The sequence below is a fragment of the Paenibacillus sp. Y568 genome (genome assembly GCF_059445545.1).
Map to the genome: position 1 here is coordinate 230,687 of NZ_JCAIUM010000003.1, position 115,343 is coordinate 346,029.

General features: G+C 40.5%; 111 protein-coding genes, 2 pseudogenes and 2 riboswitches (2 of these 115 running past the window's edge). Of the genes and pseudogenes, 86 read left to right on the plus strand and 27 right to left on the minus strand.

Features of this window, described 5'->3' with window-relative positions; genetic code table 11:
• The 16 genes and pseudogenes from coxB to AC1D7X_RS06255 all read left to right on the plus strand — a co-directional run.
• On the plus strand, positions 1–146 hold the end of the coding sequence (gene coxB, locus AC1D7X_RS06180) for a cytochrome c oxidase subunit II (RefSeq protein ID WP_495474856.1). It extends 901 nt beyond the left edge of the window; 146 of the gene's 1,047 nt are visible here — the last part of the coding sequence; its start codon lies off the left edge, out of view; the stop codon is at positions 144–146.
• 70 nt (positions 147–216) lie between these two features.
• The gene (gene ctaD / locus AC1D7X_RS06185) at positions 217–2,061 is read left to right on the plus strand and encodes a cytochrome c oxidase subunit I (protein WP_495456067.1); all 1,845 of its coding nucleotides are present in this window, start codon (positions 217–219) and stop codon (positions 2,059–2,061) included.
• Between the two features lie 2 nt (positions 2,062–2,063).
• Positions 2,064–2,690 carry a cytochrome (ubi)quinol oxidase subunit III gene (locus AC1D7X_RS06190; protein ID WP_495455915.1) on the plus strand — a complete coding sequence of 209 codons (627 nt, stop codon included), beginning with the start codon at positions 2,064–2,066 and terminating at the stop codon, positions 2,688–2,690.
• A gap of 3 nt (positions 2,691–2,693) precedes the next feature.
• The gene (locus AC1D7X_RS06195; RefSeq protein ID WP_495474857.1) at positions 2,694–3,014 is read left to right on the plus strand and encodes a cytochrome C oxidase subunit IV family protein; all 321 of its coding nucleotides are present in this window, start codon (positions 2,694–2,696) and stop codon (positions 3,012–3,014) included.
• Between the two features lie 91 nt (positions 3,015–3,105).
• On the plus strand, positions 3,106–4,014 hold the full coding sequence (ctaG, locus tag AC1D7X_RS06200) for a cytochrome c oxidase assembly factor CtaG (protein WP_495455917.1): 909 nt from the start codon (positions 3,106–3,108) through the stop codon (positions 4,012–4,014).
• A 160-nt stretch (positions 4,015–4,174) separates the two neighbouring features.
• Complete coding sequence (locus AC1D7X_RS06205; protein ID WP_495455918.1) at positions 4,175–4,639, plus strand: DUF420 domain-containing protein; 465 nt, start codon at positions 4,175–4,177, stop codon at positions 4,637–4,639.
• 222 nt (positions 4,640–4,861) lie between these two features.
• Positions 4,862–5,584: a hypothetical protein gene (locus AC1D7X_RS06210; protein WP_495474858.1), complete on the plus strand. Its 723-nt coding sequence runs from the start codon at positions 4,862–4,864 to the stop codon at positions 5,582–5,584.
• Positions 5,585–5,622: 38 nt separating this feature from the next.
• Positions 5,623–6,027: a GntR family transcriptional regulator gene (locus tag AC1D7X_RS06215; RefSeq protein ID WP_495474859.1), complete on the plus strand. Its 405-nt coding sequence runs from the start codon at positions 5,623–5,625 to the stop codon at positions 6,025–6,027.
• 7 nt (positions 6,028–6,034) lie between these two features.
• A complete protein-coding gene (locus AC1D7X_RS06220) occupies positions 6,035–6,949 on the plus strand; it encodes an ABC transporter ATP-binding protein (protein ID WP_495474860.1) in 915 nt (304 codons plus the stop codon).
• Between the two features lies 1 nt (position 6,950).
• Positions 6,951–7,856: an ABC transporter ATP-binding protein gene (locus AC1D7X_RS06225; protein ID WP_495474861.1), complete on the plus strand. Its 906-nt coding sequence runs from the start codon at positions 6,951–6,953 to the stop codon at positions 7,854–7,856.
• On the plus strand, positions 7,849–9,147 hold the full coding sequence (locus AC1D7X_RS06230; protein ID WP_495474862.1) for an ABC transporter permease: 1,299 nt from the start codon (positions 7,849–7,851) through the stop codon (positions 9,145–9,147). Before AC1D7X_RS06225 ends, AC1D7X_RS06230 begins: the two co-directional genes overlap by 8 nt.
• Positions 9,148–9,679: 532 nt before the next feature.
• Positions 9,680–10,162, plus strand: a complete 483-nt coding sequence (locus AC1D7X_RS06235) for an RNA polymerase sigma factor (RefSeq protein WP_495474863.1) — start codon at positions 9,680–9,682, stop codon at positions 10,160–10,162.
• A complete protein-coding gene (locus AC1D7X_RS06240; RefSeq protein WP_495455925.1) occupies positions 10,162–11,058 on the plus strand; it encodes a zf-HC2 domain-containing protein in 897 nt (298 codons plus the stop codon). Before AC1D7X_RS06235 ends, AC1D7X_RS06240 begins: the two co-directional genes overlap by 1 nt.
• A 195-nt stretch (positions 11,059–11,253) precedes the next feature.
• Positions 11,254–11,415: riboswitch (cyclic di-AMP (ydaO/yuaA leader) on the plus strand.
• 11 nt (positions 11,416–11,426) lie between these two features.
• Positions 11,427–12,209: an alpha/beta fold hydrolase gene (locus AC1D7X_RS06245; protein WP_495455926.1), complete on the plus strand. Its 783-nt coding sequence runs from the start codon at positions 11,427–11,429 to the stop codon at positions 12,207–12,209.
• A 94-nt stretch (positions 12,210–12,303) separates the two neighbouring features.
• Positions 12,304–12,384: pseudogene (locus tag AC1D7X_RS06250) on the plus strand (GNAT family N-acetyltransferase); the annotation flags it as partial.
• Positions 12,385–12,412: 28 nt separating this feature from the next.
• Positions 12,413–12,721: a hypothetical protein gene (locus AC1D7X_RS06255; protein ID WP_495455927.1), complete on the plus strand. Its 309-nt coding sequence runs from the start codon at positions 12,413–12,415 to the stop codon at positions 12,719–12,721.
• 151 nt (positions 12,722–12,872) lie between these two features.
• Here AC1D7X_RS06255 and AC1D7X_RS06260 read toward each other — a convergent pair.
• A pseudogene (locus AC1D7X_RS06260) lies at positions 12,873–13,247 on the minus strand (stalk domain-containing protein); the annotation flags it as partial.
• A 263-nt stretch (positions 13,248–13,510) separates the two neighbouring features.
• Entirely contained in the window at positions 13,511–15,130 is a 1,620-nt protein-coding gene (locus AC1D7X_RS06265; protein ID WP_495474864.1) for an S-layer homology domain-containing protein, read from the minus strand.
• Between the two features lie 206 nt (positions 15,131–15,336).
• Between AC1D7X_RS06265 and AC1D7X_RS06270 the strand changes: the two genes are divergently transcribed.
• The 5 genes from AC1D7X_RS06270 (at position 15,337) to AC1D7X_RS06290 (ending at position 20,875) form a co-directional block, all read left to right on the plus strand.
• Positions 15,337–15,870: a sigma-70 family RNA polymerase sigma factor gene (locus AC1D7X_RS06270; RefSeq protein WP_495456068.1), complete on the plus strand. Its 534-nt coding sequence runs from the start codon at positions 15,337–15,339 to the stop codon at positions 15,868–15,870.
• A gap of 34 nt (positions 15,871–15,904) precedes the next feature.
• On the plus strand, positions 15,905–17,005 hold the full coding sequence (locus tag AC1D7X_RS06275; RefSeq protein WP_495455929.1) for a DUF4179 domain-containing protein: 1,101 nt from the start codon (positions 15,905–15,907) through the stop codon (positions 17,003–17,005).
• 223 nt (positions 17,006–17,228) lie between these two features.
• Complete coding sequence (locus AC1D7X_RS06280; protein WP_495474865.1) at positions 17,229–18,479, plus strand: stalk domain-containing protein; 1,251 nt, start codon at positions 17,229–17,231, stop codon at positions 18,477–18,479.
• Between the two features lie 305 nt (positions 18,480–18,784).
• A complete protein-coding gene (locus AC1D7X_RS06285) occupies positions 18,785–19,354 on the plus strand; it encodes a GNAT family N-acetyltransferase (protein WP_495455931.1) in 570 nt (189 codons plus the stop codon).
• A 36-nt stretch (positions 19,355–19,390) separates the two neighbouring features.
• The gene (locus tag AC1D7X_RS06290) at positions 19,391–20,875 is read left to right on the plus strand and encodes a methyl-accepting chemotaxis protein (protein ID WP_495474866.1); all 1,485 of its coding nucleotides are present in this window, start codon (positions 19,391–19,393) and stop codon (positions 20,873–20,875) included.
• Between the two features lie 154 nt (positions 20,876–21,029).
• Here the strand turns inward: AC1D7X_RS06290 and AC1D7X_RS06295 are convergent, their stop codons facing one another.
• Positions 21,030–21,845, minus strand: a complete 816-nt coding sequence (locus tag AC1D7X_RS06295; RefSeq protein WP_495455933.1) for an undecaprenyl-diphosphate phosphatase — start codon at positions 21,843–21,845, stop codon at positions 21,030–21,032.
• A 373-nt stretch (positions 21,846–22,218) separates the two neighbouring features.
• On the opposite strand from AC1D7X_RS06295, the gene AC1D7X_RS06300 reads away from it, so the two are divergent.
• The 5 genes from AC1D7X_RS06300 (at position 22,219) to AC1D7X_RS06320 (ending at position 28,899) form a co-directional block, all read left to right on the plus strand.
• A complete protein-coding gene (locus AC1D7X_RS06300; protein ID WP_495474867.1) occupies positions 22,219–23,799 on the plus strand; it encodes a response regulator transcription factor in 1,581 nt (526 codons plus the stop codon).
• Between the two features lie 5 nt (positions 23,800–23,804).
• Entirely contained in the window at positions 23,805–25,571 is a 1,767-nt protein-coding gene (locus AC1D7X_RS06305; RefSeq protein ID WP_495455935.1) for a cache domain-containing sensor histidine kinase, read from the plus strand.
• 186 nt (positions 25,572–25,757) lie between these two features.
• Positions 25,758–27,053 (plus strand): ABC transporter substrate-binding protein, encoded by a 1,296-nt coding sequence (locus tag AC1D7X_RS06310; RefSeq protein ID WP_495455936.1) that lies wholly within the window; start codon positions 25,758–25,760, stop codon positions 27,051–27,053.
• 132 nt (positions 27,054–27,185) lie between these two features.
• Positions 27,186–28,082, plus strand: a complete 897-nt coding sequence (locus AC1D7X_RS06315) for a carbohydrate ABC transporter permease (protein ID WP_495455937.1) — start codon at positions 27,186–27,188, stop codon at positions 28,080–28,082.
• Complete coding sequence (locus AC1D7X_RS06320) at positions 28,075–28,899, plus strand: carbohydrate ABC transporter permease (RefSeq protein ID WP_495455938.1); 825 nt, start codon at positions 28,075–28,077, stop codon at positions 28,897–28,899. Before AC1D7X_RS06315 ends, AC1D7X_RS06320 begins: the two co-directional genes overlap by 8 nt.
• 74 nt (positions 28,900–28,973) lie before the next feature.
• Here AC1D7X_RS06320 and AC1D7X_RS06325 read toward each other — a convergent pair whose 3' ends face one another.
• Both AC1D7X_RS06325 and AC1D7X_RS06330 read right to left on the minus strand, forming a co-directional pair.
• Positions 28,974–30,014 (minus strand): anthranilate phosphoribosyltransferase, encoded by a 1,041-nt coding sequence (locus AC1D7X_RS06325; protein WP_495456069.1) that lies wholly within the window; start codon positions 30,012–30,014, stop codon positions 28,974–28,976.
• Between the two features lie 17 nt (positions 30,015–30,031).
• Complete coding sequence (locus tag AC1D7X_RS06330; protein ID WP_495455939.1) at positions 30,032–30,637, minus strand: ANTAR domain-containing response regulator; 606 nt, start codon at positions 30,635–30,637, stop codon at positions 30,032–30,034.
• A gap of 528 nt (positions 30,638–31,165) precedes the next feature.
• On the opposite strand from AC1D7X_RS06330, the gene nirB reads away from it, so the two are divergent.
• The 4 genes from nirB to cobA are packed head-to-tail and all read left to right on the plus strand — an operon-like array spanning position 31,166 to position 35,581.
• Complete coding sequence (gene nirB, locus AC1D7X_RS06335) at positions 31,166–33,598, plus strand: nitrite reductase large subunit NirB (protein WP_495455940.1); 2,433 nt, start codon at positions 31,166–31,168, stop codon at positions 33,596–33,598.
• An 11-nt stretch (positions 33,599–33,609) separates the two neighbouring features.
• Positions 33,610–33,921, plus strand: a complete 312-nt coding sequence (nirD, locus tag AC1D7X_RS06340) for a nitrite reductase small subunit NirD (RefSeq protein ID WP_495455941.1) — start codon at positions 33,610–33,612, stop codon at positions 33,919–33,921.
• A 14-nt stretch (positions 33,922–33,935) separates the two neighbouring features.
• Positions 33,936–34,814, plus strand: a complete 879-nt coding sequence (locus AC1D7X_RS06345; RefSeq protein ID WP_495455942.1) for a formate/nitrite transporter family protein — start codon at positions 33,936–33,938, stop codon at positions 34,812–34,814.
• Between the two features lie 2 nt (positions 34,815–34,816).
• Positions 34,817–35,581, plus strand: a complete 765-nt coding sequence (gene cobA / locus AC1D7X_RS06350; RefSeq protein WP_495456070.1) for a uroporphyrinogen-III C-methyltransferase — start codon at positions 34,817–34,819, stop codon at positions 35,579–35,581.
• 11 nt (positions 35,582–35,592) lie between these two features.
• Here the strand turns inward: cobA and AC1D7X_RS06355 are convergent, their stop codons facing one another.
• Positions 35,593–36,207 carry a DedA family protein gene (locus AC1D7X_RS06355; RefSeq protein WP_495455943.1) on the minus strand — a complete coding sequence of 205 codons (615 nt, stop codon included), beginning with the start codon at positions 36,205–36,207 and terminating at the stop codon, positions 35,593–35,595.
• A 241-nt stretch (positions 36,208–36,448) separates the two neighbouring features.
• Between AC1D7X_RS06355 and AC1D7X_RS06360 the strand changes: the two genes are divergently transcribed.
• A complete protein-coding gene (locus AC1D7X_RS06360; protein ID WP_495474868.1) occupies positions 36,449–38,398 on the plus strand; it encodes an ATP-dependent DNA helicase in 1,950 nt (649 codons plus the stop codon).
• Positions 38,399–38,555: 157 nt separating this feature from the next.
• Here AC1D7X_RS06360 and AC1D7X_RS06365 read toward each other — a convergent pair whose 3' ends face one another.
• The gene (locus AC1D7X_RS06365) at positions 38,556–38,900 is read right to left on the minus strand and encodes a DUF4190 domain-containing protein (protein ID WP_495455945.1); all 345 of its coding nucleotides are present in this window, start codon (positions 38,898–38,900) and stop codon (positions 38,556–38,558) included.
• A gap of 295 nt (positions 38,901–39,195) precedes the next feature.
• Between AC1D7X_RS06365 and AC1D7X_RS06370 the strand changes: the two genes are divergently transcribed.
• Complete coding sequence (locus AC1D7X_RS06370) at positions 39,196–41,850, plus strand: PAS domain S-box protein (protein ID WP_495455946.1); 2,655 nt, start codon at positions 39,196–39,198, stop codon at positions 41,848–41,850.
• Positions 41,851–41,928: 78 nt separating this feature from the next.
• Here AC1D7X_RS06370 and AC1D7X_RS06375 read toward each other — a convergent pair whose 3' ends face one another.
• From AC1D7X_RS06375 to AC1D7X_RS06385, 3 genes are all read right to left on the minus strand, one after another.
• Complete coding sequence (locus AC1D7X_RS06375; RefSeq protein ID WP_495474869.1) at positions 41,929–42,636, minus strand: DUF3600 domain-containing protein; 708 nt, start codon at positions 42,634–42,636, stop codon at positions 41,929–41,931.
• Positions 42,626–43,210 (minus strand): sigma-70 family RNA polymerase sigma factor, encoded by a 585-nt coding sequence (locus tag AC1D7X_RS06380; protein ID WP_495455948.1) that lies wholly within the window; start codon positions 43,208–43,210, stop codon positions 42,626–42,628. The genes AC1D7X_RS06375 and AC1D7X_RS06380 overlap by 11 nt, the downstream gene beginning before the upstream one ends.
• A 193-nt stretch (positions 43,211–43,403) precedes the next feature.
• On the minus strand, positions 43,404–44,690 hold the full coding sequence (locus AC1D7X_RS06385) for an MFS transporter (RefSeq protein ID WP_495455949.1): 1,287 nt from the start codon (positions 44,688–44,690) through the stop codon (positions 43,404–43,406).
• 263 nt (positions 44,691–44,953) lie between these two features.
• Here AC1D7X_RS06385 and AC1D7X_RS06390 point away from each other — a divergent pair, with 263 nt between their 5' ends.
• The 6 genes from AC1D7X_RS06390 to AC1D7X_RS06415 all read left to right on the plus strand — a co-directional run bounded on the left by AC1D7X_RS06390 (position 44,954) and on the right by AC1D7X_RS06415 (position 51,091).
• Positions 44,954–46,447, plus strand: coding sequence for an alpha-N-arabinofuranosidase (locus tag AC1D7X_RS06390; protein ID WP_495455950.1), 1,494 nt, complete (start codon positions 44,954–44,956; stop codon positions 46,445–46,447).
• On the plus strand, positions 46,444–46,737 hold the full coding sequence (locus AC1D7X_RS06395; RefSeq protein ID WP_495455951.1) for a DUF6171 family protein: 294 nt from the start codon (positions 46,444–46,446) through the stop codon (positions 46,735–46,737). The genes AC1D7X_RS06390 and AC1D7X_RS06395 overlap by 4 nt, the downstream gene beginning before the upstream one ends.
• A gap of 186 nt (positions 46,738–46,923) precedes the next feature.
• Positions 46,924–47,907, plus strand: a complete 984-nt coding sequence (locus AC1D7X_RS06400; RefSeq protein WP_495455952.1) for a phosphotransferase enzyme family protein — start codon at positions 46,924–46,926, stop codon at positions 47,905–47,907.
• Between the two features lie 72 nt (positions 47,908–47,979).
• On the plus strand, positions 47,980–48,810 hold the full coding sequence (locus AC1D7X_RS06405) for a VanW family protein (RefSeq protein WP_495455953.1): 831 nt from the start codon (positions 47,980–47,982) through the stop codon (positions 48,808–48,810).
• Positions 48,811–49,185: 375 nt separating this feature from the next.
• Positions 49,186–50,001, plus strand: a complete 816-nt coding sequence (gene speD, locus AC1D7X_RS06410) for an adenosylmethionine decarboxylase (protein WP_495474870.1) — start codon at positions 49,186–49,188, stop codon at positions 49,999–50,001.
• A gap of 157 nt (positions 50,002–50,158) precedes the next feature.
• On the plus strand, positions 50,159–51,091 hold the full coding sequence (locus AC1D7X_RS06415; RefSeq protein ID WP_495455955.1) for a serine/threonine protein kinase: 933 nt from the start codon (positions 50,159–50,161) through the stop codon (positions 51,089–51,091).
• Here AC1D7X_RS06415 and AC1D7X_RS06420 read toward each other — a convergent pair.
• Positions 51,018–51,650, minus strand: a complete 633-nt coding sequence (locus AC1D7X_RS06420; RefSeq protein ID WP_495474871.1) for a hypothetical protein — start codon at positions 51,648–51,650, stop codon at positions 51,018–51,020. The genes AC1D7X_RS06415 and AC1D7X_RS06420 overlap by 74 nt on opposite strands.
• A 5-nt stretch (positions 51,651–51,655) precedes the next feature.
• On the opposite strand from AC1D7X_RS06420, the gene AC1D7X_RS06425 reads away from it, so the two are divergent.
• Together AC1D7X_RS06425 and AC1D7X_RS06430 are read left to right on the plus strand one after the other, a co-directional pair.
• Positions 51,656–51,856 carry a hypothetical protein gene (locus AC1D7X_RS06425; RefSeq protein ID WP_495474872.1) on the plus strand — a complete coding sequence of 67 codons (201 nt, stop codon included), beginning with the start codon at positions 51,656–51,658 and terminating at the stop codon, positions 51,854–51,856.
• Between the two features lie 394 nt (positions 51,857–52,250).
• Positions 52,251–52,547 (plus strand): hypothetical protein, encoded by a 297-nt coding sequence (locus AC1D7X_RS06430; RefSeq protein ID WP_495455958.1) that lies wholly within the window; start codon positions 52,251–52,253, stop codon positions 52,545–52,547.
• 653 nt (positions 52,548–53,200) lie between these two features.
• Here the strand turns inward: AC1D7X_RS06430 and AC1D7X_RS06435 are convergent.
• Entirely contained in the window at positions 53,201–53,917 is a 717-nt protein-coding gene (locus tag AC1D7X_RS06435; protein ID WP_495474873.1) for a peptidylprolyl isomerase, read from the minus strand.
• 169 nt (positions 53,918–54,086) lie between these two features.
• On the opposite strand from AC1D7X_RS06435, the gene AC1D7X_RS06440 reads away from it, so the two are divergent.
• Positions 54,087–55,016 carry a hypothetical protein gene (locus tag AC1D7X_RS06440; RefSeq protein WP_495455960.1) on the plus strand — a complete coding sequence of 310 codons (930 nt, stop codon included), beginning with the start codon at positions 54,087–54,089 and terminating at the stop codon, positions 55,014–55,016.
• A gap of 21 nt (positions 55,017–55,037) precedes the next feature.
• Positions 55,038–55,403 carry a zinc ribbon domain-containing protein gene (locus tag AC1D7X_RS06445; RefSeq protein WP_495455961.1) on the plus strand — a complete coding sequence of 122 codons (366 nt, stop codon included), beginning with the start codon at positions 55,038–55,040 and terminating at the stop codon, positions 55,401–55,403.
• A gap of 133 nt (positions 55,404–55,536) precedes the next feature.
• On the opposite strand, the gene AC1D7X_RS06450 is transcribed toward AC1D7X_RS06445, so the two are convergent.
• Entirely contained in the window at positions 55,537–56,817 is a 1,281-nt protein-coding gene (locus AC1D7X_RS06450) for an ArsB/NhaD family transporter (RefSeq protein ID WP_495474874.1), read from the minus strand.
• 130 nt (positions 56,818–56,947) lie between these two features.
• Here AC1D7X_RS06450 and AC1D7X_RS06455 point away from each other — a divergent pair, with 130 nt between their 5' ends.
• The 4 genes from AC1D7X_RS06455 (at position 56,948) to AC1D7X_RS06470 (ending at position 63,078) form a co-directional block, all read left to right on the plus strand.
• Positions 56,948–58,642, plus strand: a complete 1,695-nt coding sequence (locus AC1D7X_RS06455) for a glycoside hydrolase family 13 protein (protein ID WP_495455963.1) — start codon at positions 56,948–56,950, stop codon at positions 58,640–58,642.
• Between the two features lie 249 nt (positions 58,643–58,891).
• Entirely contained in the window at positions 58,892–59,635 is a 744-nt protein-coding gene (locus AC1D7X_RS06460) for a GTP pyrophosphokinase (protein ID WP_495455964.1), read from the plus strand.
• A 572-nt stretch (positions 59,636–60,207) separates the two neighbouring features.
• Positions 60,208–62,202: an endonuclease MutS2 gene (locus AC1D7X_RS06465; RefSeq protein WP_495474875.1), complete on the plus strand. Its 1,995-nt coding sequence runs from the start codon at positions 60,208–60,210 to the stop codon at positions 62,200–62,202.
• A 420-nt stretch (positions 62,203–62,622) separates the two neighbouring features.
• The gene (locus tag AC1D7X_RS06470) at positions 62,623–63,078 is read left to right on the plus strand and encodes a TipAS antibiotic-recognition domain-containing protein (protein ID WP_495455966.1); all 456 of its coding nucleotides are present in this window, start codon (positions 62,623–62,625) and stop codon (positions 63,076–63,078) included.
• 78 nt (positions 63,079–63,156) lie between these two features.
• On the opposite strand, the gene AC1D7X_RS06475 is transcribed toward AC1D7X_RS06470, so the two are convergent.
• Complete coding sequence (locus AC1D7X_RS06475) at positions 63,157–63,636, minus strand: GAF domain-containing protein (RefSeq protein ID WP_495455967.1); 480 nt, start codon at positions 63,634–63,636, stop codon at positions 63,157–63,159.
• Positions 63,637–63,951: 315 nt separating this feature from the next.
• Here AC1D7X_RS06475 and AC1D7X_RS06480 point away from each other — a divergent pair, with 315 nt between their 5' ends.
• The 6 genes from AC1D7X_RS06480 (at position 63,952) to AC1D7X_RS06505 (ending at position 68,333) form a co-directional block, all read left to right on the plus strand.
• A complete protein-coding gene (locus AC1D7X_RS06480; RefSeq protein WP_495455968.1) occupies positions 63,952–65,187 on the plus strand; it encodes an FprA family A-type flavoprotein in 1,236 nt (411 codons plus the stop codon).
• A gap of 33 nt (positions 65,188–65,220) precedes the next feature.
• On the plus strand, positions 65,221–66,435 hold the full coding sequence (locus AC1D7X_RS06485) for an NAD(P)/FAD-dependent oxidoreductase (RefSeq protein ID WP_495455969.1): 1,215 nt from the start codon (positions 65,221–65,223) through the stop codon (positions 66,433–66,435).
• Positions 66,436–66,473: 38 nt separating this feature from the next.
• Positions 66,474–66,638 (plus strand): rubredoxin, encoded by a 165-nt coding sequence (gene rd, locus AC1D7X_RS06490; RefSeq protein WP_495455970.1) that lies wholly within the window; start codon positions 66,474–66,476, stop codon positions 66,636–66,638.
• Between the two features lie 22 nt (positions 66,639–66,660).
• Positions 66,661–67,368 carry a Crp/Fnr family transcriptional regulator gene (locus AC1D7X_RS06495; protein ID WP_495455971.1) on the plus strand — a complete coding sequence of 236 codons (708 nt, stop codon included), beginning with the start codon at positions 66,661–66,663 and terminating at the stop codon, positions 67,366–67,368.
• Between the two features lie 22 nt (positions 67,369–67,390).
• A complete protein-coding gene (locus AC1D7X_RS06500; protein WP_495455972.1) occupies positions 67,391–67,726 on the plus strand; it encodes an iron-sulfur cluster biosynthesis family protein in 336 nt (111 codons plus the stop codon).
• 187 nt (positions 67,727–67,913) lie between these two features.
• Positions 67,914–68,333, plus strand: coding sequence for an organic hydroperoxide resistance protein (locus AC1D7X_RS06505; protein WP_495455973.1), 420 nt, complete (start codon positions 67,914–67,916; stop codon positions 68,331–68,333).
• 178 nt (positions 68,334–68,511) lie between these two features.
• On the opposite strand, the gene AC1D7X_RS06510 is transcribed toward AC1D7X_RS06505, so the two are convergent.
• On the minus strand, positions 68,512–69,291 hold the full coding sequence (locus tag AC1D7X_RS06510; protein WP_495455974.1) for an alpha/beta hydrolase: 780 nt from the start codon (positions 69,289–69,291) through the stop codon (positions 68,512–68,514).
• Positions 69,292–69,508: 217 nt separating this feature from the next.
• On the opposite strand from AC1D7X_RS06510, the gene AC1D7X_RS06515 reads away from it, so the two are divergent.
• From AC1D7X_RS06515 to AC1D7X_RS06525, 3 genes are all read left to right on the plus strand, one after another.
• Positions 69,509–70,264, plus strand: coding sequence for a DsbA family protein (locus tag AC1D7X_RS06515; protein WP_495455975.1), 756 nt, complete (start codon positions 69,509–69,511; stop codon positions 70,262–70,264).
• 2 nt (positions 70,265–70,266) lie between these two features.
• A complete protein-coding gene (locus AC1D7X_RS06520; protein WP_495455976.1) occupies positions 70,267–70,737 on the plus strand; it encodes a disulfide oxidoreductase in 471 nt (156 codons plus the stop codon).
• A gap of 163 nt (positions 70,738–70,900) precedes the next feature.
• Complete coding sequence (locus tag AC1D7X_RS06525) at positions 70,901–71,470, plus strand: GNAT family N-acetyltransferase (RefSeq protein WP_495455977.1); 570 nt, start codon at positions 70,901–70,903, stop codon at positions 71,468–71,470.
• A 79-nt stretch (positions 71,471–71,549) separates the two neighbouring features.
• Here the strand turns inward: AC1D7X_RS06525 and AC1D7X_RS06530 are convergent, their stop codons facing one another.
• Complete coding sequence (locus tag AC1D7X_RS06530; RefSeq protein WP_495455978.1) at positions 71,550–72,611, minus strand: tellurite resistance/C4-dicarboxylate transporter family protein; 1,062 nt, start codon at positions 72,609–72,611, stop codon at positions 71,550–71,552.
• Positions 72,612–72,970: 359 nt separating this feature from the next.
• Here AC1D7X_RS06530 and AC1D7X_RS06535 point away from each other — a divergent pair, with 359 nt between their 5' ends.
• A complete protein-coding gene (locus AC1D7X_RS06535; RefSeq protein WP_495455979.1) occupies positions 72,971–73,507 on the plus strand; it encodes a hemerythrin domain-containing protein in 537 nt (178 codons plus the stop codon).
• 173 nt (positions 73,508–73,680) lie between these two features.
• Here AC1D7X_RS06535 and AC1D7X_RS06540 read toward each other — a convergent pair whose 3' ends face one another.
• Positions 73,681–74,106, minus strand: coding sequence for a YlbF family regulator (locus AC1D7X_RS06540; protein WP_495455980.1), 426 nt, complete (start codon positions 74,104–74,106; stop codon positions 73,681–73,683).
• 297 nt (positions 74,107–74,403) lie between these two features.
• Between AC1D7X_RS06540 and AC1D7X_RS06545 the strand changes: the two genes are divergently transcribed.
• The gene (locus tag AC1D7X_RS06545; RefSeq protein ID WP_495456071.1) at positions 74,404–75,879 is read left to right on the plus strand and encodes an MDR family MFS transporter; all 1,476 of its coding nucleotides are present in this window, start codon (positions 74,404–74,406) and stop codon (positions 75,877–75,879) included.
• 121 nt (positions 75,880–76,000) lie between these two features.
• Here AC1D7X_RS06545 and AC1D7X_RS06550 read toward each other — a convergent pair whose 3' ends face one another.
• The gene (locus AC1D7X_RS06550) at positions 76,001–76,468 is read right to left on the minus strand and encodes a MarR family winged helix-turn-helix transcriptional regulator (RefSeq protein ID WP_495456072.1); all 468 of its coding nucleotides are present in this window, start codon (positions 76,466–76,468) and stop codon (positions 76,001–76,003) included.
• 262 nt (positions 76,469–76,730) lie between these two features.
• Here AC1D7X_RS06550 and AC1D7X_RS06555 point away from each other — a divergent pair, with 262 nt between their 5' ends.
• The 3 genes from AC1D7X_RS06555 to AC1D7X_RS06565 all read left to right on the plus strand — a co-directional run bounded on the left by AC1D7X_RS06555 (position 76,731) and on the right by AC1D7X_RS06565 (position 79,224).
• The gene (locus AC1D7X_RS06555; RefSeq protein ID WP_495455981.1) at positions 76,731–77,111 is read left to right on the plus strand and encodes a hypothetical protein; all 381 of its coding nucleotides are present in this window, start codon (positions 76,731–76,733) and stop codon (positions 77,109–77,111) included.
• 104 nt (positions 77,112–77,215) lie between these two features.
• Positions 77,216–77,944 (plus strand): ABC transporter ATP-binding protein, encoded by a 729-nt coding sequence (locus tag AC1D7X_RS06560; protein ID WP_495455982.1) that lies wholly within the window; start codon positions 77,216–77,218, stop codon positions 77,942–77,944.
• Positions 77,945–77,958: 14 nt separating this feature from the next.
• Positions 77,959–79,224 carry an ABC transporter permease gene (locus tag AC1D7X_RS06565; RefSeq protein WP_495455983.1) on the plus strand — a complete coding sequence of 422 codons (1,266 nt, stop codon included), beginning with the start codon at positions 77,959–77,961 and terminating at the stop codon, positions 79,222–79,224.
• A 55-nt stretch (positions 79,225–79,279) separates the two neighbouring features.
• Here AC1D7X_RS06565 and AC1D7X_RS06570 read toward each other — a convergent pair whose 3' ends face one another.
• The gene (locus AC1D7X_RS06570) at positions 79,280–80,536 is read right to left on the minus strand and encodes a BaiN/RdsA family NAD(P)/FAD-dependent oxidoreductase (RefSeq protein WP_495455984.1); all 1,257 of its coding nucleotides are present in this window, start codon (positions 80,534–80,536) and stop codon (positions 79,280–79,282) included.
• 199 nt (positions 80,537–80,735) lie between these two features.
• Here AC1D7X_RS06570 and AC1D7X_RS06575 point away from each other — a divergent pair, with 199 nt between their 5' ends.
• The 5 genes from AC1D7X_RS06575 (at position 80,736) to mutY (ending at position 85,726) form a co-directional block, all read left to right on the plus strand.
• The gene (locus AC1D7X_RS06575; RefSeq protein WP_495455985.1) at positions 80,736–82,433 is read left to right on the plus strand and encodes an ATP-binding protein; all 1,698 of its coding nucleotides are present in this window, start codon (positions 80,736–80,738) and stop codon (positions 82,431–82,433) included.
• A 126-nt stretch (positions 82,434–82,559) separates the two neighbouring features.
• Complete coding sequence (locus AC1D7X_RS06580; RefSeq protein ID WP_495455986.1) at positions 82,560–82,994, plus strand: BrxA/BrxB family bacilliredoxin; 435 nt, start codon at positions 82,560–82,562, stop codon at positions 82,992–82,994.
• A 133-nt stretch (positions 82,995–83,127) separates the two neighbouring features.
• On the plus strand, positions 83,128–83,937 hold the full coding sequence (gene nadE, locus AC1D7X_RS06585) for an NAD(+) synthase (RefSeq protein WP_495455987.1): 810 nt from the start codon (positions 83,128–83,130) through the stop codon (positions 83,935–83,937).
• 169 nt (positions 83,938–84,106) lie between these two features.
• On the plus strand, positions 84,107–84,514 hold the full coding sequence (gene acpS, locus AC1D7X_RS06590) for a holo-ACP synthase (RefSeq protein WP_495455988.1): 408 nt from the start codon (positions 84,107–84,109) through the stop codon (positions 84,512–84,514).
• Between the two features lie 42 nt (positions 84,515–84,556).
• Complete coding sequence (mutY, locus tag AC1D7X_RS06595) at positions 84,557–85,726, plus strand: A/G-specific adenine glycosylase (protein ID WP_495455989.1); 1,170 nt, start codon at positions 84,557–84,559, stop codon at positions 85,724–85,726.
• Between the two features lie 87 nt (positions 85,727–85,813).
• Here mutY and AC1D7X_RS06600 read toward each other — a convergent pair whose 3' ends face one another.
• Positions 85,814–86,425: a superoxide dismutase gene (locus tag AC1D7X_RS06600; RefSeq protein WP_495455990.1), complete on the minus strand. Its 612-nt coding sequence runs from the start codon at positions 86,423–86,425 to the stop codon at positions 85,814–85,816.
• A gap of 440 nt (positions 86,426–86,865) precedes the next feature.
• Between AC1D7X_RS06600 and AC1D7X_RS06605 the strand changes: the two genes are divergently transcribed.
• From AC1D7X_RS06605 to folE, 6 genes are all read left to right on the plus strand, one after another.
• Positions 86,866–87,291 carry a GNAT family N-acetyltransferase gene (locus tag AC1D7X_RS06605; RefSeq protein ID WP_495455991.1) on the plus strand — a complete coding sequence of 142 codons (426 nt, stop codon included), beginning with the start codon at positions 86,866–86,868 and terminating at the stop codon, positions 87,289–87,291.
• A gap of 146 nt (positions 87,292–87,437) precedes the next feature.
• Positions 87,438–88,031 (plus strand): signal peptidase I, encoded by a 594-nt coding sequence (lepB, locus tag AC1D7X_RS06610; RefSeq protein ID WP_495455992.1) that lies wholly within the window; start codon positions 87,438–87,440, stop codon positions 88,029–88,031.
• A gap of 32 nt (positions 88,032–88,063) precedes the next feature.
• The gene (queG, locus tag AC1D7X_RS06615; RefSeq protein ID WP_495455993.1) at positions 88,064–89,782 is read left to right on the plus strand and encodes a tRNA epoxyqueuosine(34) reductase QueG; all 1,719 of its coding nucleotides are present in this window, start codon (positions 88,064–88,066) and stop codon (positions 89,780–89,782) included.
• A gap of 32 nt (positions 89,783–89,814) precedes the next feature.
• The gene (locus tag AC1D7X_RS06620; RefSeq protein WP_495455994.1) at positions 89,815–90,849 is read left to right on the plus strand and encodes an HD-GYP domain-containing protein; all 1,035 of its coding nucleotides are present in this window, start codon (positions 89,815–89,817) and stop codon (positions 90,847–90,849) included.
• A 91-nt stretch (positions 90,850–90,940) separates the two neighbouring features.
• Positions 90,941–91,177, plus strand: coding sequence for a YneF family protein (locus AC1D7X_RS06625; RefSeq protein ID WP_495474876.1), 237 nt, complete (start codon positions 90,941–90,943; stop codon positions 91,175–91,177).
• 41 nt (positions 91,178–91,218) lie between these two features.
• Complete coding sequence (gene folE / locus AC1D7X_RS06630) at positions 91,219–91,812, plus strand: GTP cyclohydrolase I FolE (protein ID WP_495455996.1); 594 nt, start codon at positions 91,219–91,221, stop codon at positions 91,810–91,812.
• A gap of 347 nt (positions 91,813–92,159) precedes the next feature.
• On the opposite strand, the gene AC1D7X_RS06635 is transcribed toward folE, so the two are convergent.
• Together AC1D7X_RS06635 and AC1D7X_RS06640 are read right to left on the minus strand one after the other, a co-directional pair.
• Positions 92,160–92,681, minus strand: coding sequence for a DUF2935 domain-containing protein (locus AC1D7X_RS06635; RefSeq protein ID WP_495474877.1), 522 nt, complete (start codon positions 92,679–92,681; stop codon positions 92,160–92,162).
• Between the two features lie 135 nt (positions 92,682–92,816).
• The gene (locus AC1D7X_RS06640; RefSeq protein ID WP_495456073.1) at positions 92,817–93,773 is read right to left on the minus strand and encodes an alpha/beta hydrolase; all 957 of its coding nucleotides are present in this window, start codon (positions 93,771–93,773) and stop codon (positions 92,817–92,819) included.
• Between the two features lie 222 nt (positions 93,774–93,995).
• On the opposite strand from AC1D7X_RS06640, the gene AC1D7X_RS06645 reads away from it, so the two are divergent.
• Positions 93,996–94,739: an IclR family transcriptional regulator gene (locus AC1D7X_RS06645; protein ID WP_495474878.1), complete on the plus strand. Its 744-nt coding sequence runs from the start codon at positions 93,996–93,998 to the stop codon at positions 94,737–94,739.
• Positions 94,740–95,349: 610 nt separating this feature from the next.
• On the opposite strand, the gene AC1D7X_RS06650 is transcribed toward AC1D7X_RS06645, so the two are convergent.
• On the minus strand, positions 95,350–97,059 hold the full coding sequence (locus tag AC1D7X_RS06650) for a proline--tRNA ligase (RefSeq protein ID WP_495474879.1): 1,710 nt from the start codon (positions 97,057–97,059) through the stop codon (positions 95,350–95,352).
• Here AC1D7X_RS06650 and AC1D7X_RS06655 point away from each other — a divergent pair.
• The gene (locus AC1D7X_RS06655; RefSeq protein WP_495474880.1) at positions 97,029–97,304 is read left to right on the plus strand and encodes a hypothetical protein; all 276 of its coding nucleotides are present in this window, start codon (positions 97,029–97,031) and stop codon (positions 97,302–97,304) included. The genes AC1D7X_RS06650 and AC1D7X_RS06655 overlap by 31 nt on opposite strands.
• 84 nt (positions 97,305–97,388) lie before the next feature.
• On the opposite strand, the gene AC1D7X_RS06660 is transcribed toward AC1D7X_RS06655, so the two are convergent.
• Together AC1D7X_RS06660 and AC1D7X_RS06665 are read right to left on the minus strand one after the other, a co-directional pair.
• On the minus strand, positions 97,389–98,849 hold the full coding sequence (locus AC1D7X_RS06660; protein WP_495474881.1) for an amino acid permease: 1,461 nt from the start codon (positions 98,847–98,849) through the stop codon (positions 97,389–97,391).
• A gap of 178 nt (positions 98,850–99,027) precedes the next feature.
• Positions 99,028–99,227: riboswitch (Lysine riboswitch) on the minus strand.
• Positions 99,228–99,317: 90 nt separating this feature from the next.
• A complete protein-coding gene (locus tag AC1D7X_RS06665) occupies positions 99,318–100,454 on the minus strand; it encodes a virulence factor (RefSeq protein WP_495474882.1) in 1,137 nt (378 codons plus the stop codon).
• A 194-nt stretch (positions 100,455–100,648) separates the two neighbouring features.
• On the opposite strand from AC1D7X_RS06665, the gene AC1D7X_RS06670 reads away from it, so the two are divergent.
• A complete protein-coding gene (locus AC1D7X_RS06670) occupies positions 100,649–102,274 on the plus strand; it encodes an ABC-F family ATP-binding cassette domain-containing protein (RefSeq protein WP_495474897.1) in 1,626 nt (541 codons plus the stop codon).
• Between the two features lie 100 nt (positions 102,275–102,374).
• On the opposite strand, the gene AC1D7X_RS06675 is transcribed toward AC1D7X_RS06670, so the two are convergent.
• Positions 102,375–102,560, minus strand: a complete 186-nt coding sequence (locus tag AC1D7X_RS06675; RefSeq protein ID WP_495456003.1) for a hypothetical protein — start codon at positions 102,558–102,560, stop codon at positions 102,375–102,377.
• 181 nt (positions 102,561–102,741) lie between these two features.
• Between AC1D7X_RS06675 and AC1D7X_RS06680 the strand changes: the two genes are divergently transcribed.
• Both AC1D7X_RS06680 and AC1D7X_RS06685 read left to right on the plus strand, forming a co-directional pair.
• Positions 102,742–103,608, plus strand: a complete 867-nt coding sequence (locus AC1D7X_RS06680) for a cation diffusion facilitator family transporter (RefSeq protein ID WP_495456004.1) — start codon at positions 102,742–102,744, stop codon at positions 103,606–103,608.
• A gap of 243 nt (positions 103,609–103,851) precedes the next feature.
• Complete coding sequence (locus AC1D7X_RS06685) at positions 103,852–104,427, plus strand: hypothetical protein (RefSeq protein ID WP_495474883.1); 576 nt, start codon at positions 103,852–103,854, stop codon at positions 104,425–104,427.
• A 116-nt stretch (positions 104,428–104,543) separates the two neighbouring features.
• On the opposite strand, the gene AC1D7X_RS06690 is transcribed toward AC1D7X_RS06685, so the two are convergent.
• A complete protein-coding gene (locus AC1D7X_RS06690) occupies positions 104,544–104,708 on the minus strand; it encodes a DUF1328 domain-containing protein (protein WP_495474884.1) in 165 nt (54 codons plus the stop codon).
• A gap of 276 nt (positions 104,709–104,984) precedes the next feature.
• Between AC1D7X_RS06690 and AC1D7X_RS06695 the strand changes: the two genes are divergently transcribed.
• From AC1D7X_RS06695 to AC1D7X_RS06740, 10 genes are all read left to right on the plus strand, one after another.
• On the plus strand, positions 104,985–105,467 hold the full coding sequence (locus AC1D7X_RS06695) for a DUF948 domain-containing protein (RefSeq protein WP_495456007.1): 483 nt from the start codon (positions 104,985–104,987) through the stop codon (positions 105,465–105,467).
• Between the two features lie 52 nt (positions 105,468–105,519).
• Positions 105,520–105,843 carry a hypothetical protein gene (locus AC1D7X_RS06700; protein ID WP_495474885.1) on the plus strand — a complete coding sequence of 108 codons (324 nt, stop codon included), beginning with the start codon at positions 105,520–105,522 and terminating at the stop codon, positions 105,841–105,843.
• An 81-nt stretch (positions 105,844–105,924) separates the two neighbouring features.
• Positions 105,925–106,263: a YflT domain-containing protein gene (locus AC1D7X_RS06705; protein ID WP_495456009.1), complete on the plus strand. Its 339-nt coding sequence runs from the start codon at positions 105,925–105,927 to the stop codon at positions 106,261–106,263.
• A 293-nt stretch (positions 106,264–106,556) separates the two neighbouring features.
• Positions 106,557–107,723, plus strand: a complete 1,167-nt coding sequence (locus AC1D7X_RS06710) for a SpoIIE family protein phosphatase (protein ID WP_495474886.1) — start codon at positions 106,557–106,559, stop codon at positions 107,721–107,723.
• A complete protein-coding gene (locus AC1D7X_RS06715) occupies positions 107,724–111,410 on the plus strand; it encodes a response regulator (protein WP_495474887.1) in 3,687 nt (1,228 codons plus the stop codon).
• Positions 111,411–111,445: 35 nt separating this feature from the next.
• Positions 111,446–112,315, plus strand: coding sequence for a CheR family methyltransferase (locus tag AC1D7X_RS06720; protein ID WP_495456075.1), 870 nt, complete (start codon positions 111,446–111,448; stop codon positions 112,313–112,315).
• 20 nt (positions 112,316–112,335) lie between these two features.
• Positions 112,336–113,997 carry a response regulator gene (locus tag AC1D7X_RS06725; protein WP_495456012.1) on the plus strand — a complete coding sequence of 554 codons (1,662 nt, stop codon included), beginning with the start codon at positions 112,336–112,338 and terminating at the stop codon, positions 113,995–113,997.
• A gap of 107 nt (positions 113,998–114,104) precedes the next feature.
• Complete coding sequence (locus tag AC1D7X_RS06730; RefSeq protein WP_495456013.1) at positions 114,105–114,440, plus strand: STAS domain-containing protein; 336 nt, start codon at positions 114,105–114,107, stop codon at positions 114,438–114,440.
• A gap of 21 nt (positions 114,441–114,461) precedes the next feature.
• Entirely contained in the window at positions 114,462–114,917 is a 456-nt protein-coding gene (rsbW, locus tag AC1D7X_RS06735; protein ID WP_495456014.1) for an anti-sigma B factor RsbW, read from the plus strand.
• A protein-coding gene (locus tag AC1D7X_RS06740) for a sigma-70 family RNA polymerase sigma factor (protein WP_495456015.1) crosses the window boundary here: on the plus strand, positions 114,914–115,343 show its 5' portion. 341 nt of this gene lie beyond the right edge of the window; 430 of the gene's 771 nt are visible here — the first part of the coding sequence; its start codon is at positions 114,914–114,916; its stop codon lies beyond the right edge, outside the window. The genes rsbW and AC1D7X_RS06740 overlap by 4 nt, the downstream gene beginning before the upstream one ends.

The window sequence follows — 115,343 nt, forward strand, 5'->3', positions numbered from 1 at the left end:
AGGATAACTTGAAGGAATGGCTTACTGATCCACAATCAGTGAAACCAGGAAACAAGATGCCTTCCCCTAAAGAGGATATGGGACTTACCGACGAAGAAATTGATGGCATTGCAGAATACTTAGCTAATTACAAATTAGTATATTAATCAGCAAGGACTCTAAAGGGGGTACACAACCTTGGCACACGCTCACAGTGTTAAGCGTCACAAGGGCTTAATGGATTGGTTAACGACTGTCGATCACAAAAAAATAGCTGTCCTGTATTTACTAGCCGGAGGATTATTTTTTGCAATTGGTGGTTTCGAAGCTATCTTAATTCGTCTTCAATTGATCAAACCTATGAATGACATGCTAGAGGCTCAGACTTTTAATGAGTTAATCACAATGCATGGTACAACAATGATATTCTTAGGCGTCATGCCAATCGTGTTCGCACTTATGAATGCTATTATTCCTCTTCAGATTGGTGCTCGTGATGTCGCATTTCCATTTCTAAATTCTTTAGGTTTCTGGACATTCTTGTTCGGGGGAATTCTACTTAATCTAAGTTGGGTGATGGGTGGCGCTCCTGACGCGGGGTGGACTTCTTATACACCGTTATCTAATACAATGTATAGTCCCTCACACGGGGTGGATTTCTATACGGTTGGGTTACAGATTGCGGGACTAGGTACGCTAATTGGGGGTCTTAACTTCCTGGCAACGATCATAACGATGAGAGCGCCAGGGATGTCTTACATGCGTATGCCTATGTTTACTTGGACATCATTTGTAACTTCGGCTATGATCTTGTTCGCTTTTCCAGCTATTACGGTTGGTCTGGTACTACTAACATTTGACCGAATATTAGGTGCAAACTTCTTCAATGTTGATGGAGGAGGAAACCCAGTTCTATGGCAACATATTTTCTGGATATTTGGGCACCCTGAGGTCTATATTCTGATCTTACCTGCGTTCGGTGTCATTTCAGAAATTATTCCTACATTCTCACGTAAGCGTCTATTCGGATATAGCTCTATGGTATTTGCAACGATCTTGATCGCGTTCTTAGGATTCATGGTATGGGCGCATCATATGTTTACAACAGGGCTCGGGCCTGTCGCGAATGCGTTGTTCTCGATATCGACGATGTTAATTGCGGTTCCTACGGGAATTAAAATATTCAACTGGCTATTCACCATGTGGGGTGGTCAAGTGAAGTTTACAGCAGCTAATCTCTTCGCCGTTGGATTCATTCCAACATTCACCATGGGTGGCGTAACAGGTGTCATGTTAGCATCTGCACCTGCGGACTTTCAGTTCCACGATACGTATTTCGTAGTTGCCCATTTCCACTATGTTATCGTCGGTGGTATGGTGTTCGGACTATTGGCTGGACTTCATTATTGGTGGCCCAAAATGTTCGGACGTTTGCTTAACGAAGCACTAGGGAAATGGACTTTCTGGACCTTCGCAATCGGGTTCCACATGACATTCTTTGTACAGCATTTCTTGGGTCTTTGGGGAATGCAACGTCGTGTATTTACGTACGGACGGAATCAAGGGTTTGATACACTGAATCTAGTAAGTACCATTGGCGCGTTATTAATGGGTGTAGGTGTAATTATATTCGCAATTAATATTATTCAATCATTCAGGAAGCCAAGTGGTGTCGCTAATGATCCATGGGAAGATGGACGTACTTTAGAATGGACGATTCCTTCTCCACCACCGGAATACAACTTTAAACAAATACCACTTGTTCGAGGTCTGGATGCCTATTGGAAGGAAAAGATGGCTGGACACAAGGAGATGACGCCTGCAGAACCTGTAGGACCGATCCATATGCCTTCACCTACGATTCTTCCTTTCATCATGTCCTTGGGTATTTTTATTGCAGGTCTAGGTTTAATGTTCAGCGGAGAAGAATTCTCCAATTCATTTATGAGTTTAATATTTAACAACTGGATTGTGTGTGGATTGGGACTTCTCATCACCTTTGGATCTATGTTGCTACGTTCTCTCTTTGATGATCATGGCTGGCATATTGAACCAGAGGAATTGGAAGAGGAGGGGGTATAAGTATGGCTACAGCACACGCACAACCGGATAAAGGTCAATTACCGCATTATCCGGAGAAGGCGACGCTTGAAGGTCGCAACAAAATTCTTACATTCTGGCTCTTTCTTGGTGGGGAGGCTGTGCTCTTCGGTACGCTCTTCGCTACCTTCCTTACACTTCGAAACCAGACGAATGAAGGTCCTACGGCAGCTGAACTTTTCGGTTTACCACTGACAGCGGCAGCAACGTTTATCTTGTTAGTAAGTAGTTTAACTAGTGTGTTCGCGATCCAAGCGATGCATCGTCATAACTTAGCTTCATTGAAACTTTGGTTAAGCATTACCGTACTTCTAGGTCTTGGATTTCTAAGTCTTGAAATTTACGAATTCTATGAGTACGTGACACAGGAAAACTTCGGAATGACAACCAGTGCTTTTAGTTCAGCCTTCTACACATTGGTCGGATTTCACGGGGCTCACGTTGCTTTCGGGGTATTATGGATCGGTGTTCTGATAGGACAATTGTTTACAAAAGGACTAACAGTCGTGACGGCTCCGAAGATTTACGTATCCGCTATGTACTGGCACTTTATCGACGTAGTATGGGTATTTATCTTTACGGTCGTTTACTTGCTTGGAAAGGTGGGCTAATGCATGACAGTAGATGAGCAGAATAAGCATCAGCTAGTGAATCAGAAGCATAGGCACGAAGGTCCACAGAAACACATTGTAGTGTTTATCTTCTCCATTGTCCTGACGTTGATTGCTTTCGCAACGGTAACCGCAGGAGGAGTGAACGCAACCTTTACCATCCTTATATTATTGGTGATGGCAGTCTTGCAAGTATTTGTACAGATGGGATACTGGATGCATTTGAAGGATAAGGGACATCTAATGCCCATTATATTCATGCTAGGTGGATTCTTTGTAGCAGGTACAGCTATTGTTACTGCATTGTACTGGATGTGGTGGTAAGATGAGAAGAGGTGGCCTGGGCCACCTCTTTTTTAAATTAATGGAATGAATTTAGATAAAAAAGAAACCCGGTTGTGTAGGAGGTTATTAGATGCTGGGATTAGAATACTTCAGTATGGCAGACTTATGGAGTCCGTTATTTCTGGTGTTTATGTTACTTATCACTATAGGATATTTGCTAGTTGTGGGTCCATTAAGTGAGAAGATTATAGGTGCTGAACCCGTCTCGTGGATGAAGAAGAGCACATTTATCATAGGAATGTTCATGCTGTATTTAGCACAGGGAGGTCCAGTGAGTCTGCTCGGGCACATGATGTTCTCCTTCCACATGTTAACGATGGCGCTGTCCTATTTAGTGGCACCTCCTTTAATTATGCTGGGAATACCTACTTGGCTATGGAGAGCACTCTTGAAGGTGAATCCTTTCCGCAAATTGAGATTCTTAGCTAAACCCGTAGTGGCAGCTGTCCTATTTAATGGCTTATTCTCCCTCTATCATATTCCTGCCATACATGACTACGTCATGCTACACTTTAACGTGCATCGGCTATACTACATTGTATTATTCATAACATCCATGCTGATGTGGTGGACGCTTCTTAATCCTTTGCCTGAGAATTCGAAAGGATCAAGTCTTGGCAAAATGGGATATATTTTTTTGAATATGGTATTATTAACTCCAGCGTGCGGATTAATTATTTTTGCATCATCACCAATGTATGCGACTTACAGTGATCCAAACATCTGGGCCAAAGCGATGGGGTATTGTATTAGTGGGGATCCCACGTTACTTCTGAGTAATTTCGGAGGGCCGACGTTCTTTAGTCTAATGTCTCCACTTGTTGATCAACAGGTAGGGGGTATACTGATGAAGTTCATTCAGGAGATTATCTTCGCCTCGATGTTAGCTTATGTATTCTATGGTTGGTATAAGAGAGAGAATCAAGAAGATGATTTGGAAGCTGATGAGCTCAGTGATCAATCCTTGAATCGTGCGTAAATAAGCTATTTAAATAACTTAGTATCGCTTTCGAAGTAAGTTTTTCCGAAGCTATACACGAAGTAATGCTAAAAAACTTTTAGTAACGCTTCCGATGCTAGTTTTTTAACGAAGTATTTCAAGAAGCGCTGCTATTTAAAAAACTTTTAGGAGGATATACATGGATTTGTATTTCATACTGCCAACAATCAGTACATCGTTCATAGTCATTAGTGCAGTGTTAGTGGCTATTGGTTGGATCCTTATTATTAAGGGTAAGAGGGAAGCGCATAAGAAAGTGATGATTAGCGGAGCTATAGCGGCGTTGATATTCTTCATCATTTACACATCACGTACCATATTCGTGGGTAATACCGCGTGGGGTGGTCCTGATGATCTTGAAATTTATTATCGTGTATTCTTGATATTCCATATTACCCTGGCAACGGTTGCTGCGGTATTTGGGATTACAACACTTACGCTTGGGTTTAAAGCAAAGTATGCGAAGCATCGTAAATGGGGGAAGGTAACATCCATCATGTGGTTCTTCACAGCGATTACAGGTGTTGCGGTATACACGCTTCTATATCTTCTATATCCAGGTGGACATACGAAACCGATGTTAGATGCTATATTTGGAATGTAGTAACCAAGCGGATTCAAGATCATAGTAACGCAGCAAAGAGATCTGTCAGTTTAACTGAAGATCTCTTTTTTTATGGAAAAAAGTTCAAAATTTATCTTGACGGAAGATTGAGCACACATTATACTGTGTATAAAGATATATACAGTATACACAGAGACATCAGCCATATTGAATTGACCATAATAATGGGAAATGACAATATTCAAAGTGAGGCGGAACGATATGAATATGTTAATAAGAGATGCTTGGGTTATTTTCAAAAGGGATTTAAAAATTGAGAAGTATATACTATTGGTCTCTGTATTATTCATGGGGTATTTGGGGGTAATGGTCGGCGTCCCTATTGAAGATCAGCTGGGAGACCCGAATGAATTATCTCCAGTAAGTGATATCTTCCTGTTAACATTTATGCCGATGTTAGGTTTTTATTTCTCGAAGAAGTCTTTTAAATACCTAACAGAGGACTCTTACACAAAAATGTTGATCTATCTACGTAGCTTGCCGATTCCCCCTAAAGTGATCATGGGCTACAGACACCTTCAAATGTTAATGGCATTTATCATTAATGGTGTGATCTTATTCAGTGTTATGTATGGTATGAGCCATCAGTTGAGATTGGAAATGTCTATAGGTACTTACATATGCTTCGCGTTAACGTGGATTGGATATGCACTGGCTATAACAGGGATATATATTTATTTAGAATTTATGTATAGTGGTACACGATATTTTTGGATGACCATGATGCTCATGGGTACCGCTATTATTGCTGGAATAGTCATTAGGTTACTAGATGGCAATCTGTTGTTATATACCGTTAAAGCAAGCCAAGAGAGGGGGATTCTATCGCCAGTTATGTGGGGTACATTAGGTATTGGAATTCTCTGTTTGTTTGTATTAGGCAAGTTCACACTGAGTAAATTACAAAACAGAGATCTTCTATAATTCAAATCACAAGATAAGTCAGGAATGAGGTGTGAAAGGTGTGGATTCCAATTCAAATTGACGAGAATAGTGCTGAGCCGCTGTATTATCAAATAGAGACTCAACTAAGATCGCTTATCATAAATGGGCAAATCGAGGAAAATACACTTTTACCATCAATCAGGGAATTTGCTAATGGATTGAATTGCAGTGTTATTACGGTTCGGAGAGTCTATCAGGATTTAGAAAATGAAGGTCTGCTCAGAACGAAACAAGGAACAGGAACTTTCGTTGCAAAGGTTGGAGAGTCTAAACGGGAATCTTTTAAACGTGAATCTGTCGAGGATGCTTTAGGCAAGGCTGTAGACACTGGGATTTCGATTCAGTGTAGTGAAGAAGAGATCAAGAGGCTGTTTCTAGATATCGTAACGCGTAAATATCATCCCAAGAATGGGAAGGAGTAATCGTTATATGGAGCAGATGGTCGTTAATATGGTGGGTGTTAAGAAGAAACGACGGAACAAAGTAATAGGACCTCTTGATCTGTCTATCCCACAAGGATATGTCGTTGTCATCGTGGGAGAGAATGGATCTGGCAAAAGTACATTGATGAATATGCTAATGCAGACGGTCATACCAGACGAAGGGGATATCACTTGGTTCGGTCAGTCCTATCCTAAGGGTATTCCACCAGAGGTTAAGCAACAGATCGGGTATGTCTCGGAGAAATCTAACATCGAAGAGGATCATATGACTGCCGAGGAAATTGCTAAATTTCGCTCTTATTGGTATCCGAATTGGGACGACAAGCTGTTCCAGAGGTTAATGAAGGCTTTTAACATTCCTACTAATACGAAGTTAAATAAGATGTCCAAGGGAGAACGAAGAAAGTTAGAAATTACGGTAGCACTGGCACCACGCCCAAAATTGCTTTTGTTAGATGAACCTTCTTCTGGACTTGATCCTTTTGCTTGGAAGAGAATGATTGAAGAGCTTCATGATTATATGGAACAAGGAGATTCTACGATCCTGATGTCTACTCATATTGTAGATGAGATTAAGAGACTTGCTGATTTCATTATACTTGTACATCATGGTCGAATCCTCGGTATGGTTGAGAAAGATAGTCTATTGGATAATTGGAAAGAAGTATGGGTTAAAAGTGATCGTTCAATTCTAGAAGATTTACCTGCAATCGTGTATGCGCAACAGGAGTCTGCGGGTGTGTTACGAATGATTACTACAGAGTGTAAGCAATTAGAGAATCTCTTACATGCCTCAGGCATACAACTAATGAAGACACGAGGGTTGGAGCTTGATGAAATATTAAGTCTATGGATTCAAAGAGATGAGGCTGCCGCAGCGCAGTCGGAGGGGGGAGAATAATATGGAATCTTTAAAGTTGGAGAAGGTAGTTAAGCAATTTGGAGATAAGACCGCAGTTAATGAACTGTCTCTACAAGTGGAGCAGGGGGAGATTTACGGACTCCTTGGGGCAAATGGTGCAGGTAAAACAACGACTATGCGTATGGTATTGGGGCTAATATATCCCGATGGAGGAAGTATACGTTACAATGGTAAACCACATAATGATGAACTTCGGAGAATCATGGGTTATTTGCCTGAAGAGCGAGGTCTGTATCCGAAGATAAAAGTGAGTGATCAGCTTAGCTACTTGGCTCAACTTCGTGGTATGTCGCATAAGGATGCGGATAAGAGCCTTCGCTATTGGTTAGAACGATTCGAGGTTCCTGAGTATTACGATAAACGGATTGAAGAATTATCTAAAGGGAATCAGCAAAAGATTGGGTTCATCGCAGCTGTCGTGCATAAACCTCAGATTCTCATTCTGGATGAGGCATTCAGTGGGTTAGACCCTGTAAATGTAGAGCTATTGAAATCAACCGTTAAGGAATTGCGTGATCAAGGGACAAGTATTCTATTCTCTACCCATCGTATGGAACACGTTGAAGAACTATGCAGACATATAACAATCATGCATCGCTCCAATCCCATTGTTCAGGGGAGTATCAAAGAAATCAAAGGAAGATATCCACGTGAACAAGTTGCGCTGGGAACGACAAGTGAAGTCACTGGATTAGCAGATATCCTAGGTGTAAGTAAAGTGACTGTTCAGGAGCAAGGTGGTTACCTAATCTCCATTACAGAATTATCAGCCGCTCAACGGATCTTACAGACAGCCATGCAGCAAAGTGTTGTAGAGAAGTTCGAGATCAAGGAACCCACACTTAATCAAATCTTTATAAAAGAGGTAGGTGAGTCTCATGAATAAAATGAGTACTGTTATTGGGTTTACTTTTCGCAATAAAGTGAAGACGAAGGCCTTTCTCATAACAACTTTAGTGTTAGCTATTATCATGTCTATTGCTATCAATATCCCTTATTTCATTCAGTTATTTACGGGGGAAGATTTAAAGTCAGGGGAAACGAAGGTAGGTCTCGTATATGCTCAACAGGCAGAAGTAGCTGGAGAACTAGATACGTACTGGAAGGCACAGAACAGTGATGAATTCTCCTTCGTGAAGTATGATACAGCAGATATAGGTGTCTTAAAGAAAGATATGGAAGAGGGCAAAATTGACGGCTATCTACAGTTCTCGGGAGATCAGTCAACGTTATTCCCTGCTGTTATCTATTCTTCTGACGAAGATGATGGATTGGATCCTGTCGTTCAGGCAGATCTTACAGGTGCATTGCAGGCGGTTAAGACACAGTATATCGTGAAGGATTCTCTTACAGCAGAACAAATCGCGGAGCTAAAAACACCTGTGCAGTTTAACACTGAGAACGTAGATCCAAATCACGATAGTGAAGCCGGAACAGAAGCCAGTGCAGAGAAAGATTTCAATCCTATGAATTTCGCTGTAGTCTACATCCTGATCATTCTCTTCTTCTTTACTTCTATGACAACAGGTAACATGATCGCGTCTGAAGTTACAACAGAGAAGAGTTCACGGATCATGGAAATTCTCATTACGAGTGTATCGCCATTAACTCAAATGTTCGGAAAGGTTATTGCCATGTTCTTAGTTGGCCTAACTCAGATCGCTATATTTGTCCTAGTAATCCTAGGGAATCTATTCATGCCACAGAACAAGGAATTACTAGCAGATTTCAATATTGATTTATCGCAAGTCAGTACGGATGTTCTGGTCTATGGATTCATCTTCTATGTCTTGGGATACTTCCTGTATGCAGTATTATTTGCAGCGATTGGCTCGATCGTGAGCCGTACAGAAGACTTAGGTCAGGCAGTCATGCCAATTACGATGTTATCGCTTGCGGCCTTTTACATTGGAACTTTCAGTATAAATGCCCCTGATTCGACCTTGATGAAAGTTGCTTCATTCATACCATTTATATCGCCAACGACCATGATTGTAAGGATTGGTCTAGGAGAAATAGCGGTATGGCAAATATGGGTATCTATACTCATTCTTATGGTTTCCATTTTGGCCTTCGGTTGGTTATCTGCCAAAATCTATCGTACAGGTGTACTTATGTATGGTAAACGTCCGACGATGAAAGAGCTTCGTAAAGCGATGAAGGCTTATAAGATTTAGTCTGAGACAAATATTTAAAACCTTGATGACCAGATGCCTTGGTCTATCAAGGTTTTTTTGTTGGATGGTTATTTAGTGTGGTTACGAGATTAAAAGTACATCTCAGAGCACCATTTGATTTTTGTTTGTCTATTCTTTTCATATATTTTAAGTATTTGATTTAGAACAAAAATCCTTTGAACGATATCCTCAGTAAAAAGGTTTAACTGCCGTTTAAAGTGATCTATTTCACTTTGATAAGGAGTAGGAACCTTTTCATTGTCCTCATATATTTTGAGAAGTTGAAAGTGTAGGTTATATATATCCTCATAAGTCATTGTTAGATTCCCCCTAATGATTAGCGAATAATACTAGTATAACCAATGAGTGATTTGGTCAGACGTGTCCTATTAATGCTCGTTATTTACCATCTTTATAGGTATATCAAGGCTTTTTTTACTCCATTTCTTTATTTGGATTATTTCTGGAACATTTTTAAAATTATTTGTAAGATTATCACATTACATGCGTCTTATTGGTAGGAGGTGGGAGAGTGACAGAGCTTGAGGAGATATATAATAAATATTTTAAGGATGTGTACTTATTTGTATATAGTTTATCTAGAGATAAACATATCGCTGAAGATGTAACATCAGATACATTTTTGAAGGCAATAAAATCAATTGATAGTTTCAAGGGAAATTGTGATATTCGGGTGTGGTTATGTCAAATAGCGAAAAATACATATATATCATATTTGCGAAAAAATAAAAAAACGGTCAATTTTGATACAGTACCTGAACAGAAAAATGATATTGATGTGGAGAAAATATTATATTCATCTGAGGAGGCAACTAAACTTGATGAGATTCTCCACGGCCTTTCTGAACCGTATAAGGAAGTTTTTACACTGCGTATCTTTGGAGAGTTAAGCTTTAAGCAGATTGCTAACTTATTTGGCAAAACAGATAATTGGGCTTGTGTTACTTTCCATAGGGCAAAAAATAAAATTAGAGAGGAAATGAGGGATTATTGATGAAAATAACATGTAATATTATTAGAGATATTTTACCTTTATATATAGAGAATATAGCTAGTGATGACTCATGCGCTATGCTTGAAGAACATATTGATCAGTGTGAGGAGTGTAGGAATTGTCTTGATGAGATGAAGGCCTTTTATAAACTACCTGCAGATATTGATACTTCTCCGTTATTAAAGATAAAATCTACATTACGCAAGAAAAAAATTCAGACAGCCATATTTTCAATAATGCTTACGGTTGTAATTGGTGTTATAGCAATTGCTTTCTTGACTGCACCAGAGTACATTCCGTTTAGTAAGGAAAGTGTATCAATAAATGAAATGGATAATGGATCTGTACTTGCTATATTTGAGGATACAGTGTCTGGATATGATATTAATAGATATCCTACAGAGGACAATACAGGGTATGTTTATCATATAACGACATGGGATAGCATATGGAACAGGAATATTAATAAATCTCGTATAAATAATACTATTTTAAATCCGAATGATGAAAATGTAGCTGCTGTATATTATAACCTAACAGATGGAAATGAAGATATTTTGGTATATGGTAAAGATATCAATCCAAGTGGAGGAATAGTTACCTTACCAAGATTATTCTTATCATATTATTCGCTTATTGCCATGAGTTTAACTGTCATTTGTGGATTAATTATGGCTCTGTTCCGTAGCCATAAAAGGGTGATTAATTTGACCATGAAAATGTTGTTTTTGCCGGTATCCTATCTTTTAGGGCAGTTAATTATTAGAGGATTTTCTACGTCGTCATATACTGCGACACGAGATTTGTATGCCATATTATTAATTGGGTTTCCTTTGTATATTGCTTTTCTTGCGGTTATATCTTTAATAAGAGAGTACAAAATGAAAAAGATATGAGTATAGCTCACTCACTTTACAGCCTTCATCTGAAACGATATAATTCGATGTAATTGGATACTTGTTCAACTGGAGGAGCCTGTCAACCGCGGGCTCCTTTTGCATTTTTTTAAGATATATAGTTAAATGATGATGATTGCCTTGGAACAAGAAAAGGAACAACGAAGTCATTAATGAATACATTATTATTCTGCAAAAATTATATCGCTGAGTTCCCATTAGGGAGCGGGGGAACCAACTGTGAAGATGTAATGTGTGATCGTCTCTTCACTTGGGGTGAATCTCGAAATATTCGAGTAGGGTTACTCTTTGAGCCCGAATCCGTCAGCTAACCTCGTAAGCGTACGGAGAGAAGGAACGTTGAAATTATGCCCCAGATTCTATTGAATGGCACTTCTTTATATTATGAGATACATGGAAATGGTGTACCCATAGTCTTTGTTCATGATCATCTGTCCTCACACCATATGTTTGATCCGCAAGTGGAATACTTTAGTACAAGAGCAAGGGTGATCGTACTAGATTTGAGGGGAAATGGTCAGTCGGGAAAAGTGGATGTTGAAGTTAATCGGATTATTGACACACAATGTGAAGATTTGAGAGAGTTACTAGATATACTAGGCGTTTCGAAGGTGACACTCGTCGGTTGTTCTAGTGGGGGGGTCCTAGCTGGGAGGTTTGCTGATCTCTATCCGGAACGGGTGAGAGCTCTAGTGCTAGTGGATAGCTACTTATCTGGCAAGACGAATAAGCTATGGGAGGTATTTGAGACCTTCAGTTGGCTATCGTATTATTTACCAGCGGAGTTGTTGCTGCGTACACTTAAACTGACCTACCATCATTGGACACCTGCTTATAGGATTATGCGAGAAGACCTACTGAACAAGCGACCAACAGAATTAATCAAACAGCGCATGGCTTTACGACAGATCGATTTGTGTCGTCAATCAGCCCGATATCAGGTGCCTATATTATGCGTGGCTGGCAGTCAGAATGAATGGGGTCTAAAGCATATGAAGAACATAGAAGCTGCGTTTCCCTATGCACAACTCCAGATTGTAGATGATGCCATTTACCCAAGTAATCTATGTCAGCCTCAATTATTTAACCGACTACTCTTGAATTTTTTAATAGATCAACATGTTGTATAGAAGTGTAGATGTTAAAATAAAAGTAATGATTGAAATTATAGAGATGGTGGAGTGATTTTTTTGGAAATAAAAATAGATGACCTAAATGGGCCTTAGTGTTGGATTTCAATATTGTGAACCATTTGCAAATTACGTGGAAGACCCATACAGTGTATTTATGACAAAAGAATTATGAAATTATTATTAATATTGGAGGCATTACAATGAGTCAACGCTATCGAATTACAAGATCACTTCAGGAGAATGGCATTTCAGAACAGACCATATCCTTACACGAGTGTAAACAGTATTTTGCGTCTAAACCGGATTTTGAATATACCCCTGTGTTTACCGTGACAGGAGCTACAAGCATGTCCATTGAAGGGGATTTCTTCATGTGGAGCTACAATGATACTAAGATCCCATTCAGACACTATCAGGGAGATATATATGTTTCCGGCACGAATGAAGCAGTGATTCCCATCATGACGGAAGTTGCAAGCGAATTAAGAGCAGATGTGTTGGGGGAGTAATCTATTTCATTGAAAGACTTTAAATATAGAAGAGGAGCTTACTTCAGCGGAGTAGCTCCTCTTTGTCTTTGTTTATTGATAGGAATAACCACACAACGGTACTCAACGTGTTACAAAATAATTGCAAAATACATAACGAATGGGCTCATCATCAATGGTGTTTACCGATAAAAGATATGTTTGATTTACTTGCGAAGAAGAGAACATTACTATTTAAGCGGCCTTTGTCCACGGTTTGAGAAGAGTGATTGAATACTTCTATCATTAGTTTATTATTGTCGTCGTCTGTGGGATGAGTAGAAAATATCACATTTGTAGGTACGATCAAGTCGTTAAAGGATTCATTTATATTTTGCATTTCATCAATGGGTGTAAGCCTTTCTGAGCTAAGGATTCTTGGATCCGTTAGCTGAACAACGTTTGTTGTTTGGTTATAACTAACTTTAATTCCAAACACTTCGGAGATAAATCGTGCGGGTACCATAAGTGTATCGTCTATGATTACGCTTACCGTATCCAGCTGTTTCGGTTCTCCATCACCATCCCGGCGCTAACGGAATGCAACCCGAAAGTTGAAAATGCACAAATTGAAACGCTAAGTAAAGAGAAATAACGTAGTAACTTCACCTCTTTGACCCTCTTTTCTAATGGGGTTTGGTCAGGTGTCTTCGTTGTAGTTCGTTAATTTTCATGTCGCCTGTAAGTAATAAGACTTTAAAACCAATAAAAGGTTACCTAATTAAAAAGAAGTGACCTCTCTGATATAACGAAAGGCCACCTTTATGTTGATTACTCTGTTTCTAGCTTCTCCAAGAGTCTCTGAAGAGTCACATAGGCTTGTTCATGCGTAATTTGCTGGGAAGGCCCAAACAGTTGATTACTTAGTCCACTCATGAGTCCTAGATTTACGGCTTTATAGACATTCTCTTTGGCCCATGCGCTGATCTTTGCATCATCTTTAAAAGGGTTAGCTACCGCAAGAGTCGCCTTATTAGACTGTTTGATCTTGTTGACTTGTTCATAAATCGTAACTAAGATGGTTGCGGCTTCTTGTCGGGTTAACGTTTTTTGAGGAGAGAAGGTATTTGACGATGTCCCTTTGATTAGGCCTAATTGGTAGGCATAAGCGATTTGTTGTTCTTGTACATCTTTAAAGGGATTGTTTACCGTTCCAGTTTGTTTCCCTAGCACATGCTCGTATACTTTTAACCCGGCTACTGTGAAGGTCTGTCTAGTAATAGGTTGTTGATAATTTCTGTCGTAACGACTGTCGATAATCCCATTGTTCTTAGCTTTCGTGTAATCACTTATCGCCCATGCACTGACTTGCTCCGTAGTGGTTACTTCCTTTATATCATGTACATTTTTGAAAAATGTGGTTTCATAGGAAAGGCTGGTTTCTTGCCCAGAAATATTGTAAATTCCTCGAATATCTACTTTGAACCGATCGTCTTCTTTCCAATCTTTAATATCATTAGGTCTAAAAATAATGCAGTAGGGTATGCCGTAACCTGACGTTTCGACATTAAAGTATTTACCGTTTGTATCGTTATCACTAGAACTGAAATTCCAAGTCTTATTGTCTGAGATTCTTGTGAGAACGACACGGACATTTTTTGTACGCTTATTATCATATTTAGATACATTTAGAGATACGGACCATGGATCCTTGGTAGCAAATACGTCATCTGGGAAGTAGCCAGCAGAAGGCCAACTAATATAATCATAGGTGACTTGATCCTTCGCGCGTGTTTGATCAAAAGCATACATGGAACTAAAAGGCGACTTAGTTTTCTCATCTTTAAATACATAACCGAACATGGTTGTTGTCATAGAAGGATTGATTACCCATCTTCGATGCCCTACGCGATTAATGTTACTTGCTGAATTATCTGACATATAACCGAACAGGACAGTATCATATAATGAAAGACGTCCGTAAGATAGATTACTAGAGCCAGCACCTTTGTAGCCAGCATTAAATAGAGATTGAGTCATACCCTTGGGTTGGGAAGGGGTATGACTCAATCCTCCATTGAGGGCATTTACAAGAGCAGCGGCTTGTTCTTGTTGCTCTAAGCTCCAATTCGGCACAATATCGTCTGGAACTCCTGCTAAATACCTAGCCCAATTCACCGCGTGGATGCCATCTAATATAATATCTTTTTTCAATTTCCCCTCTGCGTAAGGAGCGGTATATTTAGGAAGATTCTCAAATATCGCGTTCGAATTCATATAAGCTGAACTTTGTTTAAGCGGCAAATATTGTTGATACTTCTGAATAATGGTTTCTTTCGTTCTTTGCGTGACACTTTGCTGCACATCTTGCCCATGAACGGTCTCATACTTCATCGTAGAAATCATAAGACCTAAGAACAAAAACGTAAGTATTCTTGATGTTGGTTTCAATTCGTTACCCCTTTTCGTTATCTGTTTCAAATATTGGATATGGTTTTATATCGGTAAAAATTATATTTAAATTAACCTTTGTTCAGTGGACCAAAGATAATCAATAACTTCCACAAAAAAATATTTTCCTAAAATATAACTTTTCATACATCTTATCCATCTAATCTTATAAAGGATAAAAAAAGGGGAGGAACATTCGTGTGCAAATGGAACTAGAGGTAAAGAAAGCCCAGCGCGGAGATAAAGAGGCCTTTATCCGATTATTTAGAAGTATAGAACTAGACCTGTATGGATTGGCTAAGTCCATTGTCAAACGGGATGAGGACTGTGCTGATGTATTTCAGGAGACTACATTGAAGGCATACAAGGCGCTATCCACCCTCAAACAGCCTAAGTTTTTCAAAACATGGGTCATTCGAATTCTGATTAACGAATGCAACCAGTTACTCCGGAAGCAGGAATTAACTGTGGCAGATCCTCAAGAAGTATCTTACTTACCTCCGAGGTACTTCGAGAACTATGATAAGGTCGACCTTCAGGTGGCAGTTGATCACCTGGACGCATCGCTACGAATTGTTATTACCTTGTATTATTATCAGGACATGCCGATTAAGCAAATCGCAAGTATTCTGGAGATTTCCGAAGGTGCCATAAAAACGCGTCTTCATCGAGCACGAGGTATTTTAGCGGAATGGTATCAAAATTCCCTTGAAAGGAAGATGATCTGTGAGCCCATTTAATCTGGATATGGAATTGAAAAGGGGAAATAGGGAGATGCCTCAACAACTCCCTGATCTCATACGAATACGGCAGGATGAAATATACGCATCGTTAGACGATATACCGTTACATACCGTTATGAAGTCAGGTAAACAAAAGGTAGTTCGTAGCACACTTCTTGTTATTTCAGCGGCATTAATTATGGGCATTTGCGTTATTGGAAGTGGATTTGTATCTCCTGCTATGGCAGATTCTCTGAAACAAATACCACTGGTAAGCGGCATATTCAAGCTAGCAGGGGATTTGGGACTGCAAGCCGCCGAGGAAAAGGGTCTGGTCACAAAAGTTAATCTCAGTGATACACATGATGGTGTGACCTTAAGCGTACCTCAAGTGATGTATGATGGAAATCGCGTATCCATTGCTGTTCAACGGGAGGCACAAGGCATAACTAGCTATCTTATAGGAAACTATGTTACTCCAGAGGATATCGTTATCTTTGAGCCTGAAGGCACAAAGGGCACATTGAAAGACACTAACATATCCATAGACGGAAAGACTTATGGTAGTGGATTTAATATGAAAGGCGGCGCTGATCATAATTCTGTTATTATTGATTTTTTATCAAACCAAGGTCCAGATTATTCGCCCCTCCCATCTGAATTTGAATTAACACTAGAGATAACGTTGGAAGGGATTAATACACCGTATATCATTAATATTCCCGTGAAGAATACGTTGAAGAACAGTATCGTGTTGACACCAGATGTGACTAAATCACATGACTATGTAACCATAACTCTGAAAAAGGTGGAACTTAGTCCTGTGGCAACAAGATTAGCATTTGTTCTAGATGGCACTTCTCGAAAAATACCTAAAAAATATACGTATGTTGGTTCCAGCATGTTGTCATTGAGCTACGATGTATATGATGATCAAGGAAATGAATTAAAAGAATTAAGTGGTCAAGGCGGTTACGCATATACAGATCTCTTATATGAGCCGTTAAGCACAACTTCTACCTTTTTCACAATTAAGCCATATACAAACGTATACAAGGATAAAAATGCCGGTGAATTCTTGCTAGATAAGGAGGGTTGGCCAATTAAGGAGTATGTCAAAGAATTAGAAATGAAAATTTATATTGTAGAATGATCAAAGACATCATTATGTTTCATCGGGTCATGATACTAGAATAAACAAAGGCTTCGTAGCGTACTCAAGCTCACGAAGTCTTTGCTTTTGTACTTATTTATTTCCATATAAGATATTCATATTATAGATAACTCTACCATATTGAGGTAGTATGAGAGGGGCAGATACGAAGTATCTAGTAAGAGTAAGTCTATTTTATTTTTCATAGAAAAGGAGACATATAATGAAAGGAATGGCTCAACTATTATTGTGCTCGGCTATTGCTATGAGCGGTATGGCTGCTATGAATTCAACTGTAAGTGAGGCGGCAGCTGCGACTCCTAAGGTTAGTATTATGTTAGACGGATATCCACTTCCATTTCCTGTACAGCCAGCGGTTATCAAGGGGACGACAATGGTGCCTTTTCGGGCTATATCTGAAGCGCTAGGTGTTACAGTGGGATGGAATCAAGCTAAACAGGAGATTACAGCGACTAAGCCAGATGCAGAGGGCACCAAACAAGTCGTACTGACAATGGGAAGCAAGAATGCGAGCGTCAATGGTCAGGTTGTGAAGTTGATAGCTTCTCCACAGACGATCAGCGGAAGTACAATGATTCCATTAAGCTTCTTCAGTAGTCAGTTTGGTGCGATTGTTGCATGGGATCAGGCGACGAAGACGGTATCTATTACATCACCGAAAGAAGATATATATACGATGGGATTTTATGCATTATCCTCTTTTGACGAGCGGTCGATGGTTTCTTCTTTCGATTCTGTTGCATTTGGATGGAGCAGAATTGACAAAGATGGACTGTTTACAACAGAGGGTAAGGAATATAGATGGCCTCAGGCCGCAGGGGCGGTAACACCTGAATCTATTATCCAAGAAACGGACCAGCAGGGGACAACACCATATTTGATGGTTTACTCCGTTGATGGTGGGTTGGAACTTACCAAAAACTTAGAAGACATGGCACTTCAGAATCAGACGATTACGGGTATTGTAGATACCGCCTCTCAGAAGGGGTTTAAAGGAGTAGTCCTTGATTTAGAGGGATTAGGTTGGAGTGGAGATAAAGCGAAAGCACGTGCAGACTACAATGCATTTATTAAGAAGCTAGCCGCGAAGACTTCTCAAGCGGGTCTTAAATTGAGTATTGTCCTTCATCCATTAAATAGTTCTTATACGGGATATGATTATAAAACGCTCAGTAGTCTTGCGGATGACCTGATCATTATGGGATATGCCTTTGAAGATGAGAAAAGTCCAGAGCCACTTGGGAAAGTAGATGAAGCCATTACTTTAGCTTTAAAAGAAGTGGATAAGGACAAGCTGATTCTAGGCATATCTTTAGGTAGTGAGAACGCGCAATCCGTTAATGCCAAGATTGGACTCGCTAAGCGGTATGATCTCAAGGGAATTGCAATCTGGCGGATTGGCATTATAGGACAAGCTGCTTGGAATGAAATGAAGACATCCGTGGAGTTGTAGTGGATTGGTGTGAAGATTATAAGTAGATAAAATAAAAAGTCCCGATAGATCACATCCGATCTAACGGGACTTTATTGTATTGTTGAGATGATTTCCTTGTTAGAGAGGAATTTATTGGGGTCTTATTTGTACGGAAATATATTAATAATGGGTACTTTTTGTTTACAAATAAACCCATTCTACAGTATAAAAACATAACAATACCTACATTTTTTACCATCTTATTCCGATATGAATATATATATATTTCATTCATTCAGGATGAATTATCGTAGATTCTGTAGAGAGAGGGAGTAGAAAAGGTTATGTTTAAAGTTGTGGAAACCGAATTGGATTTAGCTCGCTTTAATAGTATTTGGACTACCGTTTGGCTTGAGAAGGGGTTTGAGCTTGAGTTCTCCGAGCAGGTGCTAGAAAGATTTGTGGTTATTTCGAAGGAAGGGAACTATGTGGGTACGTCGGAAATTAAACCTTATAATATCCGCGAAGGTATAATCAATCAGTCTGCACCTTTTGCCGATCATCCGAAAATTAGTCAGGCAGAAGAGGGTACCGTGGCTGAAATTGATAAGATTGCGGTGCTTAATCAATATCGAGGACATTTTATTGATGATCTTCTAGCAGGTTCTGTTCTTTATGGCGAGAGAAAGAAAATAAAATATTATGTGGCGATGATGGAGCCTATATTTTTGCGAGCCCTCCGTATTTCGTTCCAAGTACCCTTCGAGAAGGTTGGAGATAAAGTATTTTATAAGGGTGATTATGTTGTCCCCGTTATTATCGATATAGAGGAGATGTACACTAATAAAGAAGAGTATTCATGGATTAAAAATTATTCACAGAGATTGGAGGATATGCGGCTAACAACTAGATAAGTTAATTTAACATTAAGCTGAAGGTAGGGATATTTTATGGAAAGAGTGATCATTTCAGAACTTGATAAACGTAATCGCTTGTTTATTAAAATTTTATGGGGAATGTTAGCGCTTGGTATCGTGACGGATCTCGCAATCGGGCTTGATATTCAAATGATTCTAATGCTTGCAGTTTTGGGGGGAGTTGCCTGTGCTGGGGCAACTTTTTTGACCTATCGTCAAATTGGGGCATCATACATAAAATATTTTGTAGCGAGTATAATCACCTTAATCGTACTCTTTTTAATTATCTCAGATCCCAATCCTATTATTAGTACATATTTCTTAGTCTATGTTAATTTAGCAATGATGACGTTATATCAAGATCATAAGCCAATTATCTTCACGGGTATTCTAGGTGCAGCTGTAAGTACATATCTCTTCTTAGAACCTTCATTACGAGAGCAGTTGTTTCCAGGTGAATCCTTAGTCTATATCTATTTGTATCTTGCTTTTGCTACGGCGGCTCTTGCCTTCTCAGCTAAATTCAGTCAAAAGTTGCAACGTCAGGTGCTCAAAGAACAAGAGGATACGCTTGTAGCTAAGAATACGGCGGATGCGTTACTTGATAAGCTAAAAGGTTCTATCCTAATGTTGAATGAGTTCAGTGAGAGACAACAAGAGAACGTTCGTGTTACAGGGGATATTTCGAAAGAGGTCACGGTAACCTTCTCAGAGATGGCAATAGCCATTGAGAAACAGACGGGCAATGTCATGAATATTAGTGAGACGACGCAGATCATTAAAGATAATGTGAAAGAATTGATGGATGGAACAACCCAGTTGCAACAGTACTCTGAAGATAATGCCGCATTGTCGGAGCAGAGTAGTACACAGATGGAAGTCTTATCATCAGAAGTTGAAAGTGTAAGAGGAATTATCGATCATACTGTGGAGATCATGAAGGTTCTGAATAAGGAGAATGAACGGATCAGCACGATTGTTGGATCCATCAGTGGGATTTCGGAGCAGACGAATCTACTAGCACTTAATGCAGCGATTGAAGCTGCACGTGCAGGTGAACATGGTAAAGGATTCGCGGTTGTGTCGGGTGAAGTTCGTAAGCTAGCTGATAGTTCCCGCAATGCTGCAAATGAAATTGAAGAGATTCTATCTGGAATACGTAAACAGATCAACGCGGTTGATGATCAGGTGCAGCGTGGACAGGAGGGCGTAATAGCGAGCAGTGAGGTGTCGCGAGAGGTTCGCCAACTCATTCAGCGTATCCATGAGAACACGGATCGAGTGAAGATCCATTCCGACATTGCTAGCGATTCTGCGAACCGTCTTCATATACAGCAGAGTGGAATATCTGATGATATGACGAATATTGCTTCAACAACGGAGCAGAACATGGCAGCTGTGCAAGAAATGTATGGAAGTATGGAGACACAAGATCATAAAATAAATACGATTGTTGAAGATTACGGGAAGCTGGATCAACTGATATCCGAATTGAAGCATCTCGTCTCTAAGCATTAGAACATGAAAGAGGATTTGGACCACAGCGATTGGAGAAACGGTCCGTCCGCGGAGGTCCTTTCAGAACATCTAACTTTCTCCTATAAAAAACTAATGGGGTGCCCCTAGTCATTTTTGACTTATGGGACAGCCCCTTTTTAATGCCATGTATAGTTTATAGCATAAATAGTAAGATGAATGCACTCAATAGGAAGCAATACCAAGAGAAATACTTCAGTTGACCGCGTTCCATAATTCCCATGAACCACTTCATGGAGAAGTAGGAAGTCACTAACGAGCAGATGAAAGCTAGTAAGTAGGGTAGAGCTAACGTCCCTATTTCTGGATCATGAATAAGATTGGATCCTTCGAGAATCATACTGCCTATACTGATAGGAATGTAGAGGAAGAATGAGAACTTAAGGGCAGTCGATTGCTTGAGTCCCAGTCCCATCCCCGCCACAATGGTAGAACCGGACCGACTAATGCCAGGAATTAAGGCAATCACTTGAGCAAATCCAATAATGATAGCATCTTTAAGTCGGAGCCCGGCCTCATTCTTTCGTCCACGTAGATTACGGATTAACCAAAGTGCAATACCTGTAATCATGAGGGAGATCGCAATGGTCAGCATCCCTTTGAAGACATCAGAGATCAGGTCATTGAACAGGAATCCAATCAATCCCGCAGGGATAGTGGCAATGATAAGATATAGAATGAAGTGGAAATCCTTTTTGAATTGTTCTTCTTTCTTGGTGACGTATAACCAGGCGTGTTTAATTAACTCTATTAAATCATTCTTATAGATAAGTAGTATGGCTAACAAGGAAGCAAAGTTGACGAGAACCTCAAACCCTAGACCTTCAATTTCTAATCCGAAAAGATGTTGCACAATAATGACATGAGCACTGGAGGAAACAGGAATAGGTTCGGTTATACCTTGTACCAGGCCCAAGAAGGCATACTTCAGTAACGTGAAGATATCATTCATAATTTGTTAAAGCACCTCATTTATGTAGATTGTTGAAGAAGCATTCCGCTGACATATGGATGGGAGAATATAATGGCTATTGAGTAGATCATATGAACTTATCATAAAATGAATATGTAATTGTGTCAAAAATAGCCCTATTGGTCGCGATAAACTCTCCGGATTGGTGACTTGATCTGTAGGGTTCTTTTTTTCGTGAAATATAATGATATACGTATCCAAGTGAGTTCTGAATCAGTAGAATATGAATTAAATTAGAAGTGAACAAACGAGATTAACACATGATCTACTATTGAAAGCGCTATATAAAGTAACGACGATATGATGTAATATACCTAATTGCATCCTAAACACCTATACAGGAGGGATATGTTTGAACGATCTGTGTAAAGTACTGATTGTAGATGATGAATATTTAGTAAGACAGGGAATCAAACATCTTCTGAATTGGGAATCAGAAGGGTTCCAAATGGTAGGAGAAGCAGGCAATGGTAAGGAAGCACTGGAAATGGTGAGCTTGTTGAAGCCTCACATTGTCATTACTGATATCGTTATGCCTGTGATGGATGGAGAAGAATTCGTTCGGAAGTTAAAGTCTGCATTTCCTGATATCGAAATTATAGTGCTAAGTAGCTTTAGTGAATTTGAGTATGTTAAATCTACCTTTCAGAATGGTGTAGCTGACTATGTATTGAAGCCTACGCTTGAAACGGAGGGATTACTTCATGTGCTTAGAGCCACTGCTGATAAAATACCATCTATGAATGGAAGAAATCTGTCTTCCGGTAGCTTCAGTCCTTCCCTAGACAGCATGATAGATAAGCTTATCTCTGGTTATGAGACGGATATTGATGCAAGTATCATTCATGACACATTGCCCTGGGACAGCTTTTGCTTGTGTGGATGTTCGTTGAAATATATACCCCACCAGGATCAGAATGAGCTTTCTTTCGTTAAGTCTAATTTACTAAAGGAAGTAGCTCGCTATATATCTTCAAATAATGTGTGTTATCAGCTGATTGAAACGGAACCTACCATGTTTATTGTGTTGTTCAACTTCGGGCAATCGGGATTGGCACATGTCGCAGAAAGGGTAAGAGCCATGATAACAGCAATAGATCAGCAAGATTCAGAAGTGTGCTGGGTTATTGGAGATGAGTTCCGAGATATCAATCAATTAGGGAACATATACCGTGAATCCTTCTTGAAAATGATGGATTATGCATTCTTTTTACCAGATCGGGCACTTATTATCGGAAGTGAGTTACCTAGTATTCCAAAGATAGATATCAAGTTTAGTATGAATCATTTCACGGATGAGCTGAAGCGCAAGCATACAGATATAGCTTTTAAATATTTGCAGGAGCATGTTGAGGTACTGGCAGGTCAGTATAAGAACGATGTGTTCGAGTTCAAGTCATTTCTGAGTAATATTATTTTTGTGATTATCACGTTACTAGATAGTACGAAGATAGACACGGCGCTTCTGGAAGAGGAGAAATATAGTTATTTCAAAAAGATGGATGAAGCAAAATATGCGAGAGATGCGGTTGCATTGTTACAGTCCTTTCTAGACAAAGTGACGCTTATGGTCGTATCGGCAGATCTTAAAGATAAAGATAGCCATCGGCTACAGCAGCTACTTGATTACATGCATGAGAACTATGCGGAACAGCTAACTCTGGCGGAGTTATCTAAGCATTTCCATTTCAATATGTCTTATTTATCGAGTTACTTCTCAGCGCATATGAAGGAAGGTTTCAGTGAATATATAAACAGAATTCGAATTGAAAAAGCGATAGAACTATTAAATGACGGTACCATCACTATTTCTGAAATTAGTGGTAGAGTAGGCTATTCCGATCACAGTTACTTTTGTAAAGTATTCAAGAAGTTTACCGGGGATTCTCCAAGTGCTTATCGTCGCAAAAAATATAAGAAGCAAGAGAAGTGAAATCCATGAGGATTATATTAGATAGAATTAAAAACGTAAAGCTGTTTACCAAAATGTTCATGATCATGGTTGTCAGCATTATTGCTGTCGCTATAGCGATATCATGGACCATCATCCATATGTCGACGGAGTTGTTTATGCAGACATTTAGCATTACGAATACGAAAGTGCTTAATCAGATTAAGACGGGATTTGAATCCTACCATGATTCTGTCGTAACGGTAGTGACTAACGCGAATCAGAGCGGGGCGATGAAGAACTTCTTAACGGAAGGCAATACGAATTCCATAAGCACAGCGAAGTCGTATTTCAGCATGACAGAACAGATGAAGAAACTTCAATCTAATTTGGAAGCATATGAGGTTGGAATCACGATTACAGGAGTGAACGGTCGAGTGTACTCAACCGATCGCTCTTATTTGCCGATGGATGATAAAGAGCTGAAGCGGCATCCACTTACATTAAATAGTCATAAAGAACCTAAGCGATTGATGTATCAAGATTACAAACAGTTGAATGGTAAGGGAGAGCAAATCATTGTTGCATCCAAGGCATTATTGGATCGGTCAACAGGTTACATCTATGGAACGATATATATTGCTATGAAGGAACGAGACTTCGGTCAAGTATTTGATAGTTTTACGAGCAATGGGAATGACGTGTTCATCCTTAATAAGGATGGCGTTATTGTATCAAGCAATCGAGAAGATCGGATTGGATATCAGAGTAAGGAACTGTTGAAATATGCAGAGAAATTGGCTAAAGATCCATCAGATTACATCAATATAAGTGTACAGGGCAAGGACAGTATTGTGATATCAGATAATCTCCCCACGTATGACTTCTATATTGTGAATGCTATTGATAAAGAAATGGCTCTTGGGCAAATGATTGATGTGAGGACATTAACGTTGATTTGTATTGTTATTGTAAGCATGGCATTACTGATCGTATTTCTCATGACTAGACAGATTAGTAAATCACTAACGACACTTGTTCAACAGATGAGTAATGTGACGCGCAATGAATTTGGTAATCATATTACCGTGACCGGGGGGTATGAAATAAGAGAACTCGGTCAGGCTTTTAACTATATGCTTGATGAACTACATGAGTACGTGGACAAGCTGGTGGAGACGCAAAAAGGGCAACGGAATGCAGAATTGGCAGCTTTGCAAAGGCAGATTAACCCCCATTTTCTGTACAATACGTTAGCATCCGTCAAAACATTAGTACAACAAGGGAGTAAGGGGAAAGCGACGGAAACCATTCATTCATTAATATCAGTGCTCCAAAATACGATCAGCAATGTTAATGAGACGATTACGGTGGAGCAAGAGCTCGAAATATTGAAACACTATGTGTTTATTAATCATGCTCGTTATGGAGACCGGATTAAGGTGAGCTACTTCGTTGCACCCTTGAGTATGGATTATCACGTTCCGAAGCTGATTATCCAGCCTTTTATCGAGAATGCATTCTTCCATGGATTTAACATAAAACCTAGCGGCTACATTCATGTATTAGTGTCCAATGATACACAGGCTCTTTATTGTGAGGTAGTGGATAGTGGGGATGGGATCAAGGATCTTCCTCCTGAGAATAGTCTTGTTCATTCAAAGCGCAGTCGACAACTATTTAGTGGGATAGGAATCAGGAATGTTCATGATCGGATTAGGCTGTTATATGGAGAAGAGTATGGAGTCACCATTGTCAGTGAAACTGGAGAAGGAACAAGGGTGAAAATGAAGTTACCGTTGATCAAAATATAAAAAAAGTATTAGAAACCAAAGATAATACAAATCATCTAGGAAAGCGGTTACAATGTGACGAAAATATGACAAGTGATCGTAAAGATATTCCTAACAGTCGATTCTGGAGACAAGGTAAGATGTTTTTACAGAAAGCAACCGCTTTCAATAACTGTCATCCAAAAAAACTCAACGGGGGTTGATGAAGTGAAGAAGTTAGGTGCTGTTCTACTGGCAAGTGTACTGATGCTAAGTGCATGTTCCTCGAAATCAGATGAAGCAAACACAGGTAGTGGTGAAGCAGCTGGGAAAAGTGATGAAATCACAGTATGGGCATGGGACCCGGCCTTTAACATTGCAGCGCTTGAAGCTGCCAAGAAAGTGTACAGTGCTACAAATCCTGATGTGAAGGTAAATGTCATCGAGTATGCGCAAGCGGACATTATTCAGAAATTGAATACGGGACTGAACTCGGGTACGACGAGCGGACTTCCGAATATCGTCCTAATTGAAGATTATCGTGCTCAGGGTTTCCTTAGTGCTTACCCGGATGCATTCCATGAGTTAGGAGACAGCATTAAGCCTGAGGATTTCGCTGATTACAAGCTAGGGCCAACAAGTCTGAATGGCAAGCAATATGGTGTTCCTTTTGACTCAGGTGCAACGGGATTGTATTACAGAACGGACTATTTAGAGCAAGCAGGTTATAAAGCAGAAGATATGAATAACCTGAATTGGGATCAATATATTGAGATCGGTAAAGCGGTTAAAGATAAAACAGGTAATAAATTGATTACGTTGGATCCGAATGACCTAGGGCTGATTCGTTCAATGATTCAAACCGCAGGATCATGGTATTTGGCTGATGATGGTAAGACACCGGATATTGCTACAAATGTGGCATTGAAGGAAGCATTCACGATTTATAAAAAAATGATGGAAGCTGATATTGTCAATATCCACTCGGATTGGAGTCAATTTATTGCAGCTCTTAATAAAGGAACGGTAGCTACAGTTCCTATAGGAAATTGGATTACACCTTCGATTAAACAAGAAGCTTCACAGTCTGGTAAATGGGCAGTCGCTCCGTTCCCTGCGCTTCCAGGCAATGCAGACTCTGTGAATGCCTCTAACCTTGGTGGAAGCTCATGGTACGTTATGAATGTGCCAGGAGCAGAGACGGCAACAGATTTCTTAGCTTCCACATTCGGTAGTAATGTAGAAATGTATCAAAATTTACTTAAAGATATCGGGGTTGTAAGTACGTTTAAAGCCGCATCTACAGGAGAGGCGTATGCACAGCCAGATGAATTCTTCTCAGGACAAAAGGTATATGCTGACTTCGCGACTTGGACTGAAAAAATTCCGAATGTGAATTATGGCATGCACACGTATGCCATTGAAGATATTCTGATCGTTGAAATGCAGAATTATTTGAACGGTAAGGATATTGATAGTGTTCTTAAGGATGCACAGAGCCAAGCAGAGACACAAATTAGATAAATTATAGTTTCACCATAAACCTAGAGCCTTGAGGGTTGAACGGCTCCTTCGCCTAAAATGAAAGATTGGAGGAGAACGGTTCATCCTTTAAGGTTCTATTTAATATGACATCCAGCAGAGGAGTGGGACGGTATGAAGCAAGGGAAGTCACACTTAAGCTTAGATCGAAGAAATGGAATCACAGGGTGGTCATTTATTCTAATATCTGTGGTTATGATCGTTGTCTTTTATTTCTACCCCATGGTTCAATCGCTCATACTGTCTTTCAAGACAGGTACTGGAGCTAATTTAACATTCACAGGCTTAGATAACTATATTCGATTGTTCAGTGACATTACGTTTCGTACAGCTGTGAAGAACACGTTCATTTATTTGATCATACAGGTACCTTTGATGATTATTCTAGCTATGATTATTTCGGTGTTTTTAAATGATAGCAATCTCAAATTCAGAGGGTTCTTCCGCACAGCGATATTCCTTCCATGTGTCACATCTCTCGTTGCGTACTCGATTATATTTAAGTATTTATTTGCAGGAGATGGCTTGGTGAACTCCTTGCTCTTGAATATTCATTTGATAAGTCAGCCGATCGAGTGGATCACGGATCCATTCTGGGCTAAGGTCACGATCATCATTGCGATTACCTGGCGCTGGACAGGGTATAACATGATTTTTTACTTATCATCCCTACAGAACATTGATAACTCTATTTATGAAGCAGCAAGAATAGATGGTGCATCATCCATACAACAATTTTTCAAAATCACAGTACCTCTATTGAAGCCCATTATCTTGTTTACATCCATCACATCAACGATTGGCACGCTTCAACTCTTTGATGAAATCGTGAATATCACGAAGGGTGGACCAGGGAATGCCACAATGAGTATTTCTCACTACATCTATAATCTGTCCTTTAAATATGCTGCGGACTTTGGGTATGCCGCAACCGTATCTTACTCCATCGTAATTATGATTATTGTATTAGCCTTCATTCAGTTCAAAGTGGCAGGTGAGAAAAATGGCTAAAATGAAAAGAGTGATAATATATCTATTTCTGAGTGTTATTTCTTTCGTCTCGATATTCCCATTTCTATGGATGATCATTAGTGCAACGAATCCGTCTGTTGACGTAACGAAGGGGAAGTTGCTTCCGGGTAATTTTTTCATGGATAATCTAAGGAAATTGATGGATTCAACAGAGTTGTTGCAGGCATTATATAACTCGGCTGTCATTGCTATCGTCACTACGGTATTGGCGATGATAATTGCATCACTCGCAGGGTATGGATTCGAAATATTTAGAAATAAGACAAGAGATGCTGTATTTAATACTTTGCTACTGTCGATGATGATTCCATTTGCAGCACTAATGGTCCCTTTATATCGATTATTCGCAGATATATCACGGTTTCTGCCTGGAATCGGGATTAATACGGTATCGGCTGTTATTGTACCAACCGCAACGACAGCTTTCCTGATTTTCTTCTTCCGGCAGAGTACCAAAATGTTTCCGAAGGAAATGCTTGAAGCGGGTAGAATGGATGGTCTGAGTGAGATTGGGATCTTCATCAGAATTTTCATGCCGACGATGAAAACAACGTATGCTGCGGCTGGTATTATTACGTTCATGGGGAGTTGGAACAGTTACTTGTGGCCATTAATTGTATTGCAGACACCAGAGAAGAAGACGATGCCACTCTTAATCTCGAATCTGGGTGCGGGTTATGCACCGGATTATGGTGTGATTATGATGGCCATTGTGATTGCTACGTTACCTACGGCGTTAGTCTTCTTCCTATTGCAGAAGCATTTCGTAGCGGGTATGACGGGCTCGGTTAAATAGAGAATGGTTAATTCATAGATACGCTCCCCGGCTATTCATAAGCTGGGGAGCGTATTGTTCTTGTGAAGTAAGTGTTAAATGGCTACGTTGATATTAAGCGCGGTGTCTCGCCATTTCAGATAGTTAGCCCAAGCGGTTCCATTGTCTAGTAGTGATTTGCAAGTATATACGCCTTCTTCAATAGAATCCACACGTTTGGCGAGGTGAAGCCGGACGGCTCCGTTCAGTAACACCTGATTATAGAATGCCATATGGGCTTCTCCACGAAGTACTTCCTCCGTTACACGTAACTGTTCAACTGCGTTCCAAGCTACATCAGGAACGGGGGTGTCTAGACCATAAGCTTCGGGATCTACGACTTGCATTCGGAATTCACCGTTCTCCACGATGTAGGTGCGAGTAGGTCGATCGATATATACATCCTCGGAACCTTCGGTGCCTTGTACGATGAGCGCCCGGTTATAGTCTAATTTGTGAATCACTTTGGCCATACGTTCGAAGAATGTATTATGAAATACGCCATATACGAGGTAAGGAGAATAGCTATAGTCTAACAGTTTCTCTACTGTATTCAGGATCGTTCTCATGCCTAATTCTTCACGGATAGAACGTAGGTTTTTGAGGGGTGGACACCATTGCTCGGAAGAAACGCATAATAACCCTGTATGGCGGGCAACTTGGATCGTCTGAACCTTCGTGAGTAGTTCATCACCGATACCCATCTCATGTAGAAGATCAATGAGAGTGACACCCCATTTGGGAGGGAGTGAGGAAGTGCTATGCATGGTGACGGGAAGCCCCGCCGCTGTTAATACGAATGAAGTAGCGAAGGTAGCGATGAAGGATTTCCTCCTTCCGTCATAAGGCCCCGCAATATCAAGACCAGCCTGAATAGGGGAGCGATAGGCATAGGTACGGCATACAGCTATAAAAGCTTCCAACTCCTCCATACTTTCCATCTTAATCCGTTCAGCAGCGAAGAATGCACCCATTTGTGCTGGGGACGCCTTGCATCCTAGTATTTCCTCGGCTGCGACCCATGCTTCTTCATAGGTCAAGTCACGGGATCCCCGTTTGCCGCGGGCGACTTCTTTCAATATGTCTATCATCATTATGAAGTCCTCCTTCGTTACTATGCCTTTAATGATTGATGTGCTTTTACGATCGAGGTGGCAATATCAACCATGCGTTTACGTTCATTCATAGCTCTCTTACGGAGTATATCGTAAGCCTCTGCTTCTGAAATACGGTTGATGTCACTGAGAATTTGTTTAGCCATATCAATCCACTTACGCTCTTCAAGTCGGGATAATAGTTGTAGACGTTCGTCCTGCCAGTGCTGACGGTCATAGAAATGTTTCGCACCGATATGGAGAGCCCAGTGCAGTTCCTGACCATTCATGCTTGGTGTTAGGATGCCATCAATACTTACGTCTGCTTCACATGAATTGATGGAGGACGTCGCTACAGCCGAGCCACACCACCATAGAAGGGGGAGAGATTTCCATTGTTGCAGCGTGTCCTCCCAACTCTTAATTTCCCCTATAGGTAAATGGAGTACGGCAGCATCCACTTCTCTAATGATGGGTTGAATATCTTCCACGCTAGATGAAGCCAATACTTGATAACCATTGGATTCTAATAGAGCTTCTGGTTGTATTTCTGGAGACGAAGAGATCCCATTCTGATCAACACTAGCGGTATTAAAAGGATCACGAACAACCAATAAGAAGCGCATCGACAGATAACACCTCCATAAACATAGCGATTTTAAAGGCAATTATAGGAACTAAACCTAACATGGGAATCGTGGATAGAATAATAAGCTTTTAGGAACTAAAAGCGAGAAGTTCAGGGATGAAATAGGGAAATTAAACGTTAATTCCGTAAGAAAAAAATGTTTATTAGTTATTTTCACAATTTTCAAGAAAAAAAGCAATAATAATTTAAATTTTAATCAGAGGGTAGTAAATGATTAAGTCGGCTTGTGTGTTATGTAATGTAACATTTTGTTAATTATAAAGATTGAATACCCCGATTTTACAAATTTAAAAATTTATTTATGTTAAGTATATTGACACATGGCAAAACGTCTTATATAGTTAGTTTCAACAAATAACAATCTAATATCTTTCACGGATACACTGACGTATTCGTATAGAAGCGGCAACGAGGCCTGTCTTCGCTCTTATGTAGGGAATAATGTTTTATTTTCCCTGAGCGTAGCAGGCCTTTTTATGTTTATTCAAGGGAGGAGAACACCGTTATGAATCAAGCGAAGAAAATGGTACTCATCGGAAATGGAATGGCGGGTATACGTACGATTGAGCACGTTCTAAAGCTCTCAACAGAGGCTTATGACATTACAGTGTTTGGTGCTGAACCACATCCTAACTATAATCGGATCATGTTATCGTCGGTGTTAGCCGGTGGATCTGATATGAAGGATATTGTTATAAATGACTGGGATTGGTACACGGAGAACAATATCAAGCTTTACACAGGGGATGCGGCAAAAAGTATTGATTCGGTGAAGCGAAGGGTGATTTCTGAGTCTGGGATTGAAGTTTCATATGACATATTAATTATAGCTACGGGTTCCAATCCGTTCATGCTTCCACTTCCGGGGGTGAACAAAGAGGGTGTTATTGGATTTCGGGATATTAGAGATTGTCAGATCATGATGGAGACATCTAAGACCTATAAGAAGGCGGCTGTTATTGGGGGCGGTTTACTGGGTTTAGAAGCAGCCAGAGGGCTACTTAATCTAGGGATGGATGTCCATGTTATTCACATTAATAAACACTTAATGGATCGTCAGCTTGATCAATCCGCATCGATGATGTTACAGAGAGATCTGGAAGAACAGGGAATGAAATTTCTGCTTAAGAAAAATACAGCAAGCATAGATGGTAAACGTCGTGCACAAGGCTTATCTTTCACGGATGGAAGTCAGATCGATGCTGATCTTGTAGTCATGGCCGTAGGGATTAAACCGAATGTAGAACTGGCTAAACGGGCAGGTCTAGAAGTGAATCGAGGCATTGTTGTTAATGATTTCATGGAGACGAGTATACAAGGGATATATGCCGTTGGTGAGTGTGCGGAGCATCGAGGGATTGCCTACGGTCTCGTAGCGCCGCTGTATGAACAAGGTGCGGTATTAGCGAAAAGATTAGTTGGCGTTGAGACATCAGGTTATGCAGGTTCGGTGACATCTACCAAGCTAAAAGTATCGGGTGTGGATGTATTCTCAGCAGGTTATTTCAACGATGAACCCGGTATGCGTTCACTCCGCTTTCAGGATGATATAGATAACGTATATAAGAAAATAGTGATTCAAGACGATCGATTAATTGGAGCTGTTCTCTTCGGGGATACAACAGATGGCGCATCATTATTCTCCTTAATCAAGAGTGGGGAGTCGATTACGGGTAGGGAGAAGGAACTTCTACTTGGGTACACCAACGATAAAGCGGGGGAATCAGCTGCAAGTAAGCTTGCCACCATGTCAGATGAAGAAGTTATATGTGGTTGTAATGGTGTCTCCAAAGGAACGATTGCTGAAGTCATTGGAAAAGGATGCACTACCGTTGGTGAGATCAAAATGTGTACGAAGGCGACAGGGTCGTGTGGTGGATGTAAACCACAAGTGGAAGCATTGTTGCATCTGTATGCCGGAGATGCCGTAGGCGAGCCGGTAAAAGAGGGAATCTGCGGATGCACAAGCCTTGGTCGTGACGAAATCATTGAGAGTATGAAGGCGATGCGCTTAATGAACGTGAAGGAAGTTATGAATGTACTGGAATGGCGGGAACCAGAGGGTTGTTCTAAATGTCGACCTGCGTTGAACTACTACTTAGGGATGCTATATCCAGCTGAATATGCAGATGAGAAGGAATCACGATTTACGAACGAACGATTCCATGCAAATATTCAAAAAGACGGCACGTATTCGGTTATACCTCGAATATATGGCGGGGTAACATCACCCACGGAATTAAAGAAAATTGCTACTGTGGCTGAGAAATACGATGTACCTTTAGTGAAATTTACCGGCGGTCAACGATTAGATTTGTTTGGAGTGAAGAAAGAAGACCTTCCGAAGATTTGGGAAGAACTTGATATGCCTTCTGGTCATGGATATGGTAAAGCGCTACGTACGGTGAAAACATGCGTTGGATCTACATTCTGTCGATTCGGTACACAGGATGCGATCGGAATGGGAATTCGTATGGAGAAGGCTTTTGAACGGATTAGTACACCTGCAAAAGTGAAGTTCGCTGTCTCTGGGTGCCCCCGCAACTGTGCAGAAGCAACGGTTAAGGATCTTGGGGTTGTGGCAATCGATGGAGGATGGGAGATTTACGTCGGTGGAAATGCCGGGGTTAAGGTTAGGGCATCTGAATTTCTGTGTACGGTGAAGACGGAAAATGAAGTTATAGAGTGGACCGCTGCTTACCTTCAATATTACCGCGAGAATGCGAATTGGAACGAACGGACAGCGAACTGGATAGAACGAGTGGGTCTAGCTTCTGTTGTGAAGGCATTAGAGAGTGCGGATGCTCGGAGAGAACTAGTCGATCGAATTGAAGAAACGTTGAGTTATGCGAAAGAGCCTTGGAAAGAGATTATTCATAATGACGAACTTCGCAAAAATTTCGAACCTTTGTCTGGTGTTCAGACCGTAAATGGATAGGAGGAAAGATAATGACTAAGGTACAAGTGGGACTCATTACTGATATTGATATTCTGGGATCGCGTACGATCCAGTTCGATGAAACAGAGGTTGCGGTATTTCGTCTAAGTGATGGAACCGTGAAAGCCGTTGAGAATCGCTGCCCTCATAAGGGCGGTCGCTTGTCGGAAGGTATGGTATGTGGTTCTTCTGTCCACTGTCCTTTACACGATTGGAAGATAGACCTCTCGAGTGGGGAAGTGCATAAACCAGATGATGGTTGTATAACGACCTATGAAACAGAAGTAGATGCAGCTAGTGGCTCTATTTATATCACCATATAAAGGAGAGGTTATAGATGGATTATGTGAAGCCTGCTGAAGTGCTAGAGAACATGATTGAGGTTGGAGCTGCGAAAGCTGAATTGAGTAGATTTCAAATGCTGATTAGAGGGTTTCTGGGTGGGGCCATTCTTGCCTTCGCTACTACACTTGCTTATACGGCCACAGCACAGACGTCGCTGGGTCTTGTGGGTGCACTTATTTTTCCGGTAGGTTTCGTGATCATCATTTTATTGGGGTTGGAATTGGTTACCGGGAGTTTTGCACTGATTCCATTAGCTGCTCTGGAACGTAAAACGTCCGTTAAGCGGATGTTAATTAACTTCGGTTGGGTGATCGTAGGACATCTGATAGGGTGCGCAGTCTATGCCGGATTATATGGATTAACCATTACAAAGATGGGTACGGATATGAGCAATCCATTGATTCAGACGATCATACAAGCGAGTGAAGCAAAAACGTTGGGGTATAAGTCGATGGGAATGGACGGTATGGTTCTTGTAACGATCAAGGCGGTGCTGTGTAATTGGATGGTAACATTAGGTGTGGTTATGGCCATGACCTCCAAATCCACTTCTGGCAAAATCATCGCGATGTGGCTTCCGATCTTAATCTTCTTTGCGCAAGGGTTTGAGCATGCAGTGGTGAATATGTTCGTCATTCCTGCGGGAATGATGCTTGGGGCAGATGTAAGCATGGCGGATTGGTGGATATGGAACCAGATTCCTGTCCTATTTGGAAATTTTGTAGGTGGTGCAATATTTACAGGTCTATTCATTTATTTATCTCATCGAAAAGTGAGCAGGGTGAAGCTAGCAGTTGCGACTGTTAGTGAACACAACACACGTGTAGATAACAGGCCTTTACATTCAAAGACTATGGAGGAAAGCCTATGAGTATGATGGGTAAGGTTAGTATCGTTGGTGCAGGCCCTGGGGACCCTGAATTGCTTACGATCAAGGCATTGAAGTGCATAGAAGCAGCAGATGTTATTATGTATGATCGACTTGTTAATGAAGAAATTCTAACTTACGCTCGGCGTGATGCCATTCTCGTATATTGTGGTAAGAAGCCAGGGGAGCATGCTATGTCCCAAGATGTGATTCATGAGACGATGCTAACCTACGCCTTGGAAGGACATCGGGTGGTACGTTTGAAGGGAGGGGATCCTTTTGTCTTCGGACGTGGCGGGGAAGAAGCGCTCATATTAGCGCAGTATTCAATCCCCTATGAGATCGTACCTGGAATCACTTCTGCCATTGGGGCGGCGGCTTCAGCAGGTATTCCGTTGACTCATCGTGGATATGCAGCTTCGTTCGCTTGTGTGACCGGTAGCCGATGCCATGGAGGTCAATCACCTGTTAGATGGGATCTTCTTGCTCATAGTGTAGATACCTTAGTCATTTATATGGGCGTTAGTGAGTTGGCATCTATTCGAGAGGAGTTGTTGAGACACGGGAAGGACCCTGCAACACCTGTTGCGTTAATAGAACATGGGACAACGAAGAAAGAACGGACATTCATTGGGAAGTTAGCGGATATACATGATCTTGCTAGAAGGGTTGAATTAATGAATCCAGCATTAATTATTATTGGGGAAGTTGTGCGCGTACAAGAACAACTAACCGCCATTGAAAGGCAAGCCATCTCAATGATCAGTTAGTCTGATTGGATTCATCTCTTAAGTTTTCTTCTACTTCGTATCCAAAAGAATAAGGCTACAACGATTCCAAGAGCGATGATGGCATAAGCAATATTAGAATACACATCCATAAATTCAACAACGCTTTCCCAATTGTCCCCGAGAGCAGCACCGACTGAGACGAGAATAACATTCCATATTAATGTACCAATCGTTGTATAAAGTAGAAATAGTCCGAATTTCATTTTAGCTATACCTGCAGGGATTGAAATAAGACTGCGTATCAAAGGGATCATCCGGCAAAAGAAAACGGTCCAATATCCATATCGTTCGAACCATGCATCTGCTTTGCGGATGTCTTCTTTTTTTACGCGGAGGTATCGTCCCCATCGGTCGATGATGGCCTCCAGCCGATCCACATTAATTAGATAACCAATACCATACAAAATAGCTGCACCAAAGATAGATCCCAGCGTTGCCACTGCAATGACGCCGGTTGCTGTTAGATTAGTATGGGTTGTCATAAACCCACCGAAGGTGAGAATAACTTCTGATGGAATGGGAGGAAATACATTTTCCAAAGCAATCAGTAGAAAAATACCCCAATATCCGAATTGTTCCATGAAACTCGTAATCCAATTTTCCATGTAGTAGGAACCTCCAGCGCTAGTTTTAAATAGTATAACTGATATGAACATGAACTGGAAATTTGTATGTAATCATATGAAATTTTAGTCATATCTCCAAAGTTGATTCAAACTCTACAATAAGTACATACAAAAACAAGAATACATTGCTTTTATTGTTGTCCTATGACATAATGAAACGTTAGCTCATGTTTAAACATTGGGCTTTTTGTCATTAAACTTCTTGGAGGTATTCGATATAGTGGAGCGTTATCCTTTTGAGCATGACCCTTCTAAACCCTTTATTCAGCAAGTGGGCGATTGGGTAGCAGATGTATTCTATGAACTATTACCAGAAGCGGGCTTTGAAGTTCGCGACGAACAGATATATATGGCATTTCAATTGGAACGTGCTTTTGCCGAGAAAAAGGCGATTTTTGCAGAGGCAGGAGTTGGGACAGGCAAGACATTGGTCTATTTGTTATATGCTATTTGTTATGCTCGATATACACGCAAGCCAGCGATCATTGCTTGTGCTGACGAGTCCTTGATCGAGCAGTTGGTGAAGCCGGAGGGGGATATTGCCAAGTTGGCTCAACACCTTAGCCTTGCTATAGATGCACGTCTGGGTAAGTCTCCAGATCAGTATGTATGTCTAGTGAAGCTAGACGAAGCTAGATTTAAGGATGAACAAGGTGCACAATGGGAGGATTTATACGAGAACCTTCCTGAGTTCGTTCATAGTCCTAAACCGATGCAGACATTCCATGCTTATGGTGATCGGAAGAACTATCCACATCTAAATGATGAACAATGGCACAAAATAAATTGGGATTCATTCCAGGATTGTTTCACTTGCGACAGAAGACATCGTTGTGGACAGACGTTATCTAGAGACTATTATCGTCATTCGTCAGATCTCGTGATCTGCTCCCATGATTACTATATGGAACACGTATGGACGTTCGAAGGCAGAAAACGCGAGGGACAACTTCCGCTATTACCTGATCACTGTGCTGTCGTATTTGATGAAGGACATTTACTTGAATCAGCTGCGATGAAAGCACTTGGATACAAAATGAAACATGTGGTATTCGAAGAATTGATTTTACGTTTGCTACAGGGTGAAGTTCGTGAGGCACTTGCTGTGCTTATTGATGAAGCCATTGATCAATCAGAGATGATGTTTCAATTATTAGGTAAGCATAGTGAGAGTATTCCGGGTTCGGATCGGAAGCAGATTCATTTAAATGACAAATTATTGGAGTCGGTACACCAATTCCGGAGTATCTTAACTGCGATAGAGGAAGAGCTTGTATTTGAAAGTGAGCTATATACTCTAGATGATTATCAACTTCGTATTGTTGAGGAACATATTGAGATGATGCAGAAGGCGTTGGGTCTTTTTGAGAATTCTGACGCTTTGATCTGTTGGGTGACAGATAGCGAAGATGGGTTGACCTTGTCGATCATGCCGAAGACGGTTAAAGAAGTATTGCAGGAACGGGTATTCAATACGAATATGCCCATCGTGTTCTCTTCCGCTACATTATCTGTTGATGGGTCGTTTCAATATGTCGCAGATAGTCTAGGGTTGGAACATTACTTATCCTTCTCGGTAAATTCGCCATATGACTATACGAATCAAATGCAAGCTTATGCTCCGAAGTTAACGAATGGTGGAAGCTTCGCTGAGAAGATGGAGATTGCGGGTCAACTTCTAGAACGTACAGCTGGAAGAGCACTTATTCTATTCCGAACACATGAGGAGTTACAACAGTTCAAACAACAGATTACACTGGATCCAAGATGTGCAGACATACCTTTCTACTATGAAGGTGATCAAGAGATTAGTTATTTAATCTCGGCATTTCAGAGGAATGAAGCAAGCGTTCTATGTGCGGTGAGTCTATGGGAGGGATTGGATGTACCAGGTCCATCTTTATCGAATGTCATTATATGGTCATTACCATTTCCACCTCAAGATCCAGTGTTTATGGCGAAACGTAACGCTTCATCTTCTCCTTTTGAAGAGGTAGATTTGCCACATATGTTATTACGCTTAAGACAAGGGATGGGTCGTCTCATCCGTTCACGTGGTGATCATGGAATCATTGCTATTCTTTGTGAAGAACTACAACAGAAGGCTTCAGTGCGGGAGCATGTCCTATCCGTGATGCCGGAAGGCGTTGCGCTACAAGAGACACTATAATTATAAAGTCGTCATCCTAGTTTTCAGATGGTCAATGCCGCCAAATGTGAGAGGGTGTCTGATTACAGTAAAAAACCTTAATTCATCAGAAATGATGGATTAAGGGTTTTTTTAGGTATGTAGGTAGCTAAGAATTGGAGTATAGGAGTAGCTAATATTAAAATCCACCAAATCCGCCATAAGGATCAGCATTAGAGAATATGACTAATGCAATGATGATAACTACAATAATGATAGCGTATAATACCGTACCCACAATTCCGCATACCAGACCTGCTATCGCCAGACCACGTCCTTGTTCATTTTTGTATTTAAGTTCTTTTAGAGAGAGACTAGCGAAGATGATTGCAACGATTCCGATCAGTAGACCAATATAAGGAGTACCAACAGAAATAATGCCTAGTACTAGGGCGGCGATAGATTTGCCATTCGTTTTTACAGGTTGCATGGGTGGTGGGTAGTTATTGTGGGGTCTATTTAAATCATTTGAAAATTGATTCATACAGTAAATCCTCCTCTTGTAGTGTTTATGACTTGTATAAGTATAGCGGTATATACCTATAATTACCATCATTTACTTGTGATAATATACCTAGGTTTTCTGTGACTATGACTTAATAACTATTTCATTGAACGATCATAACGATGCTCCTGTTGAGATGAATCAGATATTCGAACATGGTTGAAGAGGTAGGTAAAAAGGGTAATGGAGGTTGCATAAAATGTATCGCTTTTTGTTGCGATTATGACTATTATATGAATGAACTAACTTATTATTGCGAATGGAGGGTCCGGTTTTGAATAGTAAACAGTCGGAACAACATTCTTTATATGCGCATATATTTGCAAATGCTCCAACAGGGATTGCCGTGGTTAGAAGGGATGGAAGATGGGTCAATATCAATCCTTCATGGTGTCAATTGTTCGGATATACTATAGATGAATTAATGGAGCTAAGTTTGAAGGATATTACATATCCGGAGGATTGGAATGTAGAACAGAAAGAACTACAACAATTATTTAACGGGCAGTCTCCGTCTTGTTCATTAGAGAGACGTTATCTTCATAAGAATGGATCAATCTTCTGGGCCTCCGTCCATCTCTCAGCTTGGAGAGATAACGCTACAGATGAAGCTCCATTGTATGCGATACATATTATTGATATTTCTGAGACGAAAGTAGCAGAACAAGAACTTGAGAACACGCAGAAATTATTTCAACTCGTATCTGGGAATACTCGGGACATTATTTATTGCTGTGATCCAGAGGGGAACTACGTGTATTGTTCACCATCTCTTCAAGAGATATTAGGGTATTCTCAGGAAGAGATTACACAAATGAGTGGATTAGAATTAATATTTCCTGAGGATTTGGAAGAATTAAGACGTGCGGATATGTACAACAGGAGCCTTCAGCAATTTAGAGTTCGTCATCGTAATGGCAAATATCTGTGGTTTGAAGGTGCGTTTAAATCAAGCCCTAATGAACAAGGAATCATTAATATTATGGTAGTTGGCCGAGATATCACACAACGAAAGAGAAGTGAGCACATCATCGCGGAATCCCAACGCATTGCCTTAATAGGAAGTTGGGAATGGGAAATAGAGAATCATTCACTAGTATTCTCAGATCAATTGGTTGATGTATATCATTGGAACGTAGAGGAAGTTAAGCGGCATTCGTTAGACATACTTGACCTTGTACATGAGGGTGAGCGGGAGCGATTTAAAGAGAGTATTGCGAAGGTGTTACGCGATGGAAGTGATCTGTGTTTTGAGTTTCAGAATCATCCGTTGGATGGGGAGGCTCAGTACTTACATCTTCGTGGGGTCATTGCATTGGATGAATCCGGCAAATATGCTCGTATGAATGGGACCGTTCAAGATATCACAGATCGAAAAATGGTTGAATTGAAGCTTCAAGAGATGTTGGAACGTTATACTTCGCTTAAAAAGTATAATTATGATGCTGTCATCTCACTTGATCTAGAAGGAGTCATCATTAGTTCCAATGCTAGAGCCCAAGATCTAACAGGATACGGTGTCAATGAATTGGCAGGTATGAGTATTTCTAAGATCATTGGAAGTAACCATGTGGCGAGAATGATTGCGTATACCACGTGTGATATGAACAAGGAGAACAATATTGATAGTATCGTGCATAAAAGTGGTCATCGTGTAGAGGTATTGGCAACCATTGTCCCTATTATTATAAATAGAGAGAATGTTGGATTCTATATTCTTCTCAAAGATATTACAGAACAGAAGAAGTTATTGATCGAGAAAGAAACAGCAGAGAATATGAATAAAGCCAAGAGCGAGTTTCTAACGATGATGAGTCACGAAATTCGCACACCCATGAATGGGGTAATTGGTATGGCAGAGCTACTGTTGGAGACAACCAAGCTTGATGCGCAACAGCGGGAGTATTTAGAAATTATACGTAAGAGTGGCGATGGTCTTCTAGGAATTATTAATGATATTTTAGATATTTCCAAAATTGAGTCTGGGAAGATTGTTTTGCAAGAGAAACCTTTGGACGTAAGAAGTTGTATTGCAGATATACTAGATATCCTATCTTCTAAAGCTGATGAGAAAGGTCTTAAAATGAGTTCCTATGTGAATCCGAGCGTACCCCATTCTTTCATGGGGGATCCGGATCGTCTGAAGCAGGTATTAACGAACCTTATTGGTAATGCAGTGAAGTTTACATTCTCAGGTAATGTGACAATTAACGTAGATGTGGTATCGCGCACAGACTCTAATACAGAACTTAAATTTGTTATTAAAGATACAGGGATTGGTATTCCTAAGGATAAAATAAGCCAGTTATTTTCGCCTTTTAATCAAGTTGAGCATTTCATGACGCGTAAATATGAAGGCACAGGACTGGGCCTAGCAATTAGTAAAAAGTTAGTAGAATTGATGGGGGGAACGATCTCTTTGGAGGAGTCAGATGAAGTAGGTGCTACATTTACATTCACGATACTTCTTAAAGAGAATCAAGAAATCGTTGAAGTTACGGATACCCAAGTAGCGTCCAGCGATCATCCACAGGTAGAGCCCTCCTTGAAAGTATTGATTGCAGAAGATAATGAGATTAATCAACTCGTATTGAAGAGGATGCTAGAGAAACAAGGGCATTCAACGCATATTGTTAGTAATGGATATGAAGTGATTCAGGCGTTGGCATATGAACGTTATGACATGATATTCATGGATGTACAAATGCCCGAAATGGATGGATTCGAGGCAACAGCCATCATTAGAGAGACGATATCACCTGAATTGTGTCCAATCATTATTGCCGTCACTGCAAATGCATTGAAGGGCGATCGAGAGAAGTGTCTGGCGGCAGGGATGGATAATTACATCAGCAAGCCTATTAAGAATATGGTCTTAAAAGAAATGATTGCGAAGTGCTTTGGAGGAACAGCGGAGGTCTGTATCTAGACTGACTACAATAGAGCGGAAATGTATGAAATCCTGGCTACGTTTATGCAGCCAGGATTTCTATTTATGGAGTTGACCTTACCAATTTATGACAATGTCCAACTTATCCAAGTAAGGGTTTAACTTTAGTTGAAGTACCTTGATAGCTGCCTCATCCCGTACTTGGGAGTTCTGGACTTGGTGCAGATATTCAATCACAATGGCTTCGTAGTCCTCCAATTCAACCTTACTGAAAGTACTCTGGGCTTTATCAAGCGTACTTGCCCAAAAGTCGGAAATAACGATGTCTGTACCTGGTTCTTTTGTATCGTTTAATTTGGTAAAGAAGGGCTCAAGTGCTTCAGTCAATGCCGTATATTTCTCTTGTTCCCCAACATTTAATTGCTCAGGATGGAGAATTCCTTCCGAATCTGCAATCTTTAGATTATATGGTCCTAGTTCTTTCAACAAGGGCATAAAGGTAGCAAATTCTTCCGCATTGAATATTTGTTTGGCTGCCTGAAGTTTAGCTTCTAACTCATCATACTTCTGTTGAGTTCCCCCAATGTGAGCGGTATTTTCTTGTGAACCATAGATTGAGTTAGCTAAGTAATTATATGCAGCATAGGCTCCTGTTGGAATGAGTAGTACAGTAGCGAGAATACAAGGTAATAACCATTTCTTCATTCGTCTTCCTCCTTGTTTAACCGTCACTTGATCCATTATTCTTGTTTTTAGTTCAGGTGGAGGCAATAAATCTGCTGTTTCTTGTTTGAAGGCTGATCGTAATTGTTCTTCAAGATTCATGTAGGTTCTCCACCTTTCCTTTTATAAGAATGTTGTTTTTCTGCTTGCGACGAAGCTTCTGTAATGCCGCATGAATACGCGATTTCACTGTTCCAAGGGGAATATCCATGATGTTAGCCACCTCTTCTTGTGAATATTCACTTAGATAATGTAAAATCACAACTTGCTTCAATTTGTAGGGGAGATATTCAACACTTCCTAGGAGCGAGCGATTTGACAATTTATCAATGACATCATGAGTGAAGTCATAGTTCATGCGTGGTTCATATCCTTCAGCTTTTTTGGTTAACCGGAGATGCGTCCATCTCTTTCTTCGATAAGCGTGAATTTGGCGCATGACGAGACCCATCAGCCAAGGACGGAAGGGTCTACTTACATCAAATCGGTCAAGAGACCTGTACAGTTGAATATAAATTTCCTGAACGACATCATCAACATCAGATGGTTCTCCAAGGAGGAAATGAACGGTTTTGTAAACATCATGAACGGTTAATTCGTATAACTCACTGTAGGCTTCACGGCTGCCGGCTAGCGTGAGTGCAATGAGCTTGGTAACTTGTTGTTGATGGTTCATCCGTCATTCCTCCTTTGGTCATACACTATATATTGGCGACATTAAAGTATATCGTTCGATTTATTTTTGGAAGATAAATAAGCGTGAACGAGTTGTCTGATGAAGAATTTATAAGTAGTTCTGCTTATACATAGGATTATATTTCAACGCTAAACGTTTCATCGCCGCTAAAGGACGGCGAAGCCGTTTATGCTTAGTCGGCAGCTATCGAGGACTCGGTCCTCACTTGTAGATGTGGTTTCCTAAACATGATGAAATACAGAGCGGCGGCACTGACATATAATACGCCTGTGATACTGAAGGTGATGGCATAACCCCAATAATAACCATATGTAGTCACTAAGTAAGATTGTATGGGTCCCATGAATGCCCAACCTAACATAAATGCAGTCTGCGTTATAGAATTGGCTATACCGCGGCTTGAGTCAGATACTCGGTCAATTAAGACCGTTGATTGAATGGGATTCGCCGCATTCATCAGTGCTTGGCGAAATAGGAAACTTATCGCAGCGATGGCAAATAGATTCGTAAATCCCGTCAATAGAAGGAATGGGAGTGATAGTAATTGGAAGCAGACTACGGCTTTTACGGAACCGACTTTTGCGGCCAATGATGGACCAATTAACATGGATACGATGGTCATAATCTGACCAAGAGAGATGAGTAATCCAACGGCACTTAGGGATACAGAGAACCTGTTAGTGAAATACAAATTTAAGTAAGGAATAACTAACCCAGATCCTATACCGATGATAAGCTGGACAACAGCGAATTGACCTATTATTTTGTATTCTGATCTTGGGCTCTGGGACTTAGGCTCTGCGAATGGTTCAACCTTAGTATCAATCCGTTCTTTAGACGATGCTGATCGTTTAGCTTCAACGATGAATAGTAATGGAATGAAGGCTGTGAAAGTTGCAATCCCTCCGATGGTCAGAACAATCTGTAAGCTTGTAATACGACTCATACCGAATGTCTGAAAAAGATCCGCCAACATGCCTCCTCCCATACTTCCTAGAACTTGTGATGCTAGAACGATAGAAGAGTAATAACTAAATATGCGGAGTCTCTGTTTCATGGGAATGCTCTCTGCTAGAAAGGGTATAGCTAATACTTGAAAGATGGAAGCGAATAACCCCGATAAGACAGCAAGTGATAATAGACTGAACTCCGAATCTAAGAAGGAGCGACCGACGAAGGCGAGCCCGCTAAACATAGCTCCTATCATTAATAATCGCTTGCGGCTGCTTCGATCTCCAAGTAAGCCGACGGGAATGAACATGAGAGCTGTAGCTAGGGATTGAATACTTACCACTTTTCCGTTCATTGCATCACCGTACCCAAGCCCTTGTATATACAAATTATATAAGACGGAGAACATACCGCCTCCAATCTGGAATAACACATTTGCGAGAAAGAACAATTTTATATTCAGGGATAAGTTATTCCATCCCTCTCTGACCTGGTGTATATAACGCATGTTGTATTCAAATCCTCCTAGTGGTTACTCATTAACGTTACTATTTTAGCAGTTTTTAGCAAGAACGAGCGGATAATTTTTATATATTTTAACATGTCTATTTCAGATCTTGAAAAAGGGATAGAAAGGGATGAGATCAACCACTGTTAGAAAGCGCTTTAATTTCTTATTGACACCTATATACATGCATACTAAACTTATTGTTAATAGAGTTATTAAATCTTAATATTATTATTAATAATAGAAAGCGAGGCTACACATATATGGTAAACCAAGTAACGATTCATGTAGATCAACCTAAAGGTACGATTAACCGCAACATTTATGGACATTTCTCTGAGCATTTAGGGCGGTGTATTTATGAAGGATTCTGGGTTGGGAAGGATTCAAGTATTCCTAATACAGACGGAATTCGAAATGACGTGGTTGAAGCACTGAAACATTTGAAGATACCTGTCTTACGCTGGCCAGGAGGATGCTTCGCAGATGAATACCATTGGAAAGATGGGATCGGACCGAGTGAGAACCGCAAACGGATGATTAATACACATTGGGGCGGTGTGGTGGAGAATAACCACTTCGGTACACACGAGTTTCTTCGATTATGTGAGATGCTAGAATGTGAGCCATACATATCTGGAAATGTTGGAAGTGGGACCGTTCAGGAAATGTCGGAATGGGTGGAGTATATGACCTTTGACGGCGTATCTCCAATGGCAGAATTACGCAGAGAGAATGGTCAAGAGAAAGCATGGAAAGTGAAATACTTTGGAGTTGGGAATGAGAACTGGGGCTGCGGTGGGAATATGCGTCCAGAGTATTATGCTGACCTGTACCGTCAATTCCAGACCTATGTTCGTAATTATGGAGAGAATCGCATTCACAAAATCGCCTGTGGTCCGAATGTCGATGACTACCATTGGATGGACGCAGTGATGTCTTCTGCACATCGTCATATGGACGCTATTAGCTTGCATTACTATACCATTCCGAGTGAATCATGGGCTGAAAAGGGAGCTGCTACGGGATTTAAAGAGTCAGAGTGGTTCAGCACCTTAAAGAAAGCGCTATGGATGGATGAACTCATAACGAAACACTCAACCATTATGGATCGTCACGATCCTGAGAAGCGCGTCGGTCTTATTGTAGATGAGTGGGGGACTTGGTTCGATGTCGAGCCAGGAACAAATCCAGGGTTCTTGTATCAGCAGAATACCATTCGAGACGCGTTGGTTGCAGGTCTTACGTTGCACATTTTCCATGAGCATTGTGATCGAGTGGAGATGGCGAATATCGCTCAAGTCGTGAACGTATTGCAATCTGTGATATTGACGGAAGGCGAGAAAATGATTCATACACCTACGTATCACGTATTTGATATGTACAAGGTCCATCAAGATGCAGAACTTTTATATAGCCACACAGTGACATCGGATTATGAGATGGATGGTAACAGAATTCCGCAAGTGACCGTATCTGCTTCCAGAGATAAGAACGGCGTCATTCACATTAGTATGTGTAACTTAAGCCATCAAGACGAAGCGGATCTAAAGATTGACCTGAGGGGATTAACCGATAGTCAGGTGAAGGTTACTGGAACAGAGTTAAAAGCTTCAACAATGGATGCGCATAATACGTTTGATCATCCTGAGAACGTAGCACCATCTGAATTCACGGCATTCGATTTAATGGAGACAGCTATTCAAGTGAAGTTAGCACCGATGTCTGTGACGGTGTTGGAACTCATTGCAGAATGAATGAACAAGACGCAACTTGTAAAGGATGCCGAGAAGAATACCAAGTAACCGACCAGCAAATTCAACGTATATTATCTTCAATGAAATTAACGGTGGAACAATGTGTGACCGATTCGGTTTACGAAGAAAGATTGCAAATCTGTGATCAATGTACGAAGTTGATGAATAATCATACGTGTACGTTATGTGGTTGTATTGTACCGGTCATTGCTAAATTTAAGGATAAGAGGTGCCCCTATCCAGGGGATAATCGGTGGGAACTAGCAATTAATTCAGCTAATAAAAAATAGTATGAATTGCTTTACCAACCCTTAAATAAATGAATGAGATGAATGGGCTTTCCTGATTGATGGGAGAGTCCATTTTCTTCTTTTTAAATAAAATATAACCCTCTAGCACCTTATAAGAATGAAATGGATGCACAATCAAAGCTATATGGTAAAATTGTAAATAAACAAACCAGGAGGTGATAAGAATTGAATGACAAGATGCTTAGTGAAATATTAGATCACTATTCCATACATGCTTCGTCAATAGTATTTATTCGTCATAACGAGAATCTGACCTATAAAGTGACGGATGAATTAAGTGAGATGTCATATCTTTTAAGAATTCATAAAGCAGTTACTTCTGCTATGAGCGGTATACAACATACTTATGAAGGACTTAAGCTGGAGATGATGTTATTAGATGAATTGAGTGGAGAAACAGATATCCTTGTGCAGACTCCAGTTCGTAACATTGCGGGAGATTGGGTTACTCCAGTGACAGTAGTAGATGAGGTTATTCAATGTACGGTGTTACAATGGATCGAAGGCAGGGATATACAGAAGGATGAAGTGATCTCCCAAGAACACATTACTCATTTGGGAGAACAGGTGCGCGCATTGCATCAATTCGGAAGAACAATAGGGGTGAATACGTGCGAGTTCCGACCAAAGTACTCTAGTATTTCGGACAATGTATCAATGCTGGAGCAACTTGAAGTGGGCGTTTCGTTGGGGATTTTTGAGAAGAATGATTTAAAAAATCTAAAAAGATTCTTTGAGCTCCTTAATAATAGATTAGAGAATTACCCTCAGACTTCGGATACTTGGGGAATCATTCACGCGGATATTAATAAAGGTAATCTCCTTGTAACACAAGATGGGATAGGTATGATTGATTTTTGTCTATTTGGTTATGGCTATTATCTCTTTGATGTAGCGGGAGGTGTGCTAAGCTTTAAGCCGGAAGAGCGAGATCACTTTATAGCAGGGTACACTAGTAACTCATCCGTATTTACCGAGAAGGATATGAAGTTGTTGGAAGGGTTCATGATATTATTTATCCTTGGATTTTATGCCTTTCATATGGAAAATGAAGATAAGCATACTTGGATGAGAGAACGGATGCCGATATTTTGCAAGAAGTACTGCCTTCCTTATATAGATCATCAAAGTATTTTTTATGAGTTCTAGTAGGAAGATGAGTAGAGAATGATAGGGATGTTGCGAGAAGAAAGGGAAACTTTAAACTGAGGAGGATCTCTGATGAAGCCCAAGAAAAGATCGCCACTGAGAGTTTTTGTAGGGAAACACTATTTCGTCTATCGAAGGTATCTAAAGTGGGTGTGTGGAAGAGAAATATATGCAAAGAAGATATCTCTACAACGATTAGAATACATAGTGAGTTCGCATAACACACCATTACTAAGAGAATTGAAGAACGTGGATATGTGGTTGCAGCATAATAAAGTGATTAACTTGAAGATTGCATTGAAGCAATTAAATGGCATTATCCTACAGCCTGGAGAGACATTCTCTTATTGGAAGCGGATTGGCAAACCTACCAAGCGTAAGGGCTATCAAGAGGGAATGGTACTATTCTATGGGGATTTCAAAGCAGGTGTAGGTGGTGGACTATGCCAATGCTCGAACCTTATTTACTGGATTACATTACATACTTCGTTAACGATAACGGAAAGACACCGACATAGTTACGATGTGTTCCCAGATGCGAGAAGGACGCAGCCTTTCGGTAGTGGCGCGACTTGTGCATATAATTATTTGGATCTTCAGATTCGTAATGATACTGACGTTCCATATCAACTATGCCTATACATGGACGCTAACGATTTAGTAGGGGAATGGAGAGCAATGAAGCCGGAGCCTTATACATATGAAGTGTACGAGAGAGATCATCGGATTACGCTTGAGCCGTGGGGGGGGTATATGCGGCATAATATTATTCATCGTAAAAAGTACAATGAGCATAGAGAGTTAATAGATGATCAATTCATTACCGAGAATCATGCAATTATGATGTATCAACCGTTACTGAAGGGACCGGAGCAGAAGATTAAAGTGGAGAAAGATATATAACTTAAGAATCAACAAGAGAAGACCCTTAACATAAAAAAGACTAGAGCTCTTATTCCACAGTAGTTGGAATAGGAGTTGTTTTGCATCTTGTAACCCGACGATATCGGGATACTTTGGTGAATTTGCCAATCTGCAAATTTTAGGGTCATATCCGATTACCAGATTAAGTGGAACAGCATAGATTATAGCTAGAAACCACTGAGAATGAATTGTATTTTTCTTGGTTGAAAAGAGACAGGTAGTTCCAATGAGATGTGTTTAATCTGAACGTATTGGGTAAAGAAATAGTTGAGCGTGAATATTCAGTACTAGTTCACTTCGGGTGAAAAGGGTATATTAGATCTTTAATGTTGGAACTACGAGAGGATATGACCTATGAAAATAACACCAGAACAAACGATACAATTACATGGTTTTAATAACCTGACGAAATCTTTGAGTTTCAATATGTATGATATTTGCTATACCAAAACCAAAGAAGAACGCGAAGCTTATCTGGAGTATATTGATGAACAATATAATGCGGATCGCTTAACTACAATTCTACAGACGGTGTCTAGCATTATTGGGGCACATGTACTTAACATTGCGAAGCAGGATTATTTCCCACAAGGAGCCAGTGTAACGATGCTCGTATCCGAAGGCCCCGTGGAAACAGCACCGAAGGAATCTTTTAAAGAATCGCCAGGTCCATTACCAGAAACGGTAGTCATGCATCTAGACAAGAGTCATATTACAGTTCATACGTATCCTGAGTACCATCCCGATGAAGGCATAAGTACGTTCCGCGCAGACATTGACGTATCTACATGCGGAGAGATCTCACCCCTTAAAGCACTCAACTATCTCATTCATTCGTTCGACACGGACATTATGACAATTGATTATCGGGTACGAGGCTTCACAAGAGACATTAGTGGACACAAGTTATTTATTGATCATGATATTAACTCTATTCAAAATTACATTCCCGAAGAAGTCCGTGGGCTATATGACATGATCGATGTTAACGTGTATCAAGAGAATATATTCCATACCAAATGTAAGCTCAAAGTATTCGACTTAGATAACTATCTCTTTGGGTATACGAAGGGGACGTTAGACTCTATGGAACAAGATAAGATTACGGAGAGAATAACGGAAGAAATGAATGAAATTTATTATGGGAAGAATATGAATCGTAGGCGATAAGTCTGAAATCTGAAGCTCTGAATTGGAATTCCAAGCTTGGAAATATATGTGTTCTCTGTTACTATAAGTGTGAATGTAATTATTCGACACAATTCTATCAAACCCGTGAGTGTAGAGAGCTGTTTCCTTCATGAAGGGGTTGAAATGAGAGGTAACCGTGAGAAAAGAATCGATGACTGGCGTTTTATCTCGAAATGCGAAGCTTGGAACAGATCATCAATACCAGATTCGCAAAGTCTTATCTCAAAGTGAACTATCCGTTGTGTACATTGTACGTCATTTGCAGACTGGTACAACTAGCGTAATCAAAGAGTTCTTTCCGAGTGCCTTAGCTCGACGTTCTTCTGATGGGAAGAGGATCCAATGTCTGAATGCATTTCTTTCTCCACAGTATATGAAGTTACAGGAGGCATTCCAACGAGAAGTAATGGCGTTACGAGAGTTGCAACATCCAGGCGTGGTACGTTATGAGGATGATTTCGAAGCGAACGGAACACTATATCTAGTGATGGAGTATTGTCGGGGGATAACGTTGGAACGATTCGTAAGTAAGAGTAATCAGGGGTTGAATGCTGAATCTCTACGAACGATCATGCTTCCCTTGATCAAGGCGCTGGAATACATTCATCAACAAGGGTACGTTCACCGGGATATTAAGCCTTCTAATATTGTGATCGGAGAGGATGGATGCGGTAAATTGATTGATTTCGGGTCTGTTATTCGTTATACAGATTCTGATACCGAATATCCCATCTTCACTACGGCCGGTTACTCACCACTTGAGTTGTATTCAGAGAAGTCATTACAGACACCTGTCACGGATATTTATAGTTTAGCGGCTACCTTGCACTTTTGTTGTTTAGGTTCGGCACCTACAGCTGTACCCACACGACTATTTGAGGATAAGCTAGATTCGGTTCGTGCTGGGAATCGGGGTATTTCACCTGTCTTGTCACGCGTCATTCGACGGGGACTGGGGCTATCCGCGAATAAGAGATGTAGTTCTTTACGATGGTTTAGAGTGGCACTTCAAGCAGAATATATGATGCACAAAAAAAGCGCGATCCGACTAATGGGTCGTAAACCCTAAGTCGAATTGCACTCACTTTCGAAGGAACGAGAGCTCCAACACTCGGATTAGGCGGAGTGTTGGCTATCGTTTCCTGTATAAATGGTAGTAACGGGTTTAACTGCTTTGTAACGAAGTTCAATTTCGGTCTTTCCATCTTCAAAGGTAATATACAATTTATCATTGAAGTGGAGGGCTTCTTTTTTATTTCTAAGTAGAGGTGTTTTCCTTGAAAAGAAGTTAACGGCCATGATTTAACTGGAATGTCTGTAACGCTAGCAGTATTTAAGAAGTAGCCCTCTAGGCGTCCAGCAAATTCAGGTTTCGGACGTAGCCAGAAGAATACAAGAATCCCAGCTATGACAATAACAGCCACGGCAGCGCCAATGATTTTGTAGATCGTATATTTGGATTCTATCGAGAAGTGGAAGAGAGCAGTCACTGTTCCGCCTTCAGAATCTGTGGCAACAAGAGATATATCAGATTGCCCCGTACGTTTGGGTGTTAAAGTTAGCGTAGATCCAAGTAATGTTGGGGCAAGATCGAGTTCTATTTCCCCATCTTCTTTAATGAATGTCATATCTAATGACCCTGGGAATAGATAATTATAAACCGACCTTTGAGACTATATTTGATGAAGCAAATTACAGGCTTGCATCAAAGCACTATGATGAGATTAGAAGTGTGGGTATGGAAGATATTGAACAGGTTTCAAAAAATACTGGTTTATCAGCAGAAGAAATAAGCGCAGTGAAGCAACACATCTTTTTTGATTCACATAAATAACGCATTAGTTACACAGAACAAGTCGATTATGGTCAGAAACCACCATGATTGACTTGTTTTTTATTTTTGTGTTCTTGCGCTTTTACAAAGCTACTCGCAACTGTAGATTATTCTACAGCAATCATATATAGCATGATGAAGTACAAAACCGAGAACAAGGCGGCGAGTCCACTGACGAGACTAAAAGTCGGATGACATAGTAGTTATAATTGGTAAAAAAGGTGGATACTTTCTTTCAGTAGGGGTTATGATTACTTCTTAGGGGACGGGTAAAAATATCAATGATTCAATACAAAAAAAATTGATTGAAATTACAAGATCACAAACTGCAAGAGCGGCCATTAAAATGCCACTCCTAAACAAGTATGGAAAGCACATAAAAGGAGTATTTAGAATGGCTGAATTTAATAAGATAGTTCATACTTTTGAACAAAATTTTTTAAGAGATGGAATAAGTCAGATTGAAGTAAAAGAAGCATTCGGAGAAGCTAAGCCCGCAGACTTAGAGTATCTAACTAATTTATTTGAGACGTTTAGCGAGTGGTCTGCCTTTTATAATGATGATGATTTAGAAGATTTAAAAAGATACTCTGTTCCAGAGTCTATTGTGGAATTTTATCGTAACTTTGAACCTCAATATTTACCTGCATTAAGCGGAGGGGTAATATTAATGGGGCTAGAGTCGATATGAGTGCATTAACATTCCTGACGAAATTGCTAATAATTATTCTGATGACGAACCTCTTGTCTTAACTTATGACTTAATAAAACGATGTCTTCCGCAAGTAGCAATCTCATTTAGTGAGTTTTAAGATAAATTAGCAAATGAGGAATTTGAAAATATTGAGAACGAATTTTTATTGGGTTAATATCTCAATAAAACCAACCAACCAACGAAATACTAACAGACCTGAATAATTGATGAATTGAGAAGATATACTCCACTCGAAATGAGTGGAGTATTTTTTTAAAGAAGAAGGAAGTAAGGAAGAAGAGGTAGGGACTGTAGTGATAGCAGGGACAGCCGCCGTCGTGAGTCAGGCTGTGTCGGATATAGCCTGAGGAGAGTATGAAATCAATGGTAATTGTACATGAAGCTGGTATCCTTAAAGGTGAATAGATTGAAGCAAGCAGGTATTGCTATTTCCGTAGGCTGTGGGGACGTCGTTAGAGTGCCGAATTAGTGGGTTCATACCTTTGCTTAGTAAAGTGTAATAGTCGTCGGCTTATGAATTATCGGAGTCAACAAATAGACCTCGTGATCCTATAAAGGGATCACGAGGTCTATTGCTATTCCAATACTACATTAGTACGGACATCTTTTTCATCCGTAAGCTGTCTCATTTATTTCTCGTTAATCTTAACTCCTGTGATCTGAACCTTCTCGCTTGGCGTGCTCATCTCACCGCTCATACCTACTTCAACAGGTGTAGCAGCAATCTGTTTCACAATATCCATTCCATTCGTTACTTTACCAAAGATGGTATAGTTCGGTTGGCTATTAAGTGAAGCACTATCATCACCAGTACAGATGAAGAATTGGCTACCATTCGTGTTTGCACCTGCGTTAGCCATAGCTACAATACCAGGTTCATATTTATAACTAGTCTTCTCATCTTCGAATTGATACCCAGGTCCGCCCATGCCTGTACCTTGTGGATCCCCGGTCTGAATCATAAAGGATTCAATAATACGGTGGAAGATCACGTCGTCGTAGAACCCTTGTTTAGATAGGAATACAAAGTTGTTGACGGTTTTTGGTGCATCTTTAGCAAATAATTCGATGGTGAATGTTCCTTTTGAAGTTGTCACTTCAGCTTCATAGGATTTGTTGACGTCAATCTCCATAGCTGGAGGGTTGTCCCAACTCTTTGCTTCCTGTGCTGCAGGAGCCTGTTCAGAGGGTGTTTCTTCAGCTGGCTTTGTTTGTTCTGTCGTGTTACCTGCCGCTTGATCCGATGTTGTCTCTCCGGATTTTGCGTTGTTATTACCGCAAGCACCCAGTAATAGAGCTGCGGAAATAAGCAGAATTAACGGCAATAATACATAATTCTTTTTCATAAATGCTGTCTCACTCCTTCATTACAAATCTTGTCTTATCATATCGAGTTTTTGCAGAAAAATCTAGTTTACCTCAAGTGAGCTTCTTACATCTACCAAAAAATGAAACCAATGTAGGGTTAGTCACGTTTAATATTTATAATGTGAATGATTGATTGGAGGGTACATCATGTTTCAAGATTTAAATGTACGTCTCGCGGAAGTGAAAGAGCAAGGTCGCAAGTACAAGAAGTGGGAAAAGCGCATTGCAGAGCTAGAACAGGACTTATCTCGGTATGAGAGTGAAGCGCAGAACTGGAAACAGCGGCTCGACGAGGAAGAACATGATGTAGAGAGTCTGACAGGTATGACGTTATCTAATCTAATCTACAGTATGTTGGGTAAGAAAGAAGATAAGCTCGAACGTGAACAGCTTGAGGTTATTGAAGCGAAGGCGAAATATGATGAAGCGTTACGTACGTTGAAGGCTACGAAAGACGAGATACAAAAGGTGCATCAAGATCTCTCTCAAGTAAGAGGTTGGAAGGTGGAATATGCAGCAATCTTACGCCAAAAGGAACAATCCATTCTGCATAATAATACGGAACTGATGGTGCTTGTTGACCGACAAACGGAACTAACACGAACTATGAAAGAGTTGAAGGAAGCAATTCAAGCAGGAATCTTGGTCGTGGAGAATCTGGAACGTGCAACAGATGGACTTCAGAAGGCGAGAAACTGGGGTACTTATGATATGCTTGGTGGCGGAATGATATCGACCCATTTGAAGCACAACAATATTGATGATGCCATGGATTATATCCACGGTGCACAGTGGGAATTGAGCCGATTCTCAAAAGAACTGAGAGATGTACAGATGACGACATCTATTGAGATTGATATGGGTGACTTTCTTAAATTCAGTGATTATTTCTTCGATGGGTTCATCACGGATTGGATGGTCCAAGGGAGAATTAATGATACATTAGATCAAGTGGAAGATAAGTTGTACGCCATAAATGAGATACTTCGACAGTTGGAGAATGAACATAGGACGCTAGAGTCTGAGCTTACAACGGTGAATGATCAATACGTAACGGCCCTTGAACAAGTTGAATAGAACCTAAGGAGGTAAGGAACGATGAGTTTTTTTGATAAATTGAAATCAGGTGTGTCTGAAGCAGGAAATAAGGCTAAGATCGCTGTAGAAGTTAATCGTCTTAAGATGCAGAACAGCTCTAAGCAGAGGGAGATCGAAGAACGGTACCAAGAGATTGGGAAGTCCGTCTTTCAGTCATTAACGAATAAGGATCAAGCATTGAATGATGAACAACTAGAATCCTTAGTACAGGAAATACTTACGCTGAAAGATGAGATTCAGAAGAACCAGGAGCATATTGGTTATGTGGGTGATCAGAAAGAATGTGCATGTGGTGAAAAAGTTCCGATGACGGCACGTTATTGCCCAGCATGTGGGCATGCGTTTGAAGTGATTGATATTGATTGATACGTTTCACATTTTTTTTGAAAAAATAAAGGTGTAAACCAAAAGCAGGACCATCCTATTTCATGGTCCTGCTTTTGGTTTGTGTTTATCCGAATGATTCAACTATAGGACACGATTCTTCGTATGCAATGCATCACAACAAATAGCGAAGATAGATATAGATCGTTGAAATGACAATAGACAGAATCATGAGTGGGAATCCGTATTTAAGAAATGTCATAAATTTAATGGGTTGTCCTTCTTTGGCAGATAACCCCGCGACGATGAGATTCGCACTAGCCCCAACTAAGGACCCATTCCCACCTAGGCAAGCCCCTAGAGCAAGACTCCACCATACGGGTTCGAGATTACTTATACCCATCGAACCCATATCTTGAATTAAGGGAATCATGGTGGCAACAAAGGGAATGTTATCTACAAAAGCAGAGGCGATAGCGCTTAGCCATAGGATGAGCATAGATGTGGATGCCACATCGCCCCCTGTAAGAGCTATAGCATGTTCTGCTAAGGCAGTAATAACACCCGTCTCAATTAACCCTGACACGAGTACGAACAATCCGACGAAGAAGAATATGGTTGTCCATTCGATTTTGGCAAAAGCCTCCTCAAGGAAATGTTCACCCGTTAGAAGAAGCAATAGAAAAGCGCCGGTTAAAGCAACGGTAGCTGATTCTAGATGTAGCATTTGATGTGTGAAGAACCCGATAATCGTAGCTCCTAACATCGTCAAGCATTTGATAAGGAGTGTATGATTCGTGATGACGGATTTCTCATCCATGTCCATCAGGCCCTGCATTAACTCGGGTGTTGTCTTCAATTGTTTACGGAAAATGAGAATAAGAACAGGAATCATAACTAACATAATAATGATGATAACTGGCGTTAGATTCTCAATAAAGGCCATAAACGTTAATTCTTTTACAGCACTTCCGAGCATAATATTCGGTGGATCCCCAATCATCGTGGCTGTTCCACCAATGTTAGAAGCTAAAATCTGAGCAAATAAGTATGGAAAAGGATTAACTCGTAATTGACGGGTTATGCTGAATGTAACGGGAACCATTAACAATACAGTCGTTACGTTATCTAAGAATGCTGATGATAGTGCTGTAATGACAGTCAGTGAGATCAGAATACGAATGGGATGTCCCTTGGCCTTCTTTGCAGCCCAAATCGCAATGTACTTAAATAATCCCGTCTCAGCCGTAATGTTGACCATAATCATCATACCGATCAGGAGACCTAAGGTATTAAAATCAATATGATGTAATGCGGTCTCTTGGTCAACAATTCCTAAGATGACCATAAGGATACCGCCAATCATGGCTACGATCGTACGGTGTATTTTTTCGGATATGATAAATCCATATGCAATGAGGAAGATACCTACAGCTAGAATCGTCTGGTGTTCCATACAAGCCTCCTATAATTCTTGGGTTTACAACAACGGCAGAAATAGCCCGCTCATGGCAGGCTGTCTGTCATCTAATAAATCAATAGTGCCATTATAGAGGATAATGAAATTTACAACAAGGAGTATTGAAATGATTAAACAATGGTGGAAGGAATGTGTTGTGTACCAAATATATCCCGTAAGCTTCATGGATAGTAATGGTGATGGGATAGGGGATATTCCAGGGATTATATCTAAGCTTGATTACCTACAGAATCTCGGTGTAGAAGTGTTATGGCTCTGTCCTGTATATAAGTCACCTAATCATGATAATGGGTATGATATTAGTGATTATTGTGACATCATGAGTGATTTCGGGACGATGGAGGATTTCGATAGTCTACTCACTCAGGCCCATGCGCGCGGCATGAAGATTATGATGGATCTTGTTCTGAATCACACGTCAGATGAGCATCCATGGTTCATTGAATCCAGGTCTTCAACAGATAATCCGAAGCGAGATTTCTATATTTGGCGTAAAGGGAAGAATGGGGGACCACCCAACAATTGGGAGTCTTATTTCAGTGGTTCTGTATGGCAATATGACCAGAGTAGCGATGAATATTATCTTCATTTGTATTCGAAACATCAACCGGACTTGAATTGGGAGAACCCCGCGGTTGTTGATCATATTTATGACATGATTCATTGGTGGCTCAAAAAAGGGATTGATGGTTTCCGCTTTGATGCTATCGCACATATTGTAAAGGCAGTAGGACTACCTGATGCAATTAATCCTGACCATCTGCCCACAGTACAAGCTTATGACATGTTCTCCAATCTAGAGAATGTGCATACAGCATTACATCAGATACATAACAACGTGCTGTTTCACTATGACATTATGACAGTTGGAGAGACATCTGGGATTGGTCCAGAGCAGGCACTGGATTATGTCGGCGAATCGCGCAGTGAACTTAATATGGTATTTCAATTTGAACATATGAAGTTAGATTCACAATCTTCTGGAACTGGGAAATGGGAGAGAAGAGCGTGGACGTTACTTGAACTGAAGAAGATTATTAGCCATTGGCAAGTTGTTCTCCACATAGACGGATGGAATGCCAATTACTTATCTAATCATGACCAGCCTAGATCCGTATCTCGTTTCGGTAATGATGGGAAATATCGAGTGGAGTCAGCGAAGATGTTAGCGACCTTCAATCATATGCTGGAAGGAACGCCGTACGTTTATCAAGGAGAAGAGATTGGCATGACCAATATTCACTTACAATCCATTGATGATTATCGAGATGTGGAGACGTTAAATTATTATGAACAGTCGATGAGACAAGGAATACCGGAAGAGAAGATTATGCAAGCTTTATGGGACAAGAGCAGAGACAACGCGCGTACGCCCATGCAGTGGAATAACACCGAGAATGCAGGATTTACAATAGGCACACCTTGGATCGCAATCAATTCTAACTATGGTGAGATTAATGTAGACCAGAGCCTTAACGATCCTCAATCGATCTATCATTATTATCGTAAACTGATCAAGTTAAGACGAGAGCATGAGGTCATCGTGTATGGTGAATATAAGCTAATCCTTCCTTTACATTCTGAGATCTATGCATTTACAAGGACTTTAGGGCATGAGCATCTGCTTGTTATATTGAATTTTTTTGAAAAAGAGTCCATTTTCGAGCTGCCAAACCATTTGGATGAGAAGAGTATAGGCGACGTGATCATTTCTAACTATCAGGTACGTTGTGAGGAGGATCTGAAGTCTTTACCTCTTCGTCCATACGAAGCTAGGGTGTATCGGATGACTACGAAGTAGTAATCGTGGAGATTTGCAGAGAATAAGGGATCATATACGATGTGACGACTGTGATGGTGAGGACAGTTGGCTATCATTGCGGCATGTTACACCAGTTATGGATTTTCTGCGGGTCTTGTATCGGATCAGTCTTTTTTTGGTGATGGCTAAAATTGAAAAGATGATCACGGATGATTATACTTAAGACAAAGGTATTAGTTGTAGCGGGACTTCTTTTATCTATTGTTGACCCATGGAAGGAAGTTAGAAATGAACACTCAATCACAGATCGAACAACTGAAACAATTTAAGCATGATATTACTCGGTTTATGATGGTTTATAAGTTTGCATTAGATGAAATGGAGACGAAAGTTGAAATATTGAAGGAAGAATTTCAGACATTACATGATTATAGTCCCATTGAACATACGAAGTCGCGGTTAAAGTCACCAGAGAGTATTATGAAAAAGATGGTTCGCAAAAATTTCGATCTATCCTTTGAAGGTATGAGGAATAATATTAAAGACATTGCTGGTCTGCGTATTACGTGCTCTTTCATTTCAGACATTTATCGCATCCAAGACATGTTACAGAAGCAAGATGACCTGATCATCCTAGAAGTGAAAGATTATATTAAGAATCCCAAGCCCAATGGGTATAAGAGTCTTCATTTATTGCTTCAAGTTCCCGTATTTCTATCGGATGGCGTGGAACATGTGTGTGTCGAAGTACAGATTCGTACGATTGCCATGGATTTCTGGGCAAGTCTAGAGCACAAAATATTCTACAAGTATAATCAATCTGTACCCGAACAACTTATCCAAGAGTTGAAGGCTGCTGCAGATTCTGCTAATGCGTTAGACATACAGATGGAGCGACTTAATGATGAGATTCAAGAAATAAAGGATGCTCAACATGAAGGTTCCATGGATGAATTGAAACGGATTATGATTAATAATCAGCAGTTTCATCTTCCCACAGATCTTATGAAGCTACTTGATGGCAGCCGGTAAATTGCAGCAGATACAATTATAAAGCCATCCATCTGCCCATTGACTTTAGATGGGAATATTGGTAAATTAATTTCATCCTAACCAAAGGGGAGAAATTTTGATGACGGGGTATGTTCTTAACTAATAAAACTCCATATGGACTGATTGTACGCTAAGAAAATTTCGTTCGAGAGAGAGCGAGTTTATTTAAATATAAGAAAATTTAAGTTAATCTCATACTTAATTCTTATATTTCTCGTTGAAACGGATACCGTCCTTATAAGGACGATGAAGCCGAATCTACGATTCTTATGCCGTATGGTGGTCTTGGACTAGTTAAGAACACGCGAAGCATCAAACGGCGCCTTTGGCTGTTTATTTCTTTGTAAATATAGAATGAATGGGAGTTCCTCGTCACGTAATGTGATGATGAGGAGACGTTCTATTCGGACTATACGCGATCGTGCTCTTGGAGCACGATTTTTTGCGTTTACATAGGAAATGAACAACTGGATTCGAGGGCAAAGAATGACATTCGTCATTTCTTTGCCCTCTTTTTGTTTTTTCATAATAAAAGGAGGTTCATGTACAACATGGATAATGTAACTTTAAGTATGTTGGAGTATGACAAGATGAAGGAAAATGTTATGGAATATGCGGTATCCTATGCCGGAAGACAGAGAGTTACAGAACTGCATCCCATGGATCAGATCAGGGCGATTCAACGTGCGATGGAGGAGACAGATGAGGCCAGAGCGCTGATAGAGAAAGGTGCCAGCATTCCACTACCTTCCTTAGAGGGAGTCGAGTACGTCGTATCTTTATTGAATACAGGTTACATGTTTACGGAACAGGATCTGATGGCGATGTATACCTTTCTCAATAGTTGCAACCAGTTGAAGAAGTATATGGCGAGTAAGGGGCACATTGCACCTGTTATTAGTACGTATGCCTTGTCACTCGATGATCTCTCTAAAGTGAGGAGTGAGATTGAGCGTTGTATTCAATATGGGAAAGTGACGGACCAAGCGAGTAAGAATCTGGAGCGAGTTAGGAAGAAAATCGTGGTCATTAAGGAACGTATTCAGAAAAAGTTAGCGAGCGTTCTATCTAGACACCAAGCCATTCTACAAGAGAGTTTAGTAAGTGTAAGAAATGGGCGTTACGTTATTCCAGTGAAGAAGGAGTATCATAAGCAGTTCAAGGGCGTCGTGTTGGATCAATCGACTAGTGGACAAACGGTTTATATGGAACCAGATGAAATCTCAGATCTTCAAGTCGAGATGAATATGTTAGAAGCTGACGAAGCAAGGGAAGAGGGAATAGTGCTGTATGAATTAACTCTTTTACTCGAGGCGGACGTGGTAGCGATACATCTGAATATCGAGATCACAGGGACATATGACTTCATTATTGCCAAAGCGAAGTATGCACGGTCCATTGGAGGGATGGCTGTCCAGTTGAATGATAAGGGCATCATCAGTGTTCGTGGAGCCAAACATCCCTTACTACTACAGAAGATGATTCCGTTATCTGTTGAGATCGGAGAGGGATATCGATCGTTAATCATTACGGGACCGAATACAGGTGGTAAGACGGTTGCTCTCAAAACAATGGGCCTACTCACACTCATGGCGCAATCCGGCATGTTGGTACCTGTGGAGGCTGGTAGTATGTTCGCTGTATTCTCCAATATTATGACTGTCATTGGTGATGGTCAAAGTATCGAACAATCACTTAGCACGTTCTCAGCGCAAATTCAGAGGATCACCCATATGGTAAGTGCTGCGGGTCGGTCTACATTCTTATTGATCGATGAGTTGGCAGCAGGTACAGATCCGGGTGAAGGCATGGCATTGTCCATTGCGATACTGGAAGAATTAAATCGTAAAGGTGCCAGTATGATGGTCACAACCCATTTTAATGAGTTGAAGACCTTTGCTTCTCGAACGGATGGATTTCAGAATGCTCGTATGGAATTCGATGTAGAGACGTTGGAACCCTTATACCGTCTCACGATCGGAGAGTCAGGGCAGAGTTATGCGATTGAGATTGCTCAGAAACTTGGCATGGCTTCTGTCATCGTAAATAGATCGCGGGACATCATCACGAAGCAGGATCATCCCATGTCCGGAGATTGGGCGCAACATGTGTTCATCGAAGGTAGTGAGAATGTAGCTGAAGCGGAATCTATGAAAATCAAACCATCGGGTGAAGGATACCCAATGGGAACAGGAAAACGTGTGATGAGAGAGGCAACGGATCATGACAACAATACAAAGAAGAAACTGGCGCCCTCTGCTACATTCGAAGTGGGTGATAGTGTCTATGTGAGCACCTTCGGGAAGACAGGGATTGTCTATAAATTAGAAGACAGCATGGGCATGGTAGGCGTGATGATTCAGAAACATAAACACCAAGTGAACAAGAAACGACTCCAATTATTTCTGGAGAAAGGTGAACTGTACCCCGATGATTATGATATGAGTATTATTTTTGATTCCAAAGAGAATCGGAAGAAGAGACGAACTATGGAACGTAAACACGTAGAGGGACTGCATATTACAAGAGGACCAGGAGAAGAATGATGATGATTTTCTATGTTCATGAATAACTGTTGAAATGAATAAAGGCCCGTGGGATAGTCACTTGGTTATGAAAAAACCGATCCTGCGGGTCATTTTTTCGAATTATTTTTACCTCGAACAGCCGTTACAAAAATGAACATAAAATTAGTAAATATTTTAAATTGAGTCTAATAATCGCATTTTTATGGATAGACAAGCCTTTCTTGAAAAGTCTCAAAAATAATTGGAGTTTTTTGTTTTAATTATATTCATGCGGGTAAATGGGATATGTAAGGCTATTTAATATAATACTTTCCCTGGATAAAAGGTGAATGGATGATACTTCTCGTACGATGGTTGATGATTTTATCCTAGGATTAAATAGATTTGTACTAAAAATAAGAATGGATAGAGAGATCGTCCATATGGAAGGGGTATGTTATGAAACCAGATGAAATGCAATCGGGGGTATATGCGGATGAACAGGAACAATATGAACAGGACAGATATGAGCAAGAACCATTTGAACAAGATATCTTACAACGATATGGAGATGATGATTCACAGGATTTAATTGATGAGAGTAAAGAGAAAATGCAACAATGGACTAAGGAAGATTATTTGGAATCTCAAGCCAAGGTGGATCAAATAAATATTCAATTAAAAGGGGTCCTTGAGGCTGGACTTGCTCCTGGAAGTCCCCAATCCCAACACATTATTGCTCAACACTTTGAGTCCATTGGAAGATTCTATACCCCTAGCGCGGATGTATATATTAGTCTAGGCGAGTTATATGTGAATCAACCCGAATTCAAAAAAATATATGATTCCTATCATCCAGATCTTGCAAAATATTTTTGTGAAGGAATGAAAATATTTGCGAAGCAACAATTATAATATTATACAAGGAGAGGTTGCCCTTCGATAAGTGCTATCGGAAAGGGCAACCTCTTTTTGTATGATTAATCCTATGAACTACAGTTGAGCCGTTAGAATGTCTACGAATTTCTCTAGGAATTGTTGTTCTTTAGCGTCAAATCGACTTTTTAGAGGGCTATCAATATCTAGAACCCCGTATAATTCTCCATCTTTTATAATAGGAACTACAATTTCACTGTTTGTGGCACCATCGCAGGCAATATGGCCTGGGAATTCATGAACGTCATCGACTAAGAATGTCCGGCGCTCATTTGCTGCAGCACCACAGACTCCACGATTCAATGGAATGCGTATGCACGCAGGTAATCCTTGAAATGGACCCAGAACGAGCTCCTTACCATCATAAATGTAGAACCCAACCCAATTAATATCTTTCATAAATAGGTTAAGTAATGCGGATGCATTTGCGAGATTAGCGATGGAGTTAGGTTCGTCATGAATAAGTGATTTTAATTGTTCTAACACAGCTGTAAATGAACTACTACGGTCACCTTCGTATGGAATCGCTTGAAACATTACACTCCACCTTTCTTTTAACCATGGGTTAATTATAAAAGATAGTACAGTGCGCCCCCTCCCGTCAAGAGAAAAGAGAAAAATACCCTATTAGTAGGGGAATAGATGCACTGAAGTGTTATCAGCGACGGATCATAGCACGTAAACAATCTTTATTCAGAACAAAATGACGTACAAATACAAATTGGCAGCTCAAGGTATACATCCTTGGTCTGCCAATTTATATTTAAAATTTGATTTCAATCAATTTTTAAGTTGAAGAGAGGGAATAGAATCAAGTTATAAATAAATATTATTTCTCAGGAGGTTATTCAGATGAAACCAGGATTTAAAATAGCAAAGGATATATATTGGGTGGGAAAAATTGATGAACGTGAGGTTCCTTTTCACCGTCTTCTTTTAACAAAAGGGACCACATATAACTCTTACTTACTCAAAACGGGCAAACCTACAGTTATTGATACTGTGGATATGGAATTCGGAAGAGAGTTTGCAGAACAATTGGCCGAGCTAATCGATCCGTTGGATATACAATATATTGTCATCAACCATACAGAACCTGATCACTCGGGGGGATTAGCTGCACTTGCATCAAAAGCAACCAACGCCACCATCGTGTGTACGGAGATTGCCGTACCTGAGATTCAACAAATGTACAAGCTTCAGCATCGGAATTTCTTAGTCATCAAAGATGGAGATCAGCTTGATATCGGTGGGAAGACACTGTTGTTCAAAGAGACACCTTATCTTCATACGGAAGAAACGATGATCACTTACTGTATCGAAGATAAAATATTATTCCCATGCGATATCTTCAGTACACATGTAGCTGTAGATCACCTCTTCGAAGATGAATCCGAATTGGATATTATGGATGACTTCACGGGTTATTATCAGGCAATCATTCACCCACACAGAAGATATGTGCGGACATTGATTGAGGCTGTTAAGGACCTTGAAATTGACATGATTGCCCCTTCACATGGATATATTCTTCGGAATGACATTTCCAAATACATTGATCTATATGACACATTTAGCTCTGAGACGACGGAGGGTAAGAAGGTTGCTATCGTCTATACTACAATCAAGAATAATACCAAGAAGATGGCGCATATCTTGCAAGATTGTTTTGCTGAGAACAACATTGTGGTGGAGCTCTGGGATGCGGATAAGGCAGAAGAAACGGATATTCTCAATAGCATTGAAACCGCCGATGCTGTATTTATCGGAACATCAACCAAATATGCGGATATGATCGGAAATTTGGAAGGTATTTTACGTAAGTTACAACCTATGAATCTGGAAGGGAAAATTGCAGCTGCCTTCGGATCTTACGGCTGGAGTGGTGAAGCGATTGAGGTGGTACAGGACTATCTGAACGGCACGAACATGACGGTACAGAGTACTTCACACGTTATCAAAACAACAGGAATGACCCATGTGGAATTCCCAATCCGCGTCCGTTTTTCTCCTAAGGAGCAGGAGAAAATCACTTTGATTAGAAATGCAGCCGAGTTCGTCTCAGATCTACTGCTCAGCGCGATTTGATTCACATAAAAAGGAAGTGAAAGGAAGATATAAATGACAGAGAAACGTTATGTTATTGTCGGTAGTGGTACAGCTGCCGTACATGCAGCCAAGGCAATTAGGGACCACGACTGTGATGCGATAATCTCCATATATGGGGAAGAAGAAACGCTACCTTACAATAGAATTAAGCTTTCCAAAGGGTTATTCACGGATCTCCACAGCGAGAAAGTGTTAATAAAGAAGGATAAATGGTATCGAGAGAATAGAATTGATGTGCATAACGGGACTACAATCAGTAAGATTGATCCGGATGACAGAGTAGTGGTGACTTCAGACGGGCAGGTTATTTCTTATTATAAGCTTCTCTTATGTACTGGAGCGACAAATCGAAAGCTAACCATAACAGGTGCCACACTACGCAATGTTCACAATATTAGAGATATGAACGATGCGGATCGGTTAAAGGCAAGCTTGCAGCACGGAGATCGTATTTGCGTGATTGGTGGCGGTGTGCAAGGCATAGAGACCGCATGGTCCTTTATTGATGCGGGTTATGAGGTAACGATTGTGGAAGCTAGCCCGCGTCTTATGGGTAGACAACTTGATGCGCAAGCCTCAGAGCTCCTTAAACGGAGAGTCACGAGCTATGGAGCTAATGTAGAGATTGGGCGGGGTGTTAAACAAATTATTGGGACAGATTGCGTGCAGGGTGTAGAGCTAGAAAATGGGTTATTTCTTCCGTGTGAGCACGTCGTGTACTCCATAGGCATTATACCGAATGTTACCCTCGCGCAACATGCAGGTATTCTGGTACAGACGGGCATCATTGTAAATGAAAATATGCAGACCAGCGCTGCTCATATATATGCGGCAGGTGATGCTGCCGAATTTCAGGGTAAAGTAGAAGGCTTATGGGGAAGTGCGATTGAACAAGGGAAGATTGCCGGAGCCAATATGGCCAACAACACAGTTGCTTACCAACGTCCAGTGCCAGTTACGTTGTTCAATTCGTTTGAGACACCTCTTTTCTCTATGGGTCAAGTGGATGATCATCAATGTGATGCTAGCGTACATCGGGTAGAAGAAGAGCCTTACACACGTATTTTTATGAAAGAGGGTGCTCTATCGGGCGTGATATCTTTCGAGGGTGTTGCTGCTTCGCTCACGTATAAGTCGTTGATTGAAAAGAATGTTAAGCTTGATGGAATTGATCTCAATCACACTAGCCTGGATGAAATTATGGTAGAATTCAGCAATAGATCATAGAAATAACACGTTAAATATAGATATAAGGAGATAATAATATGAAAAAATATATTTGTAAGCCATGTGGCTATATCTATGATCCAGCAATAGGTGATCCTGACGAAGACGTCATGCCGGGCACAGCATTCGAGGATCTTCCTGAGGATTGGGTCTGCCCGGTATGCGGTGAAGACCAGGATCAGTTTGCTCCTATTGAAGAATAGTAATGATTGTGGGGGAAAGGTTATGACAAAGCATTCTTGCCAATACTCGGAGGAACCCTGCGCCCGCAAAGTTCCTATCTTTACATCGTTATCTGACGAAGACCTTGCCAAGGTCAGTGCCATGATAAGGCATAGAAAGTACAGTAAGGGAGAAGCTTTGATCGTAGAGGAGCAGCCTTCGGATACACTATATATCATCCAACAAGGTCATGTTAAACTTTTGAAAATAACACCTCAAGGTAAGGAGCAGATTTTACACATTCTCTCAACGGGTGATTTTTTCGGTGAGTTAAACATTTTTAATAGCGATGAATTAAGTAACTTCAGTGCGTATGCTCTAACGGATACGGAGATCTGTATGCTGACCAAGAGTGACATGGAGCACATCATTGATGAGAATCCGGACATCTCACTGAAACTACTTAAGAGTATTACTAAAAGATTGGCACATACGGAGAATTTGGCCCAAAGTCTGGCTACAAAAGACCCGGAAATTCGTATCGCCTATATGATTCAAGAACTTGGGCATAAATATGGGAAGTTGAACAAAGGGCATACCAAGGTAAAGTTACCTCTATCACGGGAAGAAATGGCGAACTACGTAGGTGTTACTCGTGAAACGATCAGTCGTAAGTTCAGCAAATTTGAGGATTTGGGCATTATCCAGATCAACGGCACACGAGAGATTACGATTTCCAACATGCAGAAACTGAACGAATATATGGATTAGGATAAGAAGGAGAATTGTAGTGATGATTAAGTTGGATATATCACCTGTGGCTGAGCGCAGACTTCTAGAGAATCTTGGAGAGCAATCTGGTGTTATCAAAATGTTCTATGATAATGAAGGATGTGGTTGTGATGGTGTTACCACACTGCTTATTCAGAATCAGGGGGGCAAATACGATGTTGCAATGGATGCCGGTTCGTTTTCCTTTGTAATCGACCAACAGCATCAGCTCTTCTATGAAAGTGTTCTGCGACTTGACGCAGAGGAGAATTATTCCGACTTTAAGTTAGTCAGTCACTCCATGATCTATAGCACTCATGTTAACATTCGGGATATGCGGCAAGAGACAACCGACTAGGTAATTCAAGTTCTGATCTATAGTGAAATAAAGGGCACATTCGTTAGTGATTTTCGCGAATGTGCCCTTTCTATGTCATATAAATGTGGCCCTGTTTTTGTTTTGTTTATTTTCATTGGGGTAATACTTAGTATTGGGTTACGGCGAGGGCGCCAATAAATGTTTACAAAGAAAAGAGGACATGAATATGAATGCACTTTATACTGCAACGGTAACAACAAAGGGTGGAAGAGAGGGTAGAGCTGTCTCTTCTGATGGACAATTAGATTTGAACATTGTATCTCCTAAAGGGTTAGGTGGTACAGGTGGAGATGGGACGAACCCAGAACAACTTTTTGCAGCGGGTTACTCAGCATGTTTCGGTAGTGCTCTGAATTTAGTTGTTGAGAAGAAGCAAGTCAACGAAGTAACAGGAACTGAAGTGACGGCGAATGTTTCTATTTTCAAAGAGGGTGAAGGCTTTAAACTTGCTGTTGTGATGGAGGTTAAAGTTGACGGTGTTGATCTAGCCAAAGCGCAAGAACTAGCCGATGCTGCCCATCAGGTATGCCCTTATTCAAATGCAACTCGAGGTAATATTGATGTAGAGATTAGAGCGATTGGTTAACCTATATAATATTTAACAGCATAAATAAACCTGACGAGCGTTTCTTCGTCAGGTTTATTTTAAAATATAAGAATTTATAAGTATTTCCACTTATAAATAGGCTTATATCAACGCTAAACGTTTCTTCGTCGTTAAAGGACGACGAGATCGTTTATGCTTGTGTTGATCGAGTAGTTGCTTATACTTGCTTACGTATAGGTAGCCACTTCAATACATCTTGGATTTTGGCATCCCAATATCCCCAATCATGGCTCCCGCTCTCTTCTTCATACGTTAGATCCAAATCCGTGTGGGCGCAGGCCTTTCTAAAGGTTTGGTTGTCCTCGTATAGGAAATCTTCTGTTCCACAACATTGATAGAGAAGTGGTTTAGGCCCTTCTGTTTGATTACACTGCTGAAGTAGATGAAGGATATCATTATCTGTGCCATGAATATCTTGATCACCGAATATGTGTGTATAGTTCACAAGGGGTTCTTGCCGATGGATCACATTAGCCATATCTAACGCGCCAGACAGACTAGCAGCTGCAGCATATTGATCGGGACGGCGAAGTGCTAACTTCATTGCTCCGTATCCACCCATAGATAATCCAGCTACATAATTATCTTCTCTTGCATCGGATAACGGGAAGAAAGACCTTGCTAGTTGAGGTAGCTCCTCATTTAGAAAGGTCCAATAGCGATTTCCTTGAGCCATATCTGTATAGAAGCTCAGATGAACTTGAGGCATAACCACAGCAAGTCCAATCTCAGCCACATATCGCTCAATAGAAGTGCGGCGCAGCCAGATTGAATCATCATCGGAGAGTCCGTGTAACAAATACAATGTTGGATGTTTATCTCCTAATATATTGTTGCTCATGCCAATCTGCGTTCTCGTTTGTTGTGGCAGAATAACCGTCATAGAAGTGCTTAAACCAAGGACCTCAGAGTAAAAGTTACATCGAAATAATGCCATGACGACAACCCCTCACCTATTATTTACTAGCCTACTATGATTATAGTAGAAATGAGTCTCTACGAGCCAATTTTGATGTGAAATATAGCTTATAAAGGTTTGACTTGAACCTAGTAAGTTACTATAATTGTTATAGTTAAATAGATTTTTTATGGTAAAATGTGAGATGTTTGGTTGACAATCTAATGTGTGAGAAGGAAGGGGTCAGAAGAGGTTCATGAAACCGAAGAAAAATGCCAATGCAATGGCCATACGTAAGGCCGAGAAAGAACGTCAAAGAAAGCTTACGCAAAAAATTATGTGGATTACGGGAGCCTGTATTGTCATCCTTGCGATTGTTCTCTTAGTCATACAATCGAATTCGGATGATAGTTCGAAAGACAACACGGTTTCATTTGCATATGATAATCTACCGATCGTTGGGGATCCAGATGCGCCTGTCAAAATAGTAGAGTTTGGCGATTATAAATGTCCATCCTGTCAATATTTTAGTCAGAACTTCAAGCCTCAGTTAGTGAAGGATTTCGTAGATAAAGGCCTCGTATCTTTTTATTATATGAACTACCTAGTTATAGATCCAGATAAGGATTCCAACACAGCTGCATTGGCAGCACAGTCGGTATACCATCAGAATAATGAAGAGTTCTGGAAGTATTATCATGCTCTGTATGATAACCAGAAGGATGAGAATACAGAGTGGGCTACACCAGAATATCTTGTGGAACTCGCTCGCCAAGAGAAGATTGCTGTTGACTATGATAAGTTAGCTGAAGATATTAAGAAGAAGACGTATCAGAAGGAAGTAGACGAGCACCAGAATATTGCGGATGATAATAACGTGCGTAGTACACCTTCGTTCTTTATTAATGGTAAGCAATTTATACCTAATCCGAATGGCTATAACTATGATGACCTTGCAAAGGCAATCAATGAGGAAATAACAGTACAAAGTGCGGGGCAAGAGGAGAAATAACCATGAAAAGTAAAGGGTTCTTCAGAACGTATTCCCTATATTTAGCTTGGGTTGTATCTATTGTTGCAACGTGTGGTAGCTTATATTTAAGTGAAGTCATGTTATTTGAGCCTTGTAGACTTTGCTGGTTCCAGAGAATATTTATGTACCCTCAGGTGATTCTATTGGGGATAGCTAGTTATAAAGATGATCGAAACATCATCTCCTACGTACTTCCTTTGAGTATCCTTGGTGGATGTATATCGATATATCATTACTTGGAGCAGATGGTTCCTTCATTTGCCAAGGTTGCACCATGTTCTGTGGGAATACCTTGTAATGTAGATTATCTAGATTGGTTCGGATTCATTACGATTCCCTTACTTGCACTTATTGCTTTCGTGATGATCATTACGTTGCTATTGGTCGGTAGAGTCAAGGAAGAGGATGAAGAGATCGATCTAGAAGAAGAACATATTCAAGAAGAGATGTAAGCAGATACGAGAGATGTGAAAGATGGATAGAGGTTTCGGGGTACATCCCGATTCTCTATCCTTTTTTTGTTCTCATATGAAGGGATATATATATTTCGGTTTGAAAAAGGTCATTCTAGTGGTAGAGTGTTGATATTCAAGGAAAAACAGGGAGTTGTGTAACATGTACATATGCGACGGGAACATTCCGAAGCTTGAAAGTGAACGAATTCTGCTTCGCAGGATGGAAGTTGAGGATGCCTTATTGTTGTTTGAATGTTGGTCGAGAGATGAGGTTCGTGAATACTCAGGGATTCCCGAACTTGAGAATGTATCTAGCGCGGTGGAGATGATTCAATTTCTGAACGTCTTGTCGAAGACAGAAGATGGGTTGAGATGGGGCATTGTGAACAAAGCAAGCGGTGAATGGATGGGAAGTTGTGGCTTCAATATGTGGCAACTGGAAGGGGCATTTCGTGGGGAAATCGGGTGTGAGCTGTCTAGCCTTTACTGGGGACATGGGTACATGCGTGAAGCTATAGGTTTGTTATTAGAATTTGGATTTGAAGTGATGGGGCTCCATCGTATAGAGGCTTTAGTAGATCCTAGAAATGAACGGGCAAGTCAACTTTTCTTATCTCAATGTTTCCAGCGGGAGGGACGCCTTCGGGATTATCGACATACGGAAGAAGGATTTCAAGATGTCTACATTTATTCATTACTGTATAGCGAGTGGCTACATAAGCATAAATAAGGGGACGTCACGACGATTACTTCCGTACATTCATGGTTGTTGTGGATGATTCAACTCGATCCTCTTCTTGCGGTTATGATTATGTTGGAGGCTCAAGCGATGAGCTATAGTGCTGTTTCAAACTAAGATATAAATGATGTATAAGTCCACTAAAGACAAGTAACCATGCAGCCATTGCGATAAACACCATGAATCGGGGGATAGCTAGAAGAAAGGAAACTTCTAAGGCTTTCGATAACTGATAAGTGCTCGTAGTATACATGGCAAGTGGAAATGCCATCCCCCAAAATTGAGGGTCATAGGTTAATGGATAGCGGTGATATAGATGACGCCAGATCATAAGGATAAATAGCAAAGGAATCCACCATGTTCCTGTAACCCAAAAGAATAAAGTAAATCCTTTTAAAAATGGCGTAATCAGTATGAGGAGAGGCGAATGCTGTGAATGAAGGATTAAAGTAGAGCCAGCCAACGTAGTAATCGCAACAGCACCCATATTGATCCAATAAGGAGGAGTAAGCGCAGCGAATTTCAGTTCCACAAAAGTGAATCTGTAAAAGATGAGTGCAATGATGTTCAGATACAGCATACATCCCAGCAAGTACATACATAGCGTAAAGAATAAGATGATTTCTCTTTCATTTACTGCATAGGGAGAGAGCAAGGTACCTAATACAGATATGGATTGTGTTGAGACTGCTGCAATTAACCAAGCCCCGTTAATCCCCTCTGCTAAAGTAGGTTTATTCTTTCGAATGGTGACCGCAAAGAAAAATGTGTACATGATCAATACCCATAATGAAATACCTAGAAACCATAAAAAAAAGGCGACGGAATAATTATTATTGACGATAATAAGTTGACATCCTAAGACACAGGACCCAGCAATGATCGTGAAGAATCCGGGACCAGCAATGTGGCTGGTCAAATCCTCCTTTATTCTGGGAAAGTATAAGAATATACGAATGAGTGTTAATAACCATAATGTTGCGTAGGCCACGATATTGAAATACAACAAACCCTTGGAAATCGGGGTCATTCCGAGTAGAAATGTTGCGATAGACAAAGCTCCTGTAGCCATAATCACTGAGAAATAGCCCGGAAATAGATTGGCTGCTTTTTGTTGGATGAAGCTAACCATTCGACCAACTCCAATTTATTATTTTTCGATTTTGACTTTACTGCGCATTAGCGCTGCTAATTAAATTCTTTCTTTTTAATTATAGAGTAGAGGTTAGTGCGTCTTAGTGAGGACAGTCACAGGGTTAAATTGTACAAATTGGATCGGTCCTATTCGAATTCTACACATTTGTTGCATAACTCTGTGATTATTATTAATCTGTTGATCAGAGCATTAAGATCGTGATTGGTATCACAATCATTAGCGGAAATGCATGATAAATTGATTACCGAAGTAAGGATTGACGTTGGGCGGCGATTGCCGACGGAAAAGTCAGATGGAATTCGGAAATCGGTACAGTACAGGAGGTACGTATAAATATGAAGCATATCGCTATAACTTCTTCAACAGTGTCACGAGAGATTGATTTTATGGAAAGTTCATTCAGCGAATTAATTGATCATATCGTGAATGTGCATCATGGTTATTTGTACAGAACGCTACCTGAGATCGAACAATATCTGTATGAAATTGAGAATGTCGATGGAACGCGTCATCAGGAACTGACCAAGGTTCGCATGTTATTCACAGAGATGCATAAGGAACTGATGAGTCATCTGCCGAAGGAAGAACTGGATATGTTCCCAGCGATTAAGAGATTTGAGCAAGAACAATCGGGTCTCATATTTCAGAAATGCAGACGTATGATCGAGAAGCTTGAAGATGAGCATGAATCGTGTGAGTCCATCCTTAAACAAATTCGGGAAATAACCGGGGATTATACACTGCCCGAAGAAGCATCGGCCACCCATAAATTGACTTACCAAAGACTGCAGGAGTTAGAGTTGGATCTGTTTCAACATATACATTTAGAGAATAATGTTTTGTTTCCGCGCGTGATGAATACTTCTGTGTAACAGAAGGTGAGGAATTAAAGCGCAAACGGTAGTCCCATAAGCTTGGGGCTACCGTTTTCTTTATATTATAAGCGAGTAAAGGTTTCACTTAATACTCTATCCCCTATATTTCCACCAAAAGGGGTGCCATTCTTAAAAAGAACGGCACCCGTTTCTACTTGTTTGCTATGCAGTTAGTGTTCTCCGCCACAACCGCAGCTTCCCCCACAACCGCAACCACCTGCTTGCATTTCACTAGTCTCTGGTATTTTGTTGAGTTCAATGGCTGTAGTGAAATACTTGCTAATTGAATTGTGAAGTTGGTTGAATTCTTTCTGTGCATATAGAAATCTACGTATGACATCATTATTGTATAAGGCACGTTCCTCCTGTTCGTAGTCGTTGATCTCCGCCTCTGTTCGTACTAATCCTTGAGCATCCTTTTGCTGAAGGGTACGATGGTTCTCCAAGAATCGCTCATATTGCTCAATCGCGCTCTCGTCTTCTGTGAATTGGTCGATCATTTGTCGCAATTCCTTATATTCGTCTTGTTGCAGTAACGCTGAGCAAAGCTCCGCCATTTTCTCCAAGACTGCATTTGTATTCATTTTAACGATCATGGACTTGCCCCCCTTATTATCTTCCTCATTTACTCTACAACGAGTTGTACGACACCCATGTGACTGCTCTCACAAATGGAGTATTTTTGGGGTGGATGAGTGGGACGCTCTGATTCAGAAGTGGATACATCTTAGGGATCTGGAACCCCTTCGCATTTTAGTCGTTAGGATTTCAACAAATAGTCGATGCATTCATGTTAGATTTACTGTAAAATACTAGAGGCATATCTTTCATTGAACAGTAGAAAGGAATTAAATGTTGTGAATTCAATACAAGGTAAACAAAGAAATTTCATTATGGCGGGTATTCTACTATCCACCTTCTTATCAGCAATTGAGGGCACGGTTACTGGACCTGCGGGTCCGGCCATAGTAAGTCATTTTGGTGGGATGCAACTGATGAGCTGGATATTTACCGCCTACCTTCTAACGATGGCAGTCACCACGCCTATTTTTGGAAAAATTAGCGATATCTATGGTCGCAAACCGGTATTTATAGCCGGATCGCTAATCTTCGTCATTGGATCGTTGCTGTGTGGATTCTCCCAGAGTATGGAGCAACTCATCATCTTTCGTGCAATTCAGGGGATTGGCGCAGGGGCAATTGTTCCGGTATCCTTTACGATTATTGGTGATATCTATCCTATTGAACAACGTGCTAAGGCTCAAGCGTTAGTTAGCTCGATTTGGGGTATTTCTTCCTTAGTTGGGCCATTAATCGGAGGTTATCTTGTTGATTATTGGAGCTGGCGCTGGATATTTGGATTTAATGTGCCATTCGGTATTTTATCGATCCTCCTTATACTACGGTATCTTCCCAAACATAATGTAAGTCGCAAAGCTAAGGTTGATATTGCAGGTGCGGTTACATTTACGATTGGTGTTACGGCATTATTGTTCTCACTAGCTACAGGAGGGCAATACTTCGCATGGAATTCACCATTATTAATTGGATGTATGGTGATTGCAGTTATTTTTTTAATTCTGTTCTTTATTGTAGAGAACAAAGCAGAGGAGCCAATGCTCTCACTGAAGCTCTTTCGAATTCGCGATATTGCCGTATCGTCTATTGCAAATTTGCTCATTGGCGCGCTCTTAATTGGACTTACAACGTATACTCCTCTGTGGATTCAGGGTGTCTTGGGCAAGAATGCCACCTTCTCGGGTCTAGCCATGGCTCCTATGTCCATCGGTTGGATTATAGGGTCTATTATTGGTGGGAAAATGTTAATTACAGCAGGCTCGCGTAAGACAACTGTGATTGGCATGTTAGGTATCGTGATCGGTGCTCTAGGCATGGCATTCATGACTGGAGAGACACAGAGTGTGATCTTGTTGAGTCTTACATTTATCTATGGAGTGGGATTCGGATTTACTTCCACGGTATTCACACTTATTGCACAGTCTTCTGTGGGTTATCATCTGAGAGGTTCCTCTACAGCGCTCAACACGTTTATTCGTTCGCTTGGGCAGACAGTGGGTGTAGCTGCTTTTGGTTCATGGATCAATTTGAGAATGGCAAACTTAATACAAGATACACCGGGTGCAGAGAACCTGGACCAATCAGATATTAATAAGTTACTCACGCCTGAAGGTAATCAGGGCATATCAGAGTCTGTGTGGCTCAGTATGCGCAGCGTGATGGAGGGAAGTTTGCATTCGCTCTTTATCGTTATGGCCATCGTTGCAATCATCAGCATGTTGGTAGTGACTAGGTTTAGAAATAAAGTTCCTTCCGAAGAAGGAGAGTCGTTGACTCCAGAACAATCATAACTTATGTAGTAACATAACGAAGAACCTGAGGGAAGTTTTCCCTCAGGTTCTTTTGTTCAAATATAAGAAAGTCGATCTATTCTTGTTTTACTGTATAAGTTGGAACCTCTTTACGTATTTGCTATTTCCGCATAGAAGGAGAAAGTCTCTCCGCTTGAATTCCCATTTTCTTGAGCAGTAAGATCATTTGGCATTTCTCTTCGGCATTTAGTCCACTGAGTGCTCGATGAATTCGTTCTGAGAATTTGGGATACAAATCGTTCATAAGCTGCTCGCCTTCAGCAGTCAGCTCGGCAAAAATAACACGACGGTCCGTAGGGCAAGGCTTGCGACGGAGGTAACCACGCTCCTCCAATTTATCTATAACATAGGTGACATTTCCACTCTGTAGTAACAACTTAGCGCCAATCTGCTGAATGGGTTGTGCTCCTTTATAATAGAGAACTTCCATCACAGCAAACGCTGTTGGGTTGAAGCCTTCGATCTTACTTCCCATTACGGCATGCTCATTCACACTCTTGAACGATTTGGCAAACACACGGTACAAGTGTAGAGAGATTTGAGTATCTACTTCTTGAATTTGAATCAAGCTTCTCACCGCCTTTACATTCATAAATGGCTTAATTTGATGACTATATTTATATACTAAGCGAAGTGTTATCATGATGGACATGTGATTTGTCACAATCACAACACTTTTTAATATTTAAAAATAAAGCAATTATCGCTCTACAGTCTCACATAAGATCATTCTTGCGTATAAGTCTTATTTCATCCTGTAGACCGATGGTGAGCAAGACCACATCCCTTATCGTATAGATATAGATTTATACCTTAGAGGAGTGGAAGAATTGAATCAATCCAATCGTGTTAATATGACCACTAGAATGCCCTTACTAGGCAATCGCTCATTTGTAGTACTGATTACTGCACAGATTATTTCTAATTTAGGAGATTGGTTACATATCCTAGCAATCTTCACTTTGGTGGGTTTTAAATGGAATGCAACTCCGTGGGAGATCACTATTTTCTCGCTTTGCGTGGCTATTCCTATGATGATTGGTGGTCCTATAGTAGGTGGCGCATTAGTAACGGCTTATGGCGCAGCCTTCATTGTCTCCGGTTCTTTGATGTTCATATTGGGACTAGGTGTACTGTTCGTTAGATTCTGGATAGAAAAGAAGGATACCGACATTGCCCAATCGAAAGGGTTAACAGAGATGGCCTCTTAATAATATATTGAAGCTTTTCGTTACTTCGAAACGTTAAGCAATGTTGAAGGGGTGTACAAAAGTTTCTTCTATATAAGAGGGGAAAGATTGTGGGGGAGATATGTATGGATATGTTTAGCGAACCGGGACTGAATACAGTGCTAGAGGTTAGTATTAAGCGGGCAGGATACGACGAGGGTGAATCTTGTATTTCAAATATCTCCTTTCAGGTAAAGCAAGGTGAATTATTAGGACTTATTGGACCGAATGGAGCGGGTAAGAGTACTACAATCAAATCAATTCTCGGGCTTCTGAAGCATGTGCAAGCAGAGGTGTCTATTGGAGGCGGTACGGGTAAATATGCATATATTCCAGAGCAACCTATATTTTATGAGGACTTAACATTATGGGAACACTTGGATCTTGCTGCAGCGGCCTATGAAATAGAGTATGAAACTTTTGTCCACCATGCAGAGGAACTACTTACGCGTTTCGGTATGACTCAGTCGAGGAATCTATTGCCTGCAGGCTTCTCTAAAGGAATGAAACAAAAGATGATGTTGATGATTGGGTTTCTAGCATGCCCTGATATATATATTGTAGATGAGCCTTTTATCGGACTGGATCCTCGTGCAACGATAGATTTCCTGGGGTTATTGGAGGAGGAGCGCCGTCGAGGTGCAGGCGTATTGATGTCCACGCATGTACTAGATACGGCAGAGAAAATATGCGATGCATTTATCATGATCTCGGAAGGTAAAGTAGTTGCACAAGGGACGTTGGGGGATATTCGGAGAATTGCAGAGCAACCAGCAGAAGCATCGTTATTTGAGTGTTTCGATAGGTTGATGTAATGGAAGGGAATAGGATGAAGTCGAGAGGAACCTATCAATTTACAGGACCCAGCAATCTATTTTGGCGTCGGTTGAAGGAACATGCTCGAAACCAGATGACTGTTTTTCGATCCATTTCGGATTGGTCTGTATGGCTCTATGTTCTAATTCCAGGGGTCTTATTATCTGGTCGATTGTATTATGGTTTATGGGTGGAGGGGCTACCAAGCTGGAGTGAAGCTCTGCCAGGGTCGATATTTCCATCTCTCATGGTACTTTTGATGTACAGAGCGAGTATACTTCTCTTCGTGCAAGAGGGTGATGTACTGTTCATTCGGAGGGCCCATCGTTTTATGTCCGGAATCATGCTTCGCGGCGCAATATATAGTATGACGATGATTATAATCACGAGTACTGTAGTATTTGTTATTTTATTGCCATTCCTAGTACAACGGTTAGACTTAAATGCTGTTGAAGCGTTAAGTTACTTGATTTTTTCAATAACCGCGAGTTGGATCGTTGCTTGGAGTCGCCATATGATAAGTGTGAATTACGTAGGATGGAGACGGCAACTCTTTCTAATTCCTACGATTGGAGTTCTCTGTTCTTTATACGCACAGGTTACTTTCATATGGATGGAGGAGCCGCAGAAATTGCTCCTCATCTCTTTCGTATTGTTGTGTATTGTCTTTCTGTTCATTAGCGTCCGATTGAAGATGCAGGGTACGTTCATGAATGATGTACAAGAGGATAGTAAACTGCGCGTAAGGCTAACTGGCCTGATGTTAAGTCAAGCGATCGATAAACCTCGTGCAACGCGGACCAAAACATGGCTTTTCAGAAACTCACCATATCTGTACCGTTCACGCTCAGCGGAAAGACGCTTGGCAGGTGCGGCTGTAAAAGCCTCATTTCGCAACCCACAAGATCTGAAGCTATATGTACAATTTACCGGTGTATGTGTACTAGCTATGATTTGGCCACCTATCATAATCAAATGTATACTGCTGTTGGCTACATATATATTATTTACCTATTGGCATTATCTATATTGGGTACGTTTTGTCAATGATGAATGGATTGCACTCCTTCCATGGTCGCTAGATCTGACGGCACAAGCACGTACGATAGCCATTCGAACGCTGCTTCTACCTTTTACAGTGGTTATATCGTTGACCTTTTCTTTATCTTGGTTGGGTATGGGTTGGGGCTGGCTACTTGTGGTCCCGTTAGTGTTTACCTTGTATGGGTTTACTAGTTACATTTTGGCGCTGTTGACCTTATCTAGATCTAGATCCTAAATAAATAGCGCAGTAAAAGGCGTACTGCCTTTATACTGCGCTACTTCTTAATTAATTAGTTGTCTGCTGCGTGCATTCCTGCAGTATAACCTGTAGAGAACGCGGCGGTGATGTTATATCCCCCAGTGTAGCCATGAATATCTAGAATCTCTCCGCAAAAAAATAATCCAGGCATCAACTTTGATTCCATCGTTTTGGGATTTACCTCTTTCAGATGGACACCTCCACCAGTAACGAAAGCTTCATCAAGTGATTTGGTCCCGACAACATAGAAGCTAAACTTTTTTAGAGTAGCTAAGAAAGCTTGCCACTGATTTTTTTGTAAATGAGCATACGTGATATCTCCGTCTAATTCTGCCTTGGATAAGAGAAGAGGGATCATCCGTTCAGGGATGGGGCCCTTTAATACATTCTTAATGGCCTTCTTAGGCTCAGATTCTAGACGTTCCTTAAGAAGCGCATCGAGTTCTGTCGGGGAGTAGTCTGGGAAGAGATCCACAGACATTTCTACTTCCTTGACGTTGAACTTCTTTTGTACTTGGCGAATAAATTGGCTACAGCGTAACGCAATTGGACCTGATATTCCGAAATGAGTGAATATAAAGTCACCACGATGGTGAATTACGTTCTTCCCTTTGGGATTCCACACCGATAGTTCCACACTTCGAAGAGAAAGTCCTTGTAGCTCACGACTGTGTATCCAACGTTCATTCGAAACAATAGGAACCTCCGTAGGATATAATTCTGTAATGGTATGTCCAGCTGCCTCTGCCCACGCATATCCATCTCCCGTAGAGCCAGTCTGTGGTACTGATTTACCACCTGTTGCAACGATAACGCTAGAAGACTTTATCCGCTCTCCCGAGATTAACCTCACGCCCGCTGTCTGCCCATTCTCGTAAAGAACCTCCGCAATCGGACTATGCGTCATGATCTTGACTCCCAATTCGCGTACTTTGCTCAATAACGTGTTGACCACACTAGATGCTTTATCGGTGACAGGAAACATTCTTCCATGATCTTCTTCTTTCAGCGCAATACCCAGACCTTCAAAGAAAGCCATAATATCACGGTTGTTAAAATGCCCAAACGCGCTATAGAGAAAGCGACCATTTCCTGGGATATGGGCAATTAAATCTTCAGTCTCCTTGGCATTCGTCACATTGCAACGTCCTCCACCGGATATTCCTAGCTTACGGCCAAGTTTATCTCCTTTATCTATAAGTAGAACGGAAGCACCTTTACTACCAGCCGCTACACAGGCCATGAGTCCAGATGGGCCTCCACCTACAACAATTACATCATATTTCATTACATAATCTCCTTTAGCATGTAACCCTGATCTTAGTTGAACAATCATTCCATTCTTGTCTATTATGGATCATACCAAATAGATATAGGTTACAACAACTCTAGTAAGATATATAATTAGAATATATTGTAATATCTTGAAGGCTATGATTTAATCGGGTTAATAAACACGTGAATAGTATTTAGGTAGGAGAGGAGGGATGGATATTTATATTATCCTTAAAAATATCTTGTTGCAGGTATTAATATCCGGCTCATTTGTATTTCTTTTTCCTCTGATCCTTGATAAATATGTACGCCGAAAACGCAATTCCAAGAACCTAGACTCCATTGGTTTTACGATGGTTATCGTTTTATCTAGTGCCGTGAGTATGATGTTATGTTCTTTATTTTCATCTGAGATTTATGTGGGGGTTATACCGCTGAATATGGGTATTATTCCTCTTTTTGTAGCCATTCTGTATGGGGGTTATAAATCAGGTGTACCCTTGGCTATTCTTCATATTACGTTTTATTTTATCTTTACAGAAGTTTGCTCTGTAGGAGGCGTATTTCTTCATACAGGTATGATCATGTACCCTGTATTATTTTGGACTTCTTCTCATTTTCTAAAAGCTTCTCTAAAAGAAAAAATGATGCGAATTATTTTATGCTTATTACCTGCCATGTTATTGCTATGCATCTCTCCATTACTATATGGGGGGGATCCTAGCTTCTACGATATGAATACTATTATTATGATTACCATCTATTTCTTTATTAGTCTTTTATGGGGAGCAATGGTTATCTATTTGATTGAAATTTCATTTGAGAGGCTACTTCTTAAGGAAAAGATTATGGGGATGTCAGAGAAATATTTGCGAGAAGAGGATAAATTACAGCAAGTCATGGATGTTGCGCCACTATGCATGGCTTCTTTAGATCGAAATGGAAGAGTGTCTAGTGTTAATGAAATGATGATGAGTTTGTTTAAGACAACTAAACCTAGATTGACAAAAATGGACGTTCTTGGGCAATCCATAACCATGTTTACGGACGATATGGTGGAGAAGCAGCAAATAGAACTTCGAATCGCTCAAGCCCTTCAAGGCGTAATTATGGGTCACGAATTGACACAGAATGACTCGAAAATTTACTATATGAACATTTCGCCACTTACGAACTCCTTTACAGGTGAGATTCTGGGAGCTGTATTAGTCATTCAAGATATTACAGAGCTTGAGAAGTTTCGCAGTGAGCTCGGAAACATAGAAGGACTTAGCTTAGTAGGCCAAATGGCCGCAAGCATTACCCATGAGATCCGTAACCCTATGGCTGTTGTACGTGGTTTTTTGCAACTTATGAATGAGAAGAGCCCAAGTTCACTAGATCATTATTATCGGATTGTTATGGAAGAATTAGATCGTGCTAACGGTATTATTAATGATTTCTTATCCCTTGCACAGAACCGAGCATCTGAGAAAGAAGAATATAACCTACATAAAATTATATATGACCTGAGTCCACTATTGTGGGCAGATGCTAATTTACGAGGTCAGACGATTGAGCTAGAGCTCGAAGAGAATATCCCTGATCTGCATTTGAATGCCAAAGAAATTAAACAGTTAATTCTAAATTTAGCCCGTAATGGAATGGAAGCCATGAATGTGAATGGGCAACTTACCATACAGACTATAGTGAAACTAAATAGTGTAGAACTGATTATTAAGGATACAGGATGTGGTATTCCGAAGAATAAGTTAGATAATTTATTTGTTCCCTTCTTCACTACGAAGGAGCAAGGTACAGGCCTCGGGTTGGTATTATGCCTTAGTATTGTTGAACATCATAATGGTAAAATTACGGTGCATTCTGAGGAGGGTAAGGGTACTACTTTTGTAATCGTATTTTCCCTGTAGTAAGCGATATATTGGTAAAAAGTGTGGCTCATCTTGCTCCGTTGCTTGCTTTCAAACATTCAGAATAGGTATAATCATATTAATGATTTATAATTGTATCTATGCTTACAAGAGGAGTGAATGAGAATGTCTATGTCTTTTGATCGATATATGAGAGATATGATTCAACCTATGCGGGATGAATTAACTAGTCTAGGAATTAAGGAACTTACTACACCTGAGGAAGTTGAGGCAGCAGTGCCTAACGCTAAAGGTACGACTTTGATTGTTATTAATTCAGTCTGTGGGTGTGCTGCAGGGCAATGTCGTCCAGGAGTAGCTAATGCATTGCAACATAATGTAGTACCAGATCAATTATTTACGGTGTTTGCAGGGCAAGATAAAGAAGCAACAGCGAAAGCACGTGAGTATTTCGCTCCTTACGCGCCATCATCACCTTCTATTGCATTGATGAAAGATGGAGAACTTGTACATTTCATCGAACGTCATCAAATTGAAGACAGATCAGCGCAAGAAATTTCAGCAGAACTAACCGAAGCTTTCGACCGTTTGTGTAAATAATAACTAGCGTTCGTTGCATAATAACCCCGAAGTTGGTATTCCTACAACTCCGGGGTTTATTATACGATGATCGAAATGATTACGGAATGAATTTACGGAGTACATACTTTTGAGAAACGGGGTGGCTTTGACAATGAGTTTACAAGAACAGATCATTGCGGAACTAGGGGTTAAGCCTTTTATTAATGTGGAATCAGAAGTGAAGGAAAGAGTGGCTTTTCTTAAAAATTATGTGAAGAATGCTGGCTCCACAGGACTTCTAATAGCGATTAGCGGTGGAATTGATAGTGCAGTGGCTGCTGGTTTGTGCAAATTAGCTACAGATGAATTATCCAAAGAAACAGGCAAAGACTACATGACACTAGGTGTATTCCAACCTTATGGGACACAGGAAGATATCGATCATAGTTATGCGGTAGCCAAAGCATTTGATCTAAAACATACGGTGGAAACCAATATTGAGGATTCTGTAACTGAAGTGGCATTGGAAGTAGAGCAAGGTCTTAAGGCTATTGGGGTACATCGCCATATCAGCCCTAAAGGCAAAGGAAATGTCAAAGCAAGAACACGTATGGTGATGCAATACGCTTTATCTTTCGAACTCAATTTGATTGTAGTAGGTACGGACCATGCCTCAGAGGCGATTACTGGGTTCTATACCAAATGGGGAGATGGTGCTGTTGATATCACACCACTAAGTTCGTTAAATAAGCGTCAAGTACGTCAGATTGCTGCATATTTAGGCGTACCACAGTCTATTCTTGATAAGGCTCCTACAGCAGGGTTATGGGAAGGTCAGACTGATGAAGATGAACTAGGTCTAACTTATGATGAGAATAGCGACTATCTAGAAGGTAAGGAAATTAATCCTGCATCTCAGAAACGTCTGGAAGACTTCTACACCAAAACAGCTCACAAGCGCAATGCCATCCCGGGAATATAAGTAGGGTTTTCCTGAACATATAAGTAAAATAGGTGTTTTAATGGAGTGTACACTGGAAACAGTTGTTGCACTCCATTTATTATTTGTAGAATGTCTAGTGAAATGTCGCAACATCAGCAAACGACTGTTACAATAGGAATGTAAGTTCGGATGGAAGGTGTGAGAAGTAATGATTTATGGAATCGGTCATGATGTGCTTGAGATTAAGCGAATCGAGAAGCTACTCAGCGAAAGAATAGGCCAACCTTTTATGAAAAGAGTACTCACATCTAAGGAATATACCTTAGCTCAAAGTCGCGGACCGAAGTTGGTAGAATTTACAGCAGGAAGATTTGCAGCCAAAGAGGCTATAGTTAAAGCATTCGGTTGTGGCATTGGAGCTGTGATTGGTTTTGGAGATATAGAGATCCTTCCAAATGCTTTGGGGAAACCCGAGGTTCATGTGAGTGAACAAGCTTGGAAGAAGTTGAACCTTCCTGGACAACCACAGGATTATGGTATTCATTTGAGTATTACCCACCAGAAAGACCTTGCGTCTGCCTTTGCAGTCGTCGAGCGGTTACATGAACAAGATTAGATTAACTCCCCATGGAATATAAGATAGAGAAGGAGAACCACCATGTCTAACATTGAACAACAACACTATTTTAGTGAGAATCTACTGAGATGGTATCTCGAGAATCGACGGGATTTACCTTGGCGTCGCCATCGTAACCCTTATTATATTTGGATATCTGAAATTATGCTTCAGCAAACACGCGTAGATACCGTCATTCCTTACTTTAATCGATTTATAGAGAGGTTTCCTACGATTGCGGACTTGGCTAATGCCCCGGAGCAAGACGTGTTAAAGTGTTGGGAGGGGTTAGGTTATTACTCGCGTGCTCGTAATTTACAATATGCTGCCCAACAAGTACTAGATTTACACGGAGGTCAGGTACCGAATGACAAGGAAAGTGTGTTTGCCCTGAAAGGTGTAGGTCCTTATACAGCTGGAGCCATTCTAAGTATTGCATTTAATCAACCTGAACCAGCCGTGGATGGAAATGTAATGAGGGTGTTATCTCGTTATTTTCTAATCGAAGAGGACATCATGAAAGGAAGTACACGCGCGCTAATGGAGAGATTAGTGGTGGAGCTCATTCCAGAGGGACAGGCTTCTCACTTTAATCAGGCGCTTATGGAGCTTGGAGCTTTAGTATGTACACCGAAGTCGCCTTGTTGTCTTACATGCCCTGTTATGGAGCATTGTGAAGGAAGACTGGAAGGGAAAGAAAGTGAGCTTCCCATCAAATCGAAGAGTAAACCACCGCGTCCGGAACAAAGATTTGTTGCTTTAATTGAAGGAGAAGGAAATCATACTGGACAAATATTAATTAGACAACGTCCAGAGAGTGGATTATTAGCTCGAATGTGGGAACTTCCGCATATCCTATCCCCAGTGAGTCGAGGAGCTAGAATGGCGGATCAACGTGCTCAGGAGTTATTAGGTGCTGAGATACTAACCGAGGGTATTCCAGCGAGACCTATAGATCATTTCATGGATGCAGAACATATCTTCAGTCACATTCGCTGGCATCTACAAGTGTATAAATGCAAGGAAGAGGATCAGTTACTAGTAACGGAGCAAATAGGGCCCTATACGATAGATGTGACGGAAATTGGAGATACCATCACTGATTATCGCTGGATTACTGAAGAAGAAATGACATCATATGCTTTCCCTAATGTATTTCTTAAGATTATTAATGCTTACTTCGAAGAACAGCGAACGAATAGGGGATTGTAGCTCTTTATAAATATTTAGATACTTCATATATTTAAAAAAATGATCCGCCCTCATAGGGTGGATCATTTTTAACTTATTATATTGAAATTATTTAGCAGCTGCGTAACGTTTAGCAACGGCATCCCAATTTACTACGTTCCAGAAAGCAGAAATATAATCAGGACGTTTGTTTTGATATTTCAAGTAGTAAGCATGCTCCCATACGTCAAGACCAAGAATTGGGGTTAGGCCTTCACTAAGTGGGTTGTCTTGGTTCGGTGTGCTTGTTACAGCTAACTTACCGTCTTTACCAACAACAAGCCATGCCCAGCCACTTCCGAATCGAGTTGTAGCAGCTTTAGCAAAGTCTTCTTTGAATTTATCAAGACCACCAAGTTCGCTATCAATCGCTTGTGCTAATTCTCCAGTAGGGTTGCCTCCACCGTTTGGACCAATGATTTCCCAGAAAAGGCTGTGGTTTGCGTGCCCACCACCATTGTTACGAACTGCAGTACGAATTTCTTCAGGTACACTTCCTAGACCTGTAAGCAATTCTTCAATTGTTTTGTTTTGCAACTCAGGAGCTTTTTCCAGTGCTGCATTCAAGTTTGTTACATAAGTGTTATGGTGACGATCGTGGTGAATTTCCATTGTTTGTGCATCGATGTGTGGTTCTAGTGCATCGTTTGAATAAGGTAGTGATGGTAGTTGAAATGCCATGGTAAATTACCTCCTGCGTATTGTTATTGATTGATTATCTATGAATAAAGGAAATGCGTAAGCATCCTTCATCAACATATGTAGACTTACTATATTATTAAACCGTATTTAACAGATTAAATCAACATTTATGTTTGTAAAGTCGGTTTGTTCAATTTTAATTACAAAACCTTAGTTATGATATCCTATTTGATAAAAAATTATGATAACAGAAACTAGAAATCAATAGTTGGTCTTCTATTATATAGAAAAAAAGAGAGATATAAAGCGCTTTCATAAGAAAACAAGTGTTTTATGGAGAGAAATGTGGTTTAATGGACTAGCAAGAAGGATTTTCAGGTTATTTGTCGTAATTAATATATTCGGGATATGTAAAGTTGGTTCGTTAAGTAACTTTTATTGTAAACCGAATAAAGCTGACGAAAAGGGAGATTTAATTTATGCATGTTCGTTCCTTTCAGTTAAGTGACTGTAATCCAGTAACTGAACTTCTTAAGGTTGCTTTGTCGGAAGATTGTTTTGAAAATACGATTAAACCTTTTTCTAGACAACTTTCATGGGATTCTGACCTGATCATGGTAGCAGAAGGAGATGGCGAGATAGTGGGGGCCTTAATCGGAACGATTGAGAACAACCACGGGTGCTATTTTAGAATTGCTATTCACCCAGATTATCGCCGCAAAGGGATAGGTAAAGCCCTTGTTACTACTATGGAACAACGTTTCCAACAACGTAAAGTAAGTCGTATTATGATTGCTGGAGATGAGCATAATCTTACCGCAATGCCTTTATTTGAGGCAATGGGTTATGGTGCTAACAAAATTTTTGAAGCTTTCCAGAAACTTAGTATTGTTGCACATGTATAGAGTTAGTTACAATAGAGATATAAATAAACAGGGCATTTTACTTTTTTAAATATAGAGCATATCTCGCAACCGTTGCAAAAGCGGAGCAGATATGCTTTTCTATTTATAGGCTGATTTCAACAAATTAGTATAAAAAGAGGTGTATCATGAACCAAGAAAATGGCATAACATCGGGTAGTTCTACATCCCCCAATAAGCCAGAACAATCTAAACCAGGGTGGAAGTCTGAATTATGGGATTGGGTAAAAACAGTAGTAGTTGTCTTTGCAATTATGATGTTGCTTAATGTATTTGTATTTAATTTATCCATGGTCAAAGGGCAATCGATGGAACCTACTTTAGTAGAGCAAGAGCGTTTGTTTGTAAACAAAATAATATATGACTTCACGTCACCTAAACAGGGTGAAGTGGTTGTTCTACACGATCCAAGTGATGACGATACTAAAAAAGAGTTCCTTGTTAAGCGTGTGATCGGTGTTCCGGGTGATGTGGTAGCAGTTATAGAACACAAGTTATATTTAAATGGTGAGTTGCAACAAGAAGAATACATTGATGTGAGCATTCAAGATGAAGACTTCTCTGAGATCGCATTAGAAGAAGATCAATATTTCGTTATGGGTGATAATCGTCACCAAGGAGCGAGCAAAGACAGTCGTTATTTCGGGACAGTTACATCAGATTTGATTGTGGGAAGAGCAGAATTTGTATTCTGGCCATTAAACAAACTTAAAGGACTATAGGCTGATTATATAAAAAGGGAGACGATGTGGAGATGACATTAGAACATGTACAGTCGCTGTATGCTCCCTCGCTATCCGAATGGGAGCAACTAAAAAGGGATATTCAATTAGCTGCATCTAGTCTTGGAATAGATGATATAGGATTTGCTACGGCAGATCCTTTTATTTCATTGAAGTCCATCTTACAGCAGCATCGAGATAATGGATATGATTCAGGTTTTGAAGAACCTGATTTAGATAAAAGGATAACACCTGCTTTACCTTCATCACAACCGACATCATTGATTGCCATTGCAGTGGCTTATCCATCCAAAATGGTAAATCCACCGAAATCGGTACCCGGAGCTAATAGAGGGATATTAGCTCGCTCTGCATGGGGAAGAGATTATCATCACGTATTAAGAGAAGCGATGAGCAAGCTTGAGAATTTCATTAAAGAACGTGTCCCTAATGCCGTGATTGAAAGTATGGTAGATACGGGTGCACTAGTTGATAGAGCTGTAGCACAGCGAGCGGGAATAGGGTTTAGTGGTAAGAACTGCCTAACGATCTCTCCGAAGTGGGGTTCTTGGATCTACTTAGGGGAGATGGTTACCAACATTCCATTCCCACCAGACACCCCTGTAACTGAAGATTGTGGGGAATGTACGAAATGTATTGATTCTTGTCCTACGGGAGCTCTTGTGGGTCCAGGACAACTTAATGCTCAACGTTGCATATCATTCTTGACACAAACAAAGGGCCTATTAGAAGAAGAACAAATGATTAAGATCGGAAATCGCCTTTATGGTTGTGATACATGTCAGATTGTGTGCCCTAAGAATAAGGGGAAGAGCTGGGATCATAACAGGGAGTTACTTCCTGATCCTGAAATAGCGAAACCACTATTACTACCCATTCTTGATCTTAGTAACCGAGAATTCAAAGAGAAATTCGGAGAGAGTGCGGCGGCTTGGAGAGGAAAGAAACCTATGCAGCGCAATGCAATTATTGCATTGGGTAATTTTAAAGATCGATCCGCCGTACCAAGACTTGAAGAAGTGCTGTTAAAGGACCCTCGTTATGAAATGAGAGGAACCGCTGCATGGGCACTAGGACGTATTGGAGGAGAGGAAGCTTTGAATAGCATAAACAAAGGAATACACGTAGAAGAAGATGTGAACGTACAAGAAATGTTAATGAAAGCGAAAGAAAATCTAGAACCGGTAATTACGATGGTAGAAGAGCGTTCTAACGAGATTATTTATTATGATGAGATGCTTTCACCCATTGGGATATTAACGGTGTTTCAATCATCCAAGGGAATATGTTTAATTGAAATGGATTCTTTTACTACAAAAGAGGCAATCATACAGCAATGGGCACGAAACTGGGCACCAAACGCTGAATTTATACAGGATGGCGACCGTCTATCTGAGGCCAAAACTCAATTACATCAATACTTTGATGGTGAGCGTAAACAATTTGATCTTCCACTAGATTTAAGAGGTACATTATTTCAACTACAAGTATGGAGCCAACTTGCCGATATTCCTTATGGGGAGACTCGCTCTTATGAACAATTAGCGGAGGCCATTGAGCGTCCTAAAGCGGTGAGAGCTGTTGGTGGAGCTAGTAATAAAAATCCGGTATCGATTATCGTACCGTGCCATCGTGTAATGGGTACAGATGGTTCTCTTGCAGGCTATGCTTACGGCCACGAGATCAAGAGTCAATTGTTGTCTTTAGAGGGGGCTTTACCCGACAGATAATAAGTTAATTAGGAAATGTAAGGGGAAGATTTATGAGATATGTAAGTATTGGAGATGTAGAGACAGGGCAGTACCTTGGAAAGTCTGTGTACACGTCAAATGGGACGGTACTACTCGGCGCAGGGGTTCAATTAACCGTATTTATGATCAATACGCTCAATCGAATTGGTGTAACGATGTTGTATATCCAGGATCCTCTATATGATGATGTAGAGACTGGTGAAATGTTAGAAGAAGCCACGAAGCAGAGTCTCATTCAGGGAATAAGTGATACGTTTAAAGCTGTACGCTCTGGTAAGGAGTGGAACACGCGAAGAATAGGTAAGAATATCGATGAGCTCATGACAGATGTATTGAGTAACAGAGAATTACTTGTTCATTTAACGGACATTCGAACTGCCGATAATGCAGAATATGTTCATGCCATGAACGTCTGTCTATTATCTACCGTTATGGGCATTAATATAGGGCTGAATTACATTCAGACTAAAGAGTTAGCTACAGGTGCACTGCTACATGACATTGGAAAGAATAAGATTTCAAGGGATGCAGAGATAACTCCTGGTATGAGAAATCATCATACTTGGCGTGGATTTGAGAAACTGAAGAATAAGAGAGAACTTAACCTCTTAATTGCTCACGTTGCTTTGCAACATCATGAAAGGGTAGACGGGTTAGGTCAACCCCGAGGACTTGTAGGGGATGAGATTCATATTTATGCTAAGATTGTTGCGGTTGCTAATACCTTCGATCATTTGATCAGTTATATGCATGGGGAAACGGCACTTCTTCCACATGAGGCTTGTGAGAAGATGATGGCTATGTCGGAAATTGAACTAGATCGGGAAGTGCTGATTCAATTTACAAGAATGGTTTCAATCTATCCGAATGGTACGGGAGTTCGGTTATCAACGAATGAGACGGGTGTTGTTGTACGTCAACATCGAGGTCTACCTGGACGACCTGTAATACGTATTATAAGAAGTGGTATCGGTGACCATCTAGATGTAAAAGAGATCGATTTAGCCATAGAAACGACCGTCTTTATTGAGGAAGTCCTTATCTAGAATTATATTTGCTAGCCTCTTGTAGACATGCTATGATATGTTCGTGTCTACACAAGTTAGACAAACTATTGTAAATATTGAGGTGGCCGAAATGATTATTGCACTTCCTATTATTACGTTAATTGTTGGATTAGTTGGGGGATTTTTTATAGGCGTGTTTTATTTACGCAAACAGATGGAAAAGATGCAGAGTGATCCACAAATGTTGCAAAGAATGGCCAAACAGATGGGCTATAATCTGAATGGTAAACAGATGCAGAAAGCACAGCAGATGATGAAGAATCAGCCGGCTGTTCCAAAGAAAGGCCAAAGCCGTAAAGGTAAGTAATCTTTCAATCCGGGAAATGGCCGTGAGGGGAGGGTATACTTGTGTCTGGAGTTAAAGATTATGTAAATAATGAAGTCGTTAATAATCGTGAGAAGATTGAATATCATATTGAACAAATTTTGAATCTAATTGGTGAGGATGCTAAGCGTGAGGGACTCCTTGAGACACCAGCGCGGGTTACTCGCATGTACGAAGAAATCTTTGCAGGGTATGATGTAGATCCTCGTGATGTGTTAGGCGTGACTTTTGATGAGAACCATGAGGAACTTGTCATCGTGAAAGATATTGTGTATTACAGCCAATGTGAGCATCACATGGCGCCATTCTTTGGTAAAATTCACATCGGATATATCCCAAGTGGCAAAATTGCTGGGCTTAGTAAATTTGCACGATTAGTTGAGGCTGTAACTCGCCGTTTGCAAGTACAGGAGCGTGTAACATCTCAAATTGCAGATATTATTAACGAAGTATTACAACCAAATGGCGTGATGGTTGTCGTAGAAGGCGAGCATCTATGCATGTGCTCTCGTGGTGTTAAGAAACCGGGAAGCAAGACGGTTACTTCCGCTGTACGAGGGATTTTCCGTGAAGATTCTGCAAGTCGTGCGGAGTTCCTATCCCTCGTTAAAGGATAGGAAAACGGCATGAACAGGAATTCACTCCAAATGATCAAGTGGCTCTGGCGATTTGAGGAGACCACTTCAATTCATTCAAATAAATAAAGGCGACTTTTCATTCGGAATCGAATGGGAAATCGCCTTTATTTAAAATATAAGAATTTATAAGTATTTCCTTATAAATAGTCTTATATTTCAACGCTAAACGTTTCTTCGCCGCTAAAGGACGGCGAGGCCATTTATGCTTTTGTTCTGCTCTATCTCTATTGCCTTCACAAGAGGCAATGTGCTTTTGAGATTGACAGCGAACGGAAGAACAATCCGTTATCGTAGCGGCAGCCTAGTCGAATACCGATCATCGTTTCTTAATAGGGGGTTTTCGCCTCTGATGATGTATGAAGATGAACGACCTTTTCTTCTTTTGAGTGGGAAGATGTGGGTTGGAGAAGTTGATTCTGAAATATACCAGGTTGATTTAATGTATCTAGCGTATGTAAGAAGTATTCTGATTCACGAATAATATGTAGAAGCACAGTATTGGCCAATGAATTTTCACGTATGGCAACGCTGTGCTCTTTAATGCTGAATAGGTGTCGAATAAATTCATGGGATTGAAGACATGAGAGAGATAACAACTGTTCTGTCTCTATTAGAAGAAATGGGGATGAAGTTGTATCAGATGAAAGAGATTGATCTAATAGCGTCCTCGCGCTGAGTTCACTTTCATGAAATACCAACGCCCATTCGGTAAGTAGATTTGCATAAGGGATCTCTAGATTAGGAATGACCGCTTGGATGAATACCGTGTGTTCAGATTCTTGGTTTTTCCAAAACTGTATCTCTTCTAAAATGCGTATTGGCAACATAGATCCATACCCGTATAGCATAATTATCCTCCCTAAAAACATGTCATTACGACATTGTATTCAGCAGAGGTTTTTATATGTTGATATGATAATGAAAAACCCGGAATCTGAGGATTCCGGGCTTCTCAAAACTTATGATTGTAATATAGCATATGGCTATTCCTCTAGAAGTGAGGTATTAAGGTTGGTTTTCACATCTTCAAGGAATGAAGAAACGCGTCGTAAGTATTCCCGAGAATGCTCGCGAAAGATAAGTTCATGATGACTTCCATCTACGATCCACACATCGGAGAGCGGGTTAGTCTGATTAGAGGCTAACGATTCGGCAATGCCATAAGGAGCCTTCTCGTCCTCTGTACCATGAATGAAGAAAGTAGGGAATGGGTAATCTTCACTTTTCACTTGCTTATATGGAATTTGACTGAGGCTAGTTCCATTTAATACTGGGAAGAGTAGTTCTAATATTTCTAACGAAGGATGACGTGGTAGAGCTATCTGGTTTTTTATATTGTGATATAATGTATCGGGTTCCAAAAGAAAGGAACTATCAAGAATCATGGCATCTACATCGTCTGTTTGCAGACCCGCTTGAAGTGCTGTGCCAGCCCCCATAGAAAAGCCCCATACGATGATTTGTCCAGCATCACGTTCTTTAGCAAGTTCAATAGCGCCTAGTAATTGCTGTGTTTCAATTTTGCCACCCGTAGCAACGTCTTTATTGTACTCAGCAGCAAAACCGTAGTCGAACATAAGTACATTATAGTTGAGACTATGTGCATAATGAGCAAGATCATACATAGGAACCCATGATTCCTCGCGATTCGCTCCATAACCATGGCTGAATATGATGGTTCTTTTGGATCCTTCAGCAGGGATATACCAACCATGCATCATACGGCTGTCATCAAGAGCAGGAAAGGCAACATCCTCATACTCCATTGATTTGGCAGTTAAGGGATCGGAGTAGATCGGCGCTACTGTAGGATTGGATAAGACCCAAGCAATGTAAGCATGAAGTGCAACGAAACAAAACGCTAGAAAAAAGATAATCGATAGAACTAAAGCAACTATAATATGTTTAACACGAATAAATCGTGGTGGTGCTTTCTCCATGAACTGTTGAATTGGTTCAGATTGTGGGGCATTAGTCCTAGATAACATGTTCATATGAGCCCCTCCTTAGGTCTTATTAATCGTATGCCCCTCATAAAATAATGTCAATGTAGTTTGGACAATTGTTAGCTAATTGTAATATGTAGACTTTCCTCAGGTAATTTCATATAATTTATGTAACCAAGTTTCACGTGATGAAACGACAAAGAGGGGCGATTCAGATTGGAAGATCGCAAATTGACAGTTCGGTCCGTAGAACGGGCACTTGATATATTATTATGTTTTACTACCAATGTTGATCTGGGGTTGACGGAAATATCGGGGAAAATTGGGCTTCATAAGAGCACCGTACATCGCTTGTTGTCGACGCTTGAAGAGAGAGGTTTTGTTAGTAGAGATGCTGCAACGGAGAAGTATCGTCTTGGAATGAAGATATGGGAATTATCCACGCATTTGTCACGAAGCGATGATCCTGCGGTAATCCTGTTACCAGCCATGGAGAAAGTACGAGACCGCTTAGGTGAAACGGTTAGCCTGTATTTACGAGAAGGGAAAGAAAGACTACGTATTCAGGCGGTACAGAGTAACCAAGCTATTCGGCGTGTAGCTCAAGTGGGTGCACGACTTCCGTTATATGTGGGTGCATCAAGTAAAGTTCTTGTTGCATATGCGTCAGCTGAGGAGCAAAAGAAACTGCTAGAAGATCCAGAATGGCCTGCATGGATTGATCGTAATAACTATATGGAACAATTACAGGAGATTCTGGCTAGTGGATATGCCATGAGCTTCGAGGAGAGAGAGCCAGGTGCGGCAGCCATATCAGTACCTATTGCGAATCGACAGGGCATCGTGACTGCGGCTCTCTCTGTATCAGGACCGGTTAACCGACTTTCTATTGATACACTTCATGAGTATGCGCCATACTTAGTAGAAGCAGCACATGATATGGGACTAATGATTCCATAAAAGATACAAAGTAAAGAACAGAAAAAAGTTGTTAGTGTGCCGCTACGATAACGGATTGTCCTTACGATCGCTGTTGCCCTCCGATTTCTTGATTGTATACTGCTTGAAGCGGTTGAAATCCGATGGGCAAGCTTATGCTTCCGATGTAGCTTTCCTACGGAAAGCTTGTAGGCGAACGCTAACGCTTCTTCAGGACAATTCCGTTCTCTTCGCTACTTCGAACTTAATAGTGATTCCGTTTTTAGGCATCATTCACACAATCTATTTGTGGGATTGTTGATACCTATTTTGAAAAGGATAACCAGAGCGTAAAGATAGGCGACCTTCCGTTCATAAATCAAACGAAAAGTCGCCTATTTTAGCTTGTTAAAGTTCATTTAAGAATAAAACCGAAAACGGATTTTTTTTTAAAAAGGCTCTAAATCATAATCAGTGCTTTCAGAATAAGAAGTAGCGCAGGGGGTGGAATTGTCCTGGAGGAACGGAGTGCTCGCCTTTGCCATCGGATTTCTACCGCTATAAGCGGTATATAATCAAGAAATATGATGGCAACAGCGATCGTAAGGACAATCCGCCGTAGCAGTATCTTGCGAGAATAAGTTTCTACTTGTTACATCATATTAACGACCTCTAAAGCGCGTAATAATGAGTCTTCAATTGTCATGATGCTAGATTCTGTGTGGATACGTTCTTTAAATTCAATATTCCCTTGGATTGCTTGTTTACCAACTATAATCCGAATAGGAAGCCCCATTAAGTCGGAATCCTTGAATTTAACGCCAGGACGTTCATCGCGATCATCGAATAGGACTTCGACACCTTGATTTAATAAAGATTGGTAGATATGTTCGGCGATCTCCATCTGCGCTGAGTCTTTAATGGAAACAGGGATGACGTGCACCTGAAACGGTGCAATGGATATAGGCCATATCATCCCTTGCACATCATGGCTTTGTTCCACGAGAGCTGATAATATGCGAGACACACCGATACCGTAACATCCCATCACCATGACTTGTTCTTTTCCTGTAGGATCTAAGTACACAGCGCCCAGATTTTCTGTATATTTAGTCCCTAGCTTGAATATATGACCTACTTCGATACCCCGACAGAAATTCAATGAACCTTTGTTGCAACGTGGGCATGGATCACTTTCCACAACATTACGAAAGTCACCTACGTGATCAAGTGGAAAATCAGAGCCCGGACGAACATAGCGACAATGATAGTCTTGTTCATTGGCACCTGTAATTCCATGGTGACTATGAGCCACAACTTCATCGACTAGAATAGGGATTACTAATCCAATTGGGCCAGCGAATCCAGTAGGGGCTCCCGTTACCTGTGCGGTTGTGGATGAATCAGCTAGTTCTATCTGTTGAGCATGAAGATGATGCTTCAACTTAACCTCGTTCACTTCATGATCGCCTCTGATTACAACAGCTATTGGATTGCCATCCACAACATATATCAAGGTCTTAAATATGTGTTGTGCTTCGATCTGTAGAGATACCATGAGTTCATGAATAGTACGAACGTTAGGCGTATGGAATTTCTCCACAGCATTCCCTATGTTATCTGGAGATAACGTACGTATCGGGCCTGATTCTGCCTTTTCTAGATTTGCAGCATAATCACAGTGTGTACATGTGGCAATCGTATCTTCTCCGATGTTGGCCAACGCCATGAATTCATGCGTTTCACCTTCGCCTCCAATGACACCCGCGTCGGCCTCTACCGCTCTATAATTTAATCCACAACGATGAAAGATATTTGTGTAAGCTTGATGTATCATCCGATAGGATTGATCTAAGCTAGCGTAATCTGGGTTGAAGGAGTAGGCATCCTTCATAATGAATTCTCTTCCACGTAGTAAGCCGAAACGTGGACGTCGTTCATCACGGAACTTGGTCTGAATCTGGAACAATGTCACCGGTAATTTCCGATAGGAGCTAATCTCGTTACTTACTAAGTTCGTTATAACTTCCTCATGTGTGGGACCAAGAGCAAATTCACGATTATGCCGGTCATGTAATCGAATAAGTTCTGGCCCATATTCCGAATACCTTCCTGATTCTTTCCATAGTTCGGCGGGCTGGAGAGCAGGCATGAGTAGCTCTTGAGCCCCTACACGTTCCATTTCTTCACGGACAATCTGTTCGATCTTACGTAGTGCTCGCCAGCCTAATGGTAAATACGTATACACTCCAGAGGCTAATTGTCTGATATAACCTGCCCTTAGCATGAGTTGGTGACTGATTACTTCGGCTTCAGAAGGTACTTCGCGTAATGTTGGTGCAAATAAATGACTCTGGCGCATACAAATCCTCCTATTCTATTGGACAACAAAAAGAACGCATTCGAAAGGGACGAATGCGTTCGTGGTACCACCCTAATTTTAGTCGTCCTTATGGATCGGACGATTACTTATTGGATAACGGGAATGTTCCCGGTAGAGATAATAAATATCTACTACAGCTACAAGGTAGGGAGACTTCAATCGGAAGGGGGAAACCTTTCAGCACAGGGATTTCCTCTCTGGTACGATTCGATATTGAAGCTTAAGTCCTTGTTTAACGCTTTTAAATGATTTGAATGATTTCAATAAATTTACATCAGTGGAATACAATTAGTCAAGATCAATTTTATCTATGGTTTATCTATGGTAGTTAGATCACATTGATCTAATGGAATAACCTTAGTTTTCTTCACCCATCGATAACCGAACCAGATCATGAGGAAGAGGGGAACACTGATATAAGATACGACAATGCCGTACCAATCAATGGATGTACTACTAAAAGCACCAAGATTCTGTCCAAATATTGCGATTAAACATAAGATAAAGGCAAAGATCGGACCAGCAGGGAACCAACGCGCACGAAATGGAAGCTCAGCAAGGGAATGTCCTTGAGCTAGAAAAGCACGTCTGAACCGATAATGGCAGACCGCTATAGCTAGCCAGTTGATAAATCCACACATACCAGAAGCGTTAAGTAGCCAGTTGTATACTATACCATCACCGAAGAAGGAAGCAAGGAAGGCTAGCATTCCTACGGCAGTCGTTAGGAGTAGTGCATTAATTGGAATGCTACGTCGATTCAACTTGCCAAGGAACTTAGGTGCTAGTCCATTCTTAGCCATAGAATAAAGGACACGTGTTGAAGCATACATCCCCGAGTTTCCTGCTGAGAGGACAGAACTTAGAATTACGGCATTCATGAGCGCCGCGGCAAAAGCAAGTCCAGCCTTCTCAAAGATTAGAGTGAATGGGCTGACTCCAATGTTATTCAGTTCAGCATTCAATAGACTAGGATCGGTATAAGGGATTAGCATTCCAATAACGAATATAGCAAAAATATAGAAAATAAGAATGCGCCAGAATACTTGACGAATAGCACGTGGCACATTCTTGCGAGGATTCTCACTTTCACCCGCAGCAACACCTATTAATTCCGTTCCCTGAAAGGAGAAACCTGCAGCCATAAATACGCCAACGAAGGCAAAGAAACCCCCGTGAAATGGTGTGCCTCCAAGATTGAAATTGTTCATTCCTACAGCTTCTCCACCCATGACCCCAAAGATCATCAGTACGCCTACAGTAAGGAAAATAACGACCGTTATAATTTTGATGATAGCGAACCAATATTCTGACTCCCCGTAGCTTTTAGTAGATAGGAAATTCAATCCGAACATAATAAGTAGGAATAAGAGGCTCCATAATGCGGAGGAGCTTTCTGGGAACCAATATTTAATAATAACCGTAGCTGCAGCTAACTCTGCTGCGATGGTTACGGCCCAGTTATACCAGAAGTTCCAGCCTACAGCGAAACCGAAGGCGGGACTAACAAACCTTGAAGCATACGTGCTGAATGAACCCGAGTCTGGTAAATAGGTTGCTAGCTCACCTAAGCTGGTCATGAGGAAATATACCATTAAACCTACTGCAGCATAAGCGAGTAGGGCTCCACCAGGACCTGAAGAGGAGATGGCACTTCCACTAGCGAGAAAGAGTCCTGTTCCAATGGATCCACCTAGAGCGATCATGGTCATATGTCGTGCTTTGAGACTTGCCTTCAGTGAAACTTCTGAATCGTTGCGGGTCTTCATTAATCATTACACTCCCTCTACAAAAAAAAATTAAATATTTTGTCATGGAAGGAAAGGGACACAGCAAAAAGACCGCTGGAAAGAACACCGGCGGTCTTATTAATAGATATCGTAACAAATGTATGCCCTTGTAAAGGGGCAACATGTCTTCTATTTATATGATCCGCACCCAACTTCCATGAAAGATAGCCCAACATGGTATCCTGTGAAGGAAACCATGACAGTTCTGCCCCTATTCGGAAAACAGACCCAGCGTACGTGGCAAAAGAAGCTGCCTATACACTTCGGCGAAAGGCGCCTTTCGATCGTGAATCATACGGCGGCTTCTAACGCCTCTTCACGGTCTACTCATCGCGGTTCGCGACCTCTACCTCATCTTAGTAGGATGAGGATATCTTTACTTGTTTATACTGAACAATGTCTAAGTATAATCATTTGTCTGTGTAGGATCAATGGTTAAATATTGCATTAGGATCGCGTACGTTTAGCCATCTGTTGCCATATGGTCCCGGCAGCTTCTTCACCTGACTCAATCCGTTCTAGTGCCATCTTGGCTTGTAAGCTGACTTCGAATTCAGGATCTTGTGCCGCTTCTTCTAGCGCAGATCGGGCATCCTCCGTACCTACTTCATAAAGAAAACGAGCAGCTCTCCAACGAACAAGTTTACTTGTGTCCTTTAAGGTTTCAGTCATAGGTTGCGTAGCATTAGCATCCCCGATATCCGATAGGGTGTCACCTGCTGTACGACGAACAGCTGCAGATTTATCTCTTAATGCTACATACAATAGATCCATAGCATCCGTTGTGCGCAGATCACCAAGATAGATGATAGCTAGACGACGGATTTGCATTTTAGGGTCTTGTAATGCCGTCATAATGAAATGAATTCGTTCTGGTGTAGGACTCATACCATCTAATGCAGCATAACGAATTCGCCAATCGTCATTCTGAAGAGCCTCTTCGAGTTCCTGATCGCTTAGTTCTGTGCGTTTCTCCATGAATTCTTCGTTACTAGCTCCATGTGCAATCGCCTGCTGAATGACTTTCTCAAGACGCTCAGGAGGATATGCTGCCTCAAGTTCTTGTTCTACCTCACGTGCAATGTCCTCTAATTCACCATAACGAACACCGTAATCGGAAAGCTTACGTTCCTTAATCATGGTTGCAATAGCAACTGCGGTTACTGCCTTAGTGAATCGTTCTGATAGTGCAATACGTTCTTCACGACCGGCAGCCTTCACACGAATTTGCATGGGGATGCCGCGGAAATATTGTACAAGGACCTCAGCTTCACCGTAATGCTCACCCATTTCGTTATCCACTTCTAACCAAGTGGTTGTTAATCCATCTTGTCCGAGTCGTTCTTGTACTTCGCCTAAGATCGTTGACCAATCGGCGTTACCTTTACGTTCAAGCGCTGCGAAGTCCGTCGTGTGGAACACACTTTTTACACCAGGAATATGTAGCATTTCCCGTATCCATACGGGGGCAGAGCGCTCATTATCTAGTGTGTATGTTCTTCGTAACCCATTCTCTATAGTTTCATCCAAATGGAGCTTCATTGTATTGGGACTTGGTGTTGGTTCAATAAAAGTAATCTTCATATGCGTTTTATAACCTCCCTTTTCAACGTTATTTTACCTCATTTCCATCTGAATAAAAAATATTGTTCATGTTTTGGTGGAAGTGATTACAAGATAAAGGAAAAGTATCGCTGAATGTTTTCTTATGACTTCGAAAAGGTGTCACCTTTGTGATATAATGTGAGGAGTTAAATTTGAAAGGAATGGATTATTTCATGATCAGTACAAGCGGCGTGACCCTCCGTTATGGAAAACGCGCACTTTTTGAAGATGCAACTATAAAATTCACACCAGGAAATTGTTACGGACTCATAGGAGCAAATGGTGCGGGTAAATCAACATTCTTGAAGATCCTATCAGGAGAAATTGAAGCGAACTCTGGTGAGGTTCATATGACACCAGGAGAACGTATGGCAGTTCTCAAACAGAATCATTATGAATATGATGAATTCCCTGTGCTTGAAGTTGTAATCATGGGTCATATTCGTCTGCATGAGATTATGAAAGAGAAAGATTCTCTGTATGCTAAGACTGACTTCACAGAACAAGACGGACTTCGTGCCGGCGAATTGGAAGGTGAATTTGCTGAGTTGAATGGTTGGGATGCTGAGCCGGATGCTGCAGCACTCTTGATTGGTCTTGGTATTCCTCGTGAACTTCACGATAAGAAGATGACAGAGCTAAGTGGTAATGAGAAGGTTCGTGTATTGTTAGCTCAAGCATTGTTCGGTCGTCCGAATAACTTGCTACTTGATGAACCTACCAACCATCTGGATCTTGAATCGATCGGTTGGTTAGAGAACTTCTTGATGGATTATGAAGGTACCGTTATTGTCGTATCCCATGACCGTCACTTCTTGAACAAAGTATGTACACACATTGCGGATATTGACTTCGGTAAAATCCAAATGTACGTAGGTAACTATGACTTCTGGTATGAATCCAGCCAACTTGCTCTACGTTTGTCCCGCGATTCTAACAAGAAGAAAGAAGAGAAGATGAAAGAACTACAAGCGTTCATTCAACGTTTCTCGGCGAATGCATCGAAATCCAAACAAGCAACATCACGTAAGAAACAACTTGAGAAAATTACATTGGATGATATTCGTCCATCTAGCCGTAAGTATCCGTTCCTACATTTCAAACCGGAACGTGAGGCTGGTAAGCAACTTCTTACTGTTGAGGGTCTAAATAAGACGGTTAACGATGAAGTGGTTATTGATAATGTAAGCTTCGTAGTTAATAAAGGCGACAAGATTGCTTTTGTCGGACCAAACAGTCTGCCTAAATCCACATTATTTGATGTCGTGATGGGTGAGCAAACTGCGGATGCTGGTGAATACACTTGGGGTATTACGACAACACAAGCATACTTTCCGAAGGATAATTCCCGTTATTTCGATGGCGTGGATATGAACTTGGTGGATTGGCTTCGTCAGTATTCTCAAGATCAAGATGAAACTTTCCTACGTGGCTTCTTGGGTAGAATGTTGTTTGCTGGAGAAGAAGCATTGAAGAAGGCAAGCGTACTCTCCGGTGGAGAAAAAGTGCGTTGTATGTTAGCTAAAATGATGCTTAATGGTGCCAATGTCCTTGTGTTCGATGAACCAACGAATCACTTGGATTTGGAATCCATTACAGCACTAAATAACGGACTTACTGATTTTGATGGAACAATCTTGTTTACTTCACATGACCATCAGTTCATTCAGACGATCGCTAATCGTATTATTGAGATTACTCCGAACGGAATTATTGATCGTACGATGAGCTATGATGAGTACTTGGATAGCGAAGAGGTTAAATCCCTTCGTGAACAAATGTATCCAGCAGAAGAATAGCCTAAGATTTAAATCGAGGGAAATAAATTGTTAACGAAAAGAGATGGCTCCTGAATTCAGGAGCCATCTCTTTTCATATTGTGCTCTATCTAAAGAAGAGTTACGAATTACCCGCACGACGACGTTGGGTAGTCGGCTTGGTGTTGTTCTGATTTTTTAATTGCTTAGCAGAACCGGCTTGAAAAGTATTCGATTGACCTGAAGCAGACTGTTGTTTCTTCTGATCTAGTTTTTTTCGAATGGCATCAGCCAAACTGACTTTCTTTACTTCATTGTTTTCGCTCATGTGAAAACCTCCCTTTGGGCGTGTGTCTTCATTTTAATCGTTTTTAATTATCCCCACAAGAGGGATTATGCACATCTCCCTTGCAAAAGACAACTTACTTGCTCTACACTCTGCAGGAATATGATCATGGTGTTCAGGAAAAGATGTGTGATAACGGCATTTGAAGGAGTGGTACATCGATTTGGATATTTATGAAGAGATACGAAAAGGTGAGAGAGGCGCATGGGTAAGCATTGGAGCGTATCTCATTCTATCTGGATTCAAATTAGCGTGCGGCTATTCGTTTGCTTCTAGTGCATTAGTGGCTGATGGTGTAAATAACTTAACCGATATCGTTGCATCCGTAGCGGTATTAATCGGCTTACGGATCTCTCAGAAACCCCCAGACTCTGATCATGCCTATGGGCATTTTCGGGCAGAGACAGTGGCAGCGTTAATGGCTTCTTTTATTATGGCTATGGTTGGTATTCAAGTTATTGTAGAAAGTATACGTACATTGTGGAAAGGTGAAAAGGTACTACCTCCTAACCCATGGTCTGCAGGTGTAGCGCTTATATGTGCCGCTGCCATGTTGGGCGTGTACTTATACAACCGTCGTTTAGCTCGTCAAATAAATAATAAAGCATTGATGGCTGCGGCTAAAGATAATCTGTCTGATGCCATGGTAAGTGTAGGAGCAACCGTGGGGATAGTCGGAGCACAGTTTGGACTACCGTGGCTAGATAGCGTAGCTGCATTTGTAGTAGGAATCATTATCTGTAGCACTGCCTGGGGCATCTTCAAGGATTGTACGTATAGTCTAACCGATGGATTTGATCAGAATCAGATCATGGATTTACGGAGTACTATCGCTCGTATCCCAGGTGTGGAAGGAATTAAGGATGTAAAAGCGCGAGTACATGGCAATCATGTCCTTGTAGATGTAGTAATCGAGGTTCATTCCAATCTAAGTATTATTGAGGGACATAAGATTGCAGATCAAATTGAAGAGGAAATGAGGAAAGATCATAACATCATGCAAGTTCAGGTCCATGTGGAGCCTAAATAAGTAGAGGTATATCTAAGAATAAAAGGGGGTGTCCCATGAAATTTAGGTGTTCTGAGAGAACGCTCCGCTTTTACGAAATTATTCCGTCCTCTGCGCTAATTTGAGCATGGTTTATTCAACTTATTCACTCCAAGAACGTCATTATATTACTATACATACCTACTTGAGGTAGTGATAATTCGTGTTAGCTGGTATAGTTGAACCAAATGTAGGGATGGAAAGTGGAAAGGAAGGAGGCAGTGAATGAGGCTTTTAAAACGACTTGTGATGTTATTTCTAGTATTAGTTATTGTACTGGCTGTTGCAATTATAGTCTATATTAGACCGACTAATGAACTAGATATGAACTACGAGCAAGTGGATATGAAGACTAAAGTATGGAACATGGTGAAGACTAAAGTGCCTGAGATTGAATTATCAGAGGAGGAATTGAATAATCTCGCTAAGAAAAAAATAATAGAATATCTGGACATACATGATCAAGGTGTAGAAATAACAGGGACAAACTTTGTGATTCATGATCAAGAATTAGAAGTTAATCTGAATGGGAAGTGGGCGATCATTCCCTTTGGTGTAACCCTTGATTTTCATATGGAGGCTAGCGGAAGTGATTTGATCTTGAAGCATAAGTCTACGAGAATAAAACAAGTGACTATTCCTGTTTCTAGATTTTCTTTAGATCCGATTACCTTTTCTTTAAAAGAACATGTACCCGATATTGTTGGTATTGATCAAATTCATTTCAAACCGAATAGTATGATGCTAACGTTTAAAATAGATTGGTCGATTATCCCACAATTTCTACTTGATTTTAAATAAAACAAACATCATAGAACCCCAAATCGCTTAATAAAGCAACTTGGGGTTCTATGATATGATATTCAAACCTTTTTCTTATCTCTCTAATAAATGAATACTACGTACATAGTGGATGGTTATAAGTTTCTTGAACGTCCTGTAAAGAGTGAAATAATAAATAATACGATAAAGATAAAGAAGAGTACTTTCGCAATAGATGCTGCAGCTGCAACGATATTAAAGAATCCAAATATTCCTGCAACTACCGCAATGATTAATAATATAACAGACCATTTCAACATGTCCCTTCACCATTCTTTCTTTAAAATTAGTATTGCATAGGATATTTTCTCGCTTTCCTTCATAAGGTTAGGAGAATCCTGTGTGCGGCCTATAATGCTTGTCGCGTCGTCCTTGTATTCGGTATTTAACCTAGGCATACAGAAATGAAACAATTCAATTTTTGATGATTAACCAAAGCTTGTTCCACTTCATTGGCTACTGTTTCGCCTTTTTACGGAACGGGTAACTAAGAGCATTGAACGTTATAAATTCCAGAAGGTAGAAGGAGAGATTGTATGATGATCGAAATTAGTGTCCTTATTATAGCTATTGCATTTGCGGTACTTGTTTTATTTCTTATTAAAACTTTAAAGGCAGCTACACATTCATTAGAGAAAACAACGCAAACATTACAGGAAGTTCAGAAGACGATTGATGAATTAGGTTATGAAGTGAAACAAACCGTAAGACATGCTAATAACATTACCGTTGATTTACAAGCGAAGATGAAACAAATTGATCCTGTATTGGATTCTGTGCACAATCTCGGTGAAGTGTTAAGTGAGGTTACATATGCGGCCAAGCAACTTTCCACTACAGTTATGGATAAAATCAAAAAAACCAATGTTAAGGCCTCTTCCAATACACAATTAAGTACGCCCGAACAACGAACCATTGAATCTTATGCAGCATTGAATGAGACTAAAAGTACTAAAGATACAAGCTGGGTGAAATATGTTGATGTAGCAGCAGGGATTTGGCAGAAATTTCGTCGTTAAGATGGAATGAGTATTCCACTATGGTTACCAGAAAGGATGAGGAACATCCCTAATGGATACGAGCATTAGCAACATTTCCACTACAGGCAACATAGAGAATGCTGTTTTAAAAGCACCGGTGGATTCTTCAATTAATCAGACACTGACGAGTGGGGATTCCTTTGAAACGTTAAATGGTATTTCTCTCTTGGATCGAATTAATGAGATGGTTATTACTATAAATGAGAATCAGATCTCTGAAGCGTTGGGCTCACCGCAGTTTCATGCAGAAGATGGAGAAGTGTACATCAGAGGAGATCAAGCCATTAAAGTATATAAAGATTCTAGTACGGGAACAATTCAAGGTATAGATTTTTTCGCAGATACATCTTTCTGAAAAGTCTCCATTTGAGATTCAACTTTAGATTTCAGGGGTAATATACTACCGAAGCAGAAATTTTAAAGGAGAGTGAAGACAATGGATTCAACTCAATTAAACTCATATGCTAAAGTGGTAGATAACGGCGTTAAGGCCGTACAAGAAATTAAGCAATTGCAAAGTGCGGGGTATGTGTACGATAATATCTTCGTCTTGGCACATGATGAAGATCGCACAGATCGCATTGCAGATACGGCGAATGCGAATGAGATTGGTATTAAAGAAGAAGGCGTATTCGATTCACTGGCTAACTTATTTCGTTCCCGCGGGGATGAACTTCGAGCAAAAATCACTTCTTTAGGATTTACAGATGCCGAAGCTAACTTTTATGAAAAAGAACTAGATTTGGGTAAAGTTCTCATTATTGCGAAAAAATAATAGGCTTCAACAAATTCATATAAGTAGCTAACATGTATATTAAACATAGATAAGGAATGGGGATTGCCCCATTCCTTATCTATGTTTAATGGAACATATAACCACATAACCTTGGTTGTACACCATATAAATCACTGTAATGAAAGAAGTTTCCTCTAATTAAAGCTTGGTTATGGTATATAGTTATATAGTATGAAAAAGAAATATGATGAATACTCAGGCCTTAAGTCACGGCTTGTTATGTTAGTTTCGATAATGCGGTATTCCGTTAATATGATCTTAAGGAGCGAACTATGTCTATATTAATAGTGGATGACAATCCTACGAATGTCATTATTATACGTGAAATTCTGAAAAAAGAAAGCTATTTAGATACACTTACTGCTCCATCTGCTAAAGGGATGTTCGAGTTTCTAGGGATTGCTAATCATCCCGATGAGGTTATACCTAAGAATAGCGATGTCGATCTCATTCTACTTGATATGATGATGCCTGAAATGGATGGAATTGAAGCATGCCGTATTATCCAACAGTATGAACATTTAAAGGATATTCCGATCATTATGGTGACGGCAGTAGGAGATTCCAAGAAGCTTGCTGAAGCGTTGGACAGTGGGGCTACAGATTATGTAACCAAACCGATCAATAAAGTGGAGCTCATGGCAAGAATTCGCCTTGCGTTACGTCTTAAAAAGGAGAACGATTGGCATAAGGAGCGAGATCAAAGGATTCAAGAGGAGCTAAGATTAGCTGCTTTAGTTCAGAATGCCGTTCTCAGTCCTCCTATTGAAGATGATTTATTTGAAATTCATGCACTTTATCAACCTTCGGCAGAATTAGCAGGAGATTTGTATGTATGGTATCGACTAGGGGATGGACGATATGGTGTTATTCTGCTTGATATGATGGGACACGGTATTTCGTCTTCGCTAGTCTGTATGTTTATAGCATCCGTATTAAAGGATACGGTCACCACGTATGTCGAACCTGAGAAAGTCATTCAGGAATTGAATAGAAGATGTAATCAACTATATATTGAGAATGAGCTCATTCAATATTATTTCACAGCGATATATTTAGTAGTGGATACCCGTATGAAGAGAATTGACTACGTGAATGCAGGGCATCCACCAGCACTCTTTTTCCAAAAAAATGGAAGTGTAGAGATGCTAACTCAGGGAAGTTGCCCTGTGGGACTGTTTGATAAGATCGAAGTGGAGCAACAAACTTTTTATTATGAAGGAGAGAGCCATATAGCATTATATACAGATGGTCTGATGGAGATTATTGCAGGTGACCATGATGAACAGATGACTTTCTTGATCGGGCATTTCGAGGGTAGTCATGTTTGGAATGAAGAAAAGATGAAACATGTTTTTTTTAATAATGAATTAGAACAAGAACGTGATGATGACAAATGTCTGGTGTGGATCTCACTTAAAGAAGGGGGAGATGCCTAAATGAGATTAAAAACAAAATTGTTGCTTGGATTCGGTTCTATGATGGTCATTCTGATGATATTGACGCTTGTGGGATATGATCGGTTAGATTATATGAATAAGCAATTGGATACAGTCTATGAGCAAAGATATACGAAGGTGCGGAATTCGAGTGGCATGCGCGGTGAAGTGAATAATGCTTCGCGGATTCTCGTTAACCTATTGCTTAGTAAAGAGGCGAATTCTGCTATTAGTTTAGACGAACGTAAAGAACTATCTTTAGCGATGACTAATGCAGAAAAGAGATTGCAGACAATTAGTGAATCCAACAACAATGTAGATGAGAAAGAGATGCTGGATCGTGTACGAGTCTCTTGGGATCAATTCGTTATATTTGAACAAAAAGAACTAGAATTAATGACGAATGGCATGTATGAGGAAGCAACAACATACCGAGATAATACAGGGCTATCGATCCAGATGGAAGCATTAGATAATTTGAATGAATTGGCGACTTATCAAGATCGCATGATTGATAAAGAGATGAATACGGCTAATGCTGAGTATAACCGATCTATTCAAATAACAACCGGCATTATGGTTGCAGGACTGATGATAGGACTGGGTATCATTCTATGGGTTATCCCAAGTATCAGTAAGGGTCTTAAAACGGTTAACATGATGATTCATAGTTTTGGCAAAGGAAATATTAGAATGATTCGTCGTCTGAAAGTTACTTCTAAGGATGAGATTGGTGATGTTGGGCGAGTATTTAAACAGATGGCAGAAGATATAGAGGAAAAACAAGAACTCGAGAAGAGCTATCTCGAAGCCCAAAAGGATCAAAGTTGGCTTAGTTCTAATACGAGCAAAGTCACGGAGTTACTCCGTGGAGTGAATACATTAGAGCAGGTATCTCAGACCTTTATTAATGAATTCACACCCGTGTTAGGGGCACATTATGGTGTGGTGTATATTCAAGGTGAAAATGACAAACCTAATCGTCTATTTAAATACGGAACTTATGCTGGATCAGAAGAGGTACTGACGAAAGGGTACTTTGATATTGGAGAAGGACTACTGGGCCAGAGCGCCATGGATAAGAAACCTATCTATATTACAGATGTTCCTGATCAATATGTCTCTATCAAATCTGGGCTTGGAGAATCATTACCTATAAGTTTGATGATCTATCCAGTGGTATTTGAAGATGATCTATTGGGTGTTATAGAACTGGCCTCATTGTCAGAATTCACACCACTCCAACGACAATTAATAGCACAGCTGAGTAGCAGTCTAGGAATTATTCTTAATAATATACGCAGTCGAATTCATGTGGAACACTTGTTACGTGAGTCACAGGCTTTAACAGAAGAATTACAATGTCAATCAGAGGAACTACAGTCTCAACAAGAAGAATTACGTCGTTCGAACGAGCATTTAGAAGAGCAGACAATTGCGCTTAAGAGATCTGAAGTGCAGTTACAGAGTCAACAAGAGGAACTTGAACAATTCAATACAGAGTTAGTTGCGAAGTCGCGGTCAATGGAAGATCAAATGCAACAGTTAGAAGAAAAGAACTTTGAAATTGAAAAAACAAGTTCTCAGTTGGAAAAACAGACCGTCCAGCTAGCAGTTACTAGTAAATATAAGTCGGAATTCTTAGCTAATATGTCACATGAATTACGTACACCACTCAATAGCCTGCTTATTCTGTCACAGTTGCTAACGGAGAATAAAGGTGGCAATCTCACAAGTAAGCAGATCGAATATGCCCGGACGATTTATATGTCGGGTGCTGATTTACTTAAAATGATTGATGAAATTCTTGACTTATCCAAGGTTGATGCAGGTAAAATGGATATTAACCAAGAGATGGTCAAGCTCACCAATTTAGATGAATTTGTTCAACAGAATTTCAAACCATTAGCAGACAAGAACCAGATAGAACTTCATGTTGAATATGGTACAGATCTTCCTGATGAAATCATGACAGATGATCATCGTGTGAAACAGATTATTCGTAATTTGTTTACGAATGCCATTAAGTTTACGAGCAAAGGATCTATTAACTTCCGTATAAGCCGAGCAGTATCTAGTGATCTTCCTAGTATGCTAAACAAGGATGTCGACTATATTGCTCTAGCTGTAAAAGATACGGGTATTGGTATTCCTAGTGATAAATTAGAACTAATATTTGAAGCATTCCAACAGGTAGATGGCACAACCAGCCGTAAATATGGGGGTACGGGACTAGGATTGTCCATTAGTCGTGAACTTGCAGCTCTTCTTGGAGGATGCATTGCAGTAGATTCTAAGGAAGGGGAAGGAAGTTGTTTCACGCTATTCCTACCTATCGATTCTACGAATGAAGTATTCTCTGGAGAAAAGGAAGCAGCAGCATCTACCTCAGAAGCTTTGATACCGCGTAGAATGCATCGTATAGATACAGATTTTTCAAATAATATGAGGTTAGAACCTAAGGTCATGATAAACGAACCTATAAAGGATGATCGCGACAACATAGGTGAAGAGGATAAAGTCATACTCATCATTGAGGATGATGTGCATTTTGCAAGTATATTATTGGATATGGCTCGAGAACGAGGGTTCAAGGCATTAATTGCTACACAAGGTGATATAGGATTAAAAATGGCACAGGATTATCTTCCTAGCGCTATTATTCTGGATATTCAACTCCCTGTCATGGATGGATGGTCTATCATGGGTGTGTTGAAGAACTCCGCCCTTACCCGGCATATACCCGTTCATATCGTTTCTGTCGTAGATGACGTGAAGCAAGGTTTACGATTGGGAGCAATAGCATACCTACAGAAACCTTCTTCTAAGGATTCGCTAGAAAAGGCCTTTTCATACATTGAATCTTACACAGAGAATTCTCTAAAACATTTGTTAATCGTTGAAGATGATGATGTACAGCGTAATGCTATTATTGAATTTATAGATCATGATGATGTGGCTATTACAGCTGCTTCATCAGGTAAAGATGCTTTGAAAGAACTTCACAAACAGAAATACGATTGTATGGTTTTGGATCTAATGCTGACAGATATGACAGGATTTGAACTTCTTGACCAGATTCGGGAAGATGAACAGTTAGCTGATCTCCCAATCATCATCTATACGGGTAAGGAATTGAATACGAAAGAGGAAATGATCTTACGTAAATATGCCGAGACCATTATTATTAAAGATGTGCGATCTCCGGAAAGATTATTAGACGAGACGACGTTATTTTTACATCGCGTTGAGGCAAACTTACCCGATGATAAACGTGAAATTTTGCAGAAACTTCATAATAAAGAGGCACTTTTTGAGAATAAAAAAATATTACTCGTCGATGATGATATCCGTAACGTCTTCGCTTTATCCAGTGTATTGGAAAGTTATCATATGGAAGTCGTTTTCGCCGAGAACGGAAAAGATGCCTTAGATATTTTAGATAAACAACCTGATTTCGATCTGATCTTAATGGATATGATGATGCCTGAAATGGATGGATATGAGGCCATGCGTCAAATTAGGCAAATTCCAGAATTTCAGAAGTTACCCATCATTGCACTTACTGCGAAGGCCATGAAAGAGGATCGATCTAAATGCATTGAAGCCGGTGCTTCTGATTATGTTAAGAAGCCGATTCAAACAGAACAACTCTTATCATTGATGCGCGTATGGTTATATGCATAATAATATTGGTATTTAATATGGAAGTAGGTAATATTATGACTTCATGGAACGGTCCTGAGGATGAACACCAAATAGGAAACGCAATGGACTCTGAAAGAGAGGATATTGAGTTGGAACTGTTGTTGGATGGGATGCATCGGTTATACGGTCACGACTTTAGAGATTACGCGACTCCATCCCTAAAGCGGAGAATATGGAATTTCATAAAAATGAATCAACTGAAAAACATTTCTTCTCTTCAGGAGAGAGTGCTTCATGACCGTGGTACATTTGATCGCTTGGTTCATAGTTTATCTATCCCTGTTACAGAGATGTTTAGGGACCCAGGACTGTTCAAGTCATTTCGAGAAAATGTAGTTCCAATCCTTCGTACGTATCCATATCTTCGTATATGGCATGCGGGGTGTTCAACGGGAGAAGAAGTATATTCTATGGCCATCCTTCTACATGAAGAGGGTCTTTACGATAAGACACGTATTTATGCCACAGATATGAATAATCACTCTTTAAAACAAGCTCAGTCAGGTATATTTGGAATTGAGAAAATGAAATTATATACCAAGAATTATATAGAAGCGGGTGGAACCGGTTCTTTCTCAGAATATTATACAGCCAAATATAACTCAGTTATTTTCAAACCTTTTTTACAGAAAAACATGATCTTCTCAGAACATAACTTAGCGACCGACCGCTCATTTAATGAATTTAACGTCATCTTATGCCGTAACGTTATGATTTACTTTAATGATAAACTTCGAGATCGTGTACATGGGTTATTTCACGAGAGCCTGAGTCATTTTGGAATTCTAGTATTGGGCTCTAAGGAATCCATACAGCATACAGACTTTGGAAGTTCATATGAGGTACTGGATCGAGTAGAAAAAATATATCGTAAAATAGATTGAGAAGAATGGAGGAAGATAGCATGGGGTTTCTCGAACCGATTCATATCCTTTTGGTAGATGACCGACCAGAAAATTTGCTCGCGCTTGAGGCTGTCCTCGAGAGTGAACAATATAATCTTATCAAGGCAACTTCAGGAGAAGAAGCTTTACGATGCCTGTTGAAAAATGAGTTTGCCGTGATTATATTGGATGTGCAAATGCCTGGATTGGACGGGATCGAAACCGCAAAACTAATAAAGGCACGGGAAAAGACGAAGGAAATCCCCATCATATTTATCTCGGCAAACAGTAAAGAGGCAGAGCACTTATTCGCTGGTTACTCCGCTGGAGCAATCGATTATATGGTCAAACCTTTTATCCCTCAAATCTTGAAGTCTAAGATTGAGGGATTTGTGGAAATGTATTTGACGAATAAGAAACACAAAACGCAGTCCATGATACTTCAACAAAAAACGCAAGAACTAGAGAAAATGAATCGGGAACTTATTGTGGCGAAGGAAGCTGCAGAAATTGCTGTGAAAGCAAAGACTGAATTCCTAGCGATGATGAGTCATGAAATTCGTACCCCTATGAATGGCGTTATCGGAATGATTGATCTTCTAATGGAGACTGAACTACAAGATGATCAGAAGGAGTATTCTGAGATTATTCGAACGAGTGCAGATGCTCTTGTCGCTGTCATAAATGACATACTAGACTTCACCAAGATGGAATCAGGTAAAATGGAGCTTGAAGAACATCCATTTGATGTACAGGCTTGTGTCCAAGAAGTAATTAGTCTTTTTGCAATGGATGCAAGTAAGAAGAATCTGGAGTTGGTTTACTTTATGGATGATAATATCCCTGAAGTTGTATATGGTGATATGAACCGACTTCGGCAAGTTCTTATTAATCTAATCTCCAATGCCATCAAATTCACCGCTCAGGGTGGGGTTTACCTAGTGGTATCACTCCAACAAAGCGATGAGGATCATTTGACGATCGAGTTTACGATAAAAGATACAGGAATTGGACTCTCCAATGACAAGCTTGATAAATTATTCTTACCATTTTCTCAACTGGATTCATCTATGAATCGTAAATATGGAGGTACAGGCCTTGGCCTTGCCATCTGCAAATCCATGGTTGAAATGATGGGTGGTAGCATTTACGCGGAATCAATGGATGAAGAAGGGGCTACGTTTGTATTCAACATCGTTGTTCGACAGTTGAATGATGAAGAACGTGAACTGTGTCTCGTAGATAATCTGGGATTGCCAGTAGCCAAAAGAGAGCGGCTTGAGGCTAGCGTATTAATTGTGGACGATCATCCTGTGAACCAGAAACTGATGGTAAGTATGCTCTATAAGTTAGGCCTATCAGCTGATATCGCTGTTGATGGGTCACATGCCTTAGAGATGATTCAGAATAACAATGGCTACAAAGTGATATTCATAGACTTACAGATGCCTGTAATGGGCGGATTGGAAGCCACGGCAAAGATCCGAGCATCTATCTCTTCAGCAGAGGAACAGCCTATTATCATTGCTATGACAGCGAATGTGATGGAAGGCATTGAACAACGATGTTCTGAAGCTGGAATGGATAATTATATTAGTAAACCCATTCACATGAGTAGTGTTAATCAAATATTATCGCTCTACGCGAACAATCTCCCCCTACAGGTGAATCAACTTTTATGATGAGGGCATAATTAACAAAAGTTATTTTGAGTGTAAGTTGTTTCAACCATCACTAAATAGGGTTATGAATATTGATAGTAAAAACCTATTTTCAGGAGAGAATGACGATGAATATAAATAATAACGAAAAGTTTAATGCTACAACGGAAGTGAACGATGGAGTAAGCACAGTTTTTCTTTCTGGAGAATTGGATTTATCTGTTGCTCCAGAATTCCGACTAGTGATGGAACCGTTGGTTGGAGATGCGAACCGGGATCTTATCATTAATTTAAAAGACCTAAAGTACATTGACAGCACGGGTATTGGGATTTTATTATCTATTCTAAAAGCAAGACATGGGATGAGTTCTAAGTTTCTTGTTGAAGAAGTTCCGCCACAGATTCAAAAATTATTTGATATGACGGGTATTGCCAAGTTCTTTGCACCTAAAGAGAATTCCTAATAGGAAAGGATCGAAAGATAAATGAATGGTGAAGCAGTTCAGAAAGTGGTAATAACATTACCCGCTAGTGCTGATTATGTTGATATTGTGAGATTGAATTTGTATGGTATTGCCTCCAAAATGGGTTTTTCATATGAGGAAATTGAAGATATGAAAGTAGCTGTATCCGAAGCTTGTAATAATTCTGTGCTGTATGCTTATGGGCAGAAAGATGGAATGGTCGAAGTTACTTTTGAAATAGATGGTGATAATTTATCTATTATTGTCAAGGACGAAGGGGAGAGCTTTGACAGTGTAGCTGCTCAATCTGAACGTAGTTCGTTACATGATAAAGAACTAGATGACGCCCAAATTGGGGGGCTAGGGTTCTATTTAATGCAGGCGCTTATGGATGATGTTAGTGTAGAAAGTCAAGCGGGTCATGGTACGAAAGTTGTACTTAAGAAGCGTATCATGAAAAGTGAGGAAGTAGTATGAGTGAGAATGTGACTCCCCCCGAGTCCATGAGCGAAGCAGTGGGTCTGATCTGGGAATACCAGCAGACACAAGATAATGAAATAGCGACTGTACTTATAAAAAAATATGAACCGATGGTCAAGATGGCTTCAGGTAAAATCTCTCGTAATCGTCCTGATCTTTATGAGGATTTATATCAAGTAGGTCAGATGGCTTTGATTCGTCTGCTGAAACAGTATGACATTAGTATGGGGATTCCATTTGAGCCATATGCTATGAAGAGTATGATCGGACATATGAAGAACTTTCTTCGAGATAAATCGTGGTATATTCAAGTTCCACGAAGAATTAAGGAGAAAGGTGCCCAAGTTCAGCATGCGATTGATGAATTGACAGTCAAATTCGAACGCTCTCCTAATGTTCAGGAAATTGCTGAATATCTAGATT

Bases quoted from the DNA above. Each gene is read 5' to 3' on its own strand.
- ctaD (WP_495456067.1), top strand. From the start codon at position 217: ATGGATTGGTTAACGACTGTCGATCACAAAAAAATAGCTGTCCTGTAT.
- AC1D7X_RS06190 (WP_495455915.1), top strand. From the start codon at position 2,064: ATGGCTACAGCACACGCACAACCGGATAAAGGTCAATTACCGCATTAT.
- AC1D7X_RS06195 (WP_495474857.1), top strand. From the start codon at position 2,694: ATGACAGTAGATGAGCAGAATAAGCATCAGCTAGTGAATCAGAAGCAT.
- ctaG (WP_495455917.1), top strand. From the start codon at position 3,106: ATGCTGGGATTAGAATACTTCAGTATGGCAGACTTATGGAGTCCGTTA.
- AC1D7X_RS06205 (WP_495455918.1), top strand. From the start codon at position 4,175: ATGGATTTGTATTTCATACTGCCAACAATCAGTACATCGTTCATAGTC.
- AC1D7X_RS06210 (WP_495474858.1), top strand. From the start codon at position 4,862: ATGAATATGTTAATAAGAGATGCTTGGGTTATTTTCAAAAGGGATTTA.
- AC1D7X_RS06220 (WP_495474860.1), top strand. From the start codon at position 6,035: ATGGAGCAGATGGTCGTTAATATGGTGGGTGTTAAGAAGAAACGACGG.
- AC1D7X_RS06225 (WP_495474861.1), top strand. From the start codon at position 6,951: ATGGAATCTTTAAAGTTGGAGAAGGTAGTTAAGCAATTTGGAGATAAG.
- AC1D7X_RS06230 (WP_495474862.1), top strand. From the start codon at position 7,849: ATGAATAAAATGAGTACTGTTATTGGGTTTACTTTTCGCAATAAAGTG.
- AC1D7X_RS06240 (WP_495455925.1), top strand. From the start codon at position 10,162: ATGAAAATAACATGTAATATTATTAGAGATATTTTACCTTTATATATA.
- AC1D7X_RS06245 (WP_495455926.1), top strand. From the start codon at position 11,427: ATGCCCCAGATTCTATTGAATGGCACTTCTTTATATTATGAGATACAT.
- AC1D7X_RS06255 (WP_495455927.1), top strand. From the start codon at position 12,413: ATGAGTCAACGCTATCGAATTACAAGATCACTTCAGGAGAATGGCATT.
- AC1D7X_RS06270 (WP_495456068.1), top strand. From the start codon at position 15,337: ATGGAACTAGAGGTAAAGAAAGCCCAGCGCGGAGATAAAGAGGCCTTT.
- AC1D7X_RS06275 (WP_495455929.1), top strand. From the start codon at position 15,905: ATGCCTCAACAACTCCCTGATCTCATACGAATACGGCAGGATGAAATA.
- AC1D7X_RS06280 (WP_495474865.1), top strand. From the start codon at position 17,229: ATGAAAGGAATGGCTCAACTATTATTGTGCTCGGCTATTGCTATGAGC.
- AC1D7X_RS06285 (WP_495455931.1), top strand. From the start codon at position 18,785: ATGTTTAAAGTTGTGGAAACCGAATTGGATTTAGCTCGCTTTAATAGT.
- AC1D7X_RS06290 (WP_495474866.1), top strand. From the start codon at position 19,391: ATGGAAAGAGTGATCATTTCAGAACTTGATAAACGTAATCGCTTGTTT.
- AC1D7X_RS06295 (WP_495455933.1), bottom strand. From the start codon at position 21,845: ATGAATGATATCTTCACGTTACTGAAGTATGCCTTCTTGGGCCTGGTA.
- AC1D7X_RS06305 (WP_495455935.1), top strand. From the start codon at position 23,805: ATGAGGATTATATTAGATAGAATTAAAAACGTAAAGCTGTTTACCAAA.
- AC1D7X_RS06315 (WP_495455937.1), top strand. From the start codon at position 27,186: ATGAAGCAAGGGAAGTCACACTTAAGCTTAGATCGAAGAAATGGAATC.
- AC1D7X_RS06320 (WP_495455938.1), top strand. From the start codon at position 28,075: ATGGCTAAAATGAAAAGAGTGATAATATATCTATTTCTGAGTGTTATT.
- AC1D7X_RS06330 (WP_495455939.1), bottom strand. From the start codon at position 30,637: ATGCGCTTCTTATTGGTTGTTCGTGATCCTTTTAATACCGCTAGTGTT.
- nirB (WP_495455940.1), top strand. From the start codon at position 31,166: ATGAATCAAGCGAAGAAAATGGTACTCATCGGAAATGGAATGGCGGGT.
- nirD (WP_495455941.1), top strand. From the start codon at position 33,610: ATGACTAAGGTACAAGTGGGACTCATTACTGATATTGATATTCTGGGA.
- AC1D7X_RS06345 (WP_495455942.1), top strand. From the start codon at position 33,936: ATGGATTATGTGAAGCCTGCTGAAGTGCTAGAGAACATGATTGAGGTT.
- cobA (WP_495456070.1), top strand. From the start codon at position 34,817: ATGATGGGTAAGGTTAGTATCGTTGGTGCAGGCCCTGGGGACCCTGAA.
- AC1D7X_RS06355 (WP_495455943.1), bottom strand. From the start codon at position 36,207: ATGGAAAATTGGATTACGAGTTTCATGGAACAATTCGGATATTGGGGT.
- AC1D7X_RS06365 (WP_495455945.1), bottom strand. From the start codon at position 38,900: ATGAATCAATTTTCAAATGATTTAAATAGACCCCACAATAACTACCCA.
- AC1D7X_RS06375 (WP_495474869.1), bottom strand. From the start codon at position 42,636: ATGAATCTTGAAGAACAATTACGATCAGCCTTCAAACAAGAAACAGCA.
- AC1D7X_RS06380 (WP_495455948.1), bottom strand. From the start codon at position 43,210: ATGAACCATCAACAACAAGTTACCAAGCTCATTGCACTCACGCTAGCC.
- AC1D7X_RS06385 (WP_495455949.1), bottom strand. From the start codon at position 44,690: ATGCGTTATATACACCAGGTCAGAGAGGGATGGAATAACTTATCCCTG.
- AC1D7X_RS06390 (WP_495455950.1), top strand. From the start codon at position 44,954: ATGGTAAACCAAGTAACGATTCATGTAGATCAACCTAAAGGTACGATT.
- AC1D7X_RS06395 (WP_495455951.1), top strand. From the start codon at position 46,444: ATGAATGAACAAGACGCAACTTGTAAAGGATGCCGAGAAGAATACCAA.
- AC1D7X_RS06405 (WP_495455953.1), top strand. From the start codon at position 47,980: ATGAAGCCCAAGAAAAGATCGCCACTGAGAGTTTTTGTAGGGAAACAC.
- speD (WP_495474870.1), top strand. From the start codon at position 49,186: ATGAAAATAACACCAGAACAAACGATACAATTACATGGTTTTAATAAC.
- AC1D7X_RS06420 (WP_495474871.1), bottom strand. From the start codon at position 51,650: ATGACATTCATTAAAGAAGATGGGGAAATAGAACTCGATCTTGCCCCA.
- AC1D7X_RS06425 (WP_495474872.1), top strand. From the start codon at position 51,656: ATGACCCTGGGAATAGATAATTATAAACCGACCTTTGAGACTATATTT.
- AC1D7X_RS06430 (WP_495455958.1), top strand. From the start codon at position 52,251: ATGGCTGAATTTAATAAGATAGTTCATACTTTTGAACAAAATTTTTTA.
- AC1D7X_RS06435 (WP_495474873.1), bottom strand. From the start codon at position 53,917: ATGAAAAAGAATTATGTATTATTGCCGTTAATTCTGCTTATTTCCGCA.
- AC1D7X_RS06440 (WP_495455960.1), top strand. From the start codon at position 54,087: ATGTTTCAAGATTTAAATGTACGTCTCGCGGAAGTGAAAGAGCAAGGT.
- AC1D7X_RS06445 (WP_495455961.1), top strand. From the start codon at position 55,038: ATGAGTTTTTTTGATAAATTGAAATCAGGTGTGTCTGAAGCAGGAAAT.
- AC1D7X_RS06450 (WP_495474874.1), bottom strand. From the start codon at position 56,817: ATGGAACACCAGACGATTCTAGCTGTAGGTATCTTCCTCATTGCATAT.
- AC1D7X_RS06455 (WP_495455963.1), top strand. From the start codon at position 56,948: ATGATTAAACAATGGTGGAAGGAATGTGTTGTGTACCAAATATATCCC.
- AC1D7X_RS06460 (WP_495455964.1), top strand. From the start codon at position 58,892: ATGAACACTCAATCACAGATCGAACAACTGAAACAATTTAAGCATGAT.
- AC1D7X_RS06465 (WP_495474875.1), top strand. From the start codon at position 60,208: ATGGATAATGTAACTTTAAGTATGTTGGAGTATGACAAGATGAAGGAA.
- AC1D7X_RS06470 (WP_495455966.1), top strand. From the start codon at position 62,623: ATGAAACCAGATGAAATGCAATCGGGGGTATATGCGGATGAACAGGAA.
- AC1D7X_RS06475 (WP_495455967.1), bottom strand. From the start codon at position 63,636: ATGTTTCAAGCGATTCCATACGAAGGTGACCGTAGTAGTTCATTTACA.
- AC1D7X_RS06480 (WP_495455968.1), top strand. From the start codon at position 63,952: ATGAAACCAGGATTTAAAATAGCAAAGGATATATATTGGGTGGGAAAA.
- AC1D7X_RS06485 (WP_495455969.1), top strand. From the start codon at position 65,221: ATGACAGAGAAACGTTATGTTATTGTCGGTAGTGGTACAGCTGCCGTA.
- rd (WP_495455970.1), top strand. From the start codon at position 66,474: ATGAAAAAATATATTTGTAAGCCATGTGGCTATATCTATGATCCAGCA.
- AC1D7X_RS06495 (WP_495455971.1), top strand. From the start codon at position 66,661: ATGACAAAGCATTCTTGCCAATACTCGGAGGAACCCTGCGCCCGCAAA.
- AC1D7X_RS06500 (WP_495455972.1), top strand. From the start codon at position 67,391: ATGATTAAGTTGGATATATCACCTGTGGCTGAGCGCAGACTTCTAGAG.
- AC1D7X_RS06505 (WP_495455973.1), top strand. From the start codon at position 67,914: ATGAATGCACTTTATACTGCAACGGTAACAACAAAGGGTGGAAGAGAG.
- AC1D7X_RS06510 (WP_495455974.1), bottom strand. From the start codon at position 69,291: ATGGCATTATTTCGATGTAACTTTTACTCTGAGGTCCTTGGTTTAAGC.
- AC1D7X_RS06515 (WP_495455975.1), top strand. From the start codon at position 69,509: ATGAAACCGAAGAAAAATGCCAATGCAATGGCCATACGTAAGGCCGAG.
- AC1D7X_RS06520 (WP_495455976.1), top strand. From the start codon at position 70,267: ATGAAAAGTAAAGGGTTCTTCAGAACGTATTCCCTATATTTAGCTTGG.
- AC1D7X_RS06525 (WP_495455977.1), top strand. From the start codon at position 70,901: ATGTACATATGCGACGGGAACATTCCGAAGCTTGAAAGTGAACGAATT.
- AC1D7X_RS06530 (WP_495455978.1), bottom strand. From the start codon at position 72,611: ATGGTTAGCTTCATCCAACAAAAAGCAGCCAATCTATTTCCGGGCTAT.
- AC1D7X_RS06535 (WP_495455979.1), top strand. From the start codon at position 72,971: ATGAAGCATATCGCTATAACTTCTTCAACAGTGTCACGAGAGATTGAT.
- AC1D7X_RS06540 (WP_495455980.1), bottom strand. From the start codon at position 74,106: ATGATCGTTAAAATGAATACAAATGCAGTCTTGGAGAAAATGGCGGAG.
- AC1D7X_RS06545 (WP_495456071.1), top strand. From the start codon at position 74,404: ATGGCGGGTATTCTACTATCCACCTTCTTATCAGCAATTGAGGGCACG.
- AC1D7X_RS06560 (WP_495455982.1), top strand. From the start codon at position 77,216: ATGGATATGTTTAGCGAACCGGGACTGAATACAGTGCTAGAGGTTAGT.
- AC1D7X_RS06565 (WP_495455983.1), top strand. From the start codon at position 77,959: ATGAAGTCGAGAGGAACCTATCAATTTACAGGACCCAGCAATCTATTT.
- AC1D7X_RS06570 (WP_495455984.1), bottom strand. From the start codon at position 80,536: ATGAAATATGATGTAATTGTTGTAGGTGGAGGCCCATCTGGACTCATG.
- AC1D7X_RS06575 (WP_495455985.1), top strand. From the start codon at position 80,736: ATGGATATTTATATTATCCTTAAAAATATCTTGTTGCAGGTATTAATA.
- AC1D7X_RS06580 (WP_495455986.1), top strand. From the start codon at position 82,560: ATGTCTATGTCTTTTGATCGATATATGAGAGATATGATTCAACCTATG.
- nadE (WP_495455987.1), top strand. From the start codon at position 83,128: ATGAGTTTACAAGAACAGATCATTGCGGAACTAGGGGTTAAGCCTTTT.
- acpS (WP_495455988.1), top strand. From the start codon at position 84,107: ATGATTTATGGAATCGGTCATGATGTGCTTGAGATTAAGCGAATCGAG.
- mutY (WP_495455989.1), top strand. From the start codon at position 84,557: ATGTCTAACATTGAACAACAACACTATTTTAGTGAGAATCTACTGAGA.
- AC1D7X_RS06600 (WP_495455990.1), bottom strand. From the start codon at position 86,425: ATGGCATTTCAACTACCATCACTACCTTATTCAAACGATGCACTAGAA.
- AC1D7X_RS06605 (WP_495455991.1), top strand. From the start codon at position 86,866: ATGCATGTTCGTTCCTTTCAGTTAAGTGACTGTAATCCAGTAACTGAA.
- lepB (WP_495455992.1), top strand. From the start codon at position 87,438: ATGAACCAAGAAAATGGCATAACATCGGGTAGTTCTACATCCCCCAAT.
- queG (WP_495455993.1), top strand. From the start codon at position 88,064: ATGACATTAGAACATGTACAGTCGCTGTATGCTCCCTCGCTATCCGAA.
- AC1D7X_RS06620 (WP_495455994.1), top strand. From the start codon at position 89,815: ATGAGATATGTAAGTATTGGAGATGTAGAGACAGGGCAGTACCTTGGA.
- AC1D7X_RS06625 (WP_495474876.1), top strand. From the start codon at position 90,941: ATGATTATTGCACTTCCTATTATTACGTTAATTGTTGGATTAGTTGGG.
- AC1D7X_RS06635 (WP_495474877.1), bottom strand. From the start codon at position 92,681: ATGCTATACGGGTATGGATCTATGTTGCCAATACGCATTTTAGAAGAG.
- AC1D7X_RS06640 (WP_495456073.1), bottom strand. From the start codon at position 93,773: ATGGAGAAAGCACCACCACGATTTATTCGTGTTAAACATATTATAGTT.
- AC1D7X_RS06655 (WP_495474880.1), top strand. From the start codon at position 97,029: ATGTTGGTGCAAATAAATGACTCTGGCGCATACAAATCCTCCTATTCT.
- AC1D7X_RS06650 (WP_495474879.1), bottom strand. From the start codon at position 97,059: ATGCGCCAGAGTCATTTATTTGCACCAACATTACGCGAAGTACCTTCT.
- AC1D7X_RS06660 (WP_495474881.1), bottom strand. From the start codon at position 98,849: ATGAAGACCCGCAACGATTCAGAAGTTTCACTGAAGGCAAGTCTCAAA.
- AC1D7X_RS06665 (WP_495474882.1), bottom strand. From the start codon at position 100,454: ATGAAGATTACTTTTATTGAACCAACACCAAGTCCCAATACAATGAAG.
- AC1D7X_RS06670 (WP_495474897.1), top strand. From the start codon at position 100,649: ATGATCAGTACAAGCGGCGTGACCCTCCGTTATGGAAAACGCGCACTT.
- AC1D7X_RS06675 (WP_495456003.1), bottom strand. From the start codon at position 102,560: ATGAGCGAAAACAATGAAGTAAAGAAAGTCAGTTTGGCTGATGCCATT.
- AC1D7X_RS06685 (WP_495474883.1), top strand. From the start codon at position 103,852: ATGAGGCTTTTAAAACGACTTGTGATGTTATTTCTAGTATTAGTTATT.
- AC1D7X_RS06690 (WP_495474884.1), bottom strand. From the start codon at position 104,708: ATGTTGAAATGGTCTGTTATATTATTAATCATTGCGGTAGTTGCAGGA.
- AC1D7X_RS06695 (WP_495456007.1), top strand. From the start codon at position 104,985: ATGATGATCGAAATTAGTGTCCTTATTATAGCTATTGCATTTGCGGTA.
- AC1D7X_RS06700 (WP_495474885.1), top strand. From the start codon at position 105,520: ATGGATACGAGCATTAGCAACATTTCCACTACAGGCAACATAGAGAAT.
- AC1D7X_RS06705 (WP_495456009.1), top strand. From the start codon at position 105,925: ATGGATTCAACTCAATTAAACTCATATGCTAAAGTGGTAGATAACGGC.
- AC1D7X_RS06710 (WP_495474886.1), top strand. From the start codon at position 106,557: ATGTCTATATTAATAGTGGATGACAATCCTACGAATGTCATTATTATA.
- AC1D7X_RS06715 (WP_495474887.1), top strand. From the start codon at position 107,724: ATGAGATTAAAAACAAAATTGTTGCTTGGATTCGGTTCTATGATGGTC.
- AC1D7X_RS06720 (WP_495456075.1), top strand. From the start codon at position 111,446: ATGACTTCATGGAACGGTCCTGAGGATGAACACCAAATAGGAAACGCA.
- AC1D7X_RS06725 (WP_495456012.1), top strand. From the start codon at position 112,336: ATGGGGTTTCTCGAACCGATTCATATCCTTTTGGTAGATGACCGACCA.
- AC1D7X_RS06730 (WP_495456013.1), top strand. From the start codon at position 114,105: ATGAATATAAATAATAACGAAAAGTTTAATGCTACAACGGAAGTGAAC.
- rsbW (WP_495456014.1), top strand. From the start codon at position 114,462: ATGAATGGTGAAGCAGTTCAGAAAGTGGTAATAACATTACCCGCTAGT.